Genomic DNA, 115,343 nt, shown 5'->3' on the forward strand with positions numbered 1-115,343 from the left:
ATACAGATAAGGAGCTGTTATTGGCGGTAAAAGTTGACCAATTTGATCGGTTTCGATTAAAGAAAATCGAAAAGAAAGTGAAATCAGACTTAGAAAAAACCTATCCGGATCATAAAATCGAAGTTTCAACCGATTCGAAAATTTTTTTGGAACTGGAACAATTAGAACAAAAATTACAAAAAGATAAGACAAAGATGAAAACATTAAAAAAAGAATTCGACAAAATCAAAAGCCTTATGAAGGAAAAAGCCTGATGAAAGAGGGGAAGATATGTCAAACGAGCAAAAGAAACAATTAACACCTGTACAACAGGAGTATCAAACCCTTGAAAATCAACTAGAAACAAAAAGACCCGTATTTAAGAATTGTATAAATGCTTTTTTAACGGGTGGAATCATTTGTTTTATCGGACAGGCCATTCAAATGTTTTATATCTATTATTTTGATTTTACAGACCAAACAGCTGGGAATCCAACGGTTGGGACCTTAATTTTTATTTCGATGCTTCTTACAGGTTTTGGAGTCTATGATCGAATCGCCCAATTTGGAGGAGCGGGTTCTGCTGTTCCGGTTACCGGATTCGGAAACGCCGTCATATCAGCGGCCATTGAACATCGAACGGAAGGGTTTGTGTTAGGTGTGGGTGGAAATATGTTTAAATTAGCGGGCTCCGTGATTTTGTTTGGTGTCTTTTCTGCGTTTGTGATTGCAACGATCAAAACGATACTTATACAGTGGGGTGGTTTGTGATGTTAATGGGTCATCGCACATGGGTCTTCGACCAAAAGCCCGTCATTATCTCCACTGGAACGGTCGGCGGACCATTTGAAGCAGAGGGATTACTTGCTGAAGATTTTGATATCCTCCATTCCGACTTATGGCTTGCGCAAGATTCCTACGAGAAAGCCCATAAAGTTCTTATCGAAGAAGCCTGTCAAAGAGCCATTGAAAAAGCAGAGCTTCAAAAGGAACAAATTCAGTTTTTCCTTGGGGGAGACCTTATTAATCAGATTACACCTACAAGTTTTGCTTGCCGAACACTAGGGACACCCTATCTAGGATTGTTTGGTGCCTGTTCGACTTCAATGGAGGGGCTGGCGCTTGGTGCCTATCTTGTCAACACAAAAGGAGCCAAATATTTGTTAACGGGAGCTTCAAGTCATAACACTTCGGTTGAAAAACAGTTCCGCTATCCGACTGAGTACGGAGGTCAGAAACCACCTACAGCACAATGGACGGTGACAGGTGCTGGGGTCGCATTGTTAAGTGATTCTGGAGAAGGACCACGTGTTACGTCTGCTACGATTGGTCGTGTCATTGATATGGGAATGACTGATCCGTTTAATATGGGAGGAGCGATGGCTCCGGCTGCTGTTGATACAATTGAGGCTCATTTAACCGAACGAAATCTTGATCCTTCCTACTATGATTTAATTGTAACGGGAGACCTTGGTCAAATTGGACACGAAGTTTCACTTGAATTATTTAAAAAACACGGAACTCCAATACTTGAAGAAAACTATCAGGACTGTGGGATGATGATATACCGGGAAGGGCAGCCGGTCCTAGCAGGAGGCAGCGGACCAGGTTGTTCAGCAACGGTTGTTTATGGTCATTTGTTAAACCGCATGAAGAAAGGTGAATTCAAACGAATATTAGTTGTAGCGACAGGGGCTTTATTGTCACCGTTAAGCTTTCAGCAAAATGAAACGATTCCTTGTATCGCTCATGCGGTGTCGATTGAATATGGAGGTGAATAATGATGATTTTCTTTTGGGCTTTTGTTGTTGGTGGATTGATTTGCGTCGTCGGGCAAATTATGTTTGATGTGTTTAAACTCACACCAGCCCACACATTAAGTACGTTCGTTGTCATCGGTGCCATTCTTGACGGGTTTGGTTTATATGAACCATTTATCGATTTTGCAGGAGCAGGAGCTACAGTTCCTATTACAAGTTTCGGAAATTCTCTGGTTCACGGTGCAATGGCTGAAGCAGAAAAACATGGCCTAATTGGTGTTATTTCGGGGATGTTTGAAGTGACGAGTGCTGGTATTTCAGCTGCCATTATTTTTGGTATGATTGGGGCTTTGCTTTTTAAACCAAAAGGATAAGGAGGGCACAAGATGACAGTCGCATCACAAGTTAAGCAATCTCTAGCCAGCCTTAAAGGCATTGAAGCTGATTTATCAAGTTTGGCATTACGGACGCAAGACACAGAATCGAAACGAACTTTACACGAGACCATGATGGTCGTCCATGAAGTGGTAACAGATTTAAAAAAACGAGTTGGGGAATTGGAACGAGAAGAGTTTCAATACAAAGGCTTTTGAGATCATTCATTCTTTTACAGGAGGTGTTAAGCAGTGCCTGATTGGTTAGATGTAGTCGTGCGGTCGTTACTATTTGTAGTTGTCCTATTTTTAATCACAAAATGGTTAGGTAAGAAGCAACTTTCCGAACTTTCTTTTTTCGAATATGTCACCGGTATTACCATAGGAAGTATAGGTGCAGAAGTAGTTATGGGACTTGAACGGAACATGTTTCACGGGATAATTGGAATTGTGATCTTTGCGGCAATGCCCTTTTTAACCGGTTTACTTTCCCTAAAAAGCAAAGTATTTCGTGATTTTACAGAAGGAAAAGCAACCGTTTTTATTAAAGATGGGAAAATCATGGAGGACAATTTAAAAAAGGAAAAATACACAACCGATGAGTTGTTGGAATTGCTTCGAAAGAAGGACGTCTTTAAGGTGGCTGATGTAGAATTTGCGGTATTAGAGCCAACCGGCGATTTAAGCGTTATGTTGAAGAAAGAAAACCAACCTTTGACCGCAAAAGATGTAAACTTGACCGTTGCTTCCGTTAAGGAACCTCAGACCGTCATTATGGATGGAGAGATATTGGATGAGCCATTGTCTACGATTGGGCGAAGTAGAAATTGGTTGAAAACCGAACTGGAAAAACAAGGAGTAACCATTGAAAATGTTTTTCTTGGACAGGTAGATTCATACGGGGAATTAACCGTTGACCTTTTTGATGATAAACTTCAAATTCCATCTCCTCAAGAAAAACCTTTAATCCTTTCGACCATGAAAAAATGCCAGGCGGACCTAGAGTTGTTTGCCCTTGGAACAGAAGCAAAGGAAGCTAAGCAAATGTATAGTAAAAATAGTGAAAAATTACAAGAAGCCATTAATAAAGTGACCCCCATTTTAAGAGGGTAATGGTAGTTTCTTTTATACTGTATAACAGAAGAAAAAAGTGGTATTACTTTATCAGTATACCTAAGTCAAATCTACAAAAAATAAAAACATTGGAAGAACAGTTTCTTTCAAATAAATACGAAAGAGGTGCTCAAAAATAAACAACTTACGTTGGTTAACTTTTTTATTCAATGGTCGAAATAATAGACGGATGTTTGGAAATAGGGGTAATAACAGAGGCATGATGATTTCATTATTAACTTTAGGAGTTGGGGCTGCAACGACTTATGGAATGACTAGAGGACGCGCAAATAGAATGACACAAATAACTGAACAACCCATTCTAAATAGGATGAGGTTTAATAATAATAAATGAAATTAACACTTAAGCGACAAAAATAGATCTTAAATCCTTTGATTTATTACCCTGTATTTAATTAGATGGTTCAAAAAGGTATTCTTTTTACAAAATAATTGGGACCCTGAAAGGGTACCAACTTGGTACCGTCAGTGATCTGATAAGTGAAAAACGTATTAAGTAATTAGGTATAGGACGGCAAAGCGCAGAAAACAACAAGGGAAGTAACGTTTGTTTCTAAGAAAGAGACCCACTTTTGGGTCTCTTTCATTTGATTTTTTTAATCATTCTCTACCGATCCACAATTTAATAAAAATATTTTTTATGAGACTGATAGCGGACCTCTTTACCTATTTTTAATTAGTTTTCGTTCAAGAATCTCGACAAGTTGGTACATAAATGTCGCAAGAACTGCAATGATGAGGAGACTGAGCATGACAAGGGTGAAATCAAATACTTGAAAACCGTATATGATCAAGTAGCCGAGGCCTTGTTTGGAAACGAGGAACTCCCCTATGATCACACCAACCCATGCAAGACCAACATTAACTTTTAGGACTGAAATGATCATTGGGAAACAGGCCGGCAAAACGACTTCTTTATAACATTGTAACTTCGAACCGCCAAATGTTTGGATTACTTTTATATAATTGGGCTCAACGGTTATGAAAGCAGAGTATACCACTATTATTGTAATAATAACGGTAATCAATATACCCATAGCAAGAATAGATGTGAAATTCGGTCCAAGTGCAACAATTAATAACGGACCAAGTGCAACTTTTGGTAGAGCATTTAAAATGACAAGATAGGGTTCAAGCACTTTTGAGAGGAACGGTATCCACCACAAAAGGGAGGCAATAAGGGTACCTAATAAGGTTCCGAACAAGAAACCGAAGAATGTTTCGGATAGAGTAACGCCTAAATGAGGAAATAAACTGCCATCGTTAACCTTTTCCAAAAACAGAAACCCTATCCGTTTAGGCGAACTAAATAATAAAGGATCAATCCATCCATTATTTGAGGAAACTTCCCATAATCCCATAAACGCGATAAAAATGAAAATCTGGACAAACAACACATTTCGTTTTTCTTTTTTTAGACGTTGAAGATAACCCGCATGTGCTTTATTCATTGTCGTTTTGTTCAATGTGCTCCAACTCCTCCCAAATTTGCTGGAACATCAACGAGAACTCAGGATGCTGTCGAGCCTCAAATGGGGTAAGGTTCCTTAGCGTTTCCGGAATTTTAAAGGTACGAAAAATACGTCCGGGGTTCTTTGAAAATAAAATAATCCTTTCACTCATAGCAATAGCCTCACCGATGTCATGTGTCACAAGGATTGCGGTTTTTTTATGCTCCATTAACGTAGTTGAAACGAGATCTTCAAGCTTAAGTTTCGTCTGGTAGTCGAGTGCGGAAAAGGGTTCATCAAGCAATAATATCTTAGGGTTAGTAGCAAGTGTCCTTACAAACGCCACCCGTTGCCTCATACCGCCTGAAAGTTGTGATGGATACATATCTAAAGTACCCTCTAAACCGACTTCTTTAAGTAACGAAAAGGTGTTGGATACATGTTGTTCGTTAAGCTGATCTCTTAATTTTAATCCGAGAAGCACGTTTTCTTTGACTGTTTTCCACGGGAAGAGATAGTCTTGTTGAAGCATATATCCGATTTTTGGGTGCGGTTCTTTAATAAGTTGACCGCTTAGAGTAACAGATCCCTCTGTAGGAGGAAACAATCCCGCAATAATCGATAAAACCGTCGTTTTCCCACAACCACTCGGACCAAGAAAGGAGATAAATTCTCCTTCACGAACTGATAGAGATACATCTTCTAAAGCCGTTGTGGCATGTCGTTTTGAAAAATAGGTTTGACTAATGGAATTTAACTGTAAAAAGACCACTTCGATCCCTCCAAATTAGGATAATAATAGAGTGTAAACTTTTTCATATCAAAAAAAGTTATTTTCAGGAAAAAGAATATACTTTATCATATGGTAGTTTGGTAGAAACAGAGTGGACGTTTAAATTAGTAATACGATCAAGATAAGCTTTTGTTTATTGATAGTTAGTTGGGAGACCACTTTCCTGCATCCATTTTTATTTCACCTCTTAAAAATAAAAATCCATCTTGACCTTCCTCAGGTCCCACTAGTAACCCTTTTATCTTGAATCCTTTCGATAAATAAGTAATAAGATGTAGATTTGAAGAGGGAAGAAACTGTCGCTCATAATTGTTCAATCTGTCAAAATTAACATACTCCCCTAAAAGCTTATCAAACCCACGTTACTGGAACTTCCCTTTCACATCAAGGTTATAGCCTTAACGTATATTACCCCCAAATGTTTTCTATTACCCCTTTCAGAGTTCTTTATTCCATATCTTTTGAATAAATAAGAAATGGGAAAACTATTATGGGAGGCTGTTTCATGCAGTATTATTACGGAAATCAGATGCCGTTACGCGTTCTTGACGAGGCTGAATTTTGGAAACACCAGGAAGAGGAACATACTGTTGTCATTAGAGAGTTAGTAAGAGATCTTGAACATGAATATGTGCAAGACTTAAAGGAATGGGAAAAAGAGTTTACTAAAACACATCAGAGTGTGGTAAGGTTTATTGAAACGGTTAACCGTTCAAATGGACAAGTTACTCAGGCACTTTATCAAGATGTTTTACAACTTATTTCCTTTTGTTTGAAGCAGAGTGAGCAGTTTATTAACTTTTGTCGTACTCTTATGGAAAAAAGCAACCCTATAAGTACAAACCCAACAGCAAAAGTTGTTTTGAACCATATTATTGTTGAATCAGAGTACTTTATAGGAGTGGCTCAAACGATTTTATACCAGCGATAGACTCAAAATTTCATGGTTTAGAGATACCTTCTTTATATATTAGGAGGTATCTTTGTTTTTGTTTCTCATTATGAAAAGTATTAAAAAGATTACTAAATTTCACATATGGGGAACGATAAACAAAGACTTAAAGGTCATGTATAAAAATTGAAAGGGGAATTGCCATGAATAAAAAATGGTTTCTCATGTTAACGAGTTTATTTTTATCCGTGATGATGTTAGTGGGATGTAACGTTGATCCGGATCCTGCACCTCCTGAAGAAGAGGTAGATGAAGATTTAAATGATGCAAATGACCTCAATGGTGATACAGATCCTGAAAACGAAATGCCTGGCGATGATGAAAAAGATGCTGAGGATATAGGAGACGCTGATAATAAAGACGAATAATTATCCTTGTTAAGAATCATTGCATCGGTGCTAAAATCAGCTGAAATCATGATTAATTATAAATGCGTAAAAACCTTCTATTCCTAAGGTTTTTTTACGCATTATTTGTTTTTTCGTAAGCAAAATCTAGAAGTCTTTAATGTAATAATATCTAAGTGAGAAATTGTTAATTATAGGAAGATTACATGATGATAAATAATACGAGTTAGGTCAATATATAGAAGTAACTTATTTCAAAGATTAAAAAGGAGATCTACTAATGACCCAAAATAATCAACAAATTAATGTAGACCAATTAAATCAAGCGATTGAAAAGTCTTCATCTGATCCAACTTTAGCTCAAGAAGCAATCAAACAAATCTGCTACTGAGATCGCACAATCTCAAACAGAAGTTAGTCAAGATCAAAGTGCTTTTATGGCCTGAAAATCGGAATAAATAAATTTAATTCCCCCATTGTAACTCATAATGTTGTAGGCATTTATTATTGATAGTTTAGGGATAATAACAGGGTTAATTTTTTTGTTGTTTTTTAAATAAAGTCTTATTAATGAATATCAAGGAACAATTATCCATTTAAATGATTTAAATTTTTACGTTTTAAGCCTTTGGATGCCTTATACTTTCTTTGTAAGTTCTTTCATTTGAAATCCATCGTATCATATCTATAAAAAGTGTATACATTATAATAAAATCCGTTATTTTTAATAAAAGATAAAAGGAGTAAGAACTTATGAAATCTTCTGGAGAAAATTTGTTTGGAGCAAAACAGAGAGCAAGGTTAAAAAAAGAAATAGAAAATTTGGATCAATACTTTGAAACTCCTATTATACATAGGGAAATACATGGGGATAAAATACATGTCCCCTTAAATCTGGATAGGATTTGGAATCAGATAAGTTAGTTGTAAAAATGAAGCCTGTGTTCTAGACACTAAACCCTGTAGTCTTTTCGTGCAAAATACTTAAATATGAAATATCATGTTTTCTTATAAAGGAAAAAGGCAGGAATCATTGAGGGATATATCGAACTTATAGCCATATAATCACTAAAGAAAGATTCTTCTTCTATGTTAAATGAATTTGAAGTTTAGTTTTTTAGTGGGGAACTTTGGTTATTGCTCGAAGAATTAAAAAGGAGTTCTATTTAAACAAACGCTTTAGAATTTAGAAGGATATTATTTTAAGCAGCAATCGATAGTCAATGGGGACTAACAAGAAAGAATGTAAACTGATGAAGAGAAATCCTTGTTAGTTATTTAAATTCTTTTAAGGTTAATTGGAGGTTTTACATGAAAACAAAAGGTAATACTGACCATAATCTTCCGAAAGAATGGGTTGAATTAGTGAAACAGGCAATGAACTCAAATATAACAAAAGAAGATTTTAAAAAGTTTTTACAGCAGGAATTAAGTAAAACGAATAAATAAAGGGTTTAGGTGATCTTGCACCTATTCTTTTTTTTGTGTTCTTTTAGGGTATAACCTGGAAGAATATTTGTAATTAAAGTGAGCTTAAGAACTTAAATGTTTATTTAGAGTTGTTTGAATGAATTTCATAATTGCTTCTTTTAGCCTAGTTCAATTTATCGTATTTTTTAAAATTAAGCAGCTTGTAGTTGCCGTTCCTCTATCTAATGAAATGATTTTATTATAAGACCCTCTAACCTTAAACGACCCCGTTTTTTGCAAATTCTCAAGCTTCAAATACACTTCATTTTTAGCAAGTGTACTGAAGGTTTTTGAATAATTAAGAGGCGTGGTGTAAATGATTCCTCTCATTTTTTACTGTGAAATGATGATGTCATCCAATGAAATCACAGATATTTCCTCCTCTTTGCCTCATTATTAGTAGTTTTTACTATATAAATCCGATTATTCTGACTTGAAAATAAAAGTGTCAAAATACCCCAATCTATAGTCATAATAATAGATTTATCCGTTTCCCTTCATATAAATTTATAGTCTAAATAGGATATGTGTCCTTATTTATTCAAGGGTATGTATATGTACTATATGTAAAAGCCTAAATTCAAAATTCACCTCTGGGATCAATGGTTGAGTTGAGTCAGATGGAAAGGTTTAATTAGAATCTTTATCTGTAGCAAATTTCGAGGATCGTAATATTATAAATTGATTCTCACTTGAACAGTCATTTACAAGAAGGGTATATAACCTACTTTTTTATGAGTTATATGTAGCCTTTAATTCCTGTTTAACTTTATTAAAAAAGGAAAATTCCCCTGTTCAATTTTCAGATTAGATGAAAATTGAACAAAGGAACTTCTTAACTGGACTACTTTCTTATCAAGTTTGTTAAAAACATACTGTAACTGGTCCATAACTACAATTGGGAGGAAGCCCTGTTGGCGGTGGCGTTGTTGGTGTTGTTGGAATAGCTGGGCAATTTACACCTAGATATTGCAATCCTACTATATCCTCATGGAAAACTGCATTAGGCATATTGTTCTCAATAATATCAACCATTCCATCATCTCTAAGGTTTATTAACTGAAAAGTGTGAGTTTGCCCTCCCCAAAACGCTCTATAACAGTGTCCACGGTGCCCTTCATCCAATTCTACTTGTACCGCAGTTGTATGAATATTGTATATCGGTCTAGTAAATAATCGTAATATTGAAAAAGGATCTTCAATTTGAAGATCCTTTTGTACTGCTTATTTAACACCTTATATATTCAATATTTAGAAGTACATTACTCGTCTTTTCTATTTTCATCACCTATATCTTCTGGATCTTCTATTGGATCTTCTGGATCTGCATCTGCATCTTTTTCATCATCTTTTAACATGTTATCATTTTCATCAACACCAGGAATGTTTTCTTCACCTTCGATTATATCATCGGCGTTGTTATCATTATTATTTGCTCCATTGCCATTATTTGCACCATTTTCATCAGCACCATTGTTTGCTCCATTTTCATCAGCACCATTGTTATCATCTGGTGGTGCTGGATCTGGATTTAAATCACATCCTACTGAAACCATTGCAGCTAATAAAATACTTGTGATCATGAGAAACCACTTTTTATTCATGTTATTCCCACTTTCCTAATTTATGTATGACCTTTTAGGTCTTTACTTATCGTCCCCCATATGGATGAAATTATGCGTGATTTTTCCAAAATGAAATAAAATCTAAGAGAAGACTTTTCATAATAACTCACTTAATTAATAAAAATGAAGTTTACATAAAGTAAAAATGAAGATACCTCCTTAATATTAGAAGGTATCTCCGAAAGGTGCATGAATAAAAAATGGTTTCTTTCTGTAATTAGTTTGTTCATTAGTATTGAATGTATTCTCATTTTTTATAATTTAATAGCTGATTCCAAAGTCTGTATACTCTATACAAATCTAGATCACATAACACGTAAGTTAAAGGCACTGAAAAAAAGGATCTTCCAATCGAAGATCCTTTTAGCTGCTTATTGTATTAAAGCACCTGGTACATATGATAAGGGTCTTATTCCGATAAAGAACAACGGTTTAGAAACTATAACACAACGATCATTTAAACAAGCTATGATACCGATCACATTGTCAAAAGACGGTGTATGGGAATTCATTGTATTTATTAACAGCAAAGATTCGCTAAAATTGAAGTATTTGGGATTTAATCGGCTTTATTGTCACTTTACAGTCAGGATTTTCCAGTTAAAAATCTATTGGGAAATTAAGGGTATGGGGTGATTAAAGTGGATAAGGAGATAGAGAAAATAATTGTAAAATCATTTTTCACTAAAAGGCTCCAAGATAGAGTTCTGTTTGAATTGTCTTCATCTAAGAAACGTAAAGATGCATTAAGTCGTCTTTGTCATACTTACAGAACGACTCTCCGTGAAGACTATATGATTGAAATTCCAAAACCTAATTCGAACCCAATAGAAATAGCTAATCTGCTGAAACAGAATGGTGCTGGAGACTCCTGTTATGCAATATCTTGGGATGATGAAATTGATGGTAAGGAACTTCCATTATTAACTGCCTTCGAAAACGCTGTTGGGATGGGGATGCCGTCAATCATATCCTGTATTCCAAATAAACTCGCTTATTTTGAAGCTGAACAAGAAGTCCTTCCATCTCCAAGATTTATACTTAAAAGAAAAGAATAAATGATTGTATACACAATAGGACTCTAATATCGAAAGCCTATTCTTTAGATAAAATATCAACATTAGCCTTTATCAGAGCCTAATTCTATTATAATTGTTACTCCATAAAAGGGCGCATTTCTCTAACAAGGAATGCGTCTAGTTTCATTTAAGGGCCAAATAGTTGAATAAAAGAAGGAATTTAACGGAGCTGGTTAACTAAACAAGAATTAAAAAAGCCAAGGAACATTGTTTTCCTTGGCTTCTGTCATAATATACGGTTATTTGTAAAGAATAAATTTATGACTGGAAATTATTCTTTGGAGGTAACTAATAATGACTGAACATCATACTCAACTAACTTCTGCTGAAATCGGCTGTCTTTGGACTTAGTACATGAATGATAGTATGGCTAAATGTATCTTAGGATTTATGCTAAAACATCTAGAAGACACAGGTATAAAACCTGCTGTTCAATTTGCCTATGAATTATCATCTGGTCATTTGGATCAATTACGCACCATTTTTCAACAAGAACAGTATGCTATCCCCGACGGCTTTACTGAAAATGATGTGAATATATGTGCTGAAAGGCACATGTACGGTTCTAAGCATCACATGTGTTATTTTTTTATATTCCATTAAATATTCTCTAATACATATAGTAGCTTTTGTTAGCCCTTATCTTGATTACTACGGGACCAAACAACAACTGGGATAAGCAGTAGTGATAGGATGCCCCCGGCAAGTGAGAGTGTTGTAAAACTTGAATAAGCTACGACCATGCCAGATAGTGCACCACCCGAGGCCCCTGCCAAAGCGATCAAGACATCAACAGATCCCTGCTTCTTTGCGCGAGTGGACGGATTAGTTGCATCCACGATGAGCGCTGTGCCGCTAATCAAGCCAAAGTTCCAACCAAGCCCAAGCAAAGCGAGAGCAATGATGAGTACTAGCATGGAATCAGCAGGTGCAACAGCAGACAGAACACCAGCAGCAAGTAGAGTGGCACCAGAAGCAATTGCCATTGCAGTACTACCAAACCTATCTACGAGAATACCAGTCACGAGAGATGGTAGGTACATCGCGCCTATATGGAAGCTAATTACCAGTCCCACCTCTTTCAAGCCATGTCCATGATGCCCCATATGGACAGGTGTCATAGTCATAATGGCAACCATGACAATCTGAGTTAAGACCATGATAGCGGCCCCAACAACGATTCCACGTTTTTCTTTTGCTAGTTTGCTAGTTCCCTCATCTGAAAAATTACTCCCATCCGTCCTTGTCCTTTGCATATCTGCAATTGCTTTCGCAACAACGAGAGGGTCTGGGCGAAGTAAAGCCAGAAGTACCAAACCGGCAAGGATGTAGGCCGCAGCTGCTAGAATGAACGGACCAGCTAGAGCAGGAACTCCAATTGCTAGTGCGAATCGACCCATTGCATCAACCAAGTTCGGACCTGCGACAGCGCCTAATGTAGTAGATACCAATGCGATACTGACTGCTGTTGCTCGTTGTGTTGAACTTGCTAGGTCTGTACCTGCATAGCGTGCTTGTAAATTTGTAGCAGTTCCTGCACCATAGATTAGTAGTGAAGCAAAGAGAAGTCCAATATTATTAGTTAATGCTGAAATCACTACTCCGATTGCGCCAACACCGCCAGTCAAGAATCCTGTCGCGAGTCCTGTTCGTCGTCCAAAATGTTGGGAGAGTCTCCCTACAAGTAGCGCTGCCCCAGCAGAACCCAAAGTGAACAACGCAGCCGGAACTCCTGCAAAACTATCTGTACCTAGCATGTCTTGTGCAAGAAGTGCTCCGACGGTTACGCCTGCTGCAAGTCCTGCACCGCCGAAAATTTGTGATATGACAACGATAATCAACGTTCGTCGATATAACTGTCGTTGCTTTTCTGGAGAATCAATGTAACTTTGTAACCAAGCCGGTTGACTTTCTAAAGCTTTTGAATCATCAGCTTTATGTAACATCACTCAGTCCGCCTTTCCTCATCTTAGGTTCCCTTATTTAATTTTCTTGGTTTACAAATTCCTTCCAATCTTGAACACTTTTTTCTAATCGAAATGCATGAATCCCTTTTGTTTTTAATAATTCGACTGCTTCCACAGACATTAAACAGTAAGGACCTCCGCAATAAGCAACAACATCACAATTCGATGGTAAAGAAGCTAATTTTTCTTTTAATTCTTCAATTGGTATAGATACAGCACCTGGAATATGAGCCTCTTCATATTCCTCTTTAGGTCTTACGTCTAAAAGCAGGACTTCTCCATTTTCCATCCGTTTTTTTAGTTCGGGAAGTGACAATCCTTCCATCTCAAAATGATTATTTATAAATTCCTTTTTAATATGTTTTACTTGAACCAATTGTTTCTCTGATAACCTATGCAGGTTGCCCATAAAATCTGAAACAGCAGAATCAGCTAGTTCATAAATAACAAAATTACCTTGTTTCTTGTAATTAACTAATCTTGCATGGTGGAGAGTTTGCAAATGTTGTGACACATTGGCAACAGTCATACCCGTATTCTTAGCTAATCCTTCAACTGATTTTGGACTTTGCGATAAGAGGTCAAGTATTTCTAACCTTTTAGGACTAGAAATGCTTTTACCAATGCGAGCAAATTCTTGATACAGCATATCTTTTAATGTTCTTTCATCAGCCAATTATTTTCACCTCAACTATTCAACTGTTTTATTGAATAGTTGTATCTTAAATGTTTTATATTCTAGAGTCAACGTAATTGTTTTATTATTTTGAGAAGTTTTTGATACATGAGAATAATGGTGCGTAACTGAATAGTTGTATTTCATTTATAAACAACAATTTGAAGAGCTAGATGCAAAGGTGGAGAAGCATGAAACTAAGTAAAAAAGAGATCATTCATAAAAACTGTTTTCTCGGGTTACTTTCATCAATAAAGTTAGAGATTCCTTGTCTCCACCAGCCGCAAGTCTTCGTACATCTTCGAATTTGTTCCCCACGAATGGAAAACAAGTAAAGCGCATGTCTTCTTCTGATAGTTCGTTTATCAAGTTAATCAATTCAATTAAATTAGAAGAAAAAACTTTTATTACTATGTAAAAGTTGAAGTAGACACTTCCATGTATTGTTTTTCTCAACATAGTCAAGTTCTATTTTTAAGTTGTGTACGGTTTTTGACTGTTTCGGCGCAGGGCAGAAGGTTTCCCAAGTTACTTTCGGTGAAGTCAACTGGCGTGAAGGCCCAAAAACGACGAAGAAAATGTTCGATGTGTTTCCAATTATGCAACAACTTCATGAGATGCTATGGTATCTGACAGAAGCTCTGAATTTGAAAGCGGCACGTTCGATTCACAGAGAGCTTAGCATCGTGCTCGATGAGACGGAACGACCTTACCCAACTTAATCCCGATTCTCTCGCGGAACTAGACGTTCCATCATACCGGTCAAAAGTAAACGCTCTGCTTTTAAGGACAAGCGAATTTGTGCGGACCGAGTCAAGTCGGCAGTTTAAGAATTCCAAAAAAAGTAAGGGGATTGACCGTCGAGGAGCTGATCTTACAGGTGCAAATCTTAGAGGAGCAGATTTCAGAGGAACCAACTTAAGAGGAGCATACCTTATTGCTGCTGACCTCAGAGACGCCGACTTGAGAGAGGCTGACCTTATCGGGGCAGATTTCCGAGACGCCGACCTTATAGGAGCAGATCTCACCGGGAGTATTTTTCTCACTCAAGTTCAGATTAACTCGGCGAAGGGCGATGCATACACAAAATTACCGCACTTGCTTTCTCGCCCAACACGCTGGTCTGATTCTGTAACATAAAAAAATAAAGTAACCCCAAAAAATCCCAATCTCTCTTTGTTATAAATGAGAGATTGGGATTTTTATTCTATAATAACCTTAGTATTGTTTTTTGAAAAATTTAGGTCTTGAAAACATACGTTATCCGCGTTTTGCTATCGGGACCTTGTTTGAGACAAAAAAAAGTCTTCCTAGTAATAAGAAGAATTTCTTTACGAGCCTTTTAATTCAGTGTAAACAACTAATCGTTCTTCATGTGTACGAGCTTCTCGGTTGAAATCGCCTGTACAGGTAATCAGGTTGAGCTTACTGCCATAGGAGAAGTCGAAAATTTTCTCAACAGGGGCATCGGTTCTAGGATAGGATTCTGATCCTACAACAACAAACGTCTTTTTTTCACCATCTTTTCCTGAAATGATGACTTCGTCGCCTTCTTTTAACGTATCAAGCTTATAAAATACGGCAGGACCTGTTTTTGAATCAACATGGCCAGCCATTACAGAATTTCCTGGTGCACCGGGTTTTGCTCCTGGCTCAAACCAGCCAACATTGTTAAAATCTTCAGGAACACCCATTTGTCCGTTATCTATTCGGCCAACATCTTCTATTGGAGCGTTAACGTTAATTGAAGGAATTTCAATCGTAGTTGGGGTAATCCCGACACGATCATCTTTTAATTTAAGACCTTCCGGTGGTGTGAGAGCTGTTGTTGACGCAGATATTTGTTCTTCCGTGTTATCTTGCTCTTCGTTTTTCTGTTTTTCTACAGTCGGTTTCTGTTCATCCATCTGGTCCTGCGGTGATTCTTCCTTCTCAGCTGTATTTTCAGTTGAGGAGGAGCAACCGGTAATTAGTAAAAGAGTGAGTATGAAGAATATGTTCAATAAGAAACGCATTTTTGTAAACCTCCATATTTTTTAGGGTAAAGAAAGGAGGAGGGAGGGCGTCGATCTCTTAGCCATTCCTCCTCTAATTCCCCACAATTCTTTTTTAGTTATTTGAAGCTTTTCTACGGATGAATAATGCACCAGCCGCACTCACTAAGATAAATCCAAACACGCTCCATAGGATTGTGTAGTCAGTGCTGTTACTCATTCCACCCATACCTGTTTTTGGCATATCAGATGGTTTTTCACCAGCAAAGTTTTCTGGGAACTGATCTACTACTGCACCAGCCATCATTTGTCCGAAGCCAAACATATGGTTATATGCTTCATGAATGCTGTTATACGCTGTTTCATAGTCGCCTTCTGCATAGCTATCAAATGCCATTAGTAGTTGATCAATATGAACTTTAAGACCTTCTTCTAAATCAGCTGCTTTTAAACGGCCTTCTGTGGCTGTTTCTAGGAACGCCGCCTGTTCTACACGATACTCATCAAGTTCAGCGAGTGCTTGTTTCTTTCCTTCTTCGTCTTCTTCAGCCGTTGCTGTTACATAATCAACGAAGTAACCGATGTGGCTGCTCCAAATCTCATTAAACTGTTTCGCACCTTCCGCCCCGTATACTGATTCAATTGTAGCTGTAAGATCTTCTGTATTACCACCTAATGCAGCGGCAGAAGCTTCAAAGTCATCCGTACCGTCAATCCCTTTTTGCATCGCAAGTGCTGCAAGCGCTGCATGCTCAGAGAATACGCTGTTTAAGTCAGCTCTTAGGTCAGCTGCAGGTGTATCAACAGATTTACTGTCAAATTTCTCAGGGAATTGATCCGTGATTGCCCATGATAGTCCTTTTCCTGTTCCAAACATATGGTGCATTGATTCTCTGACGCTTTCGTAGGCCTTGTCATAGTCACCTGCTACATAATTATCGAATGCCCAGATCAATTGGTCAACATGGACTTTTAATCCATCTTCAAGATCTTTTGCTTTTAAACGACCATCAGTTGCAGTGTCAAGGAATGCTGCTTGCTCAACACGGTATTTATCAAGCTCAGCTAGTGCACTTTTTCTTCCTTCTTCATCTTTTTCAGCCGTTGCTGTTACGTAGTCAACGAAGTAACCGATATGGCTGCTCCAGATGTCTTTAAATTGTGCGCCTGCTTCTTCACCGTATACGGAAGCAACAGCAGCAGATAAATCATCTGTGTTTTCGCCTAATTGTGCAGCAGCTGCTTCAAAGTCTTCCTTGCCGTCAATGCCTTTTTGCATGGCAACAACCGCTAAGTATGCATGCTCAGATAAAATCGCATCAAGTGTCGCTCTTAAATCAACTGCTGGATTTGAAACCTCCATCGAAACCTCACCCATGCTGTGAGAACCGCCACCTTCATGTCCGTGGGCGTTTACAACACCCGCTGCTGGAATTAATAGTGAAAAACTAAGTGGAATTGCGACTAACGATTTTTTGATATTCATTGTTTAACTCTCCTTTTTGTTTGTTTCTAATAAGCTAACGGAGAGAAATAATAAATGGATCACAAAAAAATATTTTTTTTAATAAAAGTCTAAATTTGAAATGAGTGCACTGAATACAAGGAGGATTTGATGAGCCAAGAAAAATGACATATATAATGAAAGAATGCGGTGGTGTTTAGTTAAATTGTTTATCACATGGACGAATCTAGACTTCGCAAGAGATAATGTAGCGATAGATATGGAATAGACTTAGATCATGGCAGTGTTGCTTTTTAGTGACATTGCTTTTTAAATGCTAAAAATTTGTGGTTAGTTGCTGTAAACACATTAAGAAATGGGAACGATAATGAAAGATATTTTGAATTAGACGATTTTCACTTTACATCAATTTAGATGCGTTTTATTTTAAAACTAGTATAATCAAATACAAGCTAATAATAACAGGATAAGTTCAGTTAAGGGGAAATGATGATGTTCGGAGAGGATCATGTTCTAGAAACACTTACATTTTCAAAGGTAGTTCAAGATATTTTGGACATGGCCAATGACTTAATTGGTAAACATACTTTGTTTATAAGTTATATGAATCATAAAAACTTTCAAGTGTTAAAAATTCTAAATCGTCCGGATGAGCAGTTTAAGGAGGGCTTGTTTCTTCCTATTGAAGAATCATATTGTCATATTCTATATAAGAATAAGCAGCATCTTCTTTTATCAGACAGCATGTTAGATGAAAGAACCAAAAATTTAACGATCACAGAGGCGGCGAATATTCGTTCATATGCCGGAGTTCCGATTGTCTTGAAAAATGGGGTTGTGTTTGGTTCTCTTTGTTCTACAAATGAGCAGGTAGCACAATTTAATGGTCATACCATTTCGGTATTAGAGAAGCTAGCTTCGTTTTTATCTTATTGTATTGACTTAGAACTTTCATCTGTAAAGGATGCATTGACAGGACTCTACAACCGCGTTTTTTGGAAACATTTATTAACCAGACTTAGTGGTGAAAAAATGATCCAAACGTTTTTAATGCTAGATGTTGATTCATTTAAAGCGATTAATGATCAGTTCGGGCATGAACAGGGAGATGCAGTCATTGTAGAAATAGGAAAGGTGATCAAAGAATCCATTCCTGAATACGCCTATGGTTTCCGATTTGGTGGCGATGAATTTGGTGTATTATTTTACGGGAAATCAGTTGATGAAAGCATGATCTTCGCTGAAAAAATTAGATTAAAAAGCAAGCAAATCACAAACATGAATAAAGTGGATAGCAGTGTTTCGATCGGGATGGTTGACACGACGATCACTACCATAAAAGAATTAATGAAGCATGCAGATCGCCTAATGTATGAATCGAAAAAGAAGGGTGGAAATTGTATTTCGTTATAGGAGTGGTGCCACTTTATTTGTGAAGTGGGCCACTTTTTATTTTTTCTCTGTTTTCAAGATTATTCGAAATTAAACATCTACCAACTAGTGCCGATATAATAGGTAAAAGATCATAGGGACATAGGGGATGGTATCGTGAAATCTAGTAAGAAAAAATCGTTAAAAGGTTCATTGACGTTATTGTTATTTATTCTGATTACAAGCTTTTTTATGTTATCTAGCATGTTTATGTTTTTCAATTCAAAGCTGTCAATTAATGAAACGTTCGCACAAACTAGCGTCCACCATGCTGAAAGAATCGGAAACAGTGTTGATGCAGATTTGTATGCTGAATTCTTGAAAAATCCAGCAAAAGACGATACATATGAGAAGTTAAGAACAGAATTAAATGAGTATAGAGAAAAAATTGGTGCGATGTATGTTTATACCCTGCAGGTGACTGATGATCAAAAACTAGGGATCATGGTTGATGGGATGGCATCACTTGAAGATACGGTGGACATTGGCGAACCTACGACTGCAACAACATATAAAGATATCACACCCGTTCTAAATGGGAACACTGCAAGCACAGAAATTGTTCGTGATCCTGAATATGGGGATTATATGTCAGCTTTTGCTCCAATAAACGATTCTAACGAGAACTTAGTGGGCATTTTGGGAGTGGATATGGAAGCAGAAGTCGTCAATACGATTTCAAATGACGTCCTAACAAGCTCTATGCCGATTTTTCTTGTTGGATCATTAGTCGTTCTGGTTTTGATTTTACTCAGCGTCTATTTCTATTTAAGTAAAAAATTAAACCCATTAGCTGCCCTTACTGAGGTAACAAAATTAATAGCGAGTGGCGATATTGAAAAGGCAAAGCAACAAATGTCGAAGATTGATCGTTATTCAAAAAATGAGATAGGAATACTGGGTGCCTCTATTTTAAGTATGACTACTACACTTGAAAGCATCATAAAAAATATTCAAACGCATTCCTTGAGTGTCAATACTCAAAGTAGTAGATTAAATCAAACGTCAAACGAAGTAAATGAAGCGTCAAATCAGATTGCAACGACAATGGAAGAAATGGCAAATGCAATTGAATTACAAGCAAATTCAACAACGGATATTTCTGAGGAAATGAATGAGTTTTCTCAAAGCATCTCACTTACAGCGAATCAAGGTCAAGAAGTGCTAAACTCTTCTACAACAATTTTAACTAGAACGGAAACAGGTACTAAACTGATGAATTCCTCTATAGATAAGATGGAAGACATATATCAGATGGTCGAAAAGTCCGTCACAAAAGTTCGTGATTTGGAATCCCAAACAAATGAAGTAACAACACTCGTCTCATTCATTAGCAGTATAGCAGACCAAACGAATTTACTTGCACTCAACGCAGCAATTGAAGCAGCACGAGCTGGAGAAGCTGGTAAGGGATTTGCAGTTGTAGCAGATGAAGTGCGTAAGTTAGCCGAAGAAGTATCCAAATCTGTGAAAAATATCAACACGATTGTTAGCAATGTGAAAAACAATTCAAGCGAAATGGCTGATTTTCTTCAAAAAGGGTTAACCAACGTTGTAGAAGGCAAAGAAAATTTAAACAAAACGGGAGATTCCTTTAAAGATATTTCATTTGAAATCTCTTCTATGAATGGTCTCGTTACATCTATGCATAAACAATTGCAAACCGTGTTAACGAAACAAGAACAGATGAAGAGTGCGTTAACGGACATTGCTGCTGTTTCAGAAGAAAACGCAGCAGCAATTGAACAAGTTACAGCATCTTCTCAACAAATGAATGCATCATCCCATCTCATTCAAAATCAAGTAGAAGAACTGCATGAGATGTCAAAAGAATTGAATGAAATGAATGGGAATTTTAGAGTTTGAGCTGAAACGGTAAAGAAGGTAAGTTTTAAATTTTAAAAATATGTAAATTCAAAAATCCTGTCTTAAATGGCAGGATTTTTGAGTTCATATAACTTAAAGAATAGTTGCAAGCCTAGATAAATTCTAATATTACCAGAGTTCTCATACCCTTACTCTAGATACAACTACTCAAACGATGAGAATAAATGTTGGGAGGAAACGTCTATGGGGTTCTACATTCGAGTCGAACAAACAGTAAATCTTTATGTGGAAGATTTAGGTCCTAAGGATGGTCAGCCAATTTTATTTATTCATGGTTGGCCTGTAAATCATAAGATGTTTGAATATCAGTACAATCAGCTTCCCAAAAAGGGATACCGGTGCATTGGAGTTGATTTACGAGGCTTTGGGAAATCAGATCAACCTTGGGAAGGGTATACGTATAATCGATTTGCTGATGATATCCGGGCTGTCGTTGATGCTCTTCAACTAAAGAATTTTATCCTTGTTGGCTTTTCGATGGGTGGGGCAATTGCAATCCGCTACATGGCAAGACACTTAGGACATCAAGTATCAAAATTAGCACTATTTGGAGCTGCTGCACCTGTGTTTACAAAACGTCCTGATTTTCCATACGGAATGGCGAAAGAAGATGTGAATAAGCTAATAAAAGAAACCTATCGTGATCGTCCAAAAATGTTATCGGATTTTGGAGATATCTTTTTCGCCAGGTGTGTTACAGAGAGTTTTAAGAATTGGTTCCATGGATTGGGCTTAGAGGCATCTGGACATGGAACAGCAATGAGTGCAATAGCCCTTCGAGACGAAGACTTAAGAGGAGATCTATCAAAAATAAACGTACCAACAGCGATCTTCCATGGCGTTCAAGATAAAGTATGTCCTTTTGAATTAGCGGAAGCGATGCATGCAGGAATAAAAGGATCAGAGCTAATCCCGTTTCATTATAGTGGGCATGGCTTGTTTTATTGTGAGCTAGAAAAGTTTAATTCTGAGTTGGTTCAGTTTATAACTTGAGGCTTTGTTTTAAAGGATGAATTACTTCATATAGCAGTAATTCATCCTTTTGCTGTTCTTTAAGAAGGAAATTCAAAGGCTTAACAGAAGTAAGTAGTGTCAAGCTGCTTAATTTGAATTGTTGAAGGAGGATTACATCGAATATTAAATACAAGGAAAATCCACTTTATATGATTTCAATATCAACAAACTCTCCTTTGTAGTAATCAAAGATTTCATTAATCCTTCGTCTTAAATTGTGAATCTTCTTTGATGTGATTATTTTTTTAGATTGTAATAAAGGGTAGACCGGCTAATGCCCAGTTTTTCAGCTGCTTTTGTTCTGTTGCCGTCTGCCTCTGTAAGTGCTTGAATCAATATAGATTTTTCAGTCATTTAATAATTCTTCCCGGTTTTAAATTTTTGATTGCTAAGGAGTCCATAAATTTTCTTGCTGAATTTCCATGCCCGATTGTAATAATCGAAACTTGTTTTCTACTAATCTTCAGTAATAAAAGCGCTTTCTGTCATAGGATAATCGGCTGGATGGCATGGTGCCGTCATAGTATCTGGCATAGGTGTGGCCGATATCAGGAACAGGGCATAGAGGAAATTGCCTTTTTTATTTGTATAAAACAGCTTTTTTTATGCAGGTGAGAGGATTCTTAAGAAGCCGAAAACATTGATTTATTTGATATATTAAATCGTGCATAAACGATAAAAAACACAAAAAACGAATTCCTTGAAGGATTTTTGTTTTACCTATTAAAAGGGTTAATAAATGTATTTTGAAAAATCAGAAAAATAATTGTAATCATGATTATTTAATGATAATATTGGTATAAATAATTATTATAAGAAGAATTACTTTTTTTAATACAAAGGGGTGTTTACATAATGAGAAAGTGTTTACTGGTAATTATCGTATTCTGTATTCTAATAGTCGGATGCAGTAAAGTTGCAGAGACAGAGAAAATAGAAGAAAGGGATGTCTTTACTATAGGATTAATTCCATCACAATCAGAAGGGGAGATGCAAACAGCCATAAATAAATTAACTGAAGATCTAAGGGAGAAATTAAATAGAAAAGTAGAGATCGAACATTTTCCATCCTATAACGGCGTTGTTGAAGCATTAAATTATAACCATATAGATATGGCATACTTTGGTCCTTTAACCTATGTCATTGCACACGAACGAAGCAGTGCAAAAGCAATTGTTACACAATTAGTTGATAATGAACCTTACTACTATTCTTATATTATTGTCCATGCTGATTCAAAATGGAATACTTTGGATGAATTATTAGACGCTAAGCAAGATTTAAACTTTGCTTTTGGTAGCTTGTCTTCAACTTCTGGATCCTTAATTCCAGGTATCGAATTGAAAAAACGAGGTGTATTTGTAACAGAAGATGATCATGAATTTAAGTCTGTCAGGTATACAGGATCGCATGATATAACCGCACAATCGGTTCTAAATAAAACTGTCGATGCCGGTGCTATTGATAGCGCTATTTTCAATTCATTAGTAAAGTCAGGAAAAATTGCTAAAGAGCAATTTAAAATTATTTGGAAATCTGATAAATTGTTTCAATACCCTTGGGCAGTAAACGCTGAAACTGATGAAGAAACAATTAAAGAGTTACAAAAAGCGTTTTTAAGTATTACTGATAAAGATATTTTAAATGCTTTCGGAGCAAGTGGATTTACTAAAACTAGTAATAAAGATTACGAGTCAATACGTAAAGCCGCAATTAGTGACGGACGAATGGATGATGATTTGGACGAATAGGAGCGTTAGCTATGGTATGGTTTAAGCGGTATCATCTATTACTAGGAATTCTACTAGCAATCCTTGTCATGACTAGCATGGTCATTACTGAGTTTCAAGTTGAAAAATTTAAAGCGTTTACAAATATTATTGACTTTCTTAATGAACAGTTTTTCCCTATAAACTGGGTTATATTTCCTCAGCTTTTAAAAGAGAGTATCGTAACATTAGGAATGGCGTTTATAGGTACATTTTTCGCACTGGTAATTGCGTTGCCTGCTAGTTTTCTGTCTGCCCGAAATACTAGTCGTTCTCGATTGTTTTTCGGGATAAATAGGTCCTTATTAAGTGGATTAAGATCCATACCGGAGATTGTATTTGGCTTAATTTTCGTGGTTGCCATTGGCCTAGGCCCCTTCCCAGCCGTTTTGTCAATTATTTTGCACAATATTGGCGTTCTTGGAAAATTAATCTCAGAGTTAATCGAGTCGGCTGATCAAGGTCCGCAAGATGCAATGAAAGCAGTGGGAGCAACAAGATGGGTAGCATCACAATTTGCGATTTTACCCCAAATTTGGCCGAATATTCTATCTCATTACTTTTACCGTTTTGAAGTCGCCATCCGTACATCATTAATATTAGGTTTTATTGGAGCTGGTGGTATAGGTCAGCAGCTATTTAATCACTTTCAAACGTTTCAATACCAGTCTGTTTCATTGGATATCGTAATAATTATGCTTTTAGTAATACTAGTTGATTTTTTTGGTGGACTTATTCGTAAAAGAGTTATTTAAGGGGGAGATGTTATGTTAGTAATCAAAGATTTGAACGTCCGGTACCCACAAGCAAAGGAAAAAGCGCTTTCAAATGTTAACTTGACATTTGAAAATGAAGAATTTGTTTGTGTTCTAGGTAAAAGTGGTGCCGGAAAATCAACACTTATTAGATGTATTAATGGATTACAGACTTCTACTTCAGGCTCAATTAATTGGCAAGGATTAAGGATTAACGACCTCAAAGAAAATGAGCTACGTAAGGTTAGGTGTGAAATGGGGATGATTTTCCAACATTTCAACTTAATCCCACGCATGAATATCTTGCAAAATGTATTAACAGGGATGTTTGGTAAACGTAAACCAATTAAAAACTTATTAGGGATTTTTTCTCAAGAAGAAAGAGAGAGAGCACATAAAGTGATTGAAGAAGTTGAACTTTCTGAGCACATGTTTCGCCGTGTTGAAGAGTTAAGCGGCGGACAAAAACAACGAGTAGGAATTGCGAGGGCGTTATTACAGCAGCCAAAAGTATTTTTAGGTGATGAACCAGTAGCTAGTCTTGACCCCGGGACAGCTCACAAAATTATGCAATTAATTAAAACCATTCATAATAAACATAAATTATTAACAATAATCAATGTTCATGACGTTACTTTGGCAAAAAAATATGCCACAAGAATTATTGCTTTAAAAGAAGGAAAAGTCATTTTTAACGGTTATCCTGAGACATTTAATGAGGAGATGTATCATCTTGTTTATGAAACAAATGAACCTGCGTTTTTTGAACAACATCCTCTAGTGATGTCGATGTAACTAAGACTTGTATACTGATTATCAAAAACTTTTAAGTAAGAAATGTGCAAAATAAAGAAGGAAAACTAAGTGTTCGGAGGATAAGAATACTATATATGGTAATATAAAAAATTTTACGGAATTTTTTATAAAAAGGGGGATTTTTCCTCCTATCGAAATTGGTTTGGGAGGATAATGTTGATGAAAAAACTTCTTAGAGAGTTACCAGCAATACATTTAATACAAAAGGATGAAAGATTTCATGCATTAGAAAAAGTAACATGCATCCCATCTCAAAAGCTAATTGAATGGACCCAGAAAGAACTTAACTACATACGCAAGGCGATTATTGATGGGGAATGTTCAGTAGACATGAAATTGAAAGAGGATTTTTTAAACTATATTTTTACTAAATTAAAACAACATAGTCATTCTTTTTTTGATTACACTCTTAAAGAGGTAATTAATGCAACTGGAACGATACTACATACGAATCTAGGACGGGCAAGATTAAGTGATGAAGCCATTAAACATGTGGTTCATACAGCACGTAATTATTCAAATCTCGAATATGATCTTGAAATGGGAAAGCGTGGATCCCGACATACAATTATCGAGTCAACCCTCATAGATCTTACTGGTGCAGAAGCAGCAATGGTTGTTAATAATAATGCTGCAGCAGTGTATTTGATTTTATGTGCTCTTGCTAAAGAAAAAGAAGTAATTGTGTCCCGGGGTGAGCTTGTTGAAATTGGCGGCTCATTTAGAATTTCATCTATTATGGAAGAAAGTGGGGCAATATTAAAAGAAGTTGGTACAACAAACAAAACACACCTATATGACTATGAACAGTCAATAAATGAAGAAACTTCAATTCTTATGAAAGTCCATACCAGCAATTTTAAAACGATCGGATTTACTCACACTGTAGGTACAGCAGAATTAGTGGAGCTTGCAAATCAACATAATCAATTGATAGTCTATGAGGATTTAGGAAGCGGAGCACTTTATGATTTCCCCATCGGAAGTGAACCGGTTGTGTCTAGGGTGTTAAAAACAGGAGTAGATATTGTTTCGTTTAGCGGGGATAAATTATTAGGTGGACCTCAAGCCGGGATTATTATTGGAAAAAAAGAATTGATTGAAAAGTTAAAAAAGCATCAGATGGCCCGGGTCTTACGCGTTGATAAAATGACGTTGGCTGCCTTGGAAGCGACAGTCAAAAGTTACATTCAAGGGAAGGCAGAACAAATTCCAACGATTCGCGATATTTTGCTCCCATTATCTGAGATTAGAAACCGAATAGATTGTTTTATTGAAGGTGTTAGCCAATACACAAATAATTATACGTTTACTATTAATGAAGAAACTTCACAAATTGGTGGTGGAACGATGCCTGGTGTTGAACTTCAAACCCTTGCCGTTGCTGCAAGTCATCCTAAGTTAAGTGCACAACATCTTTTTGATCGTCTACGTTTAGGTAATCCGGCAATTATAACTAGAGTTAAGAATGAAAAGGTTATTCTTGATTTTCGCACAGTGACTGAAAAAGAAATACCAGCCATTATAAATAGTTTCTTAATCACTGATCAATAGGTAAGAAACTTATAGTATTGTAATAAAATGTTTAAGAAAGATTCCTAGCAGTTTAATAGATACGAAAATACAAAATCTATAATAAACGAGGTAATCAAGTGAATTTAAGAAAGCTTGAAGCGTTTGCATTGTTGATTGAGAAAAAGAGCTTTTCTGAAGTGGCGGCACAACTTGGGTGTTCACAGCCTGCAATCAGCCTACAAATCAAAAGTTTAGAAGACGATTTCAACATTACTCTGTTGGATAGAAAATCATCTATCATTCGGCCAACTCCTGCCGGACATTTTGTTTATCAAAAAGCAAAGAATATCTTAAAACAATGGAAAGAGTTGGAGAATGAAGTTCAAGTATATCATGAAACATTAACGGGAAATTTGAGAATTGGTGCAAGTACGATTCCTGGAACATATCTTTTCCCACAGTGGATCAGTGAATTCCATCGCCTATACCCTAAAGTCAATGTTTCTATAGAAATTAGTGATTCTGAAAAAATTCTTGAGAAACTATTAAACGACCAAGTTGATGTGGTAATAATTGGAGTGAAGCCCAACTCAAATAAAATTATTTCAACTGAGGTAGCGTCTGACTCCCTTGTACTTATTACACCAAACGAACACCCTTTAACGAATTCAAATCGTTTAGATGTTCATACTCTTCGAGAATATAATTTTGTGTTAAGGGAAGAGGGATCTGGAACTCGAAAAGTGATGGAAGAATATTTAACTCAATATGGAATTAAAATCTCTGATCTTCGTTCAGTTGTTCATGTTGGAAGTCCAGAGGCATTAATTGCTTATGTGGAAGAAGGAATGGGAATTAGTTGTGTATCTAAATTAGCGGCAATTCCTGCTAATAAAGCTGGACGTATTCAAATTATAGAGGAATTTGAATACGTCCAACGAGCCTTCTATTTATCAACATTAGTTAAAAATTTAAATAATCCAATCATTAAAGAGTTCTCTTCAAACCTCTCTTCAAAAATCTCACTGAAAAAAGATGGTACAAATTAATTTTTAACACCTTTAAGTACATCTTTACAATAGTAGTTTATAAATGAATGAAGATCATAAAAAACTCAGAGACGTAAAGTTTTATTTGTACTATCAATTATTTTTTCTCTATTAACCGTGGGATGCAGTCAATCGAAGACTGATATTACTTTAAGTAAAGAGCTTAATTCCCATAAATGTGATATGGAAGGTTTTTACATTTTTATTGAATCTGTATTTAGTAAATGTTGTCTGCTTATGGTATACTAAAAAAAAAATCATGAATAATTAAAAAATAATCATGATTAATTTATTGAGTTTGAGGGTGTTTACTAGTGAAAAAACAACAGACGCAAAATAAAGAAATTCAAGCGATTCGTGTGATGTCATATTTCATCGAGTCAACAGCTAAAATTATTGAAGAAGAAGGAATTGATAAAGTTACAATCAGAAAAATTGCCGATTTAGCAGGCTATAACAGTGCAACTTTATATAATTACTTCGAAGACTTGTCCCATTTAATTTTCTTTGCTTCTATGAGATTTGTAAAAAAATATACAGATGATTTACCACATTATATATCAAAAGCCAAAAACCCTTTAGAGAGATATTTTTTAATTTGGGAATGTTTCTGTGATCACTCTTTTGCATCACCACAAATCTATTATGCTGTGTTCTCTTCCGATTTAGGTGTTCACCCTAAAAAACTATCAAAGTATTATGAATTTTACCCAACTGACTTATTAGAAGTGCCAGAAGATTTAAGAAACATGATGTTAGAAACTAATTTGTCAAGAAGAACTCGAATCGCTCTAGAACAATGTATAAAAGAAGGTTACATTAAGGAATCAAATGCTGATCAAATTGCTGAGGCACATTATTTAATATGGCAAGGAATTCTTACGATGTTTATTAATCATAGATCTATGAACACCGTTCAAGAAGCTACAGAAAAGACCATGAAGCACATTCGTCATACAATTGTTCTAGAGGATTCATAACTATTAGCTGACTTCCTGTTGTTCAGGCATGTCATCTTTTGGTAGATTTGACTGCATTTTTATTGCGGCTTTTTCTTCTTTTAGACCCTTAAACAGTGCATAACACATAATGGTCATAATAATCGTAAACGGAAAAGCTGCAGCAATTGATGCAGATTGTAATGTATTTAAACTACCGCTTAACAGTAATACAACAGAGATTAAAGCTAGAAGAATCCCCCAAGTCACCTTTTTTAATCGAGAAGGATTCAGGTTACCTTCCGAACTAAAGATCGCTAATACTAATGTGCCTGAATCTGCAGATGTAACAAAGAAGGTCACGATTAAAGTTAGAGCGATAATACTTAAAGGGAAACTCATAGGGAGATTTTCGAAAAAGACGAACAAAGCTAATGTTACATCATTATTCACTGCGTCTGCTAAAGCTCTATTTCCCAAATTATGAACAAAATGAAGAGCTGACCCACCGAAAGTAGCAAACCATACAAAAGTTCCTAACGTTGGAACAATTAATACCCCCAAAATAAACTCTTTAATAGTTCTTCCCTTGGAAACTTTGGCGATAAAGCTTCCAACAAATGGACCCCATGCAATCCACCATGCCCAATAAAACAATGTCCAACTTGAAATCCAAGAATTATCTCCAAAAGGTTTTATTCTTAAGCTCATATATAAAAGTTGATCAAAATAGCTTCCCATTGTATTGGTAAAAACTTTGAAAATCTGAGCTGTTGGACCAAAGATAATTATTACAGTCATTATAAATATAGCCAACAAAATATTAATATTAGATAAAATTTTCATTCCGCGGTTGATCCCAATAAAAGCAGATCCAGTAAATAAAGCTGTTAAAAAACATATAATAATGATTTGGTTATTAATCGTATTAGGTACATCGAAAAGATGGCTTACACCGGTCGTAATTTGCAATGCACCTAATCCTAATGAAGTGGCAATACCAAAAACGGTGGCTATAATAGCTAGTACATCGATCGTTTTTCCAATTGGTCCGTAAATCCGGTCACCTATAATTGGATAGAAAACTGAACTTATTTGGCCCGGAAGGTTTCTTCGATATTGAAAAAAAGCGAGACTTAATCCGATAACCGTATAGATTGCCCAAGGATGTAGCCCCCAATGGAAAAAAGTATATGTCATTGCTGTATTTGCTGCGTCATCTGTACTTCCTTCGCCAAAGGGGGGAGATAGGTAATGGACCATTGGCTCAGCAACTCCCCAAAACACCAATCCAATTCCCATTCCCGCGCTAAATAGCATGGAAAACCAAGACTTTGTACTATATGCAGGCCGGTCTGTATCCTTCCCAAGCCTTAAGTTTCCAAACCTTGAAAACAATAAGTAAATTGTAAAAAATAAAAAAGTTAGAGTAGCAGTTAGATAGAACCAACCAAAAGATTCAGTCGTAGATTCTAAAAACCATGTTGTTAGATCTGCCAGAAGATCATTAAAAAATACCCCAAATAATACGAAAATCACCGAAATTAACAATGAAGCAAGGAACACAATGTTTTTACTTAAATTCATATAAATAACCCCTTTTCGTTTTTTTTAATCCATTATCCTCACTTTCGTAAGATTGTAAGCGATTTCAGAATGACCTAACTCATTTAACCTGGATTGTATCATAATCAAGATTATAATACAATTCAGAATATTCAAACCCCTTTTACTGGGATAGTATTTTACAATTAATGAAGAGTTACTAGACAACTTTTAGTACTAGTCTTTGTAAAAAGATTTCCTGGACGATGCTGTATGAATCACTAAGACTTTTCTCGAAAAGAAAATAGATGTTAAACACTTAAGGCATTGGCCGGATTATGCACAATTTCATATACTTGAGAATATAAACGGGCAATAAAAAAATGAGGTGTGGTAATCATTTAACCACATTCCATTTGATCTGTTGAAAAAGCAAACCTCCCAAAATCTCAAGTGAACAGTGTAGAGAAGACAACTAAATAAAGGACCGACCGTTGTTTTTTCAAAAGTTTTTATTATTTATTTATTAAAAAAACTGAAAGTTGTTTACATTCTGAAAACTAGCTAATATAATTTAAACAGAATTACTTTATAATCATGATTAAAGGAGGTTATTAGTTTGAAGTTGGAATTAGGTTATTTTCATGTACGAGATATTGTATTTGGAGAAAAGACCTTCTTTGCAAATGGAGTATTAACAATAAACAAAGAAGAAGCTTTGAACACTGTGTTTGAAGACGAAAACATTACATCTGCAGACCTTTTTCTTGCAAAAAAAGGTGATCCTATCCGTATTACTCCAGTAAAAGACGCAGTTGAACCTAGGTGCAAAGTTTCTGGGGGAGTAATGTTTCCAGGGGTAACAAATAAATTGATGCAAGCAGGCCAGGGACGTACACATGTTCTAAAAGGCAGCTGTGTGTTAGCAGTAGGTAAACACTGGGGAGGATTCCAAGACGGTTTAATTGATATGAGCGGTCCTGGAGCAAATCAAACGATGTTTTCTGAGTTATTGAATATTTGCTTAGTTGCTGATACTAGTGAAGAATTTGAAAAAAAGCAACAACAGAAAAAAAATAAAGCATTACGGTGGGCAGCGATGCGATTGGCTGAATATTTAGGAAATTGTGTTAAGGATTTAGAACCAGAAGAGCTTGAAGTTTGCGAACATCTTCCATTAGATAAACGAAGTGAGGAAGTTAACAAGCTTCCAAGAGTTGTATATGTATTACAACTTCAGTCTCAAATGCTTGAAAACGGTTACAATGCCCTTGTATATGGATGGGATTCTAACCGAATGGTACCAACTTTAATGAATCCAAATGAACTGCTAGATGGAGCAATTGTCTCAGGAAGTTTTATGCCATCTTCTTCTAAAATTTCAACTTACCAGCATGTTAATAATGCAACCCTTAAACGGTTAATGGAAGAACACGGTAAAGCGATTAATTTTATTGGTGTAATCATGTCTAACTTAAATGTTCAATTAGAAGAAAAACAAAGGTCAGCGTATTTTGTACGTCAGTTAGCAACTTCTCTAGGTGCTGAAGGAGCTATTGTTTCTGAGGAAGGATACGGTAATCCAGATTCTGATTTTATTCTTGTGATTAACGAATTGGAAGACGCAGGTATTAAAGTCGTAGGAATTACAAATGAATGTACCGGTCGTGACGGGAAATCTCAACCCCTTGTTGATTTATCTGACAAAGCGAATGCAATCGTATCCACTGGAAATGTATCACAATTTATTCAGCTACCACCGATGGAGATCGTCATTGGAGAGCTTGAGTCGTTAGCAAGAGATGGGAATTCAGGTGGATGGGAAGGATCTGTACTAGAAGATGGCTCTATTAAAATGGAAAATAACGGAATGTTTTGTGCGGATTCAAGCACAGGCAATCATTATAAAACAGTAGTTGAGTATTAAATAAAGGGGGGGAAACCATGAAAAAGGCGATACACTATATTAATCAATTTTTCGGGCAAATTGGTGGCGAAGATAAAGCTGATTTTGAACCAGTAATTCGTGAAGGTATTGTTGGACCAGGTTTATTATTAAATAATTTATTGGCTCCTGTTGCGGAAGTAACTCATACAGTTATTTGTGGCGATAACTTTTTTGGTTCACGAAAAGAGGAAGCGGTTACAAGAATTTTAGACTATTTAGCAGATAAAGAGTTTGATGTTTTTATAGCCGGACCAGCTTTCATGGCAGGACGGTATGGGGTTGCCTGCGGTGAAATTTGTAAAGCAGTTAAGGATCGATTTAATGTTCCCGTAATCTCAAGTATGTATGTTGAAAACCCAGGGGTTGAAATGTATCGAAAAGAGATTTATATCTTTCCAGGTGGAAATGGTGCAGTTGCAATGCGGAAAGATGTACCGAAAATGGCGGAGTTCGCGAAAAAAATCCTTAAAAGTGATTCTATTTCATCAGCTGAAGATGAAGGATATTTACCGCGCGGCATCCGCTTAGAAACATTTAAAGAGCCAGCCATTAGTGGAGCTGATCGAGCCGTGACCATGTTACTAAAAAAATTGAACGGCGAAGAATACACAACGGAAATGCCGATGCCAGTGATTGATAGAGTAGCGATTGCTTCTCATGTTGAAGACTTAAGCCAAGCAACAGTTGCACTTGTCAATTCAGGGGGTATTGTTCCTGTTGGCAATCCTGACCGTATTCAGTCAGCTTCGGCAACAAAGTGGGGTAAATATGATATTTCGGATCTTGATTCATTGAAAGCGGGAGAATGGGAAACGATTCATGCTGGATTCGACCCTTCTGCTGCTAATGCTGACCCAAATGTTATCGTACCGTTAGATGCTTTGAGATATTTTGAAAAAGAAGGACGAATTGGAAGAGTACATGAGTATGTTTATTCTACTGTTGGGACAGGTACAACCCAAGCAGAAGCTAGCCGCATGGGTGCAGAAATTGCTCAGCAGTTAAGAGATGCTAATGTTTCCGCTGTTGTCCTTACCTCGACCTGAGGTACTTGTACTCGTTGCGGTGCAACGATGACAAAAGAAATTGAACGTGCAGGTATTACCATTGTACAAATGGCTAACCTTGTATCCATTGCGTATACGGTAGGAGCAAACCGAGTTGTACCTACGATTTCAATACCGTACCCATTAGGAGATCCAAATACTTCGAAAGAAGACCAATGGAGATTACGTAAACACCGTGTAGAAGTTGCTCTAGACTCATTATCTTGTGAAATTGAAGAAGCGACTATTTTTGAAGTGAAAATATAAATTTAACTTTTGGAGGGGTATATGATGTTAAAAGACAAAAAGGTATTTGTACTTGGGGAAAGAGATGGCGTTCCAGCTCCAGCAATTGAGGAATGTATGAACGCTATTGGAGCAGAAGTTATCTATAAAGATACCCAGTGCTTTGTTTGAACGGCTGCAGGTGCGATGGACCAGGTGGTCCAAGAAGAATTAAAGAAAGCTGCAGAAAAGTATGGTAAAGAGAGTGTCATCGTTATTCTCGGTTCACCGGATGAGGATAGTGCTGATATTTTCGCAGAAACGGTAACCGTTGGGGACCCAACTTATGCAGGTCCGTTAGCAGGTGTGGCGTTAGGCCTTCCAGTTTACCACATCCTTGAGGATGAAATTAAAGGTGAAATTCCTGAAGATGTTTATCAAGATCAAATTGGATTAATGGAAATTTCTCTAGATAAAGATAGTATTTGCAATGCGATTAAACAAGCAAGAGAAAAGTTCCTATAAAGGAGGGGAAGAGTATGAGTACCGAAAAAGTTTATGACGTCATTATTGCTGGGGCTGGTCCAGCTGGTATGACAGCAGCGGTTTATACTTCTCGAGCAAAAATGGATACTCTAATGATTGAAAAAGGTCTACCTGGTGGACAAATGACCAAAACAGAGGACATTGAAAACTACCCTGGTTTTGAATCGATCATAGGTCCAGCTTTATCGAAAAAAATGTATGATCATTCCCTAAAATTTGGAGCAGAATTCGTCCGTGGTGATATTAAAGAGATTAAAGACGACTATCCACTGAAAACAGTTATCGTTGATAATAAAGAATTTAAAGCAAAGTCAATTATTGTCGCAACTGGGGCAGAGCATCGTTATCTTGGTGTCCCTGGGGAAAAAGAGTTGTCCGGTTTTGGAGTATCATACTGTGCAGTCTGTGATGGAGCATTTTTCGTTGATCAAGAGTTAGTTGTTGTTGGTGGTGGAGATTCGGCTGTTGAAGAAGCACTGTTTCTAACTCGTTTTGCAACAAAAGTGACAATTATTCACCGACGTGATAAATTGCGTGCACAAAAAATTATTCAAAAACGTGCATTTGAAAATAAAAAAATCGACTTTATTTGGAATCATACAGTAGAAGAAGTTCTAGGTGATGGCCTAGTTTCTGGCGTGTTAATCAAGGATGTAAATACTGGAGAAACTAGAGAATTCCCTTGTAGCGGTGTGTTTATTTATGTAGGTATGGACCCTCTTACAGATTGTGTTAAAGGTTTAGGAATTACAAATGAAAATGGGTATGTCGTTGTAAATGAAGATATGAAAACATCAGCAAAAGGTGTATTTTCGGCGGGTGATGTTAATGAAAAAATGTTGCGTCAAGTGATCACAGCAACAGGTGACGGTAGTGTAGCTGCATTATCAGCACAACATTATGTAGAATATCTAGAAGAAGAACTAAAAGAGAAAGAATTAGAGGTGCGTTAAATATGGTAACACCAGTTATTAAAGGAGCTTCTTTTGTTATAACTCATACGCCAAGTTTAGTCCGACATGGGTCTAAACCAGTTCGGGAAATTGAAAAAAATAAAGATGTACTTGGAGATATTTTAAGTCATTTAAGAAGTTATGAAGATGCTGTTGCTTATCCACCGAATCAGGTTTTTATTGGTAATATGAGACCTGAATTATTAAAGGAATACGAAAGACCTTGGACAAATGCAAAAATTGAAAATGCAGACAGGTTTAGCCCATGGGGTGAGATTCTCCCTGAAGATGAATTCTATGGATGGCTTAAAATCTCTGACTTGTATAATCTAGTTTCTTTAGAAGAAAGCTTTTTAAACAATATAAGAACTAACTTAGAAAAGCATCCTCTTGTTAAACCAGAGGATCTAAAGGCTCTGGAGAATGGCGTTACATTTGAGCAAATCGAGGAAAAGCTAGCTGATGGCTCTGCTCTTCCCCTCTATATTAATAAAGATCAATTGATAGGAGTTTTCGTAGCAGGCCATAATGAAGATAAATTTCTGTCGGCACACATTCTGTTAGAGAATTTAGCGAATAAAGCATCAGGAATTGTTGCTATGCGACATGCTCTCAACTCATTTGATGTCAAACCTGAGCAAATTGATTATGTCGTCGGTTGTGACGAAGAAGCTGTTGGAGATCGTTATCAACGTGGTGGCGGTAATATGGCGAAGTCTATAGCCGAACATGCAGGTTGTATTAATGCATCTGGATCTGACATAAAATCATTTTGTTGTGCACCGGCTCATGCTGTAAGTGTTGCTGCAGCTTTTGTCCAATCCGGTATTTACGAAGAAGTGTTAGTTATCGGGGGAGGATGCTTAGCAAAATTAGGGATGAAATTTGCTGGAAACCTTTCTAAGGATATGCCAATTACGGAAGACCAAATGGGTGCAATTGCTATCCTTATTGGAAAAGATGATGGTAAAAGCCCTAAAATTCGTACAGATGCATTTGGAAAGCACGAGATTTCCGCTGGGTCATCTGCTCAAGCAATCTATCAATCTTTAGTCGTTAAACCACTCGAAAGAATTGGTAAAAAGATTTTAGATATTGATAAATTTGCTGTGGAATTGCACAATCCAGATGTTACAGAACCAAATGGTAACGGTAATGTACCAAAAGGAAACTACCGAACTCTTGCAGCTATGGCTGTATTAAGAAAAGAAATGGATCGTTCTGAGATGGACTCTTTTGAAGATAAACATGGGATGTTAGGTTTTTCTCCTACTCAGGGGCATATTGCATCGGCAATTCCATTTTTAGGTCATGCGAGAGACATGATTATGAACGGTGAAATAGATAATGCAATGTTTGTAGGAAAAGGAAGCTTATTTTTAGGGAAAATGACAAACCTTTCCGATGGAATGTCATTTGTTATCGAAAAAAATGATGGGAGTGGTTTATAATGATCGTAGTAGGTAAAGATAATTTTGAAGCAGAGGTACTTCAAGCAGAACAGCCAGTAGTAGTAGATTTTTGGGGCCCAAGTTGCCAACCATGTCTTCAATTAATGCCAGATGTAGAAGCATTGGAAGAAACATATGGCGATAAAGTTAAAATTGTTAAACTCAATAGTGCAGAAAATCGAAGAGTTTGCATTAATCACCGAGTTATGGGATTACCGTCTTTCTTATTGTTTAAAGATGGTCAAGAGGTAAAAAGAATTTCTGGTGGGGAATTGACAAAAGAGGATATTGAAAATCTTATCAAGGAATCTATTTAGTTATTAATTTCATAAAGAAAGGATGATTGAGATGGATTTAAAAAACAAAAAAGTATTTGTTCTTGGAGAAAGAGATGGTGTACCAGCTCCAGCAATTGAAGAATGCATGAATGCAATTGGTGCAGAAGTCATTTACAAAGATACTCAATGCTTCGTTTGAACGGCTGCAGGTGCGATGGACCAGGTGGTCCAAGGAGAATTAAAGAAAGCTGCTGATAAGTATGGAAATGAAAATGTCATTGTTATTCTCGGTTCACCGGATGAAGATAGTGCTGATATTTTTGCAGAAACAGTAACAGTGGGTGACCCGACCTATGCTGGTCCGTTAGCTGGTGTTGCGTTAAAGCTTCCTGTTTACCACATTCTAGAGGATGAAATCAAAGGGGAAATTCCTGAGGGTGTTTACCAAGATCAAATAGGCTTGATGGAACTTTCCTTAGATAAAGAAAGCATTTGTAATGCGATTAAGCAAGCCAGAGAGAAATTTTTAAACGTATAATAGAGTAATAATATTTGAGTGAATAAATTGTACTCTAGTAAATTAAAAATTATATAAGGAAACGCCGATTTCATATTCCCAGAAAATCGGCGTTTCTATATTATGAGTTAAATTTAAATATCATAGCAGTTGGAAATAAACACTACCATACTAAAAGCACCCTTAACTAGTATTAAGGATGCTTAAATCGAATAGTATTTTTGATAAGTTTTAAACAACTTTTTATCGTAGTTAAAATAGTCTTACTGAAAACTGAGCAATAACTGGTGAAATCTAATAAGTCAGAGTAAAGGTTTAAAATTAACCTCAAACCATCGTAATTCCTGGTATAAATGGCGGGAGAGGATGGGAATCGAACCCACCGAACGCCTCACGGACGTCCCACTCGGTTTTGAAGACCGGGAAGGGCACCAGCACCTCAGCCAACCCCATAACCCAATTTTACATAAAACTTTCTTATTTTACAACACATATATTTTGATTTTTATGAAAAATAAAAATTTATATAATACAACCAACTTAATCTCTTTGATATACTTATGATAAAGGGTATAAACCCAATTAATTATATGAAGATAGAAAGAAACGAAAACTTTTAAAAATGCAATTTTTTACTAAAGCTACTATCTTTGTACAGTGTCTTTCAATATATATCACTATTAAGATAGACTATGTACCTAATAACGTGATCGGGGGTAGACCGATGGGATATTATACGATTGGAATCGCAGGACATATCGACCACGGCAAAACAACGTTAACAAAAGCATTAACGAATGTCGATACAGATCGTCTAAAAGAAGAGAAAGAACGTAACATTTCAATTGAGCTTGGGTATGCCCCATTTCAAATTAAAGAGAATTATCATGTCTCTATTATCGATGTACCAGGACACGAAAAATTTATCAGACAAATGATAGCAGGTGTGACCGGTATTGATTTAGTGCTTGTAGTTGTTGCTGCAGATGAAGGTTTGATGCCGCAGACGAAAGAGCATTTTGAAATATTATCTCTACTAGGTATTAAACAAGCGATTATTGTGGTAACGAAAGCGGATTTAGTTGATGATGAACAGCTGGAACTAGCCAGTGAGGAAATACGAGATTATGTCAATGATACTGACTTCAAAACGGCGGAAATTGTTTATGTGGACGGAGTTTCTAAGCGTGGTATCTCTACTTTGAATGAGAAGATTATCGGAAATTTAGACCAACTTCAAAAAAGAGACGATAAGGGAGCCTTGCGTTTACCTGTTGATCAAGTTTTTACTCTCCAAGGTCATGGAACGATTTTACGTGGAACATTACATGATGGTACGATAACAGCTGGTCAATCGATTACGATTTTACCTGATGGATATAAAGGAAAAGTGCGTCAGTTGCAGTCGCAAAACAAAACAGTTACAAAAGCTTTTCCCGGACAACGGGTTGCTATCAATATTTCCGGTATAGATCGGGGTAAATTGCAACGTGGGCATGTCATTGTCGACTCTGGGCATTATGCTATTTCCGAGTGTATAGATGTGATCATCCGAACAACGAGATTAATGGAGCTTCCATTAAAACAGCGGACACTAGTGAAATTACATATTGGAACTTCAGAGGTTATGGGGAAAATTGTTTTCTTTGATCGCAATACATTAGAAGCAGTTGCTGAAGAAGAAGTTTACTGTCAAATCAGACTTGATGAACCTATTGTTGCAAAAAAAGGAGATCGCTTTATCTTACGCCGTCCTTCACCAACTGAAACATTTGCTGGTGGAAAAGTTATCAACGTAAACGGAGGAAAGTACCATTTTGGTTCAAAAACAATTAATATGTTGAAACAAATGGAGAAAGGTTCCCTTCTTGATCAGTTAATTTCCCTTCTTGAAGAACATAAATTGTTATCTTATGAAAACATGATAAAACAGCTCGGATTAACCAAACAAGAATTAAATCAATTGTTAGAAGAAGGAGTAGCGGCAGGTCAAATTATTAAGCTTTCTGGACAAATTTTTGCTTATACCGTTGTCAAACAACTTGATGATGATGTTTTACTACATTTGGAACAATATCATATTCAAAATCCATTACGACATGGAATCCCTAAAGCAGAATTGATCCAAACCTATAAGAAATCTTATCCTGAAAAATTGGTGAACGCTGTCTTTGACCAATTAAAAATTAATAATGATATTTGTTTAAATGGTCCCAATATCTACTTAAATACTTTTCAACCAGCATTACCGAAACAATGGGAGAAGAGAATGAATGGTGTAATTGACAAGCTTGAGGAACAAGGATTAGAGCCAAAACCAATTGAGGAACTAACGGTTCAAGCAGAAATACCAGATAAAATTGCTAAAGAATTCATTAACTATTTAAAAAATGAACAGATTGTTGACAAGTTGGATGAGAAGCATTTAATCCACCATAAAGTCTTACATCATACAACTCATGTTTTAAAAGATGAGTACCCCGATTCATTTACGCTTCAAGAAGCGAAAAGTGTTTTGAATGTTAGTCGTAAATATCTGGTTCTAATTCTGGAATTGCTTGATAGAAAAAAAGTGACAATTCGTAACGATCAAAAACGAAAGTGGACTGCTATTTAAAAAACGCCTTTCTCGTTTCATTGAGAAAGGTGCTCTTTTTATTGCTTAGGAAATTATAAAATTCTAGAACTGTGGCTAAGCTATTCGACATCTACCTCAAGCGCCAAGCCCACTTGAGGTCACAAGCCAATCCTCCCTGTAAGGTAAAAAGTTCTCTGTGAGTCTCGTCTTGTTTACCCAAGGCTTATCAAGGCACTACACTTTTGTTCTGTTATTTATTTTAAAACGGAGATTGTTTTTACCTTAGCTTCTGATACTTCACCAATAATCGTTGCAAATTCTCCCATCGCCTTCATTTTCGATACATATTGGGCTGCTTCTTTTTTGGGCAATGAAACAAGAAGTCCACCCGATGTTACGGCATCGCATAAAATTAATTCTTCGACATCGGTGATACCTTGATAATTAATATGTGGTTTCGTCCACTTATGATTCGCTTTAGATCCGCCAGGGATAATCCCTTTTTCTGCTAATTCAATTGTTCTGTCAAGAAGAGGAATAGAGTTGAAATCAATTGTAAAGTGGACATTGCTACCGCTTGCCATCTCAAAGGCATGTCCTAGAAGTCCGAACTCGGTTATATCGGTGACAGCATGGACATTGTATTCAAATAGACTTTCGGCTGCTACTTTATTAAGTTGTGCCATCAATTTGGATACTTGTTGGCATTCACTCTCAGACAGGGCTCCCCGTTTTATCGATGATGTCAAAATTCCTACTCCGATTGGTTTCGTCAAGACTAGCGAATCACCTGGTAGAGCTCCTATGTTACGAAAAATTTTGTCTGGATGAACGATTCCGGTAACAGACAGTCCGAATTTCGGCTCTTGGTCGTCAATCGAATGTCCACCAATGGTAACTGCATCTGCCTCATCAACTTTATCCGAAGCACCCTTTAAAATTTCAGCTAAGATAGATGGATCCAACTTTTTAATTGGAAAACCGACAATATTTAAAACTGTTTTAGGTATACCACCCATCGCATAAACATCACTTAACGAATTCGCTGCAGCGATTTGGCCAAACATATATGGGTCATCAACAATCGGTGTGAAGAAATCAACTGTTTGAATAATCGCAAGATCATCCGTTAACCTGTAAACTCCTGCATCATCCGATGTATTGACGCCGACTAACAAATTTGAATCGTGCTTTTTATCTGGTAAATAACGCAGTACCTGCGCTAGGTCTTCAGGACCGATTTTGCACCCTCAACCTCCTTTTGTTGAAAAGGATGTTAAACGAATTTTTTCTTGGCTCTTCATCGACGTCACCTCCTAACTACAGTATAAACAGTTACATAAAGTTATTAAAGAAAAACATTTGGGGATTCTGTATACTACCTCTGTATGTCAAATTTCACATTCCTTAGTACTTTTTATAAAATTGTATCTAAACTACAAGATAAATAAAAGCGTTTAAAGTATATGCATTCCACACCCATAGAACGCTGTTAAAAGAACTACAGGACCGTCCCCTATGATCGTTATATCGTATGATTTTATGTTTTCTTTCACACATATCCCCCCAATTAATCATGTAAAAGCCTGCCAAATAGATTTAATATTTATAATACGTTTTAGAAGGGGCAAAATAATCGATAAACGTTCACTATTTTTTATATCCCTTTACTAACGGCTTAAGAGGGGGAAATACAGAGGAAGCCTATACTCTAGCGAGCAAAGTCGCAGCAAAACATGCAGCTTCCTTGAATGCTCAGGCTTATCAGTATTTCCCTAAAAACCCACGAAGTTTATCGGTTAAAGACTACGATCAATTGGATGCAGAACTGTGTAAAGAATTTTGTTAAACACATCAAATCGTTTCTGTTGCTCACACACCATATCCAACGAGCTTAACTCCTTCAAGCGCAAAAAAAGAACTTACGATTCAATCGTTGCAAAATGATTTAGAGATCGCAGATGCTTGTGGCTCAGTCGGTGTCGTTGTACATTTCGGGAGTGACGTTAGCGGAAATGATCCACTTGAAAGTTATCAGTTGATGATTGAAATGTTGAACACGGTTCTATTGGAGTGGGAGGGTGAATGTAAGATCCTCCTTGAAAATCTAGCGAGTAAACAAGGCAGCATCGGAACAACCCTAGAGGAGCTTGTTCAAATTCGTAATTTGAGTGATCAATCTGAGAAAATAGGCTTCTGTCTCGACACCTGTCATGCGTTTGCAAGCGGGCTCTGGACAGGTGGGAATTGGCGGGATTTGCTAGCCAACGGAACAAGTTTAGGGTATTTTCAAGAGGTAAAAGCGATCCATCTTAACAACTCAAAGTATCCATCAGGTGAGGGGAAGGATCGACATGCAAATATTTTTAAGGCGGGCTATATAAAAGAAGCTCAAATTGAGGAACTCGTCTCGACTCCAATTTTAATGGATATTCCGTTTATCTTGGAGACTCCATCTGATAAGGGAGTTTCCCACGGTGAGGAGATTGGAATGTTGTATGAAAAATGGGGGAGGTAGCAGGGCATACAAAAGCAGTAGAAATCTTATTCGCGATTTCTACTGCTTTTGTATGCTTATGGTTGAATAATATGTAATCCGTGCTGCTCCAGTCGATCAACAATCTGTTCATGAGCAATGTCGCGGTCATTATATTCAATCTTGATTTCACCATCGTTTACATCGACTAAAGCTCGTTCAATTCCATTCATTTGTGTTAGAATTGTTTCAACCGTTTGAATTGATGGCTCGGATGTCGCTTCTTTTACAAATATGGTCGTAGTGGCCATTGTTTAGTCCCCTTTTCGGATTTGTCCTGTTATATCTATACCCTTATATGCAGGAATATATGTTTAGAAGCTAAATCTTAGGCTATTTTCTGGCTATAGGACCGAAAAGTTGCAGTGTTTGCATTTTATCATCGAGTTTGCCACTTATATCGATCAAGTTTCCAAATATATGATCAAGTTTTCGATTATATAATCAAGTTTCCGATTATATCGATCTATCGACAAAAAACAACATAATTCGACCTAACTTCTTCAATAAAAAAATCGCCTTACTACTTCTGCATGTCAGCAAAAGAAGAAAGGCGATTTCGAATCTGGATTATCCGACTAATTTCTCTAAATCCTTAAAAGAAGCAGTGTACACGGTAGTCGTTGTGTGCATCGCATCATAATGAACGAGCATAAATGATGGCTCCGTAATAATTTCACCAGTTACGCGATAATGGGCAACATTGAAAGGCAGCTCCTCAAGAATCGTATGCTTGAACAAATCCTTTTCTGTCATTTGTTTGCTTGCGAACTCTTTTCCGAGAAGAGTAGGCTCATTCAAGATTGCGTGATAAAGCTTGCTGCGTTCTTGCTTGGTGAGGGCATCATCCCACCATGCTTTTCGCGGTTTGTGCTTTTGATTTTGCAGATAATCAATCTTCATGAAACCAAGGGCACTTTCAAGATGCTGAGGTTTCACTGCTTCCAGGAAGTTATGAAGACGTTTGTAGAGGTCCTCAAGCTGATGACCAATTCTGCTCCAGCCTTTTTCGTCCCAGAACGTTCCAAATTGTTGGAAAAAGTCAAACGGTGAAGGAAACACGTGCTGAATTAAATATTCAACGGTTTCATCCATGCGATGGTCATTCCAATACTTTTCTAACACGTCTTCCACTTGTTTGATTTTTACAATATCTTCAAACGATAGCACATTATTTTTAAGAATTTCATAAGGTGACTGATCCATATACACATAGTCATGATCGGCAGCACGTAGACGTAAACCTGTTCCACGAAGCATTTTTAAAAATCCTAGTTGCACCTCTTCAGGACGAAGTTCAAACACTTCATTAAAAGTGTTTCTGAAAGAATCGTAATCCTCCTCAGGTAAGCCAGCAATTAAATCGAGATGCTGATCAATTTTCTTACCTTCTTTAACCATTGTTACCGTTCTTGTAAGCTTACTGAAATTCTGTCTTCTCATCACAAGCTCATTTGTCGCATCATTCGTCGATTGAACGCCAATTTCAAAACGGAACAATCCAGCAGGAGCATTATCATTTAAAAATTGAATCACTTCAGGTCTCATAATGTCAGCAGTTATTTCAAATTGAAAAACAACTCCAGGAACGTGCTCGTCAATTAAAAATTGAAACATTTCCATTGCGTAGCTACGGCTAATATTAAAAGTCCGATCGACAAATTTAATCGTTTTTGCACCGTTTTTCATCAAGTAGCGAATGTCTTCTTTGACTTTTTCACGGTCAAAATAGCGAACACCCACCTCAATTGATGACAAACAAAATTGACAACTAAACGGACAGCCACGGCTTGTCTCAATATAAGTAACTCTTTTTGGAAAATGAGCAAGATCTTCTTCTAAACGAAAAGGAGACGGTAAATCCTTCAGGTCAACTTTTGAACGCTGCGGGTTAATGACAACCTTCTCATCAACACGATGAGAAAGCCCACTCACGTTTTCAAAGTTTTGCTCTCCATGCGCTTCATCTAAAAATTGCTTAAAGGATTGTTCACCTTCACCAACAAAAATGAAGTCGACCTCTGGGATTTTCTCCATCCATTCCCGCGTGTCATAGGTAACTTCAGGACCACCGAGTGCAATTTTCAGATCAGGATTCACTTTTTTTAACATTTTAATGACTTTAATCGTTTCTTCGATGTTCCAAATATAACAACTAAACCCAATGATATCAGCCGATTTTCGAAACAAATCACTAACGATGTTCATTGATGGATCTTTGATCGTATATTCAGCGAGCTGGATGTCATAATCAGGCTGCGCGTAAGCTTTTAAATAACGAATCGACAAACTAGTATGGATGTACTTTGCATTTAAAGTTGATAAAACAATATTCATATAAACACCACTTCTTGCAAGATTATGTTGCTTAAGTCAATTCCACTATTTTACCACAGTTTAACCAAAAAGGAGAGGGCAATAGTAGCCGCTCTCCTTCAGAAATGTTTTCCAATTAAAATCTTTAATATAGTGCACTTTTTTCAACCAATGCTTTGTAGCTCTGCTTCAAGTTTGTGGCACGAAGCTCAATAATTGGTTGAGCGATCGTTTTTACGATATTCGTCGATAAAATGAACGTTAACAAAATCGATAGCATTATTAGTAGGGTTAAGCTCTGATAATCTTTCATCCATTCAAGAACCTCGCTTTTTCTAAAGGCTTGGATGATGAATCCATGTAACAAGTAAACGTAAAAGGTTCGTGTACCCCAGTGAGTAAAAAAGTAAGTTTTGTTCGGAACCAATGCTAAGAAGCTAAATGATGTAAGAAGTGTAAGTGTGTAAAAGCCCATTCGAACAAAAGGACTTAGAAGCGTTACTTCACCTAGTTTTGAAAAGGATTTTGAACCAAATAACCATTCATAGTTAAAGTCTAATTGAAAATAAGCTAGAAACGTAATAAGTAACAAACTAATTGAAATCGTTCGCCCAGGTACGGTAGTGAGTGCTCTAAAATGTGACCGATCTAGGTAGAACCCAATTAGAAATAATGGGAAAAATACAAACGTTCTCGACAAACTCAAGTAGTTACTAACAAAATCAACGTAACCAACAGCAATTCCGACTGCAAAAGCCGCGAGAAGTGCCCACTTAGTTGGAAGCTTCGTAAACGGTACGAGCAATAAGTTCCAGAAGAACAAACTGATTAAAAACCAAAGTGACCAATGGGGATCAAGTGGATCCAAGACAATGGTACTGTTTGATTCCACCAAATAATAGTAAACAGAGTAAATACCTTGGAAAATTAAATACGGTAATATTAATTTTTTTGAGATTTTACTAACATAGCCCTTCTTTTTAAAGCCTTTTGCAAAATAACCAGACACTAAAATAAACGCCGGCATATGGAAGGTATACACAAATTTATACACATTCATCATGAATGCATTATCATCTATAAATGAACGACTTACGTGGCCAAAAACCACTAACAGTATCAAGAGAAACTTGGCATTATCAAAGTAGCTGTCACGATTTTTCAGGGGAAATCACTCTTTTCTTAGCTGTGTCATGATATCCAGCTCCAGCGCCTAGCCCCGACGCACAGGACGTGCTTGTCGGTGCAGAATCAAGGCGCTTACGCTTTAGATTGTATACCCGCATTTTAACCACTTTAAAACAGAGAATCAAAAATATAAGCCATTTTTAATAGTTTGTAAAGAAAATGTAAAGCCGTTGTAAAAGAACGGAAAAATGTGACTTATTCCGAATGGCAATTAAAAGATATGGGTATTTCTTAGGATTTCTTGTCTTTTTAACGCGTGTTATGAAGGACTATACCCGAATTTGTAGAATACAATTAAGTAGAGAAACGCGGCTAATTAGGGGTGAAAAAATGAAACAAATGGTAGAGGTTTCGAAAACCAAATTGATGAGTGACGAACTAGCACAACTGAAACTTGAAAATGAGCATTTAAAACAAGAGCTTACACACAGTCAGATTATTTTTGAACAAGCATTAGATGCAATCATGATTTTTGATCAGAAAATGAACTTTATCGATGTGAATGCTGCAGCTTGCGAGATGTTTCAACTACCAAAAGAGGAGCTTAAAAAGCGAAAATTGTTTGACTTTCTTGGATTAGTTTCTGAAGAGGAATTAACCTTACAAATAGATAAGTTAAGTACGAGCGGAGCGTTGAGCGAGGAATTAACATTAAAGCTCGATAATGGTGATGTTAAATTTGTGGAATATTCGGCGAAAAAGAATGCTTTCGGAGTTTACGATCTTTCAATTATGAGAGATGCTACCGCAAGAAAGATGCTTGAAAGAGAGAGAACGATCAATGAGCAATTATTTAAAGACCTCTTCCATCGAGCAGTGGACGGAATAGTTATATTTGATCAATCTGGGTGCTTTGTTGATGCAAATGGCTCATTTTGTTCGAGCTTTGAAATTGATAAATCCTGCATAAGCTCTCATAGTCTAGGAGATTTCGTAGAGGAAGAGAACACTTATAAAATAGAGAAGTTATGGTCATGTTTAAAGGATAATGGAAAAGCCAAAGGAGAATTACCCGTTCTTTTGAAAAGTGGCGCAAAAAAGATTTTTGAATTCACAACAACCTCTAACATTTTAAATGGCTTTTACATGTCGATTATGAGGGACATAACTGAAAAAAGAACGATGGAATTGAAGCTATACAAAAGTGAAGAGCGTTTTAGAGAGATTTTTGAAAATGCAATAGATGCGATAATGATGTGGGACAATAATGGGTATATTCGTAAAGTTAATCAATCAGCGAGTAGAACTTTTGAACTTCCCGAAAAAGATTTGATCAAAAGTAATATTGTCGATTTTATGGATCCACATGACCCAAGGTTCAAAAGGGTCAAAAAGGAGTATTTCAAAACGGGTGCCATCAGAGAAGAGTTACTTTTTTATATGCCGAATGGTCAATGGAAAGAGCTTGAATTCACGTCGAAAATGGATGTCATCGATGGCCATCATTTAACGATTTTCCGAAATGTTAGTGATCGAAAAAGAATGGAAAAAGATCTTCGTGAAAGTGAACAAAAGTTCCGGAAAATCTTTGATGGATCAATGGACGGAATCATTCTTTTTGATAACAACTACAACATTATCGATGCAAACCCCGTCGCAAGTAAAATACTTGAGCTTCCATTTGAAACACTTCGTCAGTATAACCTGTATGATCTTGTCAATTTTTATCAACGAATGGAAAGTCTACGAACAGATATTCATGAATGGAAAGAGGTACCACTTGAAGTTCCATTTAAGTTTAAAAATGGTCATGAAAAAATCCTTGAATTTTCTCTGAAACGTAATATTAATGCAAATATGAATTTAGCTGTTTTCCGAGATGTAACAGAACGCAAGGAGCTAGAAGAACGATTAAAAAAATCGGATACGCTACATGTAGTTGGTGAGTTGGCAGCTGGAATTGCCCATGAAATTCGTAACCCAATGACTGCACTAAAAGGGTTTATTCAGCTTCTTCAAGGCAGTGTAAAGGAAGACTTCTCCATGTACTTTAATGTCATCACCTCTGAGCTCAGCCGAATCGAATCTATTATTACTGAATTTTTAGTGCTTGCAAAACCACAAGCCATTCAGTATTTGGAAAAAGATGTCGCCAGGATCATGAGAGAAACATTGGATTTGTTAAATGCTCAAGCATTGCTAGCAAATGTGCAAATTCACTTAAACAAGGGCGAAGACTTGCCGTCCATTTACTGTGAACCCAACCAATTAAAACAAGTTTTCATAAATATTTTAAAAAATGCAATTGAAGTAATGCCTGAAGGTGGAAACATCACAGTAAAAGTAGAACAAAAGGACTGCGACCATCTACAAGTCTCTATTAAAGATGAAGGCTCTGGAATATCAGAAGGTAAACTAAAACGTTTGGGCGAACCATTTTACACAACGAAAGATCGTGGAACTGGATTAGGGTTAATGGTTAGTTATAAAATAGTTGAAGAACACCACGGAACCGTCGAAGTTGAAAGTGAAGTAGGAAAAGGCACGACCTTCCACATCTCACTCCCGATTCAACAGAAGTAAGGCCCAAAGCTCTATGTCTTGTGCGTCTATGAGAATATCCGTTCCTAAGCTAATAATAAGGAGAACAAACATGAATCACTTCAAGCAAGTTAATACACCAATTGGAAATTTAACGATTGTAGCAAATGAACATGCAATTACTCATCTATTTCTTACGGAAGAGGGTTTTCATGAATTTTTGGAAAATGAATCATCTATGGATGACAGTGAATCAGAGCTTCTCACTCAGGCTGATATCCAACTCCAAGAATATTTTCAAGGTAAAAGAACAACGTTTGATTTGCCGTTTGAGCAAAGTGGCACACCTTTTCGTGAAAAAGTTTGGTCTGTTTTACAAAACATTCCATATGGACAATCTTACAGCTATCTAGATGTTGCCGAGAAAATCGGTAGTCCCAAAGCAGTCCGCGCAGTCGGACAAGCAAACAAAGCCAATAAACTGCCAATCTTTATTCCCTGTCACCGTGTAATTGGTAAAAATAAGGGACTAACAGGATATGCCGGAACACAAACAGATGTAAAAGCGAAGTTGCTGGATTTGGAGAAGATTTTATATAAAAATTGATGGTGTGATCAACAATAGCCTCAGGTGAAATCCCCCTATAGTAGGAAATCTACTTTATGGGGGATTTTTAATGTAATAGAGTGACTATTTAATAAAAAAGTATAATAAAATTAGCTCATTTTAATAATTGAAGAGTGGGAAGAAAGTAAGTAAGTAAGTAAGTAAGGGGTTTAACTCCAGTTTGTTTTTAACAAAATATTCCCTTGCTAGGAATAACTAATGAACAACTTATAGTTTAATAGCTTGCTCTACAAAAAAATGGTTTAAACTTTTTATACTTTAGTATATGATGATGTTAATACAAATGAAGGGGCGAGAGAGATGAGAAATTATTTGGCTTTCCCTATTTTGTTGTTGCTTTTAGTATTTACTCTTTCGTCAGTCCACTTTCACTTAAATGACGATCTAACTTTAAAATTTCAAGATTTCAACACGCTGCTTATCGACAATTCTGACATTCCCTCACTAGATGATAATGGGAAATATAAGATCATAACTGCAGCCTTTGCGGTATTATTTGTATGTTCAGGCATTCATATACTTAAGTCATTTTTTCTATACATTAATGCGATAAGAAGACTTATCATAATTAACCCAGTCTTTTACCAATCAAATTATGTGATTCATCCTTGCTCGTAGTTTCGACTATTAGTAAGGGAGGGCTCATAATATGTGGATTCGATTTGTGTTAATGGCGATGTTTTCAGCTACAGCTATTACTTTATTATCCTATCAAAGTATTGAAATATACCATGCATTCATGGATTATTTTAAAGAAAAATAAACGGTGGGGCATGTTCTTATAACATGTCCTTCTCTTATGCTTTTAGCTCAGTAAATTGACGGCATTAGGTATACATATTATAATTGAGGTATTCACTTGAATTTTTCTTCCTTAAAGGGGAGTAGCTATACAACAAAGTCGTCATTACGGGACCTGTGATCCTCGGCTTTGTTGGCAACTTTTGTTGTTAGCGAGACCTTTACCGAGTATTTGGTAAGGTCTCTTTTATCTTTGAAAAGACGTTATGACCAGGTAGTCTAGGGTTATGACGTCTTTTTTTATCTTATTAAAAGGAATGGTGTAATTGGCGAATATAAAAAGCATCCTTAAGAGTCCTGTCGTGAAAAAAGGTCTTAAATTAGCAAAAGAAAAAGTTTTGCCAATGGTTATTAAGGAATATAAGAAGAGAAAAGACAAAAAATAATTACTCACTGTTCCACGAAGGGAGCACCTCGTTTGATTACGTACAATGAACTTGCTAAAAGTGTAGAATTTTCGTCCACCAAGAGAGGGATTGTTCTTGAAAGGAAAAGCAATGATTTAGAATTTATAGGTGCTGGGCGAAGTGCGTACGTATTTAAAATAAAGTCAACAAACAAAGCGCTAAAAGTGTTTTTCCCAGAGTTCAGTCACATTGCAGGAGAAGAAGCGGAGATCTACCAATTACTTCAAGGCATTTCGTATTTTCCTACAATGTACGATGCTGGGGATAATTATTTAGTGATTGACTTAATAGAAGGTCACACACTTTTTGAGTGCTTATCAAAAGGGATTGAAATAAAGCCAGATAAAATCAACAAAATAGATGAAGCGTTGAAACGGGCTAAAGACCAGGGGTTAAACCCATCGGATATTCATTTGCGAAATCTAATTATTACACCGGAGGAACAAATAAAAATCATAGATGTTGCACGGTTTCGTCAAACGAAAAACTGTACGCAATGGGACGATCTTAAACGAGCATTTTATAAATTTTATTGTAAGCCATTATTTCCTAAAAAAATCCCAGTCTTCATTCTTAATAGTATTGCAGCACTTTACAAAAAAGAAATTCTTATAAATCTTGTGAGAAGATGAAAATCGATGGCACTTTTAATTAGGTGCTTTTTTTGTTTGGAATGTTAACGCTTTCAAGTGTTCTTAAACGGATACAAATTGGGGATAGAAGTAACTCGAAAAAAGAAGAAGAAACTAAAACGTTTAAGGTCAAATGAATATATAGTATTTCTTCAAGAATCGCTTAATAACAATCACTTCACGCATTCTTCCTACACTCCTCATTTTGAATATCATGATGATGACCTCATTAAAACCTTTGATTTTGTATTATTAGCACCTAAAGGAACTTTGAAGATTGATTTCAAAGTTCCTTTTTTATTAAATATGAAAGTATATAATTTAACACTAAGTATGCGTTTCCGAATCCAGCTCCAGCGCCTAGCCCCGACGCACAGGACGTGCTAGTGCAGTCATGGCGATTGACGTCGCGTTTTTGACTGCCTCGAGGTCATAAGTCAATTCTAAATTGAAGGCAAAGAACGCCTTCTATTTAGAATCGCCTTATGCTATGCCTAAGGCTGAACAAGGCGCTTGCGCTCTTTTTTTAATTTTCTGAATTGAGTGGGCATAACGGGTGCTACATTGCATATTATATAATGTATACAATATATATAAGGAGTTGAAAGGGAAATGTTACCACTTTCTGGTGTTAAAATACTTGATTTAACTCAGTTTTTAGCGGGTCCTTATTGCACAATGGTTTTATCAGATTTGGGTGCAGAAGTGACAAAAATTGAGCGATTCCCAGGCGGCGACGATTCAAGAAGGCTAGGACCATTTATTAATGATGAAGGTTATTGTTTTGCGATGCCTAATCGAAACAAACAAAGTCTTGCCCTTGATTTAAAGTCAACTAAAGGGGTGGAGATTTTTCATAGTCTTGCTAAACAGGCTGATATTATCATTGAAAATTTTCGTCCTGGTGTGGCAAAAAAATTAAGCATTGACTATGAAACTATTCAATCAATTAATCCCTCCATTATATACTGTTCCATTTCTGGATTCGGACAAACCGGTCCATACAGTCAAAAAGGTGGTTTTGACATTATTGCACAAGGGATTACTGGCTTCATGAGAATGACTGGTGAACCAGGTGGAAGACCAGCAAAATTTGGGATTGCTATTAACGATATTGCAGCAGGCGCCACAGCTCTGTATGGAATTTTGGGTGCTTATATTCACAAGCAAAATACTGGTGAAGGTCAGTACCTTGACACTTCATTGGTTGATGCAGGGTTGGCTTGGACAGTTTGGGAATCAGCAGCGTTTTTTGGGAAAGGTGAGGTCGCTGAACCAACAGGAACAAGACACCGTCGATCAGCCCCATATCAAGCTTATCGGACTCAAGATGGCTATGTAACGGTGGGAGCAGGAAACCAGCGTTTATGGGAACGTTTTTGTATACAGGTAATTGAGAGACCTAGCTGGGCAAAAAGTGGGAAGTATGTGAATTTACAAGACCGAATGGATAACATTGATGAGTTGGAAAAGGACATTGAGGAAGTCTTAATGCAACAGCCAACTTCATATTGGGTAGAGCGACTAGATGACGCAGGTGTGCCTGCAGGTCCAGTTTATACGTATGATCAAACACTTAACGACCCACATGTACAGGCAAGGGGTATGGTGCAAGAAATCGAACATCCGAAACTAGGGAAAATAAAAACATTGGGAATTCCAATTAAATTCTCTAAGACTCCATTACAAATTCGTAAACCAGCTCCATGGCTTGGACAGGATACAACCGAAAAATTAAAAGAAATTGGTTTATCTGATAGTGAGATCGAAAGTCTTTATGACGAGCAGATTGTCTTTGATAAATATCGTGAAGAAGCCGTAACCAAGGAGGGGAAGTAAATGGAAAAGAAAGATATTTATTTAGATAAACAAGGTGAGGTAGCTACAATTTACTTTAATCGCCCGGAAAAAAGAAATGCTCTTACTCATGAAATGTGGAAGGTCATTCCGTCACTCATTCAGGATGTGGAAGAGGATCGAGATATTAAAGTGTTAATTATTCGGGGAGCAGATGAAACTTCGTTTGCAGCTGGAGCAGATATTAGTGAATTTAGAACGTTACGAGCCGAATCAAAGGGTGCAAAAATTTATAATGATGCTACTCATGAAGCCGAACGGGCAATTGCAACAATGAAAAAGCCGAGTATCGCTATGATTCAATCATTCTGTATAGGAGGTGGTTGCGAAATCGCCCTTGCTTGTGATTTGAGATTTTCTGACACAAATGGAAAATTTGGCATTACACCTGCAAAGCTTGGATTAGTTTACAGCTTGACAGCGACTAAACAGCTAGTGGACCTAGTCGGACCGTCACAAGCAAAGTATATTTTATTATCAGGAGAAATCCTCAATGTCGAACATGCACAACGTATTGGTCTTATTGATCAAATTTTTGAGCCTGAAGAAATTGTTGAAAAAACGTATCAATTTGCAAATGCATTATCTCAAAAAGCTCAATTTACTGTAAGAAGTATGAAACACATTATTAGTTTGATTTTAAGTGGCCAGGTGGGAGAAAGTGAAGAAACAGAGCATTTAAGAACAAGTTCCTTTGATACTGAGGATTATCAAGAAGGTGTTAGAGCATTTCTTGAAAAAAGAAAACCTAGATTTACTTATTCTTAACGAGGCATGAAAAAATGGCCAATCTAAATAAAAATGTACAGAAACGTTTTGAGGAGGCTCTGTTGCTGGAAAGAATGGATTTTGAAGAATTCTTTTTGGTTAAATTCTTCGGTTTAACCTTCAGCTATGGGGAAGAGACTTGTATTATTAATCTCGAAAGTGATGAATACATGTTTAATCCCCAAGGTTCTCTCCATGGAGGTGTTATTTCCTTCATAATGGATGTATCAATGGGGCATCTATGTAAAAAGTTTATTGGGACAGCCGTCACATTAGAAATGAAAACACAGTTTGTTCGACCTGTTTCTAAAGAAAAGCTTCGTTGTGAGGCTAGCTTCATTAAAAAAGGAAAAGAGATTATTATGGTCGAATCTAGATTAATAAAAGAAAATGGAAAGCTCGCTGCTATTGGAACTGCAACATGGAAGTTGTTGAATAAAAATGACTAAAACAGATTTTATAAAGGAGTTTCAAGAAGTTAGACATCTTTTGTTTTAAGTCTCGTTTTAAAATCACAGAGAAATGAAAGCGCTTAAATGAAGGGGAGAATATAAAATGAAGAAATATCTATTCTTTTTTGTGGCAATATTGCTCAGTATGTCGCTAGTGGCTTGTAATGATAAGGAGGCTTCAACCACTGACAAGGCAAGTGATACAAAGTCTGATCAATATCCACAAGAACAGCTAGATTGGACAATTGCTTTTGGTCCTGGCGGCGGCAATGATATTATGGCCCGTACTTTAATTTCTATTCTTGAGAAATATGAACTTTATCCTGAAAGTATCATTCCTGAAAATCGTGAAGGCGGGAGTGGTGCGGTTGGTTGGGGATATTTAAATAATCAAGCCGGCAACGCTCATCATATTTCAACAACAAGTGGTAGCTTTATAACAACACCCCTTCTATCTGATACTGGTTTCAACTATGACAATTTTACTCATATTGCTTTAATGGCAACTGATGACATGTTTTTCTTAGTACCAGGTGATTCAGAATATGAGACTTTAGAAGACTTTATTGAAGCTGCGAAAACAAAGAAGTTAAAAGTAGGTGGAATAGGTGCTGCAAATGTGGATCGAATGATCACCACTACTTTTGCTAAAGAAGCAGATATTGAACTTGAATATGTTTCATTTAATGCTCAAGGAGAAAACGTCTCTGCAATTCTGTCTAAAAGCCTAGATGCAATTGTTAGTAATCCTGGTGACATTGCCGGGCAAATTAAAGCAGGTCAGTTAAAGGCACTCGCTTTTTCTGGGAAAACACCACTTCCGGAGTATCCAGATGTTCCAACGTTTATTGAGGCAGGATATGAAGTGAGTATCCCGATGCCTAGGGGTGTAATCTTACCAGCAGATGTATCTGACGAGTCGAGGGAATGGTGGATTGAGACAATGAAGAAAGTGGCTGAAACACCAGAATGGAAGGCATACATTGAAGAAAATAAGTTAACTGAATACATCTTATATGGTGATGAGTTTAGTGATTATTTACAAGAGACAACCACTACGTTTGAAGAAATAATGATTGATTTAGATATTTTGAAACAATAATTCCTTTACGAATGTTTACCAATGCTGCACTAGACAGGGTGCACTAAAAAGATAATCAACAAAGTGCTTTGAAGGAAACAGAAGGCTGCCGCTTAATCTACTCTCTTGCGGCATGCCAGTTTCTTTCTGAAGATTATAAAAGGAGGGGTAAGCTTGAGAGCGGTATTTTCGGGAATATTGTTAGTACTCTCTATTTTCTTCACTATATATGGTTTTAACTATGACTATTTAACAAATGGAGGCCAAGTTGGTGCTGGTTTTTTCCCAAGGTGGATCGGCTTTTTATTAATACTTTTTACAGGTATTAGTTTTTGGAAAGACCTAAGAATTGTTCTAAAAGAAAAGCAGGAAACCAAAGAATTAACATATGTGAAAACCGTCGTATACGTACTAGGTTTATCCGTTTTATTTATCGCGTCTCTCCAAATCTTAGGAACTTTACTTTCTATGATATTCTATGTTTTTTCACTATTGATACTGTTAAACAGCGGAAAAATTTGGACCAATGTTATTGTAAGTTTAGCTGTTCCAATCGGAACTTATCTTCTTTTAGAAACGTGGTTAAACGCTGGCTTTCCGAAAGGTTTTTTAGGATTTTAATAGAGAAGGAGGTAAATAGGTGGATATTCTAGAAAACTTATGGCTTGGTTTCTCCATTGTGTGCACTCCAATGAATATATTATTTATTTTCATAGGTGCCTTTGTTGGTATGATCATTGGTATTATTCCAGGGTTTGGTCCAACAGCTGGAATTGCAATATTGCTATCTTTAACATATACCCTCGAACCGACAACAGCAATCATTATGCTAGCAGGGATTTACTATGGTTCCATGTATGGCGGGACAATTACATCGATTTTGATTAACACACCAGGAGAGTCTGCAACGGTTGCTAGCACATTTGATGGATATCCTTTAGCTAAAAAGGGGAGGGTAGGACCAGCATTAGTCATGCAGGCAGTTGCATCGTTTATTGGAGGTACAATTGGTGTCATCCTCATAAGTGCATTTGCTCCCTATTTTGCAAGTGTTGCTAGTTCATTTGGTCCCCCAGAATATTTCATGCTAATAGCTATGGGGTTGTTGACCCTTATCATAATAATGGGTGAGAATAAGATATACGGGTCCATCTCTGCTTTGTTAGGGTTAGCAATTGCTGTGGTGGGTGTTGATGTTATATCAGGTGCTCAGCGGTTTACATTTGGTCAAGCAGAATTAATAAACGGAATTTATTTTCTGCCTGTGGCAATCGGACTTTTTGGTATAGGAGAATTGTTTTACTCAATATACGAAGGAGCACACAAGAGTGAAAATAAACAAATAATTGCTTTTGACAGGCGTAAGGATTTCTGGCCTAGTGCAACAGAGTGGGCGGAAAGTAAGTTTACTTTTATCCGTGGTTCATTACTTGGTTTTTTTGTCGGCGTACTTCCTGGGGCTGGAGCAACCATTGCCTCACTTATGTCCTATTCATTAGAAAAGAAGGTATCAAAAACCCCTGAGAAATTCGGGAAAGGGCATATGCCTGGACTGGTTGGTCCGGAAGCGGCGAATAACGCTGCTTCATCTGGTGCGATGGTACCACTATTAACACTCGGGATCCCTGGATCTGGATCAACAGCCGTGTTACTCGGAGCATTTTTGATGTGGGGATTACAGCCCGGACCATTACTGATGAAAGAGAACCCAGAATTTACTTGGGGCCTTATTTCTAGTATGTACTTAGGCAATATTATCTTAATTGCTATTAATATATTTGCAATACCTGTGTTTATTAAAATTATGAAAGTCCCATATAAAATGATGGTTCCTACAATTATGATTTTATGTGCAGTTGGAACCTTTAGTCTAAATGGAAGTATGATTGAAACATGGCTTATGCTTGGATTTGGATTAATTGGTTTTTTCATGAAGCTTTATGATTTTTCACCTGCTGCTCTTGTATTAGCTCTAGTTTTAGGGCCGATGGCGGAAAATACTTTACGACAATCTTTAATTATTTCTGATGGTACCCTTGGAGTTTTCGTAACAAGACCTGTATCATTAACAATTTTATTGATTATGATTGCGATAATCTTGATCCCATTCATTAATATGATATCTAGGGCAATTAAAAAGAACAAGAATGGTTCAGATATCAAAGGTTAAAGAATAAATTTCAAAAAGCGGTCTGAAATTAAGCACTTAGACTGGGATTCTTATATTTCCCCTTGGTTTAATAGAACGAATAATATGAAACTCTTTAAAAGAGAGGTAGACCCTTAAAACGTAGCTGAAAAAAAGAATATAGATGTGAGGGATGTTTATGAGTTTAGCGGCGAAAACTGTTACTGGAGCAACTTATGAAAAAATAAAATCAGATATTATTTCTGGGGAATACAGACCTGGACAGAGATTGTTGGAGAAGGAATTGACAGAGACACTAGAAGTTAGTCGGACGCCGATACGAGATGCTTTAGTTCGCTTACAGGAGGAAGGGCTAGTCATTATAAAACCTCATCGAGGAGTGTTTGTACGAAAACTGACTCGGAAGGATATTCAAGATCATTACCAAACGCGTGCTGTCCTAGAAGGTTTAGGTGCCAAATTAGCTGCAATTAATGTAACGGATGATGGGAAGGATATTTTTCGGAATTTCGTGGTGAAAATGGAAACAATTTTGGCAACTGAAGCTAAGGTTAAGGGCTTCAAATCAATTGCCGAAGTAAATGATGAGTTTCATTCTTATATATTTTCAGTTGCCGATAATGCGGTACTTGATAAGATGAGGAGAACATTAGCGAGCCCGATTGCTTTAATTCGTTCTACCTCATGGATAAATCAGGAACGTAAACATGAAGTATATCAAGAACATCTAGAAATCACAGAAGCAATTATAAATCAAATCCCTTTACTTGCCCAGGAACGTGCTGAGGCACATATTTATAAGGCATGGAAGTCCGCAGAGTTTAATCTAGACCAATTACCAATAGAGGAAGGAGAGATTTAATTGCAGTATCGACTTAATGGAAAACAACCAAAAGTTAGTCCAAACACATATATAGCTCCTGGTGCAATGCTTATTGGGGATGTATCCATCTCGGAACAGGTTACCGTATGGTTTAATGCTGTGTTAAGAGGGGATAATGAGTCGATTTGCGTGGGCAAACGCTCGAATGTACAAGACGGGGTCGTCGTTCATGCTGATCCTGGCTTTCCGGTTGTGATTGGAGAAGATGTCACCATTGGACACAATGCGATAATTCATGGATGTACGATTGAAGATGGTGCTTTAATTGGCATGGGAGCAACCATTCTAAACGGTGCAGTTGTGAAAAATGGATCGTTAGTGGCTGCAGGAGCTATAGTAACAGAAGGAATGGTCGTGGAGGAGGGAATGGTGGCAGCTGGTGTTCCTGCAAAACGATTAAAAAATTTAACTGATAGTCAAATAAAAAGGTTAATGAGGGCTGCAACTACTTATTTACAGAAGGGGAAAGATTATCGCAATTTAGAGCTAGTAGAAGGGGAGTCAAACAAACATGTGAATCCCTAAGAATATTTATACTAATCGTACCCTCTTTTACATCATTAATATTGCAAGTTGGCTTCTAATTTATTATTTACCGATAGATCATGCAAAGATGTTTATTGTTTTGATTTTTGCTTTAACTGGATGGGCTTTTGGACCTTTGCCCCAACCGATTATATCATTAACGCTCATCTTATATTTGGATGTTCTTGGAATTTCATCGTTTGGAACAGGACTTGAAGGCTATGCCCAGCCTTTTGTATGGCTTCTTGTAGCTACCTTTATAATTGCTGCTGCATTTGAGAATACAGGATTAGGACGTCGAATAGCTTTGGTTATTTTTTCATTAGTTAAGGGAAATGGGAATGCTAGCGTGGCTTTGGTTATTGTGGCATTAACTGCACTTAGTTTTTTGATACCAACAGGTGCAGGGAGAATTGCAATGATTTTACCAGTATGCGTAGGATTAATAGAAGTCGTTAAAGAAAACAATCTTGGCAAAACATATGCCAAAAATGTTTTGCTGGGGGTTACAATTACATCCTCTATTATGTCTTTTTCACTTATTACCGGTTCAAGTTCGTCTGTTTATGCTGCTTCAGCTATAAACAATTTGACAGGGTACACGTGGAATTATCTGAGCTGGTTTGTGGCTCATTTTCCTATCGCTCTTGCATTCATCTTTTCCCTTTGGCTTATTCTAAGATGGCGTTTTCCACTAAAAGCTGAAGAAGGAGGCAAAGGAAAAGAATATATTGATAGACAATTAGCTGAAATAGGGAAAGTGAAAAAAAGTGAACTTAAACTAATCATTATCAGCATCTTTATGATTGTTGCTTGGATGACAGAGCCGCTACATCATTATTCTGTAGCTATGATCGCCATGTTGTCAGCCTTGCTCTGCTGCTTTCCAATTACAGGCATGCAAACTTGGAAACAGGCAAGCTCAAAAATTGATTGGGATGTAATCATTTTATTTGGTGCTGCTTACGCTTTAGCGGATGCCATGCACACGAATGGAACAGCAAGCTGGCTAGCTTCCATTTTAGCAGAATTTATTCCAGCAAAAAGTCCTGTTTTGGCTGCTATCGTAATGGTCAGTATTGTGACTGTTTTTCGGTTAGGTTTTGCTAATATGCTAGGTGTTACAGCAGTTTTTTTACCGTTAACTATTAGTCTAGCTGAAGCACTTTCTATAAACCCAATTTGGCTAGCGCAAATCGTTATTATTACATGCTCTTTTGGTTATTTTCTTCCTTCACAGAGCCCTGCCAACTTAATGACATATTCTAAAGGAGAATATACAAAAGCTGAGCTCTCAACTGTCGGAATATTCATGCTTATTGTAACGATCCCAATAATGTACATTTTTGCTTTTTATTATTGGCCATTAATTGGATTAAATCCATTTTGAGGAGGGTTACTTTTTGAAACCATTAGACGGAATAAAGGTAATTGATTTATCGCGAATCTTAAGTGGTCCATACTGCACAATGGTATTAGCGGATTTCGGAGCCGAAGTTATAAAGATTGAATCACCTAAGGGTGATGATACAAGAGGATGGGGACCTCCTTTTGTAGGCGAAGAGAGCGCTTACTTTCTAAGTGTAAATCGAAACAAAAAAAGCATGGTTATAAATTTAAAGACAGAGGAGGGAAGAAGCGTTTTACTAGATTTAGTAAAAGAAGCTGACGTGGTAGTTGAGAATTTTAGACCAGGTACACTTAAACGCTTAAAGATTGACTATGAAACATTGAAATCTGTGAATCCTACCATCATTTTAGCTTCAATATCAGGTTACGGTCAAACAGGACCTTATACACATAAACCTGGATATGACGTTATTGCACAAGGGATGGGGGGGATAACGAGTGTGACAGGGGAACCTGGACAGCCACCCGTGAAAGTTGGTTTTTCAATTGCAGATATTGGTACGGGGATGTGGGCAATTGTCGGAATTCAAAGTGCTTTACTTGCAAGACAACATACTGGGAAAGGACAGTGGATTGATGTTTCCCTCCTAGATACAATCATTTCATGGCAAACCTATTTAGCAGGCAATTACTTTGCTAGCGGGAAGAACCCTCAACCACAAGGAGGTGCTCATCCAAATATTGTACCCTATCAACTATTCGACTCGTCAGATGGCTATTTCAATATTGCTGTAGGCAATGAAGGGCTTTGGGAGAAATTTTGTATAGCATTAGGGGAACCTATTTTAGCTGTAAATCCTAAATATAAAACGAATCAACATCGCCTCGAAAACCGTGAAGAGCTAATCGACTATTTACAAAGCATATTTAGCACTAAACCATCGAAGTATTGGATTAGTTTATTTGAGGAAGCAGGATTACCATGTGGACCTGTCTTATCCTTTGAAGAGATTTTTAAAGACCCACATGTTCTTGCAAGGGAACAGTTAGTTGAGCTGGAACATCCAAGAGCTGGGAAAGTGAAAATGACTGGAATACCAATCAAACTGTCAGAAACTCCGGGAGCCATAACCTCACCACCTCCGATATTAGGCGAACATACCATTGAAATATTAAGAGATACATTACATTTAACTGAAGGGAAAATAGCAAGTTTGATAGAAAGTGGTGCCATTTCCCCAATGAAAGAAACAAAGACATATCTTTAAGCTTTTATTGTAAGATGCGTATACATAATGTTGTATACAGTGTGTGATAGTAGAATAAAGCTATATAGAGAATATAAAGGTTTTCCTTGAAGGATAGCTGTGAAACTTGAAAACAATCCCTTATTCGTATAAAATATAATCATACACATAAAATAAAAGACGTTGGTGCACAATCACCAACGTCTTCGTCTTCAAGCTACTCCGCAGCGTATGTTGCGGTGGCTGAGGCAATAAGAGTAAAATGACTAGTCTCCATCACCGACATCGCCAAATGCTGGGTGGTGGGCTAGTCGTTTTTGTTTTCGTTGTTTCTAGAAGCAACGATAATTGAAACGATTAAAGCGGCGAACGCGATCATTGTGTCCAGTTCGTCTCGACTAATGTACACGGCATCACCCCCAATCTTACCAAAAGGAGTAACCACCGCTGCCCATACCCTGCATGTAGCTTTTTCCATTATATCACAAGAAAAGTAGCACCTTTTACTCAATTTATCCCTTGCTTGTCACAAACTTTTATTACCGACATATTATTTATTAAGGTGAAAAAAGTTGTATAAACGCAAGAAAGGGCAGGTGATCTTTATGTGGTTTTACAACCGACCAAGCAAAATTTATTTTTACGCGTCACTAATCAAGAAAATAAATATCATATCTGAAGAAGAAAAAAACAACATGCTTACAAAAAAAGGTTCCTAAAACAAGGAATCTTTTTTAGTTGTTAAGGAAATTATAAAATTTTTGAACTGTGGATAACGTTTCTGCATCTAGCTCCGACGCACAGGACGTGCTAGTGCAGTCAATGCGACAGGACGTCGCGTCTTTGACTGCCAGCACCTAGCCCCGACGCACAGGACGTGCTAGTGCAGTCAATGCGACAGGATGTCGCGTTTTTGACTGCCTCGAGGTCATAAGTCAATTCTAAATTGAAGGCAAAGAACGCCTTCTATTTAGAATCGCCTTATGCTTGTCGGGGCTGACCAAGGCGCTTGCGCTTTTGTTCTTCAACTAACCATCAGCGATCTTCTGATGGAAAAAGGAACTTATCAGGTTCTTAGTCTCAGTTGACCCGAAGAGATTACAGAGACTTAGGAAAGTGGTTTGACATACTCGAGTAATTTTATTATTATCTAATTAGATACATATCAAATTAGAGGGTGAAATCAAAATGCATCTTAGCAGGCTTGTTGCCTTTCATAAAGTAATGGGGGATCCAACTCGAATTCGCATCCTTGCCATCTTGGCAAAAGGCCCTAAACACGGGCAGTCTTTAGCAGGGATTCTTGGATTAACAGCACCCACAATTACACATCACATAGCAAAATTAAAAGAAATCAACCTTGTCACACAACGCAGAGAGAAAAATACGATTTATTTTCACATCAATGAAACCGTTTTAGAGCATTTAACAGGTTCCACAATGAAAGTTATCTTTGGAAAAGAGGGGATGACGATGGAAGAGGAAAAAAAGCTACAATATAAGCAAATTGTTGAAAATTTCTTGACTAAAGAAGGTCGACTAAAAACAATCCCAGCACAAAGAAAGAAAAAATTGATCGTCCTTTATCATGTTGCAAAAGATCTAGAAGCAGGGAAAAGGTATGTGGAAAAAGAAATAAATGAATATATCAAACAGTACCATGACGACTTCGCTACCATTCGACGGGAATTTATCATCAATGGAATTATGTATCGGGAAAATGGAATTTATGAGCTTAACCCAAAAGAGATTTGGTCAAGAATTGAATAGAAAAAACGATTACTAATCCCCTAAAAATACAGGAAAATACAATACATTTACTAAAGTAGAATGCCTTCTTAATCAATAACTCCAGTCTAATCTATTGTGTATATAAATCTATCATAAATATAGCTTAGAAAATTGTTAAACCTATGTAAAGTTCCACTGATTCCATTGAGCTTAATAAAAATGATTGTTAAAATTAAAAGGGCATTAATTCTAAAGTTTTTACTAAAGACTTTTGATACAACATAAAGAACTGTATAGGGAGCTACTATGAAAAAAAATAAGCTACAAACATTACTTGAAATTCTACTAGTATCGATAAGGTTAGGAGTTACTTCATTCGGAGGCCCTATAGCTCATTTAGGATACTTCCATGAGGAGTACGTTCGTCGAAGAAAGTGGATGGATGAAAAAAGCTATGTAGACTTAGTGGCGCTTTGTCAGTTTCTTCCTGGTCCTGCAAGTAGTCAGGTTGGGATAGGAATTGGAGTGATGCGTGGGGGAGTAATGGGTGGAATCGTTGCCTTTTTAGGATTTACGATGCCTTCTGTAATTGCTCTCATTTTGTTTGCATTAGCAGTTAATGAATTTGATTTAGGCGATTCTGGTTGGATTAAAGGATTGAAAATTGTGGCAGTTGCAGTTGTGGCACACGCAATATTAGGGATGGCTCAAAAACTAACACCTGATATACAGAGGAAGTCAATTGCTCTATTCGCTGTAGTTGCGACATTGTTATGGCAAACGGCGTTTACACAGGTGGGCGTTATCCTTTTATCTGCGTTTGTGGGATTTCTTATCTTTAAGCAAAATAAAACAGAGGATGCCTCAATTAGTAAGTTCCCAATTTCACGAGGCTTTGCAACAATTTGTTTAGCGTTATTTTTTGGATTATTAATTATTCTTCCTATATTAAGAGAAGTAACATCATTAAGCTGGATTGCGATGTTTGATAGCTTTTATCGATCAGGTTCCCTTGTGTTTGGTGGAGGACATGTTGTTCTCCCTTTACTTGAACAAGAATTCGTTCCAGCTGGTTGGCTTACTGAAGAAACATTTCTAGCGGGGTATGGTGCAGCTCAAGCAGTACCAGGACCACTGTTCACTTTTGCTGCTTATATTGGGGCTGTAATTAGTGGCTGGCAAGGTGGATTAATTGCAACGATTGCCATTTTCCTCCCAGCGTTTCTCCTGATTTTAGGAACATTGCCATTTTGGGATGTGTTACGTCGTAATCCAAAAATAAACGGGGCACTGATGGGTGTGAATGCTGCTGTTGTCGGAATCTTAATTTCTGCTTTTTATCATCCTATTTGGACGAGTTCGATAATGAAGCCAGTTGATTTTGCATTTGCGGCAATTCTTTTTAGCATGCTCAGTTTTTGGAAGCTGCCACCATGGGTTGTTGTGATAACTGGGGCCGTCGGAGGTATGCTGTTGTCAATGATTTAGACTTAATAAAAGCAGTGTAACTTCAAAAGTTACACTGCTTTTTAAATGAAATAAAATTGCTATTTAGTTGTTATTAAACTAAGATGGAAAGATATGAAAAAATTCCGTTATTTGGAAATATGGTAGTTGATGAAAATGCTGGTTTAAGCCACACTCATATAGCATTATCTATTATGGCAGTTAAATATCCAGCAACGATCTTCATTTATTTATCAAAATATCCACAAGGTAAACGAATAAAAAAAATTTTATATACAGCAGCTTGGGTGCTATTATATGCAGTTAATGAAACGATCGATTTAAGCTTTAATCTTTTAAAGTATTATAACGGTTGGAACTTTTGGTGGTCGATCATGTTTAGTACTGTTATGTTCACTCTCCTACGGGTTCATTATAAAAAGCCTTTAGCCGCATGGCTTTTAAGCATTGGCTTTATTGTGTTTTTATGGAATCTTTTTGATGTTCCTTCGAGTGTATTTAGGTGAACTAAGAATTAATCAGTTTTCTCAATTGCATTATGAGGTAAAGTGAAATGGAATATCGATTAAAAACCTTGAGAAAAATTCAAGTGACAACGCACAAGAAATTGCAGGCTAATGAGAAAAAATGTTAAGAATGAACTTTAATTGTGAGAAAAATTCAGCGGCGATTCTCTTAAATGAAGCGCCGCGTTTCCCTAATCAAACCAACCCTTCCTTTTAAACCAAACATACATCCCAAACCCAATCCCAAACATAAAGATAAGAATAAGAAAATACCCAAAGTTCCAAGTCAGTTCGGGCATATTCTCAAAATTCATCCCGTAAACCCCTGCAATAAATGTAAGAGGCATAAAGATGGTTGTAATTACAGTGAGCACCTTAACAATCCTATTAGTTTGATGTGAATTGAGTGAAAGGTAACTATCACGGATGTCGTTCGTCAATTCTCGATTCGCATCAATCAATTCAGTAAGCTTTAATAGGTGATCATGAATGTCTGAGAAATATTCTTGCTTTTGTTGAATGCCCTCTAAGCGGGTAGAACTAAGAATTCGATAGATTAAGTCTCTCATTGGAGAAACGGTATGCCTTAAACCTAACAAATGGTGTCGTGTATTAAAAAGTTGCTCAAGCAATTTCTCCATTGGCTGCTTTGTAGGATTGTTTTCAATCGTATCTAAATCTTCTTCAAGCTTGTAAACAATGGGGAAATAATTATCAACAAGTTTATCTATGGCATGGTAGAGAACTAAATGCTGATCCCATACTTCAATCTTCTTCGTCTCTTTTACGCGATTCCAAACTGTATTCATTTCGTTGGATTCACTGTGATGATATGAAACGATATAATTTTGTCCTACGAAAAAATTAATTTCCTCTTTATTCAATTCAACGGGGTCTATGCTATGGGTAACAAAAAAACTATAGTCTTCATAATAATCTAATTTAGGTCTCTGAAGCTTATGGATACAATCTTCTATTGCCAAAGGATGAAAGTGTAAAGGATCAGCCAATTTCATCGTTTCTTCCTTCGTTGGTTGATTAAAGTCGACCCAGTACCAACGAATGTCCTCTCGGCTCAACTCGTCTAATGGAGAATCAATAATAATTTCAAGCTTATCATTTATTGCGATTGTTCTAATCAAGCTGAAACTCCTTCTACCTATGTATTTAATTATCTAAAATTTAGTTTATCTCTGTTAAGGTGAATTAACCAGCTATGTTTTTTAAATTTAGTCGAATAAGAGAATACTAAATTTTAGGATAAAAAAAGAGGAGAATTTCAGATGAGAAAAACAAAGATTATTTGTACGATTGGACCAACGAGTCAAACAGAGGAAAAACTTCAAGAACTCAGTGACAGCGGTATGGATATCGCGCGTTTGAATTTTTCTCATGGAACACATGACAGCCAGTTGACTACAATTCAAAATATTCGTCATGTGAGTAACAATATGTCTAACAAGGTTGAAATTCTTATGGACATTAAGGGACCGAAAATAAGGCTACATAAAATTGAAAATGATCGAGCAGTGCTTAAAAAGGGACAAACTCTTTCTATTTATATGAAAGAAATTCTAGGAAACAGTGAAAGTGTTTCAATATCGTACCCAAACCTTATTGAGGATGTTGAAGTTGGTACGATGATACTAGTTGATGATGGGACAATTCGGTTGAGGGTAATCGAATTAAATGACGAAACGAAAACAATCGTTACACAAGTTCAAACTCCAGGTACTCTAAAAAATGATAAAGGCGTCAATGTACCTGGTGTGCAAATAAGATTGCCAGGTATTACTGAAAAGGATCGTCATGACATCCTTTTTGGCATTGAAAATGGAATTGACTATATCGCTGCATCCTATATTAGAAAAGCAGCCGATATTGAAGAAGTTCGCGAGCTTTTGAAGAGTCATCATGCTGAACATATCAAGATTATCGCAAAAATTGAGAATCAAGAAGGTGTAACAAACGTTGAAGAAATTATTAAAGCCTCCGATGGAATAATGGTTGCCAGGGGCGATTTAGGAGTAGAAGTGCCAATTGAAGAAGTTCCGTTTATTCAAAAAAAGTTGATTGCTGCGTGTAACCTCGAGTCAAAGCTTGTCATAGTAGCCACACAAATGCTGGATTCCATGCAAAGAAACCCAATTCCTACCCGAGCAGAAGTAAGTGATGTCGCAAATGCAGTCCTAGATGGAACAAATGCGGTCATGCTATCGGGAGAAACAGCAGTCGGAACGTTTCCGGTCGCGTCTGTGGATATGATGGATCGAATTGTGAGACGAGCTGAAAGAGGTAGCTAATGGATTGAGGTGTTCACTTTTGTTAATTTTAAGACCACTTGATCGATATATCGTCTAACTTGATCGTATAGTGTTCACTCTGATTGAAAAATAGTCTACAATGATCGATATACAAATCTCTGCTTGTTCGTATTACAGAGCAAAGTAAGCTTTGTCCAAACGGTATGGCATGCGCCGACCGTTTTTTATATGCGAAAAAACTATTTAATTTTAGAAAACTTCTTTGCGAGCTTCCTCGTCTAAATTAAGGAAAGGAGGAGATGAGTTGGAAGATACGATGATTGAAGCATTTGAAATGGAAGATAAAGAAGTGCTTATCCATGAGATCATGGATGCATATGGCCAGGAGATCTTACAGTTGGCGTTTTCCTATGTTAAAAATAAGGCGGTTGCTGAAGATTTAACTCAGGATATCTTTGTTAAGTGTTATCAATCTTTTCATACATATAGTGGGAAATCCAAGCTTCGAACATGGCTGTGGAGAATTGCCATTAATCATTGCAAGGATTATTTGAAAAGCTGGTATACGAAAAATGTGGTCATTACAGAGACAGAGTTGTCATACAGAGGCACAAAAAAAGAGACCGTAGAACAAGACGTCATTCAAAAGGATGAGGATGATCGACTTGCCTCTACAGTTATGAGTTTACCCCTTAACTACCGAGAAGTGATTTATCTTTTTTACTTTGAGGAAATGACAATCAAGGAAATCTCAGATGTTATTAGTGTGAATGAAAATACGGTTAAAACTAGGCTTAGACGTGCCAAAGAACTTTTAAAAGTACAATTGGAGGGATGAGCAAGATGGAGAATCGATTAAATGAGCTTCGGAAATCCATGAAGAATTCCCCATTTAATGAGTTGGAATTTAATGACCAACATCGGAAAAATATCCTAGAAAAGATTCATAAGGTAGAGGAAAAAGATGAAGATATCTTTTTCTCAGTCATGCAACTACTTACTCATGAAAAAACAGGCTTCGAGTTGGCCAAAAGCTTGCGTAGTCGAGGAATTAAACGATTTGAGGATAATGAGGGATTTTTATATACCCTTCTTCATCGTCTAGAAAAAACGGGCTACATCAAGTCTAGTTGGGATGACAATGGAGCAAAGCATTATCAGTTAACTAACAAAGGTACGAAGATCTTGCAAAAGGCAGAAAGCAAGCAATCGAGAAAACATCTTGTTTTAAAAGAGCTATTAGAGGGGTGAATAATAAGTGGATAATCGAAAAAACTCCTTTTTAACTGAGGTTATGGAGCAAATTAGATCAAAGGAAGCGAAGGAAGCTGTTTCAGCAGAGCTGAGCTACCATATTCAAGAAGCGAAGAGAGAATGGGGAAATAAGGGGCTAACTGAAAAGGAAGCTGAAAATAAAGCGGTGGAACAAATGGGGAATCCTTCATTACTTGGTATCCAAATGAATAAACTTCATCGACCGAGGATAGATTGGGTGATGCTTGGTCTATTCGGTACAATTTTATTGATAGGGTTTTTGCCGATTTTGTCACTTGGATATCTAGATGAAAGTCACTTCGCAACGTCTAAAATCATTTTTGTCATTCTTGGAGGTTTATTAGCTTGCGTTCTGATGTTAACAGATTATCGAAAGTTCAAAAGGTATAGCTGGGTGTTCTACTTGATTGGCATAAGTATTCTTGTGATCCTTAAACAGTTTGCAAATAATATGGTCTTTGGACATCCCTATTTCATATTAGGGCCTATAGCAATTGAAAGCTCAATGGCATTACCTTTCTTATTATTAGCGTGGGCATCCTTTTTACACAACAATAAACTAAGGATATGGCAATGGGGTGCTTTATTATTATTGTCTCTTTATCTTCTTTTTGCTGTAATTAGTCTGCCAACTATTTTTATTTATATAGTGATGGTATTTGCAATGATTTGGTGGAGTAAAATTGGCAGGAAGCACAGTTTAAAAATGTCGATTATCACAGTCAGTTTTTTAGTTTCTGCTAGTTTTATTCTTTGGAATTCTCTGGTGTCTTATCAAAAGGATAGGCTATTGGCATTTGTATATCCCGAAAAGTATACAGAGGAGGCTGGATATCAATATCTTTTCATGAAGGAACTTATGTCCAGTGCAGGCTGGTTTGGAAATTCAAAGGGAGATGAGTTTATACCCTCTGCCCATACTGATTTAGTGTTTGTCAGCTTCACCTACTACTTTGGGTGGTTATTCGCAGCCATTCTAGCTTTGCTTCTGACCTTACTTGGGGCTAGGATTGTCATGACTGTTCGCAAAATTAATGATCCCTACGGAAAGCTGTTGTTGATTGGGTGTGTTTCACTTTATGCTGTGCAGCTCGCATACAATCTTGGAATGACATTAGGGTTCTTGCCTATTACTAGTATTTCTTTTCCTTTTATTAGTTATGGACTAATGCCAACCTTGCTAAATGCATTTTTAGTTGGAATTGTGTTGAGTGTTTACCGTCGGAAGGATTTGACGTTTGTAAAGAATGCGATCTAGTTACTTTGTAAAATAAACAAAATCCCCTTATTATGCAAGGGGATTTTAGATTGGTACTATTTCTTCAACAACCTCATAATTCCTTGATTCCATTAGTCTCTCTCGTAATAGTAGTCGCTCTGTTTCGATTTTTGGAGAGGTAGTTTTTGTACTTATTTTATCTTACTCTTTGATCGGTCTTTTAGCGGGAAATACCCAGACTCTCTCAATGGAGCCAAGTCCTCGTCATCCTCCGCCATTACAATAAAGCGATCATCTTTATCTAGTTCAAAAACGACCTCGAGTTGTATGGCACTTTCATTTAATTTTCCTAGAGCAGCTAAGTAGCAAGCACGGTTGTAGAGACTGCAAGGTTCTTCGGGATCAAGCTCAATCGCCTTATTTACCGTTTCCAATGCTTTTTCAGGTTTTCCTTGATGCTGATAAAGATGTCCAAATTGAATATAATTTTCAGGATCCTGTGGGGCGATTTCGATTGCTATTTTAATTGCTTCTTCCGCTTTCGAATAATCGCCCATTGCTTCGTAAAGTCTTGAAAGATGGAAGTAGCCACTGTCTATAGTTGGCTCCATTGATAAGCTTTTTACATACGCTTCTTCCGCATGAATCAAATCGCCTAACTCGAATAAAACATGCCCTAGTAGATTGATATAATCAGGATCTTCATTTTCTTCTATACAATGCTCCAGTAAATTCTTTGCTTTAAGCAAATACTGAGTTTGTTTTTTCTCGCTAAGCTTATCGCTCTCACCAAGATAGAGAGTTGAAAGTTTGTAGGCAATCATGAGATTCCAATGGTGCTTGAGTGATTGTTCTAGAACCTTAATAGCGTCCTCCACAAGGGTTGACTGTATATAAAAGTCTGCTAACCACTCAACAGCTGTAATATTTTCTCGGTCTAATTTTATTGCTGTTTCATAGAGTGATAGCAGCAGTCCCATATTCATACTAAACTTAGAGAAATTCGTGATCTTCTGGAACAAGCTTTTCTTTGTGGTTGCTTCCTCCACTGTTTCTTGAAGCAAATCAAGCGTTTTTTCATAGGCTACCGCAGCATTCATGTATACAATACTTTTCTCTGGTTTAGCTAGCTTTAACTTACTCAAATCATGATCAAGTTTTGCAAGTGAGCGTGTATTTAGTACAAGCTCTATCAATGTATCGTATAGTTCTTGGTCTGTAGTATCTTTTTCGATGAGTGATAAAAGTTGTTGTTTAGCAAGTTTTAGTTTGCCAGTTTTCATCCAGAGCTTCACTTGATGGTAGAGAACTAATGGTTGATCTGGGGATAAAGCGATCGCTTCATTTAAACAAGCTTCTTCCTCTTGAATGTTGCCAAGCTTTCCATGAACATAGGAAGTCGAGTTCAATATAAATGACTTTTCATATCTGTTGTCTAAGCTTTCGAAGTAGCTAATCAGTACTCGTAATTCTGTTTGATCCTGAATTACGTTGACTAAGTGTTCAACAGATACACAGTAAGGGTTCATATAAAGAGCTTTTAGTAGGAAATCTTTCTCATCTTTGCCCTTTTCCATTCGATTTGCAATCGATGCTAGGTCAAGAAGGGCTTGCTCATGATTAGGATCTAGCTCAAGTACTTTTTTATAAAAGGATTCTGCTGTTTCATTTTCTCCGAGCTTGTATGAGATTTCTCCTAATCGATAAAGAGGGAGGATATCCTCTCTTATTGTTAGCGCAAGGTGAAAATATTCCTTTGCTTTAGAGAAATAACCACTTTGCTCATAAAGGCAGCCGATATAAGAAATATAGAAGAATTCGTCTTCAGCTTTTTCCCGTGCATCCTCCATAAACTGTATGCCACGTCGATAGAATGGCGTATCTTGGATAAGACCTACATATAACTCAAGTGCTTCTTTTAAATTGGAAGGAGTGTTTCTAAGTCCTTTTTCAATATGTGAAAGTGCCAAATCATAATAGCTTTCGTCTGCATTCGATAGCTCGGTAGTTTCCCAGATTAACGTTCCTCCATTAATTAAGAATTCACTATCTTCCTGGAATCTTTCATAAAGTGTGTTCATCCATTTGAAAAACTCATCAAACTTCGCTTCTTCTTTTAAAAGGGAAGCAAGAGAGAGCCAATAGTACGTGTCGGTAGGGTACTTCACAGTTCCTCTGCTAAAGCAGTCTCTTGCTTTTTGGAACTGTTTAGTACGTTCATAAAAATCACCAAGCTCTTGTAGCAGTACACTCGATTCGTCTGTATGCTGAAGTCCTTCCTGTAAAACTTGTTCAGCTAATACATTGTCTTCGAAGTAGAGTTCATATAAGTGTGATAATTCACGGTAAGAAAAAGGAACGTCATTTTCTAAGATAAGAGCTGTTTTAAAGCCTCTTAACGCAAAGCGCGGTCTTCCTAGCTCACTGTCACACCTTGCTCTTTCATACCAAAGATAGGCATTGGATTTTTCTTCCTTAAGGAGAGTGTGAAAGATTTCTCGAGCTTCTGTATATTTTTGTTCATCAAATAATAGGACACCATGATTGATCCGTGGAAAAACGTCTTCATCATTAATATCAAGAGCTACTTCATTGCAAGCGAGCGCTTCTTTATAGTTGCCTACAAGGGCGTACCCTTTGGATAGATAAGTCCAAAACACATAGTCATCTGGTTCATGTTTAATGGCGTTTTTAAAGCCTGTAATCGCTAATTCATCCTGATCTTGCTCGAAATGCAGTCTTCCTTTTAGGTACCAGTAAGTTGAAAGGTAGATTTTGCATGGTTTCTTTTCAAGATAGTGTGTTGCAAGATCAAAGTTTTTCTTTCGTATAAAAGCTGATGCGATGATGAGATTAAAGTATTCACTTTCATTAAATTGCTCATTAATAACTGCAACGGCTTCATGCAAAAGGTCTTCATCAACAGCATCAGCTAAGTATTTCACAAGATAGGCTGCGACAATTCCTTCTTGGATGTGTTCCTTTAAAAAGACTATATCGTGTTTGCTTCCTTTTTCGGTATAGGCCTCAGAAAGAGTAAATAGCTTCTTTGTCAATCCATGTTCATGCTCGTTTAGAAATGCCAATTTATCTGACTCTTCCTTAGGAACAATCGCAATGGACAGAGCTTTATTATTTCCATACTCCTTTTCGAAATTTTCATATCGAATTGGATAAGCTTCTCTAAAATTAGGATCTTGAATTGAAAAAATCTCTAAATTGTCATCATACCCACCTACTACTTGGACGTGTGCAGAGGTCGGATAATCGATGCTAATTATTACTGCTGCATGTAAGTCAATTAACGTCTTAAATCGATCAATACTACCGTGAAAATAATGACAAACAAACCCTTGTTCTTCAATGAATGCAACTGCATTTGAAAGCTTTGAACCAGAAACTGAAAAGACTGATTCTGCGATCGTATCCTGACTAATTCTGAGGTTAAACATGCTTAAAAGCATTTCAACACTTGCGGGGACACAATAACTATACTTTTGAACAATCGGTGTGTAGTTTAGTTGTTTACGAGCTTTGTTATTGAAAGAATGAAAGTGTTTGTAGTTAGATTCTTTGGCATATCTTGAATGATCTGTTAAAAAAGTTTGTAGCTGGTCGAATTTTTGTTCTTGATAATAGCTGTCAGCAAGATAATCTCGACACATTGTTTGGTATTCGTGATAGGGTGCTACGTCTAACAAATGTTCAATTGACGCTCTCATCTCATTCCATTGCTTCAGCTTGTAATGGTAACGAATTTTTTCTACAAGTAGCTTTGGGAATTTAGGATGATGAATTAAGGCTTCTTCTAAAATCTGATTCGCCTTTGTGTCGTCACCTTGTAAAGAATGATGCTCAATTAAAAGTCTATATGCGATAACTCCGTCTTTTTCATCCGTTTTTCCATCATTTAATAACAGGAGGGCTTTGTTCCATTCACCCTTTTGAAGATGAAAATATCCCCATCGAGTTAACATTGATTCTTTGGCTATCTTTTCGCATTTCGTCATATAGAAAGAACCTGCTTTAAATCGCTGCATCTGAATCAATACCGATGCCATCAAAAAATAGGTTTTCTCCTGTATTTCAGGTGTTAGCTCTTCTTTTTCGAGTAGCTTTAATTGTTCCTCTGCTTCAATCAGCTTGTTTTGATCAATTAGTTCCTCACAATACCAAAGCGTTGTTTGGTGTGAAGGGAATCGACGATGAGCATTGCGAACAATTAATTGACTCAACTGCCCCATTAATGAAGTGTCAGCGACTTTTAGTAGAACGGTTAACTCTTCCTCTGTTTGAAATTTGCGAAGCCATTCTTTTAAAAAAGACATTTTATTTTGGTTAATAAGTGTTGAATACTCACTCAAAAAGAGAGCAATTGCACTTTGATATTGTTTTTCTTTTAATAATTGCTTTATTTGCTTAGTCTCCATTTTATCCCCCGAAGTAGTAGTCAATAATCAAAACAGTTAATCTTAATATACTTTCTTTTTAGTGTTTTGCAATTACCTATTTAAGAGTTTTTTCATATTAGTTGATATTTATTGTTTTCTCATTAGTTAATTCATAAAAAACAATAAAATTGTACCAAGTAATCGTTACACACCAAGAGATGATATTCATAATGGAATAGTAAGAAATTACTTGAAACAGACATCTCCATACAAAGAGACTGCTGATCAGGATAAGATTACTTCCACTTAAAAGTTTTTGAGAAAAGGAACTAGAATTTTCAGAATATCATCTGGCTTTAATTGACAATCAAAAAACATCAGTTATACTTAAATTAACTACTTTGCAAGGCAAGGTAGTTAAAAAATAGCAAGCTATCTTGTAAGACATAGTACTAATGAGGTGTTAAGAATGACAATAAGAAGTGAACTATTAAAAGGGATTCTAGACGCATGTGTGATGGCTGTTATTCAAGAACAGCCTGTATACGGATATGAGCTATCACAAAAATTGCAGAAAGTTGGTCTTCCGAATATAAGTGATGGGACAATTTATCCAGTGCTGCTTAGGCTACAAAAAAATGGATTTATACGCAACGAAGTAAAAACATCCACATCAGGTCCAAATCGTAAATACTATTTTTTAACAGAAGATGGAAAAGAAGAATTAATCCAAATCACTCAGCAATGGAACGTAATTGCGACTCCAGTAAGTGAATTATTAAATAGGGGTGAAGAGAATGAGTAATGCCGAATTATTAATTGAAGAAAATAATCAAAAACGTCCGCTATTAAATGCTGCAAATGAAAAGGTGTACGGTGACTTTTTACTTTATATCAGGACAGATTTACGAGTAGCCGAACTTGAAGGAGAAGAAGTCTTGATGGATTTACTGAATCATTTGTTGGAAGGACAAGAAGAAGGGAAGACTGCAAAAGATCTATTTGGAAATGAGCCACAAATATACGCAGATGAACTGATCGCAAGCTTACCCTCCGAGAAAAAACGAAAAGTCATTCCATTTGTCATTTCCAATCTATTTAATACCATAGGATGGTCCAGTTTACTATTTGGTTGCATCTATTTAGTATTGCTAAATTTTATAGAAGTAAAAGAAACGATCTATATTGGCAATTTAATGGTTATTTCAACAGCTATTGGAATAATGATCGCATTTGGTATTAGGATTATTTTTTTACTTATCCGGTCAACGCTGTTTGTTACAAAAGTGAACCAGAAACATGCATATTGGAAAGTAGGTTTATTCGGTGGAGGTTCTTTCGCGGTTATTTTGCTTCTAACCTGGCTACTTCCTGAATTTGGACCAGAGCTTAAGGTAGTTTGGTGGGTTTATCTAATTATTGGTGGTGCGTTTATTCTGATGAGTAAAGTTATTGGGAGTAGGAATTCAAAATGAATTAGATATAAATCGATGGACTTCTTTTACCGTCATAATCAATTTAAGAAACAATTAGTCTTAAGTTTTGTCTTGGGAATAGACAGTTATAGAGTCATGTTTTTACTTACAAGGGGGAAAACGTTGAGGAAATTAATAAAGATTATCCTTATTATTATCAGTGTAATTGCCTTAGGAATCGGTATACTCATATTTTCATTTATTCAGAGCATGAAGCCAGACCAAGCGGAAGAGGAAAAGGTTAGAATACAAGCGGAGGAATACGTATTAAAAACATTTAAAGATGAGACAGTGTTAAACGACACACTTTTTGACAATATGGGTAACTTCCCTTATTTTGAATATGCTGCCGGATACTTGTGTTTATGGGGTGGTTAAGTGAAATTTGTAGTACTCAAACAAAAAGTATTCCCATTTAACAGAAATACTTCGCGTTGGTTATTAAAACGTTCTATTAAGACTGACTCCTATTTCGATAAGAAATAATAGAGTTGATTGCAGATAATCCAATGATTGCAATAAACATATAAAAACATTCAGTAGATTGAAGATTCATTTCATCAGCAGCATATCCTAAAAAAATAAGATTTAAAGCTGAAACCACTATACAAATAAACGAAATACTAACCACGGTGAACCAGGTGATTAATTTAACATATTTTTTAAGAAAAACAATCACTATAAATAATGTAACCAAGATAATTGTAAAGAAATTAAAAACATATGTAATATAATTAAATGCTTCATAGGATAACATTGTGCACTTCCTCCTTATCTAGGGCGTATCGTACAATGAATTTTGTACATGAACTGCTACCTTATTATTATAAAGTACTAAAATAAAAAAGGAAATTACTTCTATATAACACAGTTTGAATAAGGGGATTATTATCAGTAAATATATTAGCATTTTTTTCTTAATTTTAATGATATGTTCCCTACTCTTTTTCACTTTTGGTTCATTGTTTATTTGTGGAGGGAATCCAGCAGAGCAAGCAGTTTACACGTTCGGAACCATTACGATCGTTCTTCTTTCATTTTTAATTCCGCAGATGTACTTTCTGATAAATTTGATAAGAAGGAAAATGTAGGGATCAAAATTAGACGTGGAAAAGCACTCCTTAGTATGAAGGGAAAGTAGAAGTATTTAATTCTTAGTAACTCGCTAAGTTTTGTTTGAGCGATGCAACTTTTGGTCAGGCGCTAGAGACGAAAATAATAAACTAATAGCATTTGGTTATGTTTGTGGAAGGGGCTTAGAACATGGTGGAAGATATTATCGTTCACCATGAGTATCAAAAGCAGGGAATTGGAGTTAAATTGGTAAAAAAATTGTTACGTGAATCTGAACGTTTTGGATTAGGAATTGTAACGGTAACATATAAGGACCACAAAACTGACTTTTATCTAACGTGTGGCTTTACACCTGGTTCGGGAGGAGTAAGGCAAGCATCACAAATCAAGTTATAACGGGGGCTTTACTTCATTTGAAAAGAGCTTTGCTTGTTCTACTAAGGTGCAGTTTAGTTTAATAAGACTGTTTGGTAAAATAACAAAAATATGAAAAGAGCAACCTATAACTTTGCGAAATTCCCCGGTTTTTAAACAATAAATAGAATATCTTCTTTAATGGATTTCTTTAATGCCAGATAAGCGAATTGAAAATATCCTTTGTTGCTCATCTTTCAACATTAAGGATTGTTCAATAAGATTAAGGTTCCATATATGCCCCTTACAGGTTTGTAGCAAACCATCTTTAAAGTAATTGACTGTAATATAACGATCTTTTCTTAACTCTCTAAGAATCATAAAACTTTCTCCTTTCTTTCTCTAAAATATGAATGTAACTTTATTATACAACTTTTAAAGTAAGCGTTTTCATTAAGAAATGAACAGTTTGTGAATTTTAAACAAAAACACAACAAGATTAATCGCTCCTAATAAGAAAAGTTAAAAAACGGTTATTATTTCCAACTCTTTGTGATATTATAAATTTATTCTTTTATAAGAGGTGAGCCTAGTTGAGTATAGTTGAGCAGAGTGCAAAATTAAATTTAGAACGAATTGTTTTTATTGGAAGAACCTTTGAAGAGTATATAGATATGTTTTCTCTTTCAATAGAAGAACTAGAGGGAAAAAAGATACTCGATTGTCCAGCGGGAGCGTGTTCTTTTACAGCTGTTGGAAGTAAATTAGGTTTAGATGTAACAGCCTGTGACATTGCTTATTATCAAACGTGTGACAACTTAAAAAGTAAAGGTCTCCAGGATATTGAACACGCGATGGAGCATATGGAAAAAGCAAAAAACAACTATGTTTGGGATTATTTCAGCGATATAGATACACTGAGAAAACACCGTTTAAGTGCCTTAAAAGATTGTGCAAACGATATGAATGAATTTAACGAACGATATGTTCCAGTTACATTACCGTCTTTACCTTTTAAAGATTCGGAATTTGATGTGATTCTTTCTGCACATTTCTTATTTATGTATGCTGATCGACTAGATTATCAATTTCATATAACAACGCTAAATGAGTTATTAAGAGTTTCCAAAGACGAAATTCGGATTTTTCCTTTAATGGGTTTAGATGGAAAACGATATGAGCACTTAGATAAAATAATAAGTTACCTTGAAGACAAAGGATGTCTGGTCGAAGAGGTTAAGGTTTCATATGAATTTCAGAAAAATGCTAATTCGATGTTAAAAATAATTAAGGGCTAACAAGAGGGCAACGTTCATCGTTGTCCTTTCTTTTTTAATTACCTTGTTGATAACCTTTGCATGCCAGCCAGTATGATGTTGAGGAATTATCCTGAGTTCTTTGTGAATTAGAATTAGTAAACCAACCGGGTTATTTGAAATAGATAGTTTCAACGCTTTTGTCCAATCTTACACGAAAATTAACAGTAAATAATTAGAATAATTTCATTGCTGTTCTACAAACTATAAATGTAGTTTGTAAAGGAAAAGATAGTAGCTGCGAACAACAGAGCTTTTTAATTTTCGTTATAGAACAATGAGAGGATATAAAAGATGAAAAAAAATACTGTGCTTGTAATTAGTTTAATTTTAATAATGCTAATAAATATATCTCCTTCTCATGCAGCTGGAAATAAGACCAGCAATATTTATGTGGTAAAGTCTGGAGATACCTTATCAGGAATTGCAAATAAAAATGGGACTTCTATAAGAGTGCTAAAAGCAACCAATGGACTTACATCTGATCAAATCTATTTAGGCCAAAAATTAAAGCTTACTCCTAAAAAAATGACAGTGCAAGGACAGTATATCCTTATGACAAAGGAAGAATTTAGAAATTGGTTATTTCACAATAAATTTAATAGGAAAATAAGTATTATCCAACATCATCACACATGGTTACCGTCATATAAGCAATTTAATGGTTCGAATCATTTTGAAATGTTGAAGGGTATGGAGAATTATCATGTTAAAAAAATGGGGTGGAAAAATATCGCTCAAAACATAACTACATTTCCCGATGGAAAAGTAGCAGTTTCTAGGCCATTTAACGTAGCTCCCGAAGGTACAATTGGGTTAAAGGCTAACTCTTCTGGAATTGCCATCGAAAATGTTGGGAACTTTGATATAGGACATGATGTTATGACTGCGGAACAAAAAGAAACGATTGTTTATGTCACTGCCTTACTTAGTATAAAATTCGGGTTAACTCCTTCAATTGACAGTATCACTTATCATCATTGGTGGAATTTGAAAACGGGAGAAAGAGTGTTAGATAGAGGTGCAGTTTATGATGTTAAAACTTGCCCCGGTACTGGGTTTTTCGGAGGTAATTCCACAAATAGTGCAACAAATTATTTTTATCCCCTAGTGTCACGTAAAATACAAGAAATTTTAGCATCTATGCATTAAACTTTAGACATTAAAGTCTTATTAAAATATTCATAATTATATTAGTCATTGTCTATTTGTCAGGCTGCAATCTGTATGATTAAGTCGGATCGGAAAATGATCAAATAATTTTAAAAAAGTAAAAAACCCGCATTTAGTTGCGGGTTTTGTTGAGTTTTATAATAACTACTCGGTAGTATACACGTTTAAAGATAAAGATTTAACAAAAAGATATTTCAACGGGGAATAAAGTTGAATAAAAAGAGTTAATAAAAGAGGGGAATATCCTTCTAAAATAGAAAAGTATAAAATTAAATGGCAAATATTATGAATTCTCTTTTAGAAGGAGTGTTACAAATATGGTTCACGCAAAAGATGTTATATCTGATCAGTTGTTAGCCAATGCTAATGAGCAAAGTTGGTATGTACCCTTTTCAGTATCAGTTGAAAACTTGACAGAGGAAGAAGCTTTTTGGAAGGTTAGTGAAGAAAGTAATAGTATTGTCGAAATAGTACAACACTTGCTATATTGGAATGAAACGTGGCAAACAAGGTATAAAAAATCTAGTGTTCATGTGGTTCCAACAGTAGGAAATAATGAAAGTACGTTTATCATTCAAAACAATAAAACATTTGATGATCTTCAAAAACAACTTTTAGAAGTTCTTTTACATTGGCAAGACATATTAAAGAAAAAGTAGCTAGAAAGTGATGTTCAAGGATTTTCCGATACCAAATGGTGGGAGGTATTAGGGAGTGTAACGACACATAATGCGTATCATATTGGTCAAATTATTTATATTAGGAAGATACAAAAAAGCTGGAATCACAGCAACAAGTGATAGTTGGGTGGATCGTATTTCTTTCTCAAAATAGAAAGAGATTGTCCCACACTGGTTCTTTTGGAATGTTGTTAAGTACAAGTTACAGAGGTATGGGAATTGGAAAAAGTCTTATGAAAGAATTATTAGACTGGGCAAAAAAGAACCCTTTAATTGAAAAGGTAAGTTTAGGGTATTCTCAACAAATCATAGGGCAATAGTCTTGTGCAAAAGTATGGGGTTCGTTGAAGAAGGACGTAAAATTAAAGAATTTAAGATCGATGAAAATGAATATGTTGACGACATTCTTATGTGCAAATTAGTTTATTAATAAGCTGAACGGGTTTTAGGAGTTAAGGCTGTCTCGGCAGCCTTTTTCTAATTGAACTATCCGGATTTGCTGGATGCATAACCTACTACTAGCTGAAATAGTAATCAGAAAATCCGGATATGAATTTTTGAAGTCCATTCTTAATCATTTAACCTATGACCAAGAACACTTTCATCACTTGCATATTATGGTAAAATTATATGATAATAAAATAGTTTGAAAGGTTTGTGAGTTTATATGATAACAGCTGTTATTCATGGTATTATTTTGGCTTTTGGACTTATACTTCCATTGGGCGTTCAAAATGTTTTTGTTTTTAATCAAGGTGCAACTCAGGACAAGTTTAGTAGAACTTTACCAGTAATAATCACGGCATCTATTTGTGACACTTTACTTATATCTTTAGCTGTTTTAGGTGTATCAGTCATTGTTTTAGGTATTTACTGGATAAAGGTAGTTTTATTAACCGTTGGAATTATATTTTTAGGTTATATGGGCTACGTAACTTGGAAAAGTAAGCCGAGTACATATTCATCTGATGAAAAAGCACTTGCTCCCAAAAGACAAATTGCTTTTGCGGCCTCAGTCTCGTTGTTAAATCCTCATGCAATTATGGATACGATCGGGGTAATTGGAACGAGTTCAATATCGTACTCAGGTATAGGGAAACTAGGGTTTACTTTAGCTTGTATTGTAACGTCTTGGATATGGTTTTTTTCTCTTGCATTCGTTGGAAGGCAAGTTGGAAGGTTAAATAATTCAGGAGGTTTTATTTCTACTTTAAATAAGATATCAGCTCTAATTATGTGGGGAACAGCAATATATTTACTTTTTACATTTATTCGTTAAGTGAAACTTTGAACAACATTTTAAACAAGGTTTGAAATTGCCACTTAGAGTACCACCGATAACATTTACTCATTACTTCGGTAGATTTAATGATTTAGATGGGGACATGAATAACTCTTTCTGAAGTGGAATTTATAAGTGATCAATCACCTGAAAATCATTACAAAATTGATGTTAGACCTGTTAATCAAAAAATTCCAATTAGGGAAAAGTATGTTTTAAATGTCTTTAAGTTAAAGAGCGGAAATGATGCAACATATATGAAGATTGCGGGTTTTAATGTATTGGTTTTTGAAAGAGATAGTTGGCAATATATGCTTAGTGTTGATAAAAGGGTTTCTGATAAAGTGACTCCCGAAACCTTAGTTCAGATAGCGATTCTATTGATTATCCCACTGAACGAAGTAGTTCGTTGTTAAAGTAGAATAAAAAGGATTTGTAGTTCAATTGATTCAGGTTTAACCACTAAAAAAAGGATTCGTTTGCTCTTTAGCATTCGAATCCTTTTTTTAATCCTTTTAATTTGCAACTTCCTTTTCAATTAATGCGATGTGTCCTTCTCCCCAACTGCACATAGCATCCAAAATAGGACGAAGAGACCAGCCATACTCTGTTAAAGAATAAACAACCTTCGGCGGAACCTGATCAAAAACTGTGCGATTCACCACACCATCCGCCTCAAGTTCACGAAGCTGCTGAGTCAGCATTTTTTGCGTGATGCCGGGCATGAGCTTTTTCAATTCACTCGTTCGTCTTTCTCCTTTAATTAAGTGACACATAATAACGACTTTCCACTTTCCGCCGATCACATCAAGTGTGGCTTCTACGGGAATATTGTAAGCCATGTTAATCCCTCCTTATTTATACTTATATAGGCACTTAAAGGTGCCTACATTACTTTAAAGTGCGTACTTTTCTTTTTTTACTATTGAAGTGATAATAACATACATAGCTGGGAAACAAAAGGACGAAAACGACCATAGGTACCTATAGGTTCCTACGTTACTTTAAAGTGCATACTATTATTTTTATATTGTATCTTTCATAATAGCGTTCATAGGCAGCGTAATGAAAATTTGCAAGGCGCCAAATTACACTGTCCAATAAAAATTACAAGGAGGATTCATTGATGAATTCAACTGCTATAAATAAACAAGAAAAAAAAGGTGGCACCGCCGCGTTAATGGCACTGGCAATTAGTGCATTTGGAATTGGTACGACAGAATTTGTACCTGTTGGTTTACTTTCTTCTTTAGCTGATGATTTAAATATTTCAATTACCCTTGCTGGTTTATTAATATCTGGTTATGCAATGGGTGTTGCAATTGGAGCACCAATTCTTACTGCGTTAACTAATAAAATAAGTAGAAAAACATTATTGATGGTATTAATGCTCGTATTTATTGTTGGAAACTCAGTCGCTGCTTTGTCGACAAGTTTTGAATTGTTGTTAGTAGCTAGGTTCATTACTGCATTTTCTCACGGGGTATTTTTCTCAATCGGGTCTACGATTGCAGCAGACCTTGTTCCAGAAAACAAACGGGCTAGCGCGATTGCATTTATGTTTACAGGATTAACAGTTGCCACAGTCACGGGTGTTCCATTAGGTACATTTATTGGTCAAGCATTTGGATGGAGAGCAACGTTCTGGGCGGTTGCACTTCTAGGCGTCATTGCAATTATAGCAAGTGCCATTCTAGTTCCTAAAAACCTTAAACAAGCTCCACCATCAAAATTAAGTGATAACGTTAAAATATTAACAAACGGTCCATTACTCTTAGCATTTTCAATTACAGCTTTAGGATATGGCGGTACATTTGTAGCGTTTACGTACCTTGCACCAATTTTAGAAGATATTACTGGTTTCGCACCAAGTGCAGTTAGTTTTATCTTACTTATTTACGGTCTAGCTGTAGCGATTGGTAATACGATTGGCGGAAAGGCAGCCAATAAAAATCCGTTAAAAGCCTTGTTTTGGATGTTCTTAATTCAAGCAATCGTACTGATTATTCTAACGTTCACAGCACCATTTAAAGTGGTAGGAATTATTACACTATTCTTCTTAGGCTTATTAGCATTCATGAGTGTTCCTGGATTGCAAATTTATGTCGTTCAATTAGCTGAAAAACATGTACCTTCAGCAGTTGATATCGCCTCTGCCTTAAATATCGCTGCGTTTAACGTTGGAATCGCAATAGGTGCTTTTGTAGGAGGACTAATCGTAGATTCAATCGGGTTAATTCATACACCTTGGATTGGTGGTGTGATGGTTTTTGGAGCTGTCCTTCTTACAATGTGGAGTTCTTCTTTAGAAAGAAATCTAGAGAAATGATAAAGTAGTTTAGGTTCCACTTTTTAGGGGGTGATAGATAAAAGCATATCAATTAGAAGAATGATAGGAAGAATACAACTAAAAAAGGAGTTTATATGATTAATAAAATAGATGATAAAGTAACTTTATCCAACGGAGTTGAAATGCCGTGGTTCGGGCTAGGTGTATTTCAGGTAGAGGATGGACAAATCGTCGTAGATTCTGTAAAAGCAGCTATTCGTAATGGGTATCGCAGTATTGATACAGCAGCCATCTATGAAAATGAAGAAGGAGTAGGACAAGGCATCAAAGAGGCAATCGCAGAAACAGGGATTAAGCGTGAAGAGTTATTTATTACATCAAAAGTTTGGAATGCTGATCTGGGATATGAGTCTACTTTGAGCGCTTTTGAAGATAGTTTAAAAAGGTTAGGACTTGATTACTTAGATCTATATTTAATTCATTGGCCAGTTGAAGGGAAATTCGTTGAGTCCTGGAAAGCACTTGAAACTTTATATAAAACAGGAAAAGTAAAAGCAATCGGGATGAGTAATTTTCAAATTCACCATCTAAAAGAGGTAATAAAGAATGCTGAAATCATGCCAATGATTAATCAAGTAGAACTACATCCTCTTTTAAATCAAGAGGAACTAAGAAAGTTCTTAAAAGAAAACTCTATTCAGGTAGAGGCTTGGGCTCCACTAATGCAAGGGCAATTATTTGAAAATGAAACTTTATTAACGATAGCCAAAAAACATAATAAATCGATTGCTCAAGTTGTATTACGTTGGCATCTACAAAATGGAGTGGTCATTATTCCAAAATCTATAAAAGAGCACCGTATCCAAGAAAATGGTGACTTGTTTAATTTTGAATTGTCTGAAGAGGATATGAAGCAGATCAATTCTCTTAACCAAAATCATCGTGTAGGACCAGATCCTGATAATTTTGATTTTTAAATAATATAGCCGAAGTAAAACAACAAACGCCCCAGCAGATATTCGTCTGTTGGGGTTTTTCTAAAGGAAACAAAAATCTACTGTTTGGTAATCTGCGGCATACTTCCCGAAGTAATTCTGCCATTTTGCTCTAAACCATTTCAAACTAAAGTCTCAAAAGATGAAGTAATGTCGATAACAAATCATTTTTTAGTTTTCCTTGATGCCAGGTGCCAGTACCGTTCATGAATTACGAATATGGTGACTGACTTAATTTTGGTAAGGTTCTGTGATGCAGGTGAATAGTGCTAGTTTATTTTCTTTCGATAACTCTCTCAACTTCCCTAACTATCGTATGTGCATCTAGCCCATACACCTTTTTCAAATAATCAGTCTGCCCTACTTGCCCAAAGCGTTCGCGAACACCAACTCGGTATAGAGGGACTGGGTAATGTTCAGCAAGAGCTTCAGCCACAGCGCTGCCAAGTCCGCCGTTTACATTATGATTCTCTGCAGTGACGACAGCCCCTGTTGCTTTGGCAGCCTCAATAAGAGTTTCTATATCTAAAGGTTTAATTGAAAACATGTCAATAACGGTTGCATCTATGCCTTGTTGAGAAAGTAGATCAGCTGCTTTTAAACTTTCAGCTACCATAATCCCCGATGAAACAATGGTTACATCTTTGCCATTACGCAGTACTTTGGCTTTTTCAAATGATTCATTTTCATCATAAAGGTTGACCGCTTTCTTCCGAATTGTGCGGATATAATGAACACCCCCGTCTTTATATGCTTTTTTCAGTAAATATTTAAATTGATGTGCATCACTTGCTTCATAAACATGAGCATTTGGAACTTCGCGCATAAGACCAATGTCTTCAAACGTCATATGCGTCCCCCCATTATGTTCTGCTGTGACTCCAGCATCAGATCCAACGATCACAGCGTTAAGCTGCGCATAACCAAGAGAAACGAAAAGTTGGTCAAAAGCACGTCTGGTAACAAACTGACCAAAAGAGTGAATAAAAGGTTTGCGCCCTACAACTGAAAGACCTGCTGCAAGACCCATCATATTGGCTTCCATGATACCGACATTCACATACTGACCTGGAAGTTCAGACTCCAGTCTGCTTGTGGACATGGCTGAGCTTAAATCAGCTTCGAGCGCGATGACACGATCATCTTTCTTGGCTAATTCATGTACTGTATCGGCGTATGTTTGACGCATTTCCTTTTGGTCTAGGGCAGAAGAAAATGTCATTGGTTTTGACCTCCTTCGAGTACTTTCTCTAGTTCTTCTAGAGTAGAGTTGATAGCACTCATGTCTACTTCTGTTGGGCGTATATGGTGATTGTCAGCTTTTTTCTCTAGATACGGGACACCTTGCCCTTTAATTGTATCCAGCACAATGGCTGTTGGTTTACCAGTACGTTTCTTAGCACGTTCTACGGCTGCATCAATTTCTTCGAGATTTGCTCCATCGACTAGCTCTGCAGCAAATCCAAAAGCTTTCATTTTCTCTACAAAATCAAATGGATTCATAATATCAATGGTTAGACCGTCGAGCTGTTTTTTATTATCGTCAATGAAGACGATTAAATTTTCGAGCTGATGATGAGCAGCGAATTGGAACGCTTCCCAACATTGCCCTTCATTTAATTCGCCGTCGCCAACAATGGCATATGTGTAATTCGTGCGTCCATCAAGCTTATTTCCAAAAGCGATTCCTGTTGCTGCTGATATACCTTGGCCAAGAGACCCGGTTGTCATTTCGACACCTGGTGTTAAGTTACGATCGGGATGTGAGGGCAGAGTCGTACCGTTCTGATTAAGAGTATAAAGGGTTTCTTCTGAGAAGAATTTTTTTAGAAAAAGTGTTGCATAGAGAGCGGGACCCCCGTGACCTTTTGAGAGCACGAAGTAGTCACGGTCTGGATTTTTAGCATCATCTGGCTCAACGTGAATGTGTTTGCCGTATAGAACAGCAAGCACTTCCACAATGGAAAGGCTGCCTCCATAATGACCAAAGCCGATTGCCTTTAATTCTTTAAGGGTATAGTAACGGATTTGATTGGCGAAAAATTGCAAATCTGTTTGTGTTGCTAGCATGTTATTTAGCCTCCTTGAAAGGTTCATTATTTGCTTGAATTTTTTTTGTGCGTTTAAAGCTGAGAGCAAACATAGCTCCTAGGATAGCAATTAGGCTGATAACAATGCCAGTTTGCCCAACATAATTAGCAAGTGTACCGAAGAAGATTCCAGCAACACCAAAGTCCGTATCAGAGAAGGTTGAGTTTGCGAATCCAAGGTCTCCTAAAACTGGTAAGAGGAAAAGCGGAAGAAAACTTATGATAATCCCGTTAATAAAGGAACCGGTAATTGATCCACGCACGCCCCCAGTTGCATTCCCAATAACACCCGCTGCTGCCCCCGTAAAAAAATGTGGCACAACGCCTGGAAGAATCATAACCGTTCCGATTAGAGACATCATCAGTAGACTAAAAAGTCCACCTGCGAAGCTAGCGAAAAATCCTATGAGTACTGCATTAGGTGCATACGTGTAAATGATTGGAACATCAAGAGCAGGTTTTGCATTAGGAACAATACGCTGAGAGATTCCTTTGAATGCAGGTACAATTTCTGCAAGGACAAGACGTACACCTGACAAGATTACGAATACACCAGCTGCGAATGTACCAGCTTGAATTAATGAGAAAACCAGGTAGTTCGTTCCATTACTCAAATCTGCTTCGATATAAGTTGGTCCTGCAAAAATTGCGACAATTAAATAGATCATCGTCATTGTTAGTGCAATACTAACCGTTGAATCTCGAAGAAAACCAAGTCCTTTTGGAAAAGGGATGTTTTCAGTAGAACGAGAATTTTTTCCTTTCACAAGCTTGCCAATCAACCCGCTTGCTGCATAGCCAATCCCACTAAAATGACCAAGTGCAACGTTGTTATTCCCAGTTACTTGACAGACAAATGGCTGGATAATAGCTGGAGAGAGGGTCATGATAATTCCAAGGGCAAGACCAGCAGTTACAATAAGAGAAAATGAGGTGAAGCCGGCTACCGTGAAAATTACCGCTAGCATACATGCCATATAAAGAGTGTGATGACCGGTTAAAAAGATATACTTAAAGCGCGTAAAACGGGCGATTAACACATTAAAAACCATACCGAAGAACATAATGAGAGCTGTACTTGATCCATATTCATTAAGTGCTAGAGCAACAATTGCCTCATTGTTTGGTACGACACCGCTTACATTAAAGGCTTGTTGAAACATTTCACCAAAGGGAGCAAGTGCACCTTGCAAGATACCTGCTCCGGCGGAAATGACAAGAAAACCGACAAATGTTTTAGTTGTTCCTTTCAATGTATCTGGGATGTTTTTACGCTGTGCGAGTAAGCCAATAAGTGCAATCATCGCAACAAGAATCGCAGGTTGACTTAGAATATCAACGATTACGTTAAGGAACCCATTCATGAATCTTCCTCCTCATTTAAAATCAAATTTTTTGTCTTTGTTTCATTACAGCTGTCACTTTTTCCCTTAGTTCATCCATATCAATAATGCTATCTAAAATAATCACCTCACCAAGATGACTACCTCCTTCTGCGATATCTTTTGCTAAAAAAAACACATCAGCATCGCCTGGCGTTGCTGAGCTTAAATCTGAATGACTAACTTCAACATCTTGCACACCCAGTTCACCTAAAATTTGCTGGATATTCATCTCCACCATAAAACTTGTTCCTAAACCTGATCCACAAACCGCTAATATTTTCATAATACGACCTCCTTGTTTTTAATAAACGCATGCAATTCTTCGGGACTTTGCATCTCTTTTAACGTTTCGATTGCTTCATTATTAGATAGAAGTGTAGTAAGCTGCGAAAGTGCTTTTAAATGTGTTTGACTGTCAATTGCCGCGAGACATATAAAGAGTTCCACTGGGTAATTCTCATCATCTAGCAAATAAACAGGGCGACTGACTCTAAGGAGAGACATACCTACTTGATTCACACCATCTTCAGGACGAGCATGTGGAATAGCAATGCCTTTACCAATATAGATATACGTCCCATTTTCTTTTACTTTTTTAACCATTGCTTCTATATAGCTACTTTCAACGCGTCCGTTGTTCGCCAGTGGACTTGCGCTAAGCTTAATGGCTTCTTCCCAGTTCAGGGACTCATTTGTGAATTGCATCATGTTTTCTGTTAATAGTTCCGAGAGCATTGGCTGGTAGTTCCTTTCTGGTGAAGTATTTGACCATAATTTCGAAAAAAGTGCTTCGTAAAGAGCTTTTTCATTTTTTACATCGGCATAACGATGGATCGTTGCCATGATTTCTTCCATTGAAACATTCCATACAACAAGATCTGGTATGTGTCGACCCACAGCTTGAATAAGTTGATTTTTCTCAACTGCCGTAAGCAAAGGTGGAATAACATGAACAGGATTAGAGCAAGCGAGCGGAACAGTCGAAAATACGACATCGTAACTTGCTGGATCAACACTCATGAATTCCTCAATCGAATAGTTCTGCGTAAAGGTCAACTTAGGAAAAAGCTGAGAAAGCTGGGTTCGCATCATAAGAGATGAACTGACACCATTCAAGCATACAAGTATCGCCTTATATTCATTCGGCTTTGCGAGCTTAAATTGGCTCCCAAAATGAATGGTGAAAAAACCGACCTCTTCCGCAGAAATAGGTTGTTTTGTTCTAGCTGCAAGTGGTTGAAGAGCCTCCTTTACAATCGCATATAATTCAGCTTGCTGTGATTGGATTTTCTCAATCAGAGGATTTGAAATCGGTACACGAAATTGAATACGGTAATAAGCTGGAACAAGATGCTGATAGAGCGTACGTTGTAATTCAGCTCTGTTTGGAATCTCAACAAATGTTTGTCTTTCTACACTTTCTATTAATTCAGACGCCATTTTTTCAAGAAAAGGGTAAAACATATCCTTCATAGAACCTTGAACAGCGGCAAGAAGCTGAATCGTGACAAACATAGCCTCCTCAATACTTGGGTGATGAAACAGTTCATTTGCTAGTGAATCTCCGACCGTATAAAGAGGATGTTTAGTAATGACTGCCGACTGTTCCTCTGTATAGAGTATCGTCTGTCGCTGCTGCCTTATCTGGATAAAAGCAAGAAAATAAGCCAGTTCGTCTAACCGATCCGTGACGTAGTGAATCTTATTTTCCTTAGCTGTCCTTTCAAACAACTCTCGAATTAGCTCATAGTTAAAGCTTACTTTCCATTCTGAAAATAGGTTCTGCAGGGCCTTTTCAGCAAAAGGAAATGGTAATATCCGATTAATGGAAATTGCTGCAAGTCTACGTTTGTTTTCTTCTAGTCCCCATAAGTGATATCCCTCTGATCTTGAATAAAGAAGATCAACTTCTTCCTCTTCACAAAGCTTTCGAACCTTCTTGATGTCACTTAAGGCTGTGTTTTTGCTTACGTTTAGAACCAGTAGGTAATGTAAATTAGACACAGGCTCCTGCCGAATAAAGGTATAGAGGTAAATGAGATACATCCGCTGCTCTTCTGAATATACAAGCTGCTTATCAGAAATTACATCAAACGGTATAGACTTAAGCAATGAATCTGGTACATTAAGATTCATTCCATCCAATTGGACAATCGACAAGCCTAATTCCATTAAACCATCATTCATTTTCTTTAGATCGTAGTGAAACTGTCTGTTTGATAGTTTTAATTTACGTCTTAGCTCTGGTACATTTTTCTCTGGGTAAGAGAGAAGCTCTTCAAGAAGCTGGGTAGATCGGTAATCAAACATAAAATTGAATGCCTTCTCCTTGTCATAATTATAAAACGCTTACATTGCAAAGAAAAGAATTGTTGAGTCCAATTAATGTTAGAGATATAGGAACAGATTGGGTTGAATACTGTAAGTGAATTAATAGATAAAGAGAGGGGAAATAAAAGAATAGAAGACCAATTCTTTGGGTAAAGCCTAGAGAATTGGTCTTCTATTTATAGTGTTTGATCGTTTCCGAACTCAGCCTCATGCTTCAAACCGTTTATCTCCTCTTCTGCAAATGAGACAAAGCCAACGCCCCAACCAAAATACTTCCCTTTAAAATATCCTGCGCATAATAAGGAACATTCATCATCGTCAGTCCGTTCAACAGAACCCCAATTAAAATAGCTCCGAAAAACGTCCCAATCACATTTGGTTTACCTGCACCGAAAACGGAAAATCCGATAAACGCTGCAGCCACGCCGTCCATTAGTAAAGGAGCACCCGCTGAAACTTGTCCTGTTCCAATTCTAGAAGCAAGAATGATCCCAGCTATCCCAGCGAACACACCACTAATCATGTAAGCGTAAGTTCTGTAACGATTAACTGGAATCCCAGAAAGACGGGCTGCTTCACGATTTCCGCCCGTCATGTAAAACAATCTTCCAGGTCTTGTGTAAGTTAAAAAGAGATGGACTGCGATTACAGTTAGAATCATAAAAAGTGCTGAAAAAGGAATGTTAAATACTTCGCCTTGTCCGATAAACAAGAAGGAGGGAATGAATTTCCCAGTTGCTGTGCCGCCTTCTTCTAACGGCATGTTGTTATAAATTGAATATCCTTTTGTATAGGTAAGATGAATTCCATTGATTACATACATAACAGCAAGTGTTGCTAGTAAATCTGGTAATTTTAACTTTACGACCAGTAGGGCATTGATTAACCCGACGAGACAGCCTAAGATTATTGGAATGAGTAGGGCAACGAGCAATTCTTGACGGTACAATACTAAAGATGCTGCGCTTCCAATGGTTGCTAAGCTGACTGTTGATCCGACAGATAAATCAAATCCGTCCACGATTAATGAAAAAGTAATCCCAATTGCGACGAAGGTTACAATTGAAATGGATCTCAAGATATCACTAAAGTTTGAATAAGAGAAAAACTCATCAATTGCGATGCTGAAAAATAATGTAATTCCTAAGATCACGAGCAGTGTTCCGTGTTTAAAAAGAAAGTGGAGTAGGTAATCTTTCTTCGAGATCTTCGTTTCTTGAATGATGGTTTGCTCCATTTTCATCACCTCCGGTTGCGTAGTAGACGAGCTTTTCAAAAGTTGCTTCTTCTCTTGAGAGGGTTTTAACGATCTTTCCATCGTAGAGAATGACGATCTTATCCGATAAATCAAGGAGCTCCTGCCATTCACTTGAAAAATAAAGGACACCCTTGCCTTGTTCAGTTAAATCATGAATAATTTCAAATACTTCTTTCTTTGCATGAACATCAATACCTTTTGTCGGTTCGTCGAAAAGAAAGATAGACGAGTCGGTTTGAAGCCATTTGCCAATAACAACCTTTTGTTGATTACCGCCACTAAGCAATCGAGCTGGGATAGTTGTTGAATTAGGCTTAATATTTAACCTGTTAATTAAATCAGCTGCTAAGCCTTTTTCCTTGTTTTTTTGAATCCATTGAAAAGACGTAAACTGTTTTAAAAGCTGTAACGTAACATTGACGGAGACAGATTCATCTACGAACAATCCTTGTCGTCTTCGTTCTTCTGGAATTAAGGCGATACCTGCTTTGATTGCGTCAGCAGGGGAAGACACTTGAGCTTTATTTCCGTTGATTTCCATCTTGCCCTTTGCTTTGCTTAGGCCGAAGATCGCCTCTGCTAATTCAGTTTTTCCTGCGCCTACTAATCCAGCTACTCCAACAATTTCACCTTCATGTAATGTAAGGTTCACTGAAGACTTCTTATGAGGAATCTCTAGATCAGTTAATTGAAGCAACTTCTTTTCAGAGATAGACCTAGTTTGTTTTTTCGATGTATCAAATGACTTTCCGACCATATGCTGAATCATTTCATCAATTGAAAGAGAAGAAGATCCAGTATACTCAACTGCACCATCCCGTAAAATCGTCACAGAATCACAGATTTCTTTAATCTCAGACAAACGATGAGAAATATAAATAATTGAGACGCCCTCATTCTTTAGTTGGCGTATGATTTGGAAAAGAATTGCTGTTTCTGTTTCACTTAAAGGAGCGGTTGGCTCGTCTAAAATAATGTAGGTGGCAGAGGATGAAAGAACCTTTGCTAAAAGAATTAACTGCTTTTCTTGAAGTGAGCAATTTTGAATTAGTTCATTTACATCTAGAGAAAGCTGAACTCGTTTGAGTGCTTTGTTTGCGATTGTTTTTTGTTCTTTTTTTGAAATGAAAAGCTTTTTTTGCTCATTGAGATTTGTGATATTTTCATAGATTGGCAGAGTAGGGAAGAGGGAGGTGTCGACTTCTTGAACAACCATGCCGATCCCTGAATGAATAGCGTCTAGCGGACTTTGAAATTGGACGCTTTTCGAATCAATCGTCATGCTTCCGCTAGTCGGCTGTTCATCTCCTGATAGTATTTTCATTAATGTGCTTTTTCCAGCACCATTCATTCCAAGTAAAGCGTGAACTTCTCCTTTTTTTACGGAAAAGTTCACACCTTTTAGGACCTCATTCGAATCAAATGATTTATGGATGTCTTTCATGGAGAGAGAGCTCATCATTTGTTCCCCTTTTCTTCAAGTCCTTCCATCCAAGGTGATGTAGCAACGGTTGATTGTCCCCAACCAGGAACATGCTCTGAAAGACTTGTCATTTTAATTGATTGATCTGGTAGTGATGAACGCTCGACCAAATGTGGTTCTAGTGAGAAAATATTAGGCGTATCTTCACCGGCAATTTTTTGGTAAGCAAAGCGTACTTGCACACGTCCAACCTCAGCAGGATCTGTTGCGGCAGTTGCAACCCATGGGCTATTTGGTTGTTGAATGAGTTCTAAATCTTCGTCACTCAAGTCAATTCCATAGACTTTAATTTCATCACGTCCTGCTTGTTGAATCGCTTTTGTAGCCCCTTTAGCAAACTCATCCCAAGCTGCGAATACTGCGTCAATGTCACCCTTATTCGGGTATTTTTTCAAAATCGCTTCCATTTGAGTTTGGGTATCAAGAGCTGTATTTGCACTTGCGGTTCCAAATTTCGCAACTTCTTTGATGCCGGGATAGCGTTGTTTAAATGCATCATAAATGACATGACGACGTTCCATAGGTGTAAAACCGCCCACCCAAACTGTGACAATGTTTCCTTCACCATTTATATCTTCTGCCATTGTTTTGAGTGATTTCCATGCTAAGCTGTAATCATCTTGATCGATAACAGTTACACCTTCAACATTAATATCACTATCAAATGCGACAACCGGTATGCCTTTTGCAACTGCTTTTTCAACAGGACCTTGAAGAGCTTCTGCACGGCCGTGGTCAATTAAGATTGCGTCGACATTTTGAGTAATTGCAGTATCGACATATGTAGCCATTTTCGATAGGTCGTTGTCTGCGTTGTATATCTGGACCTCGCCGCCGAACTTTTCTACTTGTTCCTTTACACCTGAAATGTATTGAGAAGAGAAGGTTCCGATTGACATTTGCATAATTGCAGCAACCTTGATCGGTTTTTGTACAGCTTCTGGAATCTCAACATTTGATGCAGTTTCCGTTGCAGTTTTTTCACTCGTTTCACTAGATTTCGTTTCTTCTGTTTTTACATCTTTGTCAGCTTCAGTTGTTGATGCAGCCTCCTGCTCACTCGTGCATCCTGCAAGGACCAATAATAGTAGACTTAAAATAATTAATAGGTGCTTAAACTGTTTCATTTTAATTATCCTCCTTGAAAAGCTCTTTTATTTCTTGTTGATAGTTTCCAGTCAGCACGCCTTTTTCCGTAATGATTCCGGTTACGAGTTCATGTGGTGTAACATCAAAAGCTGGATTAAAGACGTTGACTCCTTCTGGTGCAATAGAAACTCCATTAAAATGAGTGACTTCCTTTGGATCTCTTTCCTCAATTGGGATCTCACTTCCGTCTGAAATGGAAGGATCAAAAGTTGAGAGGGGGGCAGCCACATAAAATGGAATTTCGAATGCTTTTGCCAAGATTGCGAGATTATATGTACCAATTTTGTTGGCTGTATCGCCGTTCGCTGCGATGCGATCCGCTCCAACGATAATGGAAGAAATTCCTTTTGTTTTGATGGTGTGGGCTGCCATGTTATCAGTAATTAACGTGACATCCACATCTGCTTGCATCAGCTCCCAAGTGGTAAGTCGAGCACCTTGTAAGACAGGTCGTGTTTCACAGGCAAACACACTTAGTGGGATGTTACGCTCTTTTGCTATGTAAAAGGGAGCGAGAGCAGTGCCGTATTTTGCAGTCGCAATTGAGCCAGCGTTGCAGATCGTCATAATCCGATTGCCGCCCTTGAACAATGAAAGGGCATTCTCACCAATTCGTCTGCATACCTCTTCATCTTCTATTTGAATTTGAATTGCTTCATGTGTTAAAAGAGTTTTTGCTTCATTTACTGAAACAGCAGTTTTGACGCTAGTTAGTAAGCGATTCAAAGCCCAAAATAAGTTAACAGCTGTCGGCCTAGAGCTGGCTAAGTAATCGTGATCCTTTTTTAATGCAGCATAAAAGTCTTCTAGAGATTCCGTTTCATAGGTTAAAGAAGCTTGAGCTAAACCAAAGGCTGCGGTTATCCCGATAGCGGGAGCCCCTCGAACCTTTAGTGTGTGAATAGCGTCCCAGACTTCTTGAACAGTTGTTATTTCCAAGTATTCGTTCACATGTGGGAGCTTTTGTTGATTGAGTAAAATAATTTTTTCATCCTTCCACTCGACTGAACGGGGGATGGTAAAGCTGGCTGTTGTCATGATGTATCTCTCCTTTTATTGGTGTGCGAATGCTGCTGCGTATGATCTGAGTTGATTTGGGTCGGTGATTTCCTTTTTCTTTTTAACTAGTTCGCTTCCGATTGCAAGAGCTGTTTGCTTCGCTTCAATTCTTCTTTCTAAAGGCTCAATGGTGTCTAAGTCAGCAACATGTGCTAAACCGATTGTACGTCGAATCATCTCAACACCAGCATAGCCAATTGCGTCTTCAAACACTTGTGATAATACATCTTCGAGGTAGCCTTCTACTTTTGTAAAAACTTCTAAACTATCGTTTTCCCATGCTTTCGTAAATTCGCGAGTAAAAACGGCCCAGGTTGTTTCAATATGTTTGAACAATACTTCTCTGTTTTCTTCGGCGCGAGATAGTGAGTTTAAGAGTAGGTTGGCGAAGAAGTGTCCAATATCAAAGCCTAGAGGTCCATAATAAGCAAACTCTGGATCAATTACTTTTGTTTTGGATTCACTAGCAAAAATACTACCGGTATGAAGATCACCATGAACAAGAGCTTCAGCACTCGTTAAGAATTTTTGTTTGAGCTTGGCAACCTCTAGTTTTAAATGTGTATCATTCCAGATGCGTTCTACATCAGTCCGTAATTCTTCCTCGAAATTGTTCGATTCAACATCAAAGAATGGATCTGTGAACACGAAATCTTCGGTAATTTTACAAAGATCAGGGTTCGAAAATTGTTTGACCAATTGCTTTTTCTTCCTAGGATCTAACGCATAATCAGATGTGTAAAATAACGTTTTCGCGAGAAATTCTCCGATATGTTCTGAGAGAAGAGGTAGGTCTTTTCCATCAAGTAACGCAGCTCTTGAAATTTGTAGATGAGACAAATCCTCCATCACGGTGATTGCTAAAGATTCGTCTGTATAAAAAATCTTTGGAACTAATGTAGGCACAACTTCTGCTTGTTTTAATAGGGCTGAACTTTCAATGCGAGCGCGGTCTAATGTCAGCGGCCAGCTTTCACCAATTACTTTCGCATAAGGCAAGGCCTGCTTAATAATAATCCCATTGTTTGTCAATTGATCTTTAATGTGAAACACCAAGTTTAAGTTTCCATCGCCAATTTCCTTGCAAGTTAAAACACTGCTATCTTCAAAAAGTTGTAAACGAACAGTCAAAGCAACAGCCGTATTTTCAGTAAGTGGTTCATAAATAGATGATTTAGATACAGTCATTTTTAGATTCCCCCAATGAATTAGTTTGGTGGAGGGGGCTTTTTTAACATAAGAAAAGCCCCTTTCCACAAAAAGAAAGAGGCTTGAAGACTATGCTTCGCACCTCTCATCTGTCAGAAATAAAAAACTTTCTGATGGAATTAGCACCGTGCCTTATGGGGAAACCCCGGCGCAAAATTTCTGCGCCCCATTTCACAATGGTATTATGGTCGGTTGCTGCGGCGTCATTGGGCCAATACCCTCTGCCAACTCTTGATAAGAGATAATGTAGCTTAAAATTCGCCAAACGATAACCTTCGCATTTCTTCGTTGGCTCGTCATTCCGGTGCTCATGTATTACCTATACACTCTGCTCCTCATTCCTTCGCCGCCTCGAACTACTCGGTTCTCCTTCGTCAAATTTTAAGCTTTTATTAAATTGTAAGTTCTAAAGACCACCCTGATAAGCTTCGAATCTCTGCGTTAAATCGTCACTCCGGTGCTCATGTATTACTCATACACTCCGCTCCTCGCTCCTTCGCTGCCTTGATCTTCTCGCTTCTCGAACGTCTTTTTAAAACTCTTATTAAATTATGTAGCTTAAAATTCGCCAAACGATAACCTTCGCATTTCTTCGTTGGCTCGTCATTCCGGTGCTCATGTATTACCTATACACTCTGCTCCTCATTCCTTCGCCGCCTTGAACTACTCGGTTCTCCTTCGTCAAATTTTAAGCTTTTATTAAATTGTCAGTTCTAGAAAAGTAACAACTTAAAACTATGCTATTCCTTTAGTCAAATAGCTTAGCATTTTACTAGCTTGATAAAGGATATTGATAACACTGTAAATTCAGAACTTTTTGTTTTAACAAATTTTGTTTGCTTGATGAGAATCTTACCAATATTATTTTAGAATTGTCAATATGTTTTTTAAATTTATATAAAAACATTTTACACAAGAGCTTGTTGTCAATCGTAAAACTCTGGCAACCGATCTTCAAAGATTGGGATTTGTTTTCGAACTTCTTTTACCTTTTGTAAATCGAGGGAAGCGGAGATAAAACCGCTGTTTTCGTCGGCTTCTGCAAGGATTTCTCCCCATGGATCAATAATCATGGAGTGTCCAGCAAAAACATTGTTTGGGTCACTGCCTGATCGATTGCATGCGATAACATAGCATTGGTTTTCAATTGCACGGCTGAGTAAGAGTGTTCGCCAATGATAGAGCCTAGCAAGTGGCCATTCTGCGACAACGTATAAAATTTCTGCGCCACGTGTTGTGTGGGAACGAATCCATTCTGGGAAGCGAATGTCATAGCAGATGACGCCGGCACTTTTTGTTCCCGCAAGTTCAAATAAGCCTTTTTCCTTACCAGCTATGAGGTGGTGGTGTTCATCCATCAGCTTAAAAATGTGGAGCTTACTGTATTCATGAACGAGTTCTCCGTCTCGATTTGCAACATACATTGTGTTGGTTACACCATCTTGATTTTTTTTTGCAATCGACCCGCCGACAATGTTCACGTTATATTCCTTAGCTAACTCAGAGATAAACTGCTGTGACTTTAAGCCTTCGTGATCAGCAATTTCATCGAGTCTCGTTAAATCATACCCTGTTGTCCAAAGCTCTGGTAACAGAATCACGTCTGGATTTTCTTTTTCGACTGCATCCTTTACTAAATGACTAACTTGTTGATAATTAAAGGTAGGGTCGCCAAATTTTATATCAAGTTGAATACATGTTATAACTAGATTCATCTTTACACCTCTTTTTAAAAAGATACTTTACATGTTGCTACTAACAATATATGATTTGTGATTAGAATTTCAAGAATTTTTTGAGAAGGTGGAAAACGTGAAACATTTCGAGCAATCGCAACTTTTATCATCATTACCAAAACAATTTTTTGCTACGCTTGTTGCAAAAGTAAACGCAATCGTTGAACAAGGACATGATGTGATTAATTTAGGACAAGGTAACCCAGATCAACCAACTCCTGAACATATTGTCAAAGCAATGAAGACAGCTGTAGAAAACCCAATCTATCACAAATATTCACCATTTCGTGGTCAAGCTTTTCTGAAAGAGGCTGTCGCGACTTTTTATGAAAGAGAATATGGTGTGAAGCTGGATCCAACTAGTGAAGTTGCGATTTTATTTGGGGGAAAAGCTGGATTAGTTGAGATTCCACAATGTCTATTAAACCCAGGCGATGTAGCATTAGTTCCAGACCCAGGATATCCCGATTATTGGTCAGGAGTCGAAATGGCTAGAGCAAAAATGGAGTTTATGCCGTTAAAAAAAGAGAATGAATTTTTACCTGTTTATACAGATATAAGACAGGATATAGTTGACGAGGCAAAATTGATGTTTTTAAATTATCCAAACAATCCAACTGGTGCGACTGCTACAGAAGCTTTTTTCGAAGAAACTGTGTCTTTCGCAAAAGAAAACAGCATATGTGTAGTACATGACTTTGCCTATGGTGCGGTAGGTTTTGATGGAAAACAACCAATTAGTTTTTTACAAACAGAAGGTGCTATAGACATAGGGATCGAGATTTATACATTGTCAAAAACGTACAACATGGCAGGTTGGAGGATTGGTTTTGCAGTAGGTAACAAATCTGTTATCGAAGCAATTAATCTATTTCAAGACCACATGTTTGTGAGTGTTTTCAGTGCAGTCCAAGAAGCAGCAGCACAGGCGTTACTTAGCTCACAAGATTGTGTGAAAGAGCTTGTGTCTCTTTATGAAAAGCGAAGAAATGTATTTATAAATGCACTCCAAGAAATTGGCTGGAAGGTAGAGGCGCCACCAGGTTCATTTTTTGCATGGCTACCTGTACCTAACGGATTTACGTCTGAGACATTTGCAGATACGTTGCTTGAAAAAGCACATGTTGTCGTTGCACCGGGCATTGGCTTTGGCGAATTTGGGGAAGGCTATGTCCGCGTTGGTTTGCTAACTTCTGAGGAGCGTTTGCAGGAAGCTGCAGATCGAATTAAAGCATTGAATTTATTTTAAAACACTGTTGACAGTGGAAAAGAATTCTGTCATAATCCTAAGTAATTTCAGTTACGCGAATAGTGTGACAATGAAAATTGTCTAATTAAATAATCACGATACTTCTTATCAAGAGCAGGTGGAGGGACTAGCCCTATGAAACCCGGCAACCGACTTACCAGAGATGGTTAAGCACGGTGCTAATTCTTGCAGCACATGAGCTGATGGATAAGGATTACCCAGAGTACATATGCTTGCGGGCTCCTTCTATTGGTAGAGGGAGTCCGTTTTTTGTTTTTAAATCCCTAACAAGAAAGTAGGTTTTATTCATGAGCGAAGTGATTGCGACATACTTAATTCATGATGCGAAACACAATCTTCAGAAAAAAGCTGAAGGCATCGCACTTGGATTAACGGTTGGTTCCTGGACTGATTTACCACAGCTCGATCAAGAACAGCTAAGAAAACATAAAGGTCAAGTACTTGAGGTAAAAGAGCTCGATTCTTCAGAAAAAGTGAACACCTATTTAGGCAAAGAAGTAACCAGAGGGACAGTAAAGATCTCATATCCAAGCTTAAACTTTAGTCATGATCTTCCAGCCATTTTAACGACGATTTTCGGAAAGCTTTCACTTGATGGAGAAGTGAAATTAGTAGATATTGAGTTTTCTAGCGAATTAAAGCAAGCATTTCCTGGTCCGAAATTTGGAATTAGAGGAATTCGTGAAAAGCTAGGTGTGTATGATCGTCCATTGGTAATGAGCATTTTTAAAGGGGTAATCGGGAGAGATCTAGATTACTTAAAAGATCAGTTAAGGCAGCAAGCGTTAGGTGGCGTTGATTTAATCAAAGACGATGAAATTTTGTTTGAAAATCTACTCACACCTTTTGAAGAACGAATCAAAGTGGGTCGCGTGGTTTTAGATGAAGTTTTTGAACAAACAGGTCACAAAGCGTTATATGCTGTGAATTTGTCAGGAAAAACATTTGAGCTTAAAGAAAAAGCAAAACGTGCTGTCGAACTAGGAGCAGATGTTCTTCTTTTTAACGTGTTTGCTTATGGACTTGATGTGTTGCAAAGCTTAGCTGAAGATGAAGAGATTCGGGTTCCAATTATGGCACATCCAGCGGTTAGTGGAGCTTTCACTTCTTCAGCTTTATACGGTTTTTCAAGCTCATTATTATTGGGGAAATTAGTTCGACTTGCCGGTGCAGATTTTACTTTATTCCCATCACCCTACGGAAGTGTTGCACTAGACAGGGACGAAGCTTTAAAAATTGCAGAGGATAGCTTGAGTAAAGATCAGCACAAACAAACTTTCCCCGTGCCATCTGCTGGAATTCATCCTGGCTTAGTTCCCCTATTAGTTAGAGATTTTGGCATTGACTGTGTAATAAATGCTGGAGGAGGAGTTCACGGTCATCCAAACGGTGCAGCGGGTGGTGGTCGGGCTTTCCGTGCAGCAATTGATGCAACTCTTGACGGGAAAACGCTAACTAATGCTTCAAAGGACAACGAAGATTTAAAGCTAGCAATAGATTTATGGGGAGTCTCAGAGGTAACAGTATGACCAGACCAGTGATTATTTGTGATTTTGATGGAACGGTTACAACCAGCGACAACATTATCGCAATCATGAAAAGATTTGCGCCGCCTCAGTGGGAGCAATTAAAGGACGATATTCTCGCTCAAAAAGTCTCAATTCGTGAGGGAGTAGGAAGCATGTTTTCATTGTTGCCTACCTCAAAAAAAGAAGAGATTACAGATTATATACTAAATCACGCTGAAATTAGAGATGGCTTTAAGGACTTTATAAACTACACGAAAGAGCAGCAGTTGCCACTCTACATTGTGAGTGGAGGCATTGATTTTTTTGTATACCCTCTTCTAAAAGGTTTGGTTGATGAGAGCAATATTTATTGTAATGTAGCTGACTTTTCCGGTGAGACAATTTTGATTAAGTGGCCAAATCCATGTGATGCAAACTGTGTGAATGAGTGTGGCTGCTGTAAGCCTTCATTGATTAGAAGACTAGTTGATCAAGATCAAAAGAAGATTGTTATCGGCGATTCAGTCACAGACTTGCAAGCTGCAAAATTAGCTGATTTCGTCATTGCGAGAGACTATTTATTAGATAAATGTAAATCTTTGAATTTACCACACAAGAGTTTTACAACCTTTCACGATGTCATTGAAATTTTGGAAAGTCGAAAGGGGGTTGGGGCATGAGTTTGATTGAGGAGCGTTGGCAGCTGCTGGCAGATGTGAAGAAAGAGCTAGCTGAAAGAGATTGGTTTCCGGGCACGAGTGGAAATCTTGCAATAAAGGTAGATTCAGAGCCTTTAAGCTTTCTTGTCACAGCAAGTGGGAAGGATAAGCGCAAAGTAACTAGTGAAGATTTCCTATTAGTAGATAGTGATGGATTAGCAGTTGGAGAAACCAATCTAAGGCCTTCCGCGGAAACACTTCTTCATGTTGAAGTGTATAACAAAACGAATGCTGGTTGTAGCCTTCATGTTCATACTGTTGATAATAATGTAATTTCAGAGCTCTATGGCGATCAAGGTGAGATTACCTTTAAGGGTCAAGAAATTATCAAAGCGTTTGGATTATGGGAAGAGGATGCAGAGTTTAGGATTCCGATCATCCCCAATTATGCACACATTCCAACTCTTGCGGAAGCCTTTTCGGAATATGTAAATGAAGATGCTGGTGCCGTACTGATTCGAAATCATGGAATTACCGTCTGGGGACGCGATGCATTAGAGGCGAAAAAATACTTAGAAGCGTGCGAGTTTTTATTTTCATATCATTTGAAACTTTTAAGTTATCAAACTTTGTTGGTTAAGAACTAAAAAAATAAAAAAAACATTGGAGGAAGTAAAATGGCGACAATACGTTTTCAAGAAACTGGCGAAAGATTAACTACACAAGAGGAAGTTGCAGCGTTTTTAGACTCACAAGAGGTCATTTACGAGCAATGGGACTTAGCAAAGCTCCCAGAAAGCTTACACGAGAAATTTCAACTATCAGATGAAGACAAACAAGAAATTTTAGACGCATTTAAAGAAGAAATTGCCGATATTTCCAAAAGACGTGGCTACCAAGCACAGGACGTTATCTCGTTATCTGATTCAACACCAAATTTAGATCAATTATTAAAAAATTTCAAACAAGAGCATCACCATACAGATGATGAAGTTCGCTTTATTGTAAGTGGTCACGGTATTTTCGTTATTCAAGGAAAAGATGGGAAGTTCTTTGATGTTGAGTTAAACCCAGGAGATTTAATTTCCGTACCAGAAAACACTCGTCATTACTTTACCTTGCAGAGTGATCGCAAAGTTGTCGCAGTCCGAATTTTTGTAACGAGCGAGGGCTGGGTACCGATTTATGATAATGAAGAAGTGCAAGCATAATAAAAAAGTAACAGGCCTACTCACGATAGTGAGTGTAGGCCTGTTTTTTTATGACATATATTTTAAATTTCCTTTGTTTTCAAAAATTGAATATGATATATTATCATCGTAACTTATTAAAGAAGTTTAATAAGTATATTGTTATGTTAGGTGGTGGACATTGTTAGTGAGCTAATTGCTACTCCAAAATCTATGAGGAAGGTAATCCTACGTGGTATTCGTACAACTCTTTTAGAACTAGGGAATGCAACAAAAGTTGAACTAAGTCGTAAATTGGAAATTAGTTTCCCGACAATAAGTAAATTCCTAGCCCAAATGGAGAAGGATGGGGAGCTTGTTTTAGTTGGTCTCGATGATTCTAGTGGTGGAAGAAGAGCAAAACGATATGCATACAATCCGGAGCATATGTTAGGTTTGGCAATATTTTTAGAGAGTTCAGAGACAAATTATACAATTTTTAATTGTTTGGGTGAAGTGAAGGAACAAGGAAAAACGTCAAGTGTATTAATAGATGATGATCTAAGTTTATTAACCAAGTGTATTGAAGAAATAATTGCTCAATATCCGAAGATCAGTTCTATGGCAATTGGCGTGCCTGGTTCGGTTGATAATGGCAGAATTTTTTATATACCAGGCTACGAGCATTTTCAAAATCTTGATTTAAAAGGTTACTATGAGGATCGTTTTTCTATACCTGTGGTAGTAGAGAACGATATGAATGCTGCAGTTCTTGGATATCAAAATAATAGGGGAATTAAAGAAAATCAATCCCTTATATACTTGTATTCTGGTCAAAATGGCCCAGGTGCAGGAATTTTGATAAATGGAGACGTGGTCCGAGGAAGTACTTTTTTCTCCGGGGAGGTTTCATTCGTCCCTCAGTATGATGACCGAAATTTTCTGCAAGCTTTGGAAAATGGACGTGGACCTAAGAAAACAACTATCCGTGAGGAATATGAGATTGATGCAATTAGCAGATTAGTAGCTTCTTTTGTAGCTATCATTAACCCTCATACGATCATTTTTTGCAATGATGAAGTAAACAAATTAATAATAGACCGAATTGCATTAGGAAGCTCAAAATATATTCCAGTAGAACATCTCCCAGAGATTACAATGAGTGATTGGAAACAAGACTATCTATATGGATTACAAGGTCTTGGACTTGAGCTCATGTTCACTTGAACAAGCAGGTAAAGTGAGGCTTCATTCAGTGGGTTTTTTTCATCCTCCACTGAATGGTAACGAAACTTACCGGACTAAAGGGCAGTTTACCCCCATCTATCTTCTATACTTCTTTATGAATCTTGAATTTTGAGTTGGTGCTCTTACTGCCCGTTAAGAATGGGGTAAAACGAATTAGAAGTATACTAGAACACCGAAATAAAAAATGAAAGGCGGTTTACATATATGGCTACATTCTTTTTAGTAATCATCTATTTGGCTTTCATCAGCTTAGGCTTACCTGATTCATTGTTGGGAGTGGCCTGGCCTGTGATGCAATTAGAATATGGGGCACCACTTGAGACTGCTGGCTTACTTTTTATGACGATAGCAGCTGGTACAATTATTTCCAGTTTAGCAAGTGGAACTGTAATTAAACGGTTCGGAACTGGCAATGTCACATTTGTCAGTTGCTTAATGACTGCTGGGGCTCTGCTAGGTTTCACTTTTGCTCCATCGCTTGTTTGGTTAATTATATGTGCCATACCACTTGGATTAGGTGCAGGATCTGTCGATGCAGGATTAAACAATTATGTTGCTACACATTACAAGGCACACCACATGAGTTGGCTACATTGTTTCTGGGGAGTTGGAGCTACTCTTGGCCCCGTCATTATGGCCCAGTTTATTTCGGGGCAAAATGTTTGGAGACATGGATATCTTGCTATTGCTGGAATTCAGTTCGCATTAGTTGTAATCCTTTTCTGCACTCTGCCTTTATGGGACAAGGTCGCAAGAAAAAGCAATGTCACTTTAAGTGAAGAGCCGGAAGATTCAAACAGTGTTTTTTTTGTTGAAGATGATAAAAATGTAAAACCTTTGCAGATTAGGGGAGTTAAGCTAGCTCTGACATCTTTCTTGTTTTATTGTGGTGTTGAAGCAACAATGGGCCTATGGGGAAGTAGCTTTCTGGTAAATGTTAAGGAGTTACCCGTAGCGGTAGCTGCACAATGGGTTTCCCTCTATTACGCAGGAATAACAATCGGCAGATTTATTACAGGCTTTATTACTTTAAAGGTCAGTAACCGTACTCTCATTCGGGTAGGGCAAATAACAGCATCAGTTGGTGCGGTACTTCTATTATTACCATTGCCATCCAGTTTCTCACTTGTAGGCTTTATCACTATTGGATTAGGATTAGCACCGATATTTCCGTGCATGTTACATGAAACACCAGCACGGTTTGGGGATAAGCATTCACAGACAATTATGGGCTATCAAATGGCTGTTGCCTATACAGGTAGCATGTTCATGCCTCCTCTTCTTGGTTTCATTGCATCACATTCTACAATAGGAATCTTCCCGTTTTTTATTGTTGTTTTTGTTACAGCAATGCTCTTAGGTTCAGAAAAATTAAATGTCTTGATGAAAAAAAAGGATTTTTTAAGGGGGGAAAATAAAAACTCTACAGCAATTTAATCTAGGAGTTTCTATAATAAGCTATCTTGCATAAATAAATACTTCAAAACTGTAAGACAGATTCAGTCGAACACAATTAGTTGAAGTTCATGTTGTATTAGTTAGTGGGTGCAAGAATTGAACAAAGGAGTTGCCGAAGCAACTCCTTTTTCTTCTTAAACTAAACCAGCTAATAGTTGAATAAGGTATATAAATAAGGTGCACTAATTCAAGGAGGAGTTGTGCACTTTTTTGTTGCAATTAATAGAGAGATTTAACAAACATACTTATTTATCCTCTCCTTTAAAATTAAAACTACAATGTTTGTCCGTTTTATATCTTAAAATGTGTATGATTCTCCGTCATCAGGAACTAAAACATTTGAGGAGATTCCTTTAACATAAATAAATCTTTTTAATTCTTCCTTTGATAATGTCCAATGATTTACAGCTTCCATATGGCTTGCAATAATTTTTGCATTAGGGGCAGCCTTATACACTTCATAAACATCATCTTTCCCCATTACGAGAGAACCGCCTTCTAGGAATTGATTGTCTCCAGCATTTACAACAATGATTTCTGGTTTGTGTGTATCGATTACTTCTTGAACAGCTTCATACCAAACAGTATCTCCAGCCACATATAAAGTTTTTTCATTTGGATGGTTGAAGACAACGCCACACACTAGACCAGCAAGTTTTAATATTTCTCCTCTTCCGTGCTCGCCTTTAGTTTTAGTTAACTTAATATCTTCAAAGACTGTATCTCCTTGTAAAACTTCTACATTTTGAAAACCAGCATTTCTAACTTCTGTAGCATCTTCTTCATTTTGTACAAACATTTTTATATCTTTTGGCAATACCTCTTTGGCAACATCATCAAAATGGTCTAAATGTAGATGAGTTACAATGACAGCATCTAAATTATTAATAATATTGTCAATGGATGTTGGTAAGCTAACTAAAGGATTATATTGATCTTGTCTTAATGAATTTGGGAAAGGTGGGTAAGTCCCCTTCTCTGCTAAAAATGGGTCAACTAAAAACTTTTTCCCTGCATATTCGACAACTAGTGTAGCATTTCGAATTTGTTCTATATTCATATTTACAACTCCTTTTTTTTGATCTAGGTATAGTTTATACTATGACCAAATAACAATTACATAGATAAAATCAAGTCTTTTGGCAGTTTGACTTGATTAATGAAAGGAGTTGAATAAATGTTAGATAGCACGGATATGCGTATCTTAGATGAACTATCCAAAAACAGTCGTATCACTATGAAAGAATTGGGTGAGAAAGTCCATTTGACTGGACAAGCAGCCGCATCTAGAGTTGCTAAATTAGAAGATAATGGAGTGATTGAGGGTTATACCATTAAAGTTAATCAAGTTAAATTAGGGTGTTTTATACATGCTATTATTACTATCATTACACAAAGCACTTATCATCTACCTTATCTGTCGTTCATAAAAACACAAGAACAATACATAATACATAACTATAAAATCAGTGGAGATGGTTGTTACCTTCTCGAATGCAAATTTCCATCTAATGAAGTATTAGATAAATTTTTGGAAGACTTAAACAAGCATGCAAACTATAAATTATCGATTGTTATTAATAAATAGTGCATCAATAAAATGGATATTTGTGAATAAACACACTTAAACTATAGGGGGCAATTGCGTAAAAAGCAACGGAACTTCCGCTGCTTTTTCTAAAAATATTTTCTTTAAGACTCTCTTCTAAGGCTGCCACTTAAATGAACATAATTGAAGATAAACAAAAGGTCTTAGCTAGTAATCAGCTAAGACCTTTTGTTGATGTATTGTTGTTGGTTGTTCATCTATATTATTTCCAAACTTGGGAATATTACTCTTTGATGTATTGAATACAAGGAGGTTGTTTTATGGGGTTCATATTTAAACGATTCGTTAGGGATTTGTACGATTTCTTATTTATTAAAGGATGTAGAAGACCCTGATATTCGTGCTGTTCTAGAGAATGCTTTTCATACCGCAGCATTGAACAATGCAGGGATTGGCTATTATGGTGCAAGTATGGGAGGAGCAGCTAGAAGAGATTTATCAGCAGCTTATAGTCGTTTAATCATAGAAGTCGGAGAATTAGCAGAGGATGGGGCAAATATTATGATTGATAATGGGTGGCTCGAAAAACAACCTTCAGCACCTGACCGAAAAGATTTGGCAGTGGGTTGAGTAGATGAGACATCCAAAATTTTTATTAATAGCCATGTTGTTTCTGCCTTGGATAACAGTTCCTTTATTGGGAAAAAAAGAAATAAAGAAATTTTTACCAGCTAGTTTGTTTATTTCTTGTGTTGTAATACTCGAAAGTTACATTGCAAGAAAGCACAGTTGGTGGTGGTTTTATCAAAAACTCCATCCTAAATTAATAGGGGAATTCCTTTTAATATGGGGTCCGTTTTTGATTGGTTCAATGTGGATTTTAAAACTAACCTACGGAAAATTTTTCACTTATATGATTTCCAATCTTATCATCGACACTATTTTCACTTATCCATTTGTATATTTTTTGCAAAAATCAGGAATATCATCACTTGTTCGTTTAAAAAAATATCAATTGTCTTTACTATTCTTTTTAAAATCAATGCTTTTATATGGTTTTCAGTTCACCATAGAAAAAACTAAATTAGTAAAGGGATAGTGGGCGTGTGCATGGGGTGAAAGAAAAATTATTATGGAGCAGCCCTTCCTGGATTGGTGAATGCATATGGTGGCTGATTATTTTGGCTGAACGGATGAATATTGATAGCAGTGAGGCATTGGAAAAATTCTTATCTGAAACTGAAAAAAAATTAGACCTTTCACTATGACACCACCAAGATCTACTGATTCTTTTCCCAACCATATTTATAAATTCTTAGGTAAATGTGTATTTAAAACGATAAGCATTTTTACGAGTATTTTGGACATTATATAGGCGAGGTGATTGTATGACAACTGCGAAACCTGGTGATGTTATTTCTTTTGAACGGGAAGGAAGTAAATTTGAAGGTGTTGTTACCGCCATTAGGGAAAATTCCGTTATTGTTGAATACGGTAATTTAAATGCTAAAGGCGAACCGCTTACGACGATTGTTAATCATAAAAACTACAAAATAAAAAAGTGAAACGACGGATAGTAAAAAATCAAACTGGAATTAAAAGCAAGTAATTATGCTAAAATCCCTTTATTTCAAGGAATTTTAGTTTTTTTAAGTTTGTACTTAAATTAACGACGCAATTAAAGGAGACAATTGATTGTGAAAAAGTTAGAACAATTGAAGATGTGATCAGTTCCCCTTCTCAAACAACTGCTTGATCACTAACCCTTCAACCGTTTTCCAAGACAGAATACTCTTGAGCAAAATAGTTCGTCTAATACCCTTACCAATTGGATAGCGTAAAGTAGGATGTTTTTCTTGCGTTGCCACCTTGGCTACCAACTTTGCAACATCTAACGGATCGCCAAAGCCTGCACTGCCTCGCTCCATTTCCTTTTTATGCTTTTCATATAAAAATGGTATGGAGAGTCATTTTCTAAAGATTTAGATGAAATTTTCATACCACTTGACCAAATGTTTGTTTTGTAGGAGCCTGGTTCAATGAGAGCAACGTCAATTCCAAAGGGTTTTACTTCTAATCGCAAACTCTCGCTAAATCCTTCAAGTGCAAATTTTGAAGACACATAGGGAGACAGCCCAGGGAAGCCCATTCTCCCGCTAATACTGCTCATATTGATAATTTTTCCAGATTCTTGCTTTCTCATAAAAGGGAGGACTGTTTGTGTAATCGCAATAACACCGAAAAAATTTGTGTCAAATTGGTTCCGATATTCTTCAAGAGGAATTTCTTCGCAAAAGCCGCCAAGAGCGAACCCTGCATTATTGACTAAAACATCAATGGATGAAAATGTTGTGAGTTCCTGACTAAATTTTTTAACCGAGTCACTTGAGGTTACATCCAATTGGTGTACTTCAATGTTGTCTAAAATCTTTTGTTCTTTTGCTTTTATTAAGAGATCGGTAGCTTTTGCTGTATCTCTCATGGTAGCTATAACAGCAAAATTATGTTTTGCCAATTCAAGTGCACAGTGTAAGCCAAATCCACTTGAGGAGCCTGTGATGATTGCGGTTTTTTTCATTGTATTTCCCCCGTAACGTTATGCTATAAATATGATACATTCTTTTCCTATTAGCTATTATAATGGAATACAAGTTATTAGCGATTTGCGCATTCAGAAAAATTATAGTGTTTTCTTTATGAATTGCCTACAAATTTTTAAAAAGTGAGGTATCAGTATATGCAGACATTTCATTTCAAACTACCAGTCACTACTTTTTCTTCGAAGCGAATTGAGCTTTTAAATCAGAACAATGAAATTTGTGGGACATTTCGGAGGTTTTTTAAAAATTTTTTGCAAAAGGTTTTGTGCACATTACCTTTGGTTGATAAACTTTTTGACCGTAAAGATATGCGAGGCAAACTGAGTTCCAGTGAAATAGCAATTAATGAACGTTCATTTCGTGAGAATTTGATAAAGATGAAATGGGATGTCAAAGTAAATGATGATAATAGTGAAGAAACGCTTCTCCTCGAAGACTTAAGCAAAGTCAGTACAAATCAATGTTTTCTCTATCATAAAGGCGAGCGAGCCATTCTTTTTAAACGTGATGTGTTAAGTAGAAAAACAGTCGATTGCTTTCATGATACAGGCGAAGTTATCACTGAAATCCGAACAAAGAAAATGGTCCCTAAAACTCTCGAATTCACACTGAATTCAGACACAATAAACCAAGTTGAAGTTGCTGCTATTTTCTATACAATTTGTCTAACTTATAACAAGTAGAAAAATAACTAAAACTATTATACAAAGGTCTTTTGTTTCATGTAAAATAGAGTCTAGGTGTACAACCTACTAAAAATACATAGTGATGGTCATAAACTTAGGAGGAGTAAATTCTATGGAAAAAGTACTAGTATTCGGCCATAAAAATCCAGACACAGATACAATCTGTTCTGCAATTGCATACGCGGAGTTAAAAAAACAGTTAGGCGTCGACGCTGAGGCTGTTCGTTTAGGTCAGCTAAATGGAGAAACACAATTTGCTCTAGATAAATTTGGTGTGGAGGTTCCACGATTAGTTGAAACGGTTGCAAATGAAGTGAATAGTGTCATTTTGGTCGATCATAATGAACGTCAACAAAGTGTCAGTGACATCGATTCCGTTCGCGTCCTTGAAGTCATTGACCACCACCGTATTGCTAACTTTGAGACAAGCGATCCTTTGTACTATCGTGCCGAGCCAGTTGGGTGTACGGCGACTATTTTAAATAAATTGTATAAAGAAAACGGTGTAGAAATTCGCAAAGAAGTTGCCGGATTAATGCTATCCGCAATTATTTCGGATTCGTTACTATTCAAATCACCAACATGTACAGATCAAGACATTGCAGCTGCAAAAGAACTCGCAGAAATCGCTGGAGTGGACAGTGCAACATACGGCTTGGACATGTTAAAAGCTGGAGCGGATTTGAGTGACAAGAGCATTCAAGAATTAATCACTCTTGATGCAAAAGAGTTTCAAATGGGTACATTTAAAGTAGAAATTGCTCAAGTCAATGCGGTTGATACTAACGATGTGCTGGCAAAACAACAAGAACTTGAAAGTGCTTTAGCGAATGTAATTCTTGAGAAAAATTTAGATCTGTTTGTTTTTGTTGTAACAAATATTTTAACAAACGATTCAATTGCTCTAGCACTAGGTCGTGAAACGGCAGCAGTAGAGCAAGCATACAACGTGAAGCTTGAAAATAACACAGCGCTCCTCAAAGGTGTTGTATCACGTAAGAAACAAATTGTTCCGGTTTTAACTGACATCTTAAGTAAATAAAAAATTGCCAAACACCATTCCTTTCGAACGGTGTTTTTTTCAAGGTAGAGATCCGAACGGATGGTGAAACATGACGTTTATTGTCGAGAAATCGATATAATTCAAAACTTGATCATAAAAATACCCTACTCGATGATATAATCCAAAACTCGCCGTTATAAGTATTCAAAACCGATAATAAGGCACTCTATTGAATAAAAAGATGGGATTAAATTAACCAATTACACGTGAATCATCCTATATTGAAGTTCAAACCCTATTTCCTATCTTAACTCTCGAAAATTTACATTTTGATACGAAACTGCAGTCGAACTCTCTATAGAAGAGCTCAGAATAAAAATTTCCCCATTGAATTTACTAAGTCTGGTAAACTAGTTTCAAACGCTATCAGTAAATTCAAAAAAATGAGGGATGTCTTTATGTTTACCTACAAAATTGACAATCAAATTTCCTTAAAACTAGTAGAACTACGAGATGCTGATGAAATCTTTTCATTAATTGAGTCATCCAGAGAATATTTAAGAGAATGGCTTGGCTGGCTGGATAAGTCGACTAAGGTTGAAGACACGAGGGACTATATAAAAATGAGTCAACAGATGTTTGCTGAAAATAGAGGAATGAACGCCGCAATTTTATATGACGGAAAAATTGTCGGAATTGCAGGCTACAATGCGATTGATTGGTCAAATAAGATTGCTTACATAGGTTATTGGCTTGGTGAGACTTATCAAGGTAAGGGTATTATGACAAAGGTTGCTGAGGCTTTAACGGAGTACGCAATCAATCAGCTAGAGCTCAATCGAGTTGATATACGCGTGGCAGTTGAAAATAAAAAGAGCTGGTCAATCCCTGAGAGACTGGGTTTTGTAGAGGAAGGGCTAATTCGCGAAGCAGAGTGGCTTTACGATCACCATGTCGATCATGCTGTGTACGGAATGTTAGCTGAAGCTTGGAAAAAATAACCTAAAAAGCAAATTAACCATTAAAACTTCTTCATTTAGTTTTTTCGGAAAACTAAAATTAATCCTTCCTATCTGTTTAAGTTTATTATCAAGCAAACCTGGGAATATTCCTAACAAGTAAGACAAATTACAAACAGATAGGAGAATGTTCATGGGATTTATACTTTATTTAATAGTTGGAGGAATTATTGGTTGGTTAGCAGGACTAATTTTAGGTAAAGATATTCCAGGCGGAGTTATCGGAAATATTATTGCTGGTATAATAGGTGCTTGGATCGGTGGAGAACTATTAGGAGACTTCGGCCCTGATTTAGCCGGTATTGCCATTATTCCAGCACTAATTGGTGCTATTCTGTTAGTCTTCATTTTAAGCTTAATTTTAAGAGCTATGAGAAAGAAATAAGCTATAAATAAACACTTCAGTCCATAATGGATGGAAGTGTTTTTTATTGCTTGTAACTATATGTACCTTTTGATTATGAGCACAACAAAAAAACAGCCAGTATTACCTAGCTGCTTTACCTTGAATAAGATTTCTTCATTTTACGTTTATTCAATATTTTACGAGCAATTGGGTAAATGATTGGGGCCCATTTTACCAAGGATTTAATCATTTTTTTCATTAAAATCCCTCCTATGTGTTAGTGATTATATTCCCGTAATTTAAAAACACAAACCTGAAACACAAGTTTACTTGTCTTTTTTCTGCCTTGTTAAGTAAATGGCCATTAAGATGGAATCGGCTACATTACATCAGCTTTCAAACAATTAGCATAAGGTCAGTATTTGCAGAGAGTGCACAACTTATTTAAGGTTTGATAAAGCTGGATGAAAGAATAGCAATAATATGATAATAATCGTATAGAGACTGACATCGCTAGTAATGGGTTGATACCTTGATTTGGAAAAAAATCTCGCTTGTCTCCTCATATTAAAAATGTTATAGTAATCAAGCGATGAGCTAAAATTGTGTAAGTCGAGGAACACACCTTTATGGTAACGCGCAATGTGGTGTGCGGTTTCTCGCCTCAATTCGCAGACGTCTGTCTTTGACAGGCGTCTTTTTATATGGATTATATGTAATAGTACATAAATAAAAATAGGGATGCACACCTTACCAACCTAAAGAATAAAATGATTAAAATATTCTTTTTTAGGGTGGTAATAGCTCCTATGAAGTGGAGAAATTACGGAGTATGGTTATCGCTATCTTCCGTCTTTTACATGGTGTTACGTGATTTAGGACTTCAAATTGATCTAACTCAATGGGAAACGTATGTCACGGCTATTTTAGGAGTTCTTGGTATGTTAGGGATTATCTCAAATCCTGAAAAAGGCAGGGGTTTTTTAGATCGTGTACCTGCTAATGGGGTAGGTGAAATGGTCCAAACATCGTCAGCAGCTACCGGTAAATCGGGGGAATTGCCTTCCGAAGCGGAGAGTAACGAGATGTTAGCGCCAAGTGAAGAATTGAGTAGAACGGAAAATACAATGCAACAAGATCAATCAGCTGCCACACAAAGTGAAGTAGGCGGAGAAGATCATAAAAACGATCATAGAGAAATTGAGGCTCCCCCATTTCGAAGAGAGCCACCGAATGAAATGTAATCTGAATTCGTGTAGAATTGATTAAAAACTCTCATACTAGTAGGATATAAAGTGGGCTGCCTCTTAATTGGGGTAGCTTATTTGATTGGGAAGAATATAGTTGTTAGTTAAGATGAGAGTAAGCTGGTATTGATAATAAAATCAAACCGTTGTTTAGATTCAGAACAAAAGTGTACAAATTATTTAGTAATTATTTGTGATTTGATACAATTATAGGGAATAAGATCACTCATTTTCAGAAATTGTGAAGGGAACGATTCATCTGACATTAGGTCCACGAGTATTGAAAACAGGAATATCTGTAACGCTGGCTTTATACATATGTACTTTTTTTAAGTTAGAACCTGCTGTGTTTGCAGGAGTTGCTGCTATTTTTACGATTCAGCCTTCGATTTATCGGACATGGAAGCAAATTTCGGATCAATTAAAAACCAATACGCTGGGAGCTGCAATTGCACTTTTTTGTATTTACTTTCTAGGTAATAGTCCAATCATTACGGGTCTTGTTATGATTATCGTAATTTTGATTAGTTTAAAGATGAAGATGGAAAGCACGATTTCTCTAACTTTGGTTACTGTTTTAGCCATTATGAGTGCCCCTGGAAATCAAGATTTTCTCTTCACTTTAAATCGGTTTGGGATCATCTTAATAGGGATGGGATCGGCATTTTTAGTTAATCTGTTCATTTTTCCACCAAAATATAAAAGGAATTACTTTGAAAAAGTTCAGCTTGTTTTTCGTGATATGTCCCTGCTAATTCGAACGGCAGTATCCAATGAAATGACTGAAAAATCGTATCGCGAGCTTTGGGACCAGCTTGAGAAAAATATGAACATACTTGAAGAATCTTATCGATTATTTAATGAAGAACGAGCAAATATGACAAAAGTAAACCCTATAGATGGTAGGGAGATTGTTGTATTTAAACAAATGCTTCATACGCTTAAAAAGGGTGTGGAAATTGTTGAAGTCGTTGATGAACATTATTTTCAAAGTAAGAGAAATCAAGATGATAACCAATTTTTTGATGGTGAACTAGAAGAATTGATTAAATATCATGAGTATCTCTTGCTTAAATATGAGGGAAAGATAAAGCAAGACGACCAAGAGTACGGTCTATCAATTAGTGATGACAGTCAATTATTTTTGGAGAATGTGATGGCAATTAGCAACTCAGATCAAGGAAACAATCTCCGTTTAGTTGTGATCGGATCGGCAATCTTTGAATACTCCTTTCAGCTTCAGAGATTGGAAGAACTTATTCAACTTCATCTTAGAAAACGACATGATTAACGTTAGAAAGGATAATATTTTTTGAAAAATCAAAAAATTGTTTACTATTAAAGATGAGTGTGATACGTTTTTTACAAGAAAAGAAAGTATAAAATTTAATACTGAGTCTGCGTTTCGCAAGTCCAGCTCCAGCGCCTAGCCTCGACGCACAGGACGTGCTAGTGCAGTCATGGCGATTGACGTCGCGTTCTTGACTTGCCTCGAGGTCATAAGTCAATTCTAAATTGAAGGCAAAGAACGCCTTCTATTTAGAATCGCCTTATGCTATGCCTAAGGCTGAACAAGGCGCTTGCGCTTTTTTACAATGAATTGCACCTCAAGGAGGAAATACGATGAAAGTACGTTATCATTACGTAGAAAAAGAAGATGTGAAATATTGCGAGGTTTCAAGTACAGTTAAAGAAGCTTATGAACTACTAAAGGAAACAGGTTATCGTTCAATTCCAGTTTTAAAAGATAACGGAAAAGT

General features: G+C 36.9%; 110 protein-coding genes, 1 tRNA gene, 6 pseudogenes and 2 riboswitches (1 of these 119 running past the window's edge). Of the genes and pseudogenes, 82 read left to right on the plus strand and 35 right to left on the minus strand.

Annotated features, from left to right (window positions below; translation table 11 throughout):
- From ACFFIX_RS02980 to ACFFIX_RS03005, 6 genes and pseudogenes are all read left to right on the plus strand, one after another.
- Positions 1-254 (plus strand): annotated as a pseudogene (locus tag ACFFIX_RS02980) (YhcN/YlaJ family sporulation lipoprotein); the annotation flags it as partial.
- A gap of 16 nt (positions 255-270) precedes the next feature.
- Positions 271-750, plus strand: a complete 480-nt coding sequence (spoVAC, locus tag ACFFIX_RS02985; protein WP_378930391.1) for a stage V sporulation protein AC — start codon at positions 271-273, stop codon at positions 748-750.
- Positions 750-1,760: a stage V sporulation protein AD gene (gene spoVAD, locus ACFFIX_RS02990; protein WP_378930393.1), complete on the plus strand. Its 1,011-nt coding sequence runs from the start codon at positions 750-752 to the stop codon at positions 1,758-1,760. Before spoVAC ends, spoVAD begins: the two co-directional genes overlap by 1 nt.
- A gap of 2 nt (positions 1,761-1,762) precedes the next feature.
- Positions 1,763-2,113, plus strand: coding sequence for a stage V sporulation protein AE (gene spoVAE, locus ACFFIX_RS02995; protein ID WP_378931137.1), 351 nt, complete (start codon positions 1,763-1,765; stop codon positions 2,111-2,113).
- A gap of 12 nt (positions 2,114-2,125) precedes the next feature.
- Entirely contained in the window at positions 2,126-2,332 is a 207-nt protein-coding gene (locus ACFFIX_RS03000; RefSeq protein ID WP_378930395.1) for a DUF1657 domain-containing protein, read from the plus strand.
- Between the two features lie 33 nt (positions 2,333-2,365).
- Complete coding sequence (locus ACFFIX_RS03005) at positions 2,366-3,226, plus strand: DUF421 domain-containing protein (RefSeq protein WP_378930397.1); 861 nt, start codon at positions 2,366-2,368, stop codon at positions 3,224-3,226.
- Positions 3,227-3,909: 683 nt separating this feature from the next.
- On the opposite strand, the gene ACFFIX_RS03010 is transcribed toward ACFFIX_RS03005, so the two are convergent.
- On the minus strand, positions 3,910-4,698 hold the full coding sequence (locus ACFFIX_RS03010) for an ABC transporter permease (RefSeq protein ID WP_378931139.1): 789 nt from the start codon (positions 4,696-4,698) through the stop codon (positions 3,910-3,912).
- Complete coding sequence (locus ACFFIX_RS03015) at positions 4,691-5,470, minus strand: ABC transporter ATP-binding protein (protein WP_378930399.1); 780 nt, start codon at positions 5,468-5,470, stop codon at positions 4,691-4,693. Before ACFFIX_RS03015 ends, ACFFIX_RS03010 begins: the two co-directional genes overlap by 8 nt.
- A gap of 526 nt (positions 5,471-5,996) precedes the next feature.
- Between ACFFIX_RS03015 and ACFFIX_RS03020 the strand changes: the two genes are divergently transcribed.
- The 4 genes from ACFFIX_RS03020 to ACFFIX_RS03035 all read left to right on the plus strand — a co-directional run bounded on the left by ACFFIX_RS03020 (position 5,997) and on the right by ACFFIX_RS03035 (position 8,239).
- Positions 5,997-6,422 carry a DUF2935 domain-containing protein gene (locus ACFFIX_RS03020; RefSeq protein WP_378930401.1) on the plus strand — a complete coding sequence of 142 codons (426 nt, stop codon included), beginning with the start codon at positions 5,997-5,999 and terminating at the stop codon, positions 6,420-6,422.
- 185 nt (positions 6,423-6,607) lie between these two features.
- Positions 6,608-6,811 carry a hypothetical protein gene (locus ACFFIX_RS03025; protein WP_378930403.1) on the plus strand — a complete coding sequence of 68 codons (204 nt, stop codon included), beginning with the start codon at positions 6,608-6,610 and terminating at the stop codon, positions 6,809-6,811.
- Positions 6,812-7,543: 732 nt separating this feature from the next.
- Positions 7,544-7,714 (plus strand): hypothetical protein, encoded by a 171-nt coding sequence (locus ACFFIX_RS03030; RefSeq protein ID WP_378930405.1) that lies wholly within the window; start codon positions 7,544-7,546, stop codon positions 7,712-7,714.
- Positions 7,715-8,101: 387 nt separating this feature from the next.
- Complete coding sequence (locus tag ACFFIX_RS03035; RefSeq protein ID WP_378930407.1) at positions 8,102-8,239, plus strand: anti-repressor SinI family protein; 138 nt, start codon at positions 8,102-8,104, stop codon at positions 8,237-8,239.
- Positions 8,240-8,434: 195 nt separating this feature from the next.
- On the opposite strand, the pseudogene ACFFIX_RS03040 reads toward ACFFIX_RS03035, so the two are convergent.
- The 3 genes and pseudogenes from ACFFIX_RS03040 to ACFFIX_RS03050 all read right to left on the minus strand — a co-directional run.
- Positions 8,435-8,590 (minus strand): annotated as a pseudogene (locus ACFFIX_RS03040) (pyridoxal-phosphate dependent enzyme); the annotation flags it as partial.
- Between the two features lie 534 nt (positions 8,591-9,124).
- Positions 9,125-9,385, minus strand: coding sequence for a hypothetical protein (locus ACFFIX_RS03045; protein ID WP_378930409.1), 261 nt, complete (start codon positions 9,383-9,385; stop codon positions 9,125-9,127).
- A 137-nt stretch (positions 9,386-9,522) separates the two neighbouring features.
- The gene (locus tag ACFFIX_RS03050; RefSeq protein WP_378930411.1) at positions 9,523-9,864 is read right to left on the minus strand and encodes a hypothetical protein; all 342 of its coding nucleotides are present in this window, start codon (positions 9,862-9,864) and stop codon (positions 9,523-9,525) included.
- Positions 9,865-10,526: 662 nt separating this feature from the next.
- Between ACFFIX_RS03050 and ACFFIX_RS03055 the strand changes: the two genes are divergently transcribed.
- A complete protein-coding gene (locus tag ACFFIX_RS03055; protein WP_378930414.1) occupies positions 10,527-10,943 on the plus strand; it encodes a hypothetical protein in 417 nt (138 codons plus the stop codon).
- A gap of 375 nt (positions 10,944-11,318) precedes the next feature.
- Positions 11,319-11,567 (plus strand): DUF3231 family protein, encoded by a 249-nt coding sequence (locus ACFFIX_RS03060; protein ID WP_378930417.1) that lies wholly within the window; start codon positions 11,319-11,321, stop codon positions 11,565-11,567.
- Positions 11,568-11,596: 29 nt separating this feature from the next.
- Here the strand turns inward: ACFFIX_RS03060 and ACFFIX_RS03065 are convergent, their stop codons facing one another.
- Positions 11,597-12,910 carry an MFS transporter gene (locus tag ACFFIX_RS03065; protein WP_378930419.1) on the minus strand — a complete coding sequence of 438 codons (1,314 nt, stop codon included), beginning with the start codon at positions 12,908-12,910 and terminating at the stop codon, positions 11,597-11,599.
- 37 nt (positions 12,911-12,947) lie between these two features.
- Positions 12,948-13,580, minus strand: a complete 633-nt coding sequence (locus tag ACFFIX_RS03070) for an ArsR/SmtB family transcription factor (RefSeq protein WP_378931142.1) — start codon at positions 13,578-13,580, stop codon at positions 12,948-12,950.
- Positions 13,581-14,080: 500 nt separating this feature from the next.
- Between ACFFIX_RS03070 and ACFFIX_RS03075 the strand changes: the two are divergent.
- Positions 14,081-14,747, plus strand: a pseudogene (locus tag ACFFIX_RS03075) (pentapeptide repeat-containing protein); the annotation flags it as partial.
- 191 nt (positions 14,748-14,938) lie between these two features.
- Here ACFFIX_RS03075 and ACFFIX_RS03080 read toward each other — a convergent pair.
- The gene (locus tag ACFFIX_RS03080) at positions 14,939-15,622 is read right to left on the minus strand and encodes a class F sortase (protein ID WP_378930421.1); all 684 of its coding nucleotides are present in this window, start codon (positions 15,620-15,622) and stop codon (positions 14,939-14,941) included.
- A 94-nt stretch (positions 15,623-15,716) separates the two neighbouring features.
- Positions 15,717-17,087 carry a copper amine oxidase gene (locus tag ACFFIX_RS03085; protein WP_378930423.1) on the minus strand — a complete coding sequence of 457 codons (1,371 nt, stop codon included), beginning with the start codon at positions 17,085-17,087 and terminating at the stop codon, positions 15,717-15,719.
- 471 nt (positions 17,088-17,558) lie between these two features.
- Between ACFFIX_RS03085 and ACFFIX_RS03090 the strand changes: the two genes are divergently transcribed.
- The 3 genes from ACFFIX_RS03090 to ACFFIX_RS03100 all read left to right on the plus strand — a co-directional run bounded on the left by ACFFIX_RS03090 (position 17,559) and on the right by ACFFIX_RS03100 (position 21,377).
- Positions 17,559-18,479: a sensor domain-containing diguanylate cyclase gene (locus ACFFIX_RS03090; RefSeq protein ID WP_378930425.1), complete on the plus strand. Its 921-nt coding sequence runs from the start codon at positions 17,559-17,561 to the stop codon at positions 18,477-18,479.
- Positions 18,480-18,614: 135 nt separating this feature from the next.
- Positions 18,615-20,363 (plus strand): methyl-accepting chemotaxis protein, encoded by a 1,749-nt coding sequence (locus tag ACFFIX_RS03095; RefSeq protein ID WP_378930427.1) that lies wholly within the window; start codon positions 18,615-18,617, stop codon positions 20,361-20,363.
- Positions 20,364-20,567: 204 nt separating this feature from the next.
- A complete protein-coding gene (locus tag ACFFIX_RS03100; protein ID WP_378930429.1) occupies positions 20,568-21,377 on the plus strand; it encodes an alpha/beta fold hydrolase in 810 nt (269 codons plus the stop codon).
- 258 nt (positions 21,378-21,635) lie between these two features.
- Here the strand turns inward: ACFFIX_RS03100 and ACFFIX_RS03105 are convergent, their stop codons facing one another.
- Entirely contained in the window at positions 21,636-21,752 is a 117-nt protein-coding gene (locus tag ACFFIX_RS03105) for a helix-turn-helix domain-containing protein (protein WP_378930431.1), read from the minus strand.
- A 501-nt stretch (positions 21,753-22,253) separates the two neighbouring features.
- Here ACFFIX_RS03105 and phnD point away from each other — a divergent pair.
- From phnD to ACFFIX_RS03135, 6 genes are all read left to right on the plus strand, one after another.
- Positions 22,254-23,150 (plus strand): phosphate/phosphite/phosphonate ABC transporter substrate-binding protein, encoded by an 897-nt coding sequence (gene phnD / locus ACFFIX_RS03110; protein WP_378930433.1) that lies wholly within the window; start codon positions 22,254-22,256, stop codon positions 23,148-23,150.
- 11 nt (positions 23,151-23,161) lie between these two features.
- A complete protein-coding gene (phnE, locus tag ACFFIX_RS03115; RefSeq protein WP_378930435.1) occupies positions 23,162-23,923 on the plus strand; it encodes a phosphonate ABC transporter, permease protein PhnE in 762 nt (253 codons plus the stop codon).
- Between the two features lie 12 nt (positions 23,924-23,935).
- Positions 23,936-24,718: a phosphonate ABC transporter ATP-binding protein gene (phnC, locus tag ACFFIX_RS03120; RefSeq protein WP_378930437.1), complete on the plus strand. Its 783-nt coding sequence runs from the start codon at positions 23,936-23,938 to the stop codon at positions 24,716-24,718.
- Positions 24,719-24,898: 180 nt separating this feature from the next.
- Entirely contained in the window at positions 24,899-26,293 is a 1,395-nt protein-coding gene (gene selA / locus ACFFIX_RS03125; protein WP_378930439.1) for an L-seryl-tRNA(Sec) selenium transferase, read from the plus strand.
- A gap of 98 nt (positions 26,294-26,391) precedes the next feature.
- Positions 26,392-27,303 (plus strand): selenium metabolism-associated LysR family transcriptional regulator, encoded by a 912-nt coding sequence (locus ACFFIX_RS03130; protein ID WP_378930441.1) that lies wholly within the window; start codon positions 26,392-26,394, stop codon positions 27,301-27,303.
- A 314-nt stretch (positions 27,304-27,617) separates the two neighbouring features.
- Positions 27,618-28,283, plus strand: coding sequence for a TetR family transcriptional regulator (locus ACFFIX_RS03135; RefSeq protein ID WP_378930443.1), 666 nt, complete (start codon positions 27,618-27,620; stop codon positions 28,281-28,283).
- Between the two features lie 3 nt (positions 28,284-28,286).
- On the opposite strand, the gene ACFFIX_RS03140 is transcribed toward ACFFIX_RS03135, so the two are convergent.
- Positions 28,287-29,828 (minus strand): glycine betaine uptake BCCT transporter, encoded by a 1,542-nt coding sequence (locus ACFFIX_RS03140; protein ID WP_378930445.1) that lies wholly within the window; start codon positions 29,826-29,828, stop codon positions 28,287-28,289.
- 577 nt (positions 29,829-30,405) lie between these two features.
- On the opposite strand from ACFFIX_RS03140, the gene ACFFIX_RS03145 reads away from it, so the two are divergent.
- From ACFFIX_RS03145 to grdA (ACFFIX_RS03175), 7 genes are read left to right on the plus strand one after another with little or no spacing between them, the layout of a single operon-like run.
- A complete protein-coding gene (locus ACFFIX_RS03145; protein ID WP_378930447.1) occupies positions 30,406-31,713 on the plus strand; it encodes a glycine/sarcosine/betaine reductase component B subunit in 1,308 nt (435 codons plus the stop codon).
- A 17-nt stretch (positions 31,714-31,730) separates the two neighbouring features.
- Positions 31,731-33,047 (plus strand): glycine/betaine/sarcosine/D-proline family reductase selenoprotein B, encoded by a 1,317-nt coding sequence (locus ACFFIX_RS03150; RefSeq protein WP_378930449.1) that lies wholly within the window; start codon positions 31,731-31,733, stop codon positions 33,045-33,047.
- Positions 33,048-33,068: 21 nt separating this feature from the next.
- On the plus strand, positions 33,069-33,530 hold the full coding sequence (grdA, locus tag ACFFIX_RS03155) for a glycine/sarcosine/betaine reductase complex selenoprotein A (RefSeq protein WP_378930451.1): 462 nt from the start codon (positions 33,069-33,071) through the stop codon (positions 33,528-33,530).
- 14 nt (positions 33,531-33,544) lie between these two features.
- On the plus strand, positions 33,545-34,504 hold the full coding sequence (gene trxB / locus ACFFIX_RS03160) for a thioredoxin-disulfide reductase (protein WP_378930453.1): 960 nt from the start codon (positions 33,545-33,547) through the stop codon (positions 34,502-34,504).
- A 2-nt stretch (positions 34,505-34,506) separates the two neighbouring features.
- Complete coding sequence (grdC, locus tag ACFFIX_RS03165; protein WP_378930455.1) at positions 34,507-35,955, plus strand: glycine/sarcosine/betaine reductase complex component C subunit beta; 1,449 nt, start codon at positions 34,507-34,509, stop codon at positions 35,953-35,955.
- The gene (locus ACFFIX_RS03170) at positions 35,955-36,272 is read left to right on the plus strand and encodes a thioredoxin family protein (protein ID WP_378930458.1); all 318 of its coding nucleotides are present in this window, start codon (positions 35,955-35,957) and stop codon (positions 36,270-36,272) included. Before grdC ends, ACFFIX_RS03170 begins: the two co-directional genes overlap by 1 nt.
- 31 nt (positions 36,273-36,303) lie before the next feature.
- Positions 36,304-36,771, plus strand: coding sequence for a glycine/sarcosine/betaine reductase complex selenoprotein A (grdA, locus tag ACFFIX_RS03175; RefSeq protein ID WP_378930460.1), 468 nt, complete (start codon positions 36,304-36,306; stop codon positions 36,769-36,771).
- 333 nt (positions 36,772-37,104) lie between these two features.
- Here grdA (ACFFIX_RS03175) and ACFFIX_RS03180 read toward each other — a convergent pair.
- Positions 37,105-37,201 (minus strand) — tRNA-Sec (locus ACFFIX_RS03180).
- 273 nt (positions 37,202-37,474) lie between these two features.
- Between ACFFIX_RS03180 and selB the strand changes: the two genes are divergently transcribed.
- Entirely contained in the window at positions 37,475-39,367 is a 1,893-nt protein-coding gene (selB, locus tag ACFFIX_RS03185) for a selenocysteine-specific translation elongation factor (protein WP_378930462.1), read from the plus strand.
- 215 nt (positions 39,368-39,582) lie between these two features.
- Here the strand turns inward: selB and selD are convergent, their stop codons facing one another.
- A complete protein-coding gene (gene selD, locus ACFFIX_RS03190; RefSeq protein WP_378930464.1) occupies positions 39,583-40,632 on the minus strand; it encodes a selenide, water dikinase SelD in 1,050 nt (349 codons plus the stop codon).
- A gap of 554 nt (positions 40,633-41,186) precedes the next feature.
- Here selD and ACFFIX_RS03195 point away from each other — a divergent pair.
- The gene (locus tag ACFFIX_RS03195) at positions 41,187-41,846 is read left to right on the plus strand and encodes a deoxyribonuclease IV (RefSeq protein WP_378931144.1); all 660 of its coding nucleotides are present in this window, start codon (positions 41,187-41,189) and stop codon (positions 41,844-41,846) included.
- 56 nt (positions 41,847-41,902) lie between these two features.
- Here the strand turns inward: ACFFIX_RS03195 and ACFFIX_RS03200 are convergent, their stop codons facing one another.
- From ACFFIX_RS03200 to ACFFIX_RS03210, 3 genes are all read right to left on the minus strand, one after another.
- Positions 41,903-42,115 carry a heavy-metal-associated domain-containing protein gene (locus ACFFIX_RS03200; RefSeq protein ID WP_378930466.1) on the minus strand — a complete coding sequence of 71 codons (213 nt, stop codon included), beginning with the start codon at positions 42,113-42,115 and terminating at the stop codon, positions 41,903-41,905.
- Positions 42,116-42,434: 319 nt separating this feature from the next.
- Positions 42,435-44,201: a B12-binding domain-containing radical SAM protein gene (locus ACFFIX_RS03205; protein ID WP_378930468.1), complete on the minus strand. Its 1,767-nt coding sequence runs from the start codon at positions 44,199-44,201 to the stop codon at positions 42,435-42,437.
- A 124-nt stretch (positions 44,202-44,325) separates the two neighbouring features.
- Positions 44,326-45,345, minus strand: a complete 1,020-nt coding sequence (locus ACFFIX_RS03210) for an acyltransferase family protein (RefSeq protein ID WP_378931146.1) — start codon at positions 45,343-45,345, stop codon at positions 44,326-44,328.
- Between the two features lie 353 nt (positions 45,346-45,698).
- Between ACFFIX_RS03210 and ACFFIX_RS03215 the strand changes: the two genes are divergently transcribed.
- The 16 genes from ACFFIX_RS03215 (at position 45,699) to ACFFIX_RS03290 (ending at position 64,333) form a co-directional block, all read left to right on the plus strand.
- A complete protein-coding gene (locus tag ACFFIX_RS03215) occupies positions 45,699-47,891 on the plus strand; it encodes a PAS domain-containing sensor histidine kinase (RefSeq protein WP_378930470.1) in 2,193 nt (730 codons plus the stop codon).
- Between the two features lie 70 nt (positions 47,892-47,961).
- The gene (locus tag ACFFIX_RS03220; RefSeq protein ID WP_378930472.1) at positions 47,962-48,456 is read left to right on the plus strand and encodes a methylated-DNA--[protein]-cysteine S-methyltransferase; all 495 of its coding nucleotides are present in this window, start codon (positions 47,962-47,964) and stop codon (positions 48,454-48,456) included.
- A 1,240-nt stretch (positions 48,457-49,696) separates the two neighbouring features.
- A complete protein-coding gene (locus ACFFIX_RS03225) occupies positions 49,697-50,317 on the plus strand; it encodes a protein kinase family protein (RefSeq protein WP_378930474.1) in 621 nt (206 codons plus the stop codon).
- 612 nt (positions 50,318-50,929) lie between these two features.
- Positions 50,930-52,156, plus strand: coding sequence for a CaiB/BaiF CoA transferase family protein (locus ACFFIX_RS03230; protein ID WP_378930476.1), 1,227 nt, complete (start codon positions 50,930-50,932; stop codon positions 52,154-52,156).
- A complete protein-coding gene (locus tag ACFFIX_RS03235) occupies positions 52,157-52,942 on the plus strand; it encodes an enoyl-CoA hydratase-related protein (protein ID WP_378930478.1) in 786 nt (261 codons plus the stop codon).
- 62 nt (positions 52,943-53,004) lie between these two features.
- The gene (locus ACFFIX_RS03240) at positions 53,005-53,391 is read left to right on the plus strand and encodes a PaaI family thioesterase (protein ID WP_378930480.1); all 387 of its coding nucleotides are present in this window, start codon (positions 53,005-53,007) and stop codon (positions 53,389-53,391) included.
- Between the two features lie 106 nt (positions 53,392-53,497).
- Positions 53,498-54,496, plus strand: a complete 999-nt coding sequence (locus ACFFIX_RS03245; protein WP_378930483.1) for a tripartite tricarboxylate transporter substrate binding protein — start codon at positions 53,498-53,500, stop codon at positions 54,494-54,496.
- Positions 54,497-54,649: 153 nt separating this feature from the next.
- On the plus strand, positions 54,650-55,096 hold the full coding sequence (locus ACFFIX_RS03250; RefSeq protein WP_378930485.1) for a tripartite tricarboxylate transporter TctB family protein: 447 nt from the start codon (positions 54,650-54,652) through the stop codon (positions 55,094-55,096).
- 19 nt (positions 55,097-55,115) lie between these two features.
- Complete coding sequence (locus ACFFIX_RS03255; protein ID WP_378930487.1) at positions 55,116-56,645, plus strand: tripartite tricarboxylate transporter permease; 1,530 nt, start codon at positions 55,116-55,118, stop codon at positions 56,643-56,645.
- Between the two features lie 157 nt (positions 56,646-56,802).
- Positions 56,803-57,486: a GntR family transcriptional regulator gene (locus ACFFIX_RS03260; protein WP_378930488.1), complete on the plus strand. Its 684-nt coding sequence runs from the start codon at positions 56,803-56,805 to the stop codon at positions 57,484-57,486.
- Positions 57,487-58,032 (plus strand): gamma carbonic anhydrase family protein, encoded by a 546-nt coding sequence (locus ACFFIX_RS03265; protein ID WP_378930490.1) that lies wholly within the window; start codon positions 57,487-57,489, stop codon positions 58,030-58,032.
- Between the two features lie 73 nt (positions 58,033-58,105).
- A complete protein-coding gene (locus ACFFIX_RS03270; RefSeq protein WP_378931148.1) occupies positions 58,106-59,422 on the plus strand; it encodes an SLC13 family permease in 1,317 nt (438 codons plus the stop codon).
- A gap of 13 nt (positions 59,423-59,435) precedes the next feature.
- Entirely contained in the window at positions 59,436-60,650 is a 1,215-nt protein-coding gene (locus ACFFIX_RS03275) for a CaiB/BaiF CoA transferase family protein (RefSeq protein WP_378930491.1), read from the plus strand.
- Positions 60,651-61,817: 1,167 nt separating this feature from the next.
- Positions 61,818-62,399: a DUF2087 domain-containing protein gene (locus ACFFIX_RS03280; RefSeq protein ID WP_378930493.1), complete on the plus strand. Its 582-nt coding sequence runs from the start codon at positions 61,818-61,820 to the stop codon at positions 62,397-62,399.
- A gap of 267 nt (positions 62,400-62,666) precedes the next feature.
- A complete protein-coding gene (locus ACFFIX_RS03285; RefSeq protein ID WP_378930495.1) occupies positions 62,667-63,848 on the plus strand; it encodes a chromate transporter in 1,182 nt (393 codons plus the stop codon).
- An 83-nt stretch (positions 63,849-63,931) separates the two neighbouring features.
- Positions 63,932-64,333 (plus strand): CBO0543 family protein, encoded by a 402-nt coding sequence (locus ACFFIX_RS03290; protein WP_378930498.1) that lies wholly within the window; start codon positions 63,932-63,934, stop codon positions 64,331-64,333.
- A gap of 191 nt (positions 64,334-64,524) precedes the next feature.
- Here ACFFIX_RS03290 and corA read toward each other — a convergent pair whose 3' ends face one another.
- Complete coding sequence (gene corA / locus ACFFIX_RS03295) at positions 64,525-65,475, minus strand: magnesium/cobalt transporter CorA (protein ID WP_378930500.1); 951 nt, start codon at positions 65,473-65,475, stop codon at positions 64,525-64,527.
- A 141-nt stretch (positions 65,476-65,616) separates the two neighbouring features.
- On the opposite strand from corA, the gene pyk reads away from it, so the two are divergent.
- The 4 genes from pyk (at position 65,617) to ACFFIX_RS03315 (ending at position 69,130) form a co-directional block, all read left to right on the plus strand.
- A complete protein-coding gene (pyk, locus tag ACFFIX_RS03300; RefSeq protein ID WP_378930502.1) occupies positions 65,617-66,636 on the plus strand; it encodes a pyruvate kinase in 1,020 nt (339 codons plus the stop codon).
- Between the two features lie 277 nt (positions 66,637-66,913).
- Entirely contained in the window at positions 66,914-67,435 is a 522-nt protein-coding gene (locus tag ACFFIX_RS03305; RefSeq protein ID WP_378931150.1) for a sigma-70 family RNA polymerase sigma factor, read from the plus strand.
- Between the two features lie 5 nt (positions 67,436-67,440).
- Positions 67,441-67,848: a PadR family transcriptional regulator gene (locus ACFFIX_RS03310; RefSeq protein ID WP_378930504.1), complete on the plus strand. Its 408-nt coding sequence runs from the start codon at positions 67,441-67,443 to the stop codon at positions 67,846-67,848.
- 7 nt (positions 67,849-67,855) lie between these two features.
- Positions 67,856-69,130, plus strand: a complete 1,275-nt coding sequence (locus ACFFIX_RS03315; protein WP_378930506.1) for an FtsW/RodA/SpoVE family cell cycle protein — start codon at positions 67,856-67,858, stop codon at positions 69,128-69,130.
- Between the two features lie 152 nt (positions 69,131-69,282).
- Here the strand turns inward: ACFFIX_RS03315 and ACFFIX_RS03320 are convergent, their stop codons facing one another.
- On the minus strand, positions 69,283-73,521 hold the full coding sequence (locus ACFFIX_RS03320; protein WP_378930508.1) for a tetratricopeptide repeat protein: 4,239 nt from the start codon (positions 73,519-73,521) through the stop codon (positions 69,283-69,285).
- A 430-nt stretch (positions 73,522-73,951) separates the two neighbouring features.
- On the opposite strand from ACFFIX_RS03320, the gene ACFFIX_RS03325 reads away from it, so the two are divergent.
- From ACFFIX_RS03325 to ACFFIX_RS03335, 3 genes are all read left to right on the plus strand, one after another.
- A complete protein-coding gene (locus ACFFIX_RS03325) occupies positions 73,952-74,287 on the plus strand; it encodes a PadR family transcriptional regulator (RefSeq protein WP_378930510.1) in 336 nt (111 codons plus the stop codon).
- Entirely contained in the window at positions 74,280-74,957 is a 678-nt protein-coding gene (locus ACFFIX_RS03330; RefSeq protein ID WP_378930512.1) for a DUF1129 family protein, read from the plus strand. Before ACFFIX_RS03325 ends, ACFFIX_RS03330 begins: the two co-directional genes overlap by 8 nt.
- Positions 74,958-75,080: 123 nt before the next feature.
- Entirely contained in the window at positions 75,081-75,335 is a 255-nt protein-coding gene (locus tag ACFFIX_RS03335; RefSeq protein WP_378930514.1) for a hypothetical protein, read from the plus strand.
- Between the two features lie 76 nt (positions 75,336-75,411).
- Here ACFFIX_RS03335 and ACFFIX_RS03340 read toward each other — a convergent pair whose 3' ends face one another.
- Positions 75,412-75,714, minus strand: a complete 303-nt coding sequence (locus ACFFIX_RS03340; protein WP_378930516.1) for a hypothetical protein — start codon at positions 75,712-75,714, stop codon at positions 75,412-75,414.
- Positions 75,715-76,220: 506 nt separating this feature from the next.
- On the opposite strand from ACFFIX_RS03340, the gene ACFFIX_RS03345 reads away from it, so the two are divergent.
- On the plus strand, positions 76,221-76,427 hold the full coding sequence (locus tag ACFFIX_RS03345; RefSeq protein ID WP_378930518.1) for a GNAT family N-acetyltransferase: 207 nt from the start codon (positions 76,221-76,223) through the stop codon (positions 76,425-76,427).
- Positions 76,428-76,583: 156 nt separating this feature from the next.
- Here the strand turns inward: ACFFIX_RS03345 and ACFFIX_RS03350 are convergent, their stop codons facing one another.
- Positions 76,584-76,766, minus strand: a complete 183-nt coding sequence (locus ACFFIX_RS03350; protein WP_378930520.1) for a YolD-like family protein — start codon at positions 76,764-76,766, stop codon at positions 76,584-76,586.
- Positions 76,767-76,978: 212 nt separating this feature from the next.
- Between ACFFIX_RS03350 and ACFFIX_RS03355 the strand changes: the two genes are divergently transcribed.
- From ACFFIX_RS03355 to ACFFIX_RS03380, 6 genes and pseudogenes are all read left to right on the plus strand, one after another.
- Positions 76,979-77,683: an SAM-dependent methyltransferase gene (locus tag ACFFIX_RS03355; RefSeq protein WP_378930522.1), complete on the plus strand. Its 705-nt coding sequence runs from the start codon at positions 76,979-76,981 to the stop codon at positions 77,681-77,683.
- A gap of 312 nt (positions 77,684-77,995) precedes the next feature.
- Positions 77,996-78,853 (plus strand): LysM peptidoglycan-binding domain-containing protein, encoded by an 858-nt coding sequence (locus tag ACFFIX_RS03360; RefSeq protein ID WP_378930524.1) that lies wholly within the window; start codon positions 77,996-77,998, stop codon positions 78,851-78,853.
- Between the two features lie 338 nt (positions 78,854-79,191).
- Positions 79,192-79,674 (plus strand): annotated as a pseudogene (locus ACFFIX_RS03365) (DinB family protein).
- Positions 79,674-79,984 (plus strand): annotated as a pseudogene (locus tag ACFFIX_RS03370) (GNAT family N-acetyltransferase); the annotation flags it as partial. The pseudogenes ACFFIX_RS03365 and ACFFIX_RS03370, both read left to right, overlap by 1 nt.
- 237 nt (positions 79,985-80,221) lie before the next feature.
- A complete protein-coding gene (locus tag ACFFIX_RS03375; protein WP_378930526.1) occupies positions 80,222-80,833 on the plus strand; it encodes a LysE/ArgO family amino acid transporter in 612 nt (203 codons plus the stop codon).
- Positions 80,834-80,958: 125 nt separating this feature from the next.
- Complete coding sequence (locus ACFFIX_RS03380; protein ID WP_378930528.1) at positions 80,959-81,252, plus strand: hypothetical protein; 294 nt, start codon at positions 80,959-80,961, stop codon at positions 81,250-81,252.
- 99 nt (positions 81,253-81,351) lie between these two features.
- On the opposite strand, the gene ACFFIX_RS03385 is transcribed toward ACFFIX_RS03380, so the two are convergent.
- Positions 81,352-81,678, minus strand: a complete 327-nt coding sequence (locus tag ACFFIX_RS03385; protein WP_378930530.1) for a winged helix-turn-helix transcriptional regulator — start codon at positions 81,676-81,678, stop codon at positions 81,352-81,354.
- Between the two features lie 284 nt (positions 81,679-81,962).
- Here ACFFIX_RS03385 and ACFFIX_RS03390 point away from each other — a divergent pair, with 284 nt between their 5' ends.
- Entirely contained in the window at positions 81,963-83,165 is a 1,203-nt protein-coding gene (locus ACFFIX_RS03390) for an MFS transporter (RefSeq protein ID WP_378930532.1), read from the plus strand.
- 95 nt (positions 83,166-83,260) lie between these two features.
- Positions 83,261-84,103 carry an aldo/keto reductase gene (locus ACFFIX_RS03395; RefSeq protein ID WP_378930533.1) on the plus strand — a complete coding sequence of 281 codons (843 nt, stop codon included), beginning with the start codon at positions 83,261-83,263 and terminating at the stop codon, positions 84,101-84,103.
- Positions 84,104-84,395: 292 nt separating this feature from the next.
- Here ACFFIX_RS03395 and ACFFIX_RS03400 read toward each other — a convergent pair whose 3' ends face one another.
- The 11 genes from ACFFIX_RS03400 to ACFFIX_RS03450 all read right to left on the minus strand — a co-directional run bounded on the left by ACFFIX_RS03400 (position 84,396) and on the right by ACFFIX_RS03450 (position 97,800).
- Positions 84,396-85,343 (minus strand): transketolase family protein, encoded by a 948-nt coding sequence (locus ACFFIX_RS03400; RefSeq protein ID WP_378930535.1) that lies wholly within the window; start codon positions 85,341-85,343, stop codon positions 84,396-84,398.
- Positions 85,340-86,191: a transketolase gene (locus tag ACFFIX_RS03405; RefSeq protein WP_378930537.1), complete on the minus strand. Its 852-nt coding sequence runs from the start codon at positions 86,189-86,191 to the stop codon at positions 85,340-85,342. The genes ACFFIX_RS03400 and ACFFIX_RS03405 overlap by 4 nt, the downstream gene beginning before the upstream one ends.
- A 1-nt stretch (position 86,192) precedes the next feature.
- Positions 86,193-87,575: a PTS ascorbate transporter subunit IIC gene (gene ulaA, locus ACFFIX_RS03410; protein ID WP_378930539.1), complete on the minus strand. Its 1,383-nt coding sequence runs from the start codon at positions 87,573-87,575 to the stop codon at positions 86,193-86,195.
- Positions 87,576-87,597: 22 nt separating this feature from the next.
- Entirely contained in the window at positions 87,598-87,879 is a 282-nt protein-coding gene (locus ACFFIX_RS03415; protein WP_378930541.1) for a PTS sugar transporter subunit IIB, read from the minus strand.
- Positions 87,876-89,906: a BglG family transcription antiterminator gene (locus ACFFIX_RS03420; protein ID WP_378930543.1), complete on the minus strand. Its 2,031-nt coding sequence runs from the start codon at positions 89,904-89,906 to the stop codon at positions 87,876-87,878. The genes ACFFIX_RS03415 and ACFFIX_RS03420 overlap by 4 nt, the downstream gene beginning before the upstream one ends.
- Positions 89,907-90,150: 244 nt before the next feature.
- A complete protein-coding gene (locus ACFFIX_RS03425) occupies positions 90,151-91,164 on the minus strand; it encodes an ABC transporter permease (protein ID WP_378930545.1) in 1,014 nt (337 codons plus the stop codon).
- Complete coding sequence (locus ACFFIX_RS03430; protein ID WP_446686109.1) at positions 91,097-92,644, minus strand: sugar ABC transporter ATP-binding protein; 1,548 nt, start codon at positions 92,642-92,644, stop codon at positions 91,097-91,099. Before ACFFIX_RS03430 ends, ACFFIX_RS03425 begins: the two co-directional genes overlap by 68 nt.
- Entirely contained in the window at positions 92,644-93,795 is a 1,152-nt protein-coding gene (locus ACFFIX_RS03435; RefSeq protein ID WP_378930549.1) for a sugar ABC transporter substrate-binding protein, read from the minus strand. Before ACFFIX_RS03435 ends, ACFFIX_RS03430 begins: the two co-directional genes overlap by 1 nt.
- Position 93,796: 1 nt before the next feature.
- Positions 93,797-94,855, minus strand: coding sequence for an S-methyl-5-thioribose-1-phosphate isomerase (gene mtnA, locus ACFFIX_RS03440; protein ID WP_378930551.1), 1,059 nt, complete (start codon positions 94,853-94,855; stop codon positions 93,797-93,799).
- Positions 94,856-94,870: 15 nt separating this feature from the next.
- A complete protein-coding gene (gene mtnK / locus ACFFIX_RS03445; protein WP_378930553.1) occupies positions 94,871-96,064 on the minus strand; it encodes an S-methyl-5-thioribose kinase in 1,194 nt (397 codons plus the stop codon).
- Positions 96,065-96,167: 103 nt separating this feature from the next.
- Positions 96,168-96,326: riboswitch (SAM riboswitch) on the minus strand.
- Positions 96,327-97,011: 685 nt separating this feature from the next.
- Positions 97,012-97,800, minus strand: a complete 789-nt coding sequence (locus ACFFIX_RS03450) for a carbon-nitrogen family hydrolase (RefSeq protein WP_378930555.1) — start codon at positions 97,798-97,800, stop codon at positions 97,012-97,014.
- Positions 97,801-97,897: 97 nt separating this feature from the next.
- Here ACFFIX_RS03450 and ACFFIX_RS03455 point away from each other — a divergent pair, with 97 nt between their 5' ends.
- From ACFFIX_RS03455 to ACFFIX_RS03485, 7 genes are all read left to right on the plus strand, one after another.
- Positions 97,898-99,070 carry a pyridoxal phosphate-dependent aminotransferase gene (locus ACFFIX_RS03455; RefSeq protein ID WP_378930557.1) on the plus strand — a complete coding sequence of 391 codons (1,173 nt, stop codon included), beginning with the start codon at positions 97,898-97,900 and terminating at the stop codon, positions 99,068-99,070.
- A 102-nt stretch (positions 99,071-99,172) separates the two neighbouring features.
- Positions 99,173-99,284, plus strand: a riboswitch (SAM riboswitch).
- Positions 99,285-99,378: 94 nt separating this feature from the next.
- Positions 99,379-100,620 (plus strand): 2,3-diketo-5-methylthiopentyl-1-phosphate enolase, encoded by a 1,242-nt coding sequence (gene mtnW / locus ACFFIX_RS03460; protein ID WP_378930559.1) that lies wholly within the window; start codon positions 99,379-99,381, stop codon positions 100,618-100,620.
- Entirely contained in the window at positions 100,617-101,279 is a 663-nt protein-coding gene (locus ACFFIX_RS03465; protein WP_378930561.1) for a 2-hydroxy-3-keto-5-methylthiopentenyl-1-phosphate phosphatase, read from the plus strand. The genes mtnW and ACFFIX_RS03465 overlap by 4 nt, the downstream gene beginning before the upstream one ends.
- Positions 101,276-101,905, plus strand: a complete 630-nt coding sequence (locus ACFFIX_RS03470; protein ID WP_378930563.1) for a methylthioribulose 1-phosphate dehydratase — start codon at positions 101,276-101,278, stop codon at positions 101,903-101,905. The genes ACFFIX_RS03465 and ACFFIX_RS03470 overlap by 4 nt, the downstream gene beginning before the upstream one ends.
- A gap of 30 nt (positions 101,906-101,935) precedes the next feature.
- The gene (gene mtnD / locus ACFFIX_RS03475; RefSeq protein ID WP_378930565.1) at positions 101,936-102,469 is read left to right on the plus strand and encodes an acireductone dioxygenase; all 534 of its coding nucleotides are present in this window, start codon (positions 101,936-101,938) and stop codon (positions 102,467-102,469) included.
- Between the two features lie 192 nt (positions 102,470-102,661).
- Positions 102,662-103,654 carry an ROK family transcriptional regulator gene (locus tag ACFFIX_RS03480; RefSeq protein ID WP_378930567.1) on the plus strand — a complete coding sequence of 331 codons (993 nt, stop codon included), beginning with the start codon at positions 102,662-102,664 and terminating at the stop codon, positions 103,652-103,654.
- Between the two features lie 225 nt (positions 103,655-103,879).
- The gene (locus ACFFIX_RS03485; RefSeq protein WP_378930569.1) at positions 103,880-105,112 is read left to right on the plus strand and encodes an MFS transporter; all 1,233 of its coding nucleotides are present in this window, start codon (positions 103,880-103,882) and stop codon (positions 105,110-105,112) included.
- Between the two features lie 319 nt (positions 105,113-105,431).
- Here the strand turns inward: ACFFIX_RS03485 and ACFFIX_RS03490 are convergent, their stop codons facing one another.
- Positions 105,432-106,193 carry an MBL fold metallo-hydrolase gene (locus tag ACFFIX_RS03490; RefSeq protein WP_378930571.1) on the minus strand — a complete coding sequence of 254 codons (762 nt, stop codon included), beginning with the start codon at positions 106,191-106,193 and terminating at the stop codon, positions 105,432-105,434.
- Between the two features lie 117 nt (positions 106,194-106,310).
- Here ACFFIX_RS03490 and ACFFIX_RS03495 point away from each other — a divergent pair, with 117 nt between their 5' ends.
- The 5 genes from ACFFIX_RS03495 (at position 106,311) to ACFFIX_RS03515 (ending at position 108,247) form a co-directional block, all read left to right on the plus strand.
- A complete protein-coding gene (locus tag ACFFIX_RS03495; protein ID WP_378930573.1) occupies positions 106,311-106,721 on the plus strand; it encodes an Lrp/AsnC family transcriptional regulator in 411 nt (136 codons plus the stop codon).
- A 357-nt stretch (positions 106,722-107,078) separates the two neighbouring features.
- Positions 107,079-107,312, plus strand: coding sequence for a DUF3231 family protein (locus ACFFIX_RS03500; RefSeq protein ID WP_378931153.1), 234 nt, complete (start codon positions 107,079-107,081; stop codon positions 107,310-107,312).
- Between the two features lie 4 nt (positions 107,313-107,316).
- A complete protein-coding gene (locus tag ACFFIX_RS03505; RefSeq protein WP_378930576.1) occupies positions 107,317-107,781 on the plus strand; it encodes a hypothetical protein in 465 nt (154 codons plus the stop codon).
- Positions 107,782-107,797: 16 nt separating this feature from the next.
- Positions 107,798-107,950 carry a nucleoside triphosphate pyrophosphohydrolase family protein gene (locus ACFFIX_RS03510; protein ID WP_378930579.1) on the plus strand — a complete coding sequence of 51 codons (153 nt, stop codon included), beginning with the start codon at positions 107,798-107,800 and terminating at the stop codon, positions 107,948-107,950.
- 120 nt (positions 107,951-108,070) lie between these two features.
- The gene (locus ACFFIX_RS03515) at positions 108,071-108,247 is read left to right on the plus strand and encodes a DUF2187 family protein (protein ID WP_378930582.1); all 177 of its coding nucleotides are present in this window, start codon (positions 108,071-108,073) and stop codon (positions 108,245-108,247) included.
- Positions 108,248-108,409: 162 nt separating this feature from the next.
- On the opposite strand, the pseudogene ACFFIX_RS03520 reads toward ACFFIX_RS03515, so the two are convergent.
- Positions 108,410-109,260: pseudogene (locus ACFFIX_RS03520) on the minus strand (oxidoreductase).
- A 159-nt stretch (positions 109,261-109,419) separates the two neighbouring features.
- Here ACFFIX_RS03520 and ACFFIX_RS03525 point away from each other — a divergent pair.
- The 4 genes from ACFFIX_RS03525 to ACFFIX_RS03540 all read left to right on the plus strand — a co-directional run bounded on the left by ACFFIX_RS03525 (position 109,420) and on the right by ACFFIX_RS03540 (position 112,375).
- On the plus strand, positions 109,420-109,965 hold the full coding sequence (locus ACFFIX_RS03525; RefSeq protein ID WP_446686110.1) for a tubby C-terminal domain-like protein: 546 nt from the start codon (positions 109,420-109,422) through the stop codon (positions 109,963-109,965).
- Positions 109,966-110,080: 115 nt separating this feature from the next.
- Positions 110,081-111,010 carry a manganese-dependent inorganic pyrophosphatase gene (locus ACFFIX_RS03530; protein ID WP_378930587.1) on the plus strand — a complete coding sequence of 310 codons (930 nt, stop codon included), beginning with the start codon at positions 110,081-110,083 and terminating at the stop codon, positions 111,008-111,010.
- Positions 111,011-111,429: 419 nt separating this feature from the next.
- Positions 111,430-111,972 (plus strand): GNAT family N-acetyltransferase, encoded by a 543-nt coding sequence (locus ACFFIX_RS03535; RefSeq protein WP_378930589.1) that lies wholly within the window; start codon positions 111,430-111,432, stop codon positions 111,970-111,972.
- A 151-nt stretch (positions 111,973-112,123) separates the two neighbouring features.
- The gene (locus ACFFIX_RS03540) at positions 112,124-112,375 is read left to right on the plus strand and encodes a GlsB/YeaQ/YmgE family stress response membrane protein (protein ID WP_378930591.1); all 252 of its coding nucleotides are present in this window, start codon (positions 112,124-112,126) and stop codon (positions 112,373-112,375) included.
- 115 nt (positions 112,376-112,490) lie between these two features.
- Here ACFFIX_RS03540 and yxzF read toward each other — a convergent pair whose 3' ends face one another.
- Positions 112,491-112,595, minus strand: a complete 105-nt coding sequence (yxzF, locus tag ACFFIX_RS03545; protein WP_378930593.1) for a small protein YxzF — start codon at positions 112,593-112,595, stop codon at positions 112,491-112,493.
- A gap of 550 nt (positions 112,596-113,145) precedes the next feature.
- Between yxzF and ACFFIX_RS03550 the strand changes: the two genes are divergently transcribed.
- The 3 genes from ACFFIX_RS03550 to cbpA all read left to right on the plus strand — a co-directional run.
- On the plus strand, positions 113,146-113,580 hold the full coding sequence (locus ACFFIX_RS03550) for a hypothetical protein (RefSeq protein WP_378930595.1): 435 nt from the start codon (positions 113,146-113,148) through the stop codon (positions 113,578-113,580).
- 244 nt (positions 113,581-113,824) lie between these two features.
- Positions 113,825-114,874: an FUSC family protein gene (locus ACFFIX_RS03555; protein WP_378930597.1), complete on the plus strand. Its 1,050-nt coding sequence runs from the start codon at positions 113,825-113,827 to the stop codon at positions 114,872-114,874.
- A gap of 332 nt (positions 114,875-115,206) precedes the next feature.
- Positions 115,207-115,343, plus strand: partial view of a cyclic di-AMP binding protein CbpA gene (cbpA, locus tag ACFFIX_RS03560; RefSeq protein WP_378930599.1) — the 5' portion only. It continues 511 nt past the right edge of the window; only the first 137 of its 648 coding nucleotides appear in the window; the start codon lies at positions 115,207-115,209; the stop codon falls past the right edge of the window.

Origin of the sequence: Metabacillus herbersteinensis, assembly GCF_042433335.1 — a bacterium.
Taxonomy (GTDB): Bacteria; Bacillota; Bacilli; order Bacillales; family Bacillaceae; genus Metabacillus; species Metabacillus herbersteinensis.

Coding starts and splice junctions, on each gene's coding strand:
- spoVAC (WP_378930391.1), top strand. CDS start 271: ATGTCAAACGAGCAAAAGAAACAATTAACACCTGTACAACAGGAGTAT.
- spoVAD (WP_378930393.1), top strand. CDS start 750: ATGTTAATGGGTCATCGCACATGGGTCTTCGACCAAAAGCCCGTCATT.
- spoVAE (WP_378931137.1), top strand. CDS start 1,763: ATGATTTTCTTTTGGGCTTTTGTTGTTGGTGGATTGATTTGCGTCGTC.
- ACFFIX_RS03000 (WP_378930395.1), top strand. CDS start 2,126: ATGACAGTCGCATCACAAGTTAAGCAATCTCTAGCCAGCCTTAAAGGC.
- ACFFIX_RS03010 (WP_378931139.1), bottom strand. CDS start 4,698: ATGAATAAAGCACATGCGGGTTATCTTCAACGTCTAAAAAAAGAAAAA.
- ACFFIX_RS03020 (WP_378930401.1), top strand. CDS start 5,997: ATGCAGTATTATTACGGAAATCAGATGCCGTTACGCGTTCTTGACGAG.
- ACFFIX_RS03025 (WP_378930403.1), top strand. CDS start 6,608: ATGTTAACGAGTTTATTTTTATCCGTGATGATGTTAGTGGGATGTAAC.
- ACFFIX_RS03030 (WP_378930405.1), top strand. CDS start 7,544: ATGAAATCTTCTGGAGAAAATTTGTTTGGAGCAAAACAGAGAGCAAGG.
- ACFFIX_RS03035 (WP_378930407.1), top strand. CDS start 8,102: ATGAAAACAAAAGGTAATACTGACCATAATCTTCCGAAAGAATGGGTT.
- ACFFIX_RS03050 (WP_378930411.1), bottom strand. CDS start 9,864: ATGAATAAAAAGTGGTTTCTCATGATCACAAGTATTTTATTAGCTGCA.
- ACFFIX_RS03060 (WP_378930417.1), top strand. CDS start 11,319: ATGAATGATAGTATGGCTAAATGTATCTTAGGATTTATGCTAAAACAT.
- ACFFIX_RS03065 (WP_378930419.1), bottom strand. CDS start 12,910: ATGTTACATAAAGCTGATGATTCAAAAGCTTTAGAAAGTCAACCGGCT.
- ACFFIX_RS03070 (WP_378931142.1), bottom strand. CDS start 13,580: ATGCTGTATCAAGAATTTGCTCGCATTGGTAAAAGCATTTCTAGTCCT.
- ACFFIX_RS03080 (WP_378930421.1), bottom strand. CDS start 15,622: ATGCGTTTCTTATTGAACATATTCTTCATACTCACTCTTTTACTAATT.
- ACFFIX_RS03085 (WP_378930423.1), bottom strand. CDS start 17,087: ATGAATATCAAAAAATCGTTAGTCGCAATTCCACTTAGTTTTTCACTA.
- ACFFIX_RS03090 (WP_378930425.1), top strand. CDS start 17,559: ATGTTCGGAGAGGATCATGTTCTAGAAACACTTACATTTTCAAAGGTA.
- ACFFIX_RS03100 (WP_378930429.1), top strand. CDS start 20,568: ATGGGGTTCTACATTCGAGTCGAACAAACAGTAAATCTTTATGTGGAA.
- ACFFIX_RS03105 (WP_378930431.1), bottom strand. CDS start 21,752: ATGACTGAAAAATCTATATTGATTCAAGCACTTACAGAGGCAGACGGC.
- phnD (WP_378930433.1), top strand. CDS start 22,254: ATGAGAAAGTGTTTACTGGTAATTATCGTATTCTGTATTCTAATAGTC.
- phnE (WP_378930435.1), top strand. CDS start 23,162: ATGGTATGGTTTAAGCGGTATCATCTATTACTAGGAATTCTACTAGCA.
- phnC (WP_378930437.1), top strand. CDS start 23,936: ATGTTAGTAATCAAAGATTTGAACGTCCGGTACCCACAAGCAAAGGAA.
- selA (WP_378930439.1), top strand. CDS start 24,899: ATGAAAAAACTTCTTAGAGAGTTACCAGCAATACATTTAATACAAAAG.
- ACFFIX_RS03140 (WP_378930445.1), bottom strand. CDS start 29,828: ATGAATTTAAGTAAAAACATTGTGTTCCTTGCTTCATTGTTAATTTCG.
- trxB (WP_378930453.1), top strand. CDS start 33,545: ATGAGTACCGAAAAAGTTTATGACGTCATTATTGCTGGGGCTGGTCCA.
- grdC (WP_378930455.1), top strand. CDS start 34,507: ATGGTAACACCAGTTATTAAAGGAGCTTCTTTTGTTATAACTCATACG.
- ACFFIX_RS03170 (WP_378930458.1), top strand. CDS start 35,955: ATGATCGTAGTAGGTAAAGATAATTTTGAAGCAGAGGTACTTCAAGCA.
- selB (WP_378930462.1), top strand. CDS start 37,475: ATGGGATATTATACGATTGGAATCGCAGGACATATCGACCACGGCAAA.
- ACFFIX_RS03200 (WP_378930466.1), bottom strand. CDS start 42,115: ATGGCCACTACGACCATATTTGTAAAAGAAGCGACATCCGAGCCATCA.
- ACFFIX_RS03205 (WP_378930468.1), bottom strand. CDS start 44,201: ATGAATATTGTTTTATCAACTTTAAATGCAAAGTACATCCATACTAGT.
- ACFFIX_RS03215 (WP_378930470.1), top strand. CDS start 45,699: ATGAAACAAATGGTAGAGGTTTCGAAAACCAAATTGATGAGTGACGAA.
- ACFFIX_RS03220 (WP_378930472.1), top strand. CDS start 47,962: ATGAATCACTTCAAGCAAGTTAATACACCAATTGGAAATTTAACGATT.
- ACFFIX_RS03230 (WP_378930476.1), top strand. CDS start 50,930: ATGTTACCACTTTCTGGTGTTAAAATACTTGATTTAACTCAGTTTTTA.
- ACFFIX_RS03235 (WP_378930478.1), top strand. CDS start 52,157: ATGGAAAAGAAAGATATTTATTTAGATAAACAAGGTGAGGTAGCTACA.
- ACFFIX_RS03245 (WP_378930483.1), top strand. CDS start 53,498: ATGAAGAAATATCTATTCTTTTTTGTGGCAATATTGCTCAGTATGTCG.
- ACFFIX_RS03260 (WP_378930488.1), top strand. CDS start 56,803: ATGAGTTTAGCGGCGAAAACTGTTACTGGAGCAACTTATGAAAAAATA.
- ACFFIX_RS03280 (WP_378930493.1), top strand. CDS start 61,818: ATGCATCTTAGCAGGCTTGTTGCCTTTCATAAAGTAATGGGGGATCCA.
- ACFFIX_RS03285 (WP_378930495.1), top strand. CDS start 62,667: ATGAAAAAAAATAAGCTACAAACATTACTTGAAATTCTACTAGTATCG.
- ACFFIX_RS03290 (WP_378930498.1), top strand. CDS start 63,932: ATGGAAAGATATGAAAAAATTCCGTTATTTGGAAATATGGTAGTTGAT.
- pyk (WP_378930502.1), top strand. CDS start 65,617: ATGAGAAAAACAAAGATTATTTGTACGATTGGACCAACGAGTCAAACA.
- ACFFIX_RS03305 (WP_378931150.1), top strand. CDS start 66,914: ATGATTGAAGCATTTGAAATGGAAGATAAAGAAGTGCTTATCCATGAG.
- ACFFIX_RS03310 (WP_378930504.1), top strand. CDS start 67,441: ATGGAGAATCGATTAAATGAGCTTCGGAAATCCATGAAGAATTCCCCA.
- ACFFIX_RS03320 (WP_378930508.1), bottom strand. CDS start 73,521: ATGGAGACTAAGCAAATAAAGCAATTATTAAAAGAAAAACAATATCAA.
- ACFFIX_RS03325 (WP_378930510.1), top strand. CDS start 73,952: ATGACAATAAGAAGTGAACTATTAAAAGGGATTCTAGACGCATGTGTG.
- ACFFIX_RS03330 (WP_378930512.1), top strand. CDS start 74,280: ATGAGTAATGCCGAATTATTAATTGAAGAAAATAATCAAAAACGTCCG.
- ACFFIX_RS03340 (WP_378930516.1), bottom strand. CDS start 75,714: ATGTTATCCTATGAAGCATTTAATTATATTACATATGTTTTTAATTTC.
- ACFFIX_RS03345 (WP_378930518.1), top strand. CDS start 76,221: ATGGTGGAAGATATTATCGTTCACCATGAGTATCAAAAGCAGGGAATT.
- ACFFIX_RS03350 (WP_378930520.1), bottom strand. CDS start 76,766: ATGATTCTTAGAGAGTTAAGAAAAGATCGTTATATTACAGTCAATTAC.
- ACFFIX_RS03360 (WP_378930524.1), top strand. CDS start 77,996: ATGAAAAAAAATACTGTGCTTGTAATTAGTTTAATTTTAATAATGCTA.
- ACFFIX_RS03375 (WP_378930526.1), top strand. CDS start 80,222: ATGATAACAGCTGTTATTCATGGTATTATTTTGGCTTTTGGACTTATA.
- ACFFIX_RS03385 (WP_378930530.1), bottom strand. CDS start 81,678: ATGGCTTACAATATTCCCGTAGAAGCCACACTTGATGTGATCGGCGGA.
- ACFFIX_RS03390 (WP_378930532.1), top strand. CDS start 81,963: ATGAATTCAACTGCTATAAATAAACAAGAAAAAAAAGGTGGCACCGCC.
- ACFFIX_RS03395 (WP_378930533.1), top strand. CDS start 83,261: ATGATTAATAAAATAGATGATAAAGTAACTTTATCCAACGGAGTTGAA.
- ACFFIX_RS03400 (WP_378930535.1), bottom strand. CDS start 85,343: ATGACATTTTCTTCTGCCCTAGACCAAAAGGAAATGCGTCAAACATAC.
- ACFFIX_RS03405 (WP_378930537.1), bottom strand. CDS start 86,191: ATGCTAGCAACACAAACAGATTTGCAATTTTTCGCCAATCAAATCCGT.
- ulaA (WP_378930539.1), bottom strand. CDS start 87,575: ATGAATGGGTTCCTTAACGTAATCGTTGATATTCTAAGTCAACCTGCG.
- ACFFIX_RS03415 (WP_378930541.1), bottom strand. CDS start 87,879: ATGAAAATATTAGCGGTTTGTGGATCAGGTTTAGGAACAAGTTTTATG.
- ACFFIX_RS03420 (WP_378930543.1), bottom strand. CDS start 89,906: ATGTTTGATTACCGATCTACCCAGCTTCTTGAAGAGCTTCTCTCTTAC.
- ACFFIX_RS03425 (WP_378930545.1), bottom strand. CDS start 91,164: ATGGAGCAAACCATCATTCAAGAAACGAAGATCTCGAAGAAAGATTAC.
- ACFFIX_RS03430 (WP_446686109.1), bottom strand. CDS start 92,644: ATGAGCTCTCTCTCCATGAAAGACATCCATAAATCATTTGATTCGAAT.
- ACFFIX_RS03435 (WP_378930549.1), bottom strand. CDS start 93,795: ATGAAACAGTTTAAGCACCTATTAATTATTTTAAGTCTACTATTATTG.
- mtnA (WP_378930551.1), bottom strand. CDS start 94,855: ATGACAACAGCCAGCTTTACCATCCCCCGTTCAGTCGAGTGGAAGGAT.
- mtnK (WP_378930553.1), bottom strand. CDS start 96,064: ATGACTGTATCTAAATCATCTATTTATGAACCACTTACTGAAAATACG.
- ACFFIX_RS03450 (WP_378930555.1), bottom strand. CDS start 97,800: ATGAATCTAGTTATAACATGTATTCAACTTGATATAAAATTTGGCGAC.
- mtnW (WP_378930559.1), top strand. CDS start 99,379: ATGAGCGAAGTGATTGCGACATACTTAATTCATGATGCGAAACACAAT.
- ACFFIX_RS03465 (WP_378930561.1), top strand. CDS start 100,617: ATGACCAGACCAGTGATTATTTGTGATTTTGATGGAACGGTTACAACC.
- ACFFIX_RS03470 (WP_378930563.1), top strand. CDS start 101,276: ATGAGTTTGATTGAGGAGCGTTGGCAGCTGCTGGCAGATGTGAAGAAA.
- mtnD (WP_378930565.1), top strand. CDS start 101,936: ATGGCGACAATACGTTTTCAAGAAACTGGCGAAAGATTAACTACACAA.
- ACFFIX_RS03480 (WP_378930567.1), top strand. CDS start 102,662: ATGAGGAAGGTAATCCTACGTGGTATTCGTACAACTCTTTTAGAACTA.
- ACFFIX_RS03485 (WP_378930569.1), top strand. CDS start 103,880: ATGGCTACATTCTTTTTAGTAATCATCTATTTGGCTTTCATCAGCTTA.
- ACFFIX_RS03490 (WP_378930571.1), bottom strand. CDS start 106,193: ATGAATATAGAACAAATTCGAAATGCTACACTAGTTGTCGAATATGCA.
- ACFFIX_RS03495 (WP_378930573.1), top strand. CDS start 106,311: ATGTTAGATAGCACGGATATGCGTATCTTAGATGAACTATCCAAAAAC.
- ACFFIX_RS03505 (WP_378930576.1), top strand. CDS start 107,317: ATGAGACATCCAAAATTTTTATTAATAGCCATGTTGTTTCTGCCTTGG.
- ACFFIX_RS03515 (WP_378930582.1), top strand. CDS start 108,071: ATGACAACTGCGAAACCTGGTGATGTTATTTCTTTTGAACGGGAAGGA.
- ACFFIX_RS03525 (WP_446686110.1), top strand. CDS start 109,420: ATGCAGACATTTCATTTCAAACTACCAGTCACTACTTTTTCTTCGAAG.
- ACFFIX_RS03530 (WP_378930587.1), top strand. CDS start 110,081: ATGGAAAAAGTACTAGTATTCGGCCATAAAAATCCAGACACAGATACA.
- ACFFIX_RS03535 (WP_378930589.1), top strand. CDS start 111,430: ATGTTTACCTACAAAATTGACAATCAAATTTCCTTAAAACTAGTAGAA.
- ACFFIX_RS03540 (WP_378930591.1), top strand. CDS start 112,124: ATGGGATTTATACTTTATTTAATAGTTGGAGGAATTATTGGTTGGTTA.
- yxzF (WP_378930593.1), bottom strand. CDS start 112,595: ATGAAAAAAATGATTAAATCCTTGGTAAAATGGGCCCCAATCATTTAC.
- ACFFIX_RS03550 (WP_378930595.1), top strand. CDS start 113,146: ATGAAGTGGAGAAATTACGGAGTATGGTTATCGCTATCTTCCGTCTTT.